Raw genomic sequence first — 80,796 nt, 5'->3', positions numbered from 1 at the left:
GCGGGGGCCCGGGGGGGGGGGGGGTGTGGGGGGGGGGGCCCCCGCCGCCGGGGGGGGGGGGGGCGGGGGCGCCCGGGGGGCGCGGGGGGGGGGCCCCCCCCCCCCCCCCCCCCGCAGCCGTCGCTGTCGGGGCGGCCCTCACGGCCGTCCCGGCCGGGCGGGGAGGTCCCCGTGCCTGCCACGTAACGGGGTGCGTCGCGCCGCGTAACACGTGCGACGCACGCTGAGTCGTATGCAGACCTCCGTGACGCCCACCCACTGCCCGTACTGCGCCCTGCAGTGCGGCATGAATCTGACGCCCGTGCCGGGCGAGGACGGCGGCAGCGCGGTCGAGGTGACGGAACGCGCCGACTTCCCGGTGAACCGGGGCGCCCTGTGCGGCAAGGGCCGCACCGCGCCCGCGCTGCTCTCCTCCCGGGTGCGGCTGACCTCCCCGCTGATCCGGTCGTCGGACGGCGTGCTGCGGCCGGCCGGCTGGGACGAGGCGCTCGACCGGATCGCCGAGGGGCTGTCCCGTACGCGTACGGAGCACGGCCCGGACGCGTGCGGGGTCTTCGGCGGGGGCGGGCTGACCAACGAGAAGGCGTACGCGCTCGGCAAGTTCGCCCGGGTCGTGCTGGGCACCTCGCAGATCGACTACAACGGACGCTTCTGCATGTCGTCCGCGGCGGCCGGCGGCATCAAGGCGTTCGGCCTGGACCGGGGGCTGCCCTTCCCGCTGGAGGACATCCCGCGGACGGGGTGCGTGATCCTCGTCGGCTCCAACCTCGCCGAGACCATGCCGCCGGCGCTCCGCTACCTCACGGAGTTGCGGGAGAACGGCGGCAAGCTGATCGTCGTCGACCCGCGTCGCACGCGCACTGCCGAGCAGGCCGACCTGCATCTGGCGCCCCGCCCGGGCACCGATCTCGCGCTGGCGCTCGGCCTGTTGCACCTGGTGGTGGCGGAGGGGCGTACGGACGAGGCGTACATCCAGGAGCGTACGAGCGGCTTCGGGGAGGCGCGGGCCGCGGCGATGGCCCACTGGCCGGAGTACGTGGAGCGGATCACGGGGGTGTCCGTTCCGCAGCTCCGGGAGACCGTGCGCATGTTCTGTGAGCCCGAGTCCGCGATGGTGCTCACCGCGCGCGGGCCCGAGCAGCACTCCAAGGGCACGGACACGGTCGGCGCGTGGATCAACCTGTGTCTGGCGACCGGGCGTCCGGGGCGGCCCTTCTCCGGGTACGGCTGCCTCACCGGGCAGGGCAACGGGCAGGGCGGGCGGGAGCACGGGCAGAAGGCCGACCAGTTGCCCGGCTACCGCAAGCTCGACGATCCGGCCGCCAGGCGGCACGTCGCCGAGGTGTGGGGTGTCGACCCCGACGCGCTGCCGGGGCCCGGGCGCAGCGCGTACGAGCTGCTCGACGCCATGGGTACGGACATCCGCGCGCTGCTGCTGATGGCCTCGAACCCGGTGGTGTCCGCGCCCCGGGCCGCGCACATCGAGGAACGGCTGCGTTCGCTCGACTTCCTGGCCGTCGCCGACGTGGTGCTGTCCGAGACCGCCGAGCTCGCCGATGTCGTGCTGCCCGTCACCCAGTGGGCCGAGGAGACGGGCACGACGACCAACCTGGAGGGCCGCGTCCTGCTGCGCCGACAGGCGATCACGCCTCCGGACGGCATCCGGAGCGACCTCCAAGTGATGCACGAGCTGGCCGACCGGCTGGGGGTGGAGAAGGGCTTCCCCACGGACCCGGAGGAGGTCTTCGAAGAGCTGCGCCGGGCCAGTGCGGGCGGGCCCGCCGACTACTCGGGCATCACGTACCGGCGCCTCGCGGAGGAGAACGGGGTGTTCTGGCCGTGTCCGGCGGAGGGTGCGGCGGCGGAGTCCGCCGGACCCGGGACCGGTCCCGGACCCGGGACCGGTCCCGGACCCGGACCCGGTCTCGGGGCCGGTCCGGGCGGGGTGCATCCCGGCACGCCGCGTCTGTTCCTGGAGCGGTTCGCCACCGCGGACGGCCGCGCCCGGTTCGTGGCCGTGAGCCATCGGCCGCTGGCGGAGGAGCCCGACGACGAGTACCCGGTGCTGCTGACCACGGGCCGGGTGGTGTCCCAGTACCAGTCGGGCGCCCAGACCCGTCGCGTCGACGAGCTGAACGCCGCCGCGCCCGGTCCCTTCGTGGAGCTGCATCCCCGGCTGGCCGAGCGGCTGGGGGCCGTGGAGGGGGAGCCTCTCGCGGTCGTGTCCCGGCGCGGGCGGGCGGTGGCACCGGCCCGGATCACCTCCGCGATCCGGCCCGACACGGTGTTCATGCCGTTCCACTGGCCGGGCGAGGGGCGTGCCAACACGCTGACGAATCCGGCTCTGGACCCGACGTCGCGTATGCCGGAGTTCAAGGCGTGCGCGGTGCGCTTGGAGCGGCCTTAGCCGACCGGGGGGTGGCCTTCGGCCCGGTGGGGTGGCCTTCGGCCCGGTGGGGTGGCCTTCGGCCCGGTGGGGGTGGTCTGAGGCCGGTGGGGCGCTGCGGGCCGGTGGGGGGCTGATCGCGCAGTTCCCCGCGCCCCTGACGGGGCGAAGGCTGAGCGCGCCGTTTTCCGCGCCCCTGACGGGGCCGTCTGGGGCTGGTGGGGTGGGTGGGTGGTTACGCTTCGGGTGGTCGGGGTCCGTCAGGGGCGCGGGGAACTGCGCGGGCGGCCACGACGCGGTCGCACCCGGCGTCCCGGCCCAGCCCTCCCCCACCCCCTGCCCCTCATCCCCACCCCACGGAGACCCATGGCGCCCGCGGCCAAGATGAATCCCGGCGAGTTCGACATCGACGCCGGGCTCGTGGAGCGGCTGGTCGGTGAGCAGTTCCCCGCGTGGGCCGGGCTGCCGGTGCAGCAGGTGGTGTCGGCCGGGACCGACAACGCCATGTACCGGCTCGGCGACGACCTGGTCGTACGCCTGCCGCGGCAGCCCGGCGGAGCGGGCCAGGTGGAGAAGGAGCAGCGCTGGCTCCCCCGGCTCGCCCCCCACCTCCCGCTGCCCGTCCCCGTACCGCTCGCCGAGGGCGCACCCGGACAGGGGTACCCGCTGCCGTGGGGCGTCTTCCGCTGGCTGGACGGCGAGAACATCTACGACGCACCGCTCACCGGGGAAGCCGAACTCGCCCGAGCGGCGGCCGAGTTGGGACGGTTCGTCGCGGCCCTGCGCGGGGTCGACGCCGCCGATGGTCCGCCGTCCTGGCGTGGCGGCCCCCTCACCGACGACCTCCCCGTCCGCGCCGCCATCCGCGACCTGGGCGCGGACGGCACGCTGGACGGGGACACCGCCACCGCCGCCTGGGAGGACGCCCTGCGGCTGCCCCGGTGGACCGGCGCCCCCGTCTGGCTGCACGGCGACCTGCTGCCCGGCAACCTGCTGGCCCGTGGGGGCCGGCTCAGCGCGGTCATCGACTTCGGCGGCCTCGGCACCGGCGACCCGGCGGCCGACGTGCTCGCCGCCTGGGCCGTGTTCACCTCCGAGACCCGCCCCCTGTTCCGCGAGGCGGCCGGCGTCGATGACGCGACCTGGGCCCGCGGCCGGGGCTGGGCCCTGTACTTCGGGCTGACGGCGGAGCACCACTACCGGGTCACCAACCCCGTGCTCGCCGCCGTGGCGCATCGGGCGGTGTCCGAGGCGCTCGCCGACGACGCATAGCCGGCACGGCTCCCCCTCGGCTTCCCCCCTCAGCGCCCGCTCAACTCCCGTACGGGCGCACCGCCTTGGCGTCGCGCAGCGCGAAGGCCCACCACGCCAGCTGGTCCAGCATCGCCTTCGCCGCCGCGTCCGGGCCCGACGGGTCCCGGTGCCGGCCGGCGTCGTCGAAGGACGCGCCGGCGTTGTGGAAGGACACGGTGTCGCGGACGGTGACGGCGTGCAGCTCGGCGAAGACCTGGCGGAGCTGTTCGACGGCGCGCAGGCCGCCCGAGACGCCGCCGTAGGAGACGAAGCCGACGGGCTTGGCGCGCCACTCCTCGTAGTGCCAGTCGATGAGGCCCTTGAGCGAGGCGGGGAACGAGTGGTTGTACTCGGGGGTCAGGACGACGAAGGCGTCCGCCCCGGCGAGCTTCGGCGTGACCTTCGCCAGTTCCGCGGTCACCTCCGGGGACGGGGAGTGGGACAGGGCCGTCGGCAGCGCGGCGTCGGCCGTGTCGACGACCTCGACGGTGAGGTCGTCGCGCTCACGGAACCGGCCGAGCAGCCAGTCGGCGACGACAGGACCGAAGCGGCCCTCCCGGTTGCTGCCGACGATGACGGCGACCTTGAGCGGGACAGGAACGTCAGTGGTGGGGTTCATGGCCGCGAGCCTCACATCTCAACTTAACTTGAGGTCAAGCCCCGGACCCGGTCACCCGTTCACACGTGCCGCCCGCTCTCTTCGGGTTCTTCTCGCCCGCACCTCGCCGTCACACCGCTGACCTGCTGGAACGTCTCCGGGTGGCGCGACGGGGACCTCCGTCCGACACCCGTTCACCGCACTTCTGACGTGACATCAGGAGGCGTACGCCCTCGACTGCCACTTACCTCGGGAGGGCAGGGCGTGACCACGTACGGAACCCTCGGAGGAGCAAGCACGATGCGCACAGCCCGTCTGCTGACCGGTACCGCTCTCGCCGTCGCCGCGGCGGGCCTCTGCGCGGCCCCCGCGTACGGGGCAGGCGCGGGGTCCATCGAGCTGTACCCGGCCACCGTCGCGCCCGGCGCCGAGGTCACGGTGAACACGGCGGCATGCGGGGCGAACGACGCGGTGTCGGGTGACGCCGGCGCCGTCGGCGCGGGCAGCTTCACCCTGGTCCCCAGCGCGCACGAGGGCGCCGCGGTCGGACTGTTCGAGGTGCCGCCGTCCGCGCAGCCGGGCACGTACGAGATCGTCGCGCGCTGTTCGAGCGGCCTGCGGATGACGGCCGACCTGGTCGTCACGCTCACCTCCACCCAGGAGAGCAGCCCGGGGCTCACCCCGCGGGGAAGCGTGAAGACGGGGGTCGGCGGCGCACTCGGCCCCGACCCCGTGCAGACCGCGGCGGGAGTGGCGGCCCTCGCCGTCGCCGCCGCGGGCGGTACCTGGCTCCTGCATCGCCGGGCGAGAGGCGACGGGATCTGACGGACACCCTCCGCTGTCCACCGGTACCGCCGTCCCCTCCCCCTCCCGGCCCGACGCCCCTCGCGGCCCGGAGGGGGACGCGGGACCCCCACAGCCGTACAGAACCGAGAGGCGGCTCACGTGCGCCCGTTCAGCAACATCTCCATAGCCGCGGCCACCCTCGTCGCCCTGCTCTGCGGCACCTGGCTGCTGCACCGGGGCGCGGAGACGCACACGCCGCCCCAGCCGTCGGCCGCGCAGGCCCGTGCGGGCGGGCACGTCGGCCGGCCGGCCGCCACCGCGCTGCCGCACTCGCCGCCGGACCGCGTCCGCATCCCCTCGATCCGGGTGGACGCCCCCCTCATGGGCCTCGGGCTCACCCCGCAGGGCAGCCTCGACGTGCCGCCCGCGGCCAGGAAGAACCTCGCCGGCTGGTACGAGGCCGGTACCGCGCCGGGCGAGACGGGCACCGCGATCGTCGCCGGCCATGTCGACAACGCCGAAGGACCCGCCGTCTTCTACCGCCTCGGCGCCCTGGAGAAGGGCAGCACGATCGAGGTCGGGCGCCGGGACGGCGGCGTCGCCCTCTTCTCCGTCGACGCGGTCGAGGTGTACGACGCCCGCGACTTCCCGGACGAGAAGGTGTACGGAGCGGCACGGCGTCCGGAGCTGCGCGTGATCACCTGCGGGGGCGGCTGGTCGGCGGTGACCGGCTACCAGGGCAACGTGGTCGTCTTCGCCCACCTCACCGGCAGCCGTCCGGCAGCGGGGGCCGCCTCCGGTCCCGCCCGCCGGTAGCGCTCAGCGCCAGAAGTCGTACGCGAGCTTCGCCACCAGCGCGAACACCACCGTCAGCAGCACGACCCGGACGAATCCGCTGCCCTTCTTGAGCGCGGTGTGCGCCCCGACCATGCCGCCGACGAGGTTGAACACGGCCATCAGCGCGGCCAGCTGCCAGAACACCGTGCCCTTCCAGGCGAACGTGGCGAGGGCGCCGGCGTTGGTGCAGCAGTTGACGATCTTCGCGGTGGCGGAGGCCGTCACCAGGTCGAGGTGGAGCAGCGCGGTCAGGGCCAGCACGAGGAACGTACCCGTGCCGGGGCCGATGAGCCCGTCGTAGAAGCCGATGCCCAGGCCGCCGAGCCCGATGGCCGCGAGGACGCGGCGCGGGGTGACGGGCTCGGTCGAGGGCGCCGTACCGAAGGCGGGCCGCAGGATCACGAAGGTGCCGACGCCCAGCAGGACGACCATGACGACCGGTTTGAGGATGTCGGTGCTCATGCCGGTGGCGACGAAGGCCCCGGCCGTGGAGCCGGCGAGCGCCGCGAGGCCGATCCGTACCGCCGTGCCGACGTCCACGGGTGCCTTGCGCGCATACGTCACCGCCGCGCCGGTCGTCCCGACGATCGCCACGGCCTTGTTGGTGCCGAGCGCGTACTGGGCGACCGAGCCGGAGTTCGGCAGCCCGAGCAGCAGCGCCGGGAGCAGGAGCAGTCCGCCGCCGCCCACGACCGCGTCGATCCAGCCGGCCGCGAGCGCGGCGAGGCACAGGACGACGATCATGGTCAGTGAGATGTCGGGCATGATCGCGACCCTATGGACGAGGTAGATGTGCCGTCCATGGATCCCGTGAAGCTTGAGGGACTTCTGAGCTTCCGGGGCCCGGCCGGGAGCCGGGACGGTCGCCCCGGGGGGTCAGCCCGTCGTCTCCAGGTAGCGCAGGACCGCGAGGACCCGCCGGTTCTGCGTGTCGGAGGGCGGCAGGCCGAGCTTGCCGAAGATGTTGGCGATGTGCTTCTCCACGGCCCGTTCCGAGACGGTGAAGGACGCGGCGATCGCGTGGTTGGTCCGCCCCTCGGCCATCAGCGCGAGCACGTCGCGCTCGCGGGGTGTGAGGGCGTCCAGGGCGGTGGCGCGGCGGCTCGCGCCGAAGAGCTGGGCGACGACCTCGGGGTCGAGCGCGGTCCCGCCGGCGGCGATCCGCTCCAGCGCGTCCACGAACTCGCCGATGTCGACGACCCGCTCCTTGAGGAGGTAGCCGACGCCGCCCGGGCTGGTGCCCAGGAGCTGGGCGGCGTACTTGGTCTCGACGTACTGGGAGAAGATCAGCACCCCTGTGCCGGGGTGGTCCGCGCGCAGCCGTACGGCCGCCCGGAGCCCTTCGTCCGTCTGCGTCGGAGGCAGCCGGATGTCGACGACGGCGGCGTCCGGGCGGTGCTCGGCCACGGCGGTCAGCAGCGCGTCGGCGTCCCCGACGGCCGCGGCGACCTCCACGCCCCGCAGTTGGAGGAGCTGCACCAGGCCGTCGCGCAGGAGGGCGGAGTCCTCGGCGATGACAACGCGCATGTGCCCCTCGTGGTGGTCGGTACGACGGTCCGGTACGGCGGTTCAATACTGCGGCTCAGTACTGCGGTACTGCGGTTCAGTACGGCAGTTCGACGGTGACCACCGTAGGCCCTCCCGGCGGGCTGTCGCAGGTGAGTGTGCCGTCGACGGCCCGTACCCGGGTGAGCAGGCCGGTGAGCCCCGAGCCCGCGCCGATCGCCGCGCCCCCGCGGCCGTCGTCGCGGACGCGGAGCCGGAGCAGTCCGTCGCGTGCCGTCACCCGCACCGTGGCACCCGGCGCACCGCTGTGTTTGGCCGCGTTGGCGAGGAGTTCGGCCGCGCAGAAGTAGGCGATGGACTCCACGGCGGGCGCCGGACGGGGAGACCCGACGTCCGCGAAGACCCCGACGGGCAGCGCCACGTCCGCCGCGAGGGTGGCGAGGGCCGTGTCCAGGCCCTGGTCCAGTACGGGCGGATGGATGCCCTTGACGAGGTGGCGCAGGTCGGCGATGGCCTGCTTGGCGTTGCCCCGGGCGGTGTCGACGACCGTGAGGAGCTGTGCGCGGTCCGCGTCCGCGCCGATCAGCTCCCGGATCATGGTCAGATGCATGGCGAGCCCGACGAGCCGGGCCTGGGTCCCGTCGTGCAGGTCGCGTTCGATCCGCCGGAGGGTGGCCGCCGCGTCGTCCACGGCCTGGGCGCGGGTCTCCTCCAGGGTGCGGATGCGGCGGTCCGCGCCGCTCGGGCCGAGCGTGGCGGCGAGCAGCAGGCGGTGCGGGGTGAGGGCGTGGCGGGTCAGCCAGGGCGCCGCCGACAGGAGCAGGAGTCCCGCAGCCACCGGGATCAGCCATCGTGGCCAGGAGTCGAGCTGGAAGCCGAAGACCTCAAGCGACACCTGCCGTACGGAGTCCCCGTCCCGCACGGTGTGGTGGTTCCACCGCTTGAGCAGCGGGTGCAGGGCCGCCTGGATCCCGTATCCGTACGCGCCGAGGGCCGTCGCGTACGCGAGCGCCGCCGTGACGGGCACGCCGAGCGCGCAGCCGACGGCCCGCCAGCTGGTCCGGCCGAGGAGCAGAGCCCGCCGCCGGCCGAGGACCCCCTGTGCCGTGGGGGTGGGCGGCTCCTCGATCGTCATGCGCAGCAGCCGGCGTGCCAGGAACCGTTGCAGCGCCCCGAGCGCGAGCGCGCCCCGCACGGTCAGGGCGAGGATCCACAGCCCCAGCGTGGTCACGGATAGGACCCCGCCGACGAGCAGCCCCGCGAGTGTCAGCAGGCACCCGGCGAGGGCGAGCGGGAACGCGATCACCGAGTAGAGCAGGGCGGCGAGGGCCCGCGGGCGGAAGGCGGCGAGCGGACGGCCCGCGGTGGTGGCCGCGGCGCGGGCCGCGAAGGAGCCGGCCGTCCGGCCCACGGCGCGGACCCGTCCGTCGAGAACGTGCCTGCCGACGACGTCCGGCCGGGGTTCCTGGCCCATGTCCGCTCCTCCGTCCGAGTCTTTCCGGCGTGATCCGGCGTGATCCGGTGCGACCAGCCTGCCGTGTCCCGGCCCGGCGATCGATGGTGCTCGCACGGAAGCCAGGGGTTCGGTTGACCGAACCCCTCACATCCGGACCCGGCTCCCGCTGAGGGCAGCGTTCCCCGCGGGAAACAGTCGTGATGCGGCCGGGTAACACCCGCACCGCACGCTGCCGTACATGACCTCGAATACGCGTGTGGTGGTGATCGGCGCCGGCCTCGCGGGCGTACGTCTCGCCCGCAGGCTCGGAGAGCTCGGCGTGTCCGCCGTACTCGTCGGCGAGGAGGAGCACACCCCGTACAACCGGGTCCTGCTCGCGGAGGTCCTGGCGGGGCGGTACGCCCCCGAGGTCATCTCCCTCCCGTCGCCCGAGCGGCTGATCCGTGGCCGGGTGGTGCGCGTCGACCGCACGGAGCGGCAGGTGCACCTCGCCGACGACACGGTGATCGCGTACGACACCCTGGTCCTCGCCACCGGCTCCAACCCCGTGCTCCCGCCCCTGCGCGGCCTGTTCGGGCCCGGCCGGCACGAGCTGCCTGCGGGCGTGCACGCGTTCCGGACGATGGACGACTGCCTGGGCCTCTCGCAGGCCGTGCGGCAGGACACCCGGGCCGTCGTCATCGGCGGCGGGCTGCTCGGCGTCTCGGCCGCCCGCGCGCTCGCCGAACGCGGCGCGCAGGTGGTGCTGGCCCAGCAGGGCGAGCGCCTGATGGAACGTCAGCTCGACCCGTCGGCCTCCCGGCTGGTGCTGCGGCATCTGGAGGACCTCGGCGTCGAGGTGCACACCGAGAGCCGGGTGCGCGGTGTGCGCTGCGTCGAGGGTGCGGTCCGCTCGGTCGAGATGGCCGACGGGTACGCCCTCGGCGCCGACCTGGTGGTGCTGGCCTGCGGGGTGCATCCGCGCGTGGGTCTCGCCCAGGACGCGGGTCTCGCCGTGCACAAGGGCGTCATCGTCGACGACGAGCTGCGCACCTCCGACCCGCACGTCCGGGCGATCGGGGACTGCGCGCAGCACGACGGCCAGGTCTACGGCCTGGCCGCCCCCGCGCTCGAACAGGCCGACGTCCTGGCGGGGTTGCTGGCGGGGACCGCGGCGGCGGGCGCCGCTGGTTACGGCGGCACCCGCGCCCTCACCCGGCTGACCCTCTCCCCGGGCAGTCCCCTCGGCTCCGGCGGCCCTCTCGGCTCCGGCGGCCCCCTCGACCTCGCCGCCTTCGGGGAGCAGACCCCGCTTCCCGGTGACGACGTCATCCAGCTCACCGACGCGACCCGCGGCACCTACCGCAAGGTCGTCGTCCGCGACGACCGCCTGGTGGGCGGGGTCCTCGTCGGCGAGCTCGGCACCGTCGGCGCCCTCGCCCGCGCCTGGGAGGGAGCGGAGCCGCTCCCCGCGGACGGCGCCCCGCTGCTCCACCTGCTCACCAACGATGGAGGCTCCTGATGTCCACGACCGCACCTGTGGGGACCGGCCCCCGCCCCACGATCGTGCTCGTCGGCCACGGCATGGTCGGCCAGCGCTTCCTCGAAGCGCTCGCCGAGCGCGGCCTGACCGCCACGCACCGCGTGGTCGTGCTGTGCGAGGAGCCGCGTCCCGCGTACGACCGCGTGCAGCTCACCTCGTACTTCTCGGGCCGCACTCCCGACGAACTGTCCGTGACGGACCCGGGGTTCATCGCGGACCACGGCATCGAGCTGCACGTCGGGGACCCGGCCGAGAGCGTCGACCGGGCCGCCCGGAAGGTCACCGCCCGCTCCGGTCTGGTCGTCGGCTACGACACGCTGGTCCTCGCCACCGGCTCGTTCCCGTTCGTGCCGCCCGTACCGGGCAAGGACGCCGAGGGCTGTTTCGTCTACCGCACGATCGAGGACCTGCTCGCCATCGAGGAGTACGCGACGGCGCGGGCGACGACCGGCGCCGTGGTCGGCGGCGGGCTGCTCGGACTGGAGGCGGCCGGCGCGCTGAAGGGGCTCGGACTCGCCACGCACGTCGTGGAGTTCGCACCGCGGCTGATGCCCGTCCAGGTCGACGAGGGCGGCGGCGCGGCGCTCCTGCGCACCATCGAGAACATGGGCCTGACCGTCCACACCGGCACGGGCACCCAGGAGGTCGTCACCGGCGAGGACGGCGCCGTGACCGGCATGAAGCTCTCCGACGGCTCCACGGTCGCCACCGATCTGGTGGTGTTCTCGGCCGGCGTACGCCCCCGTGACCAGCTCGCCCGCGACAGCGGGCTCACCGTGGGCGAGCGCGGCGGCATCAGCGTCGACGAGCAGTGCCGTACGGTCTCCGACCCGCACGTCTTCGCGATCGGCGAGTGCGCGCTCGCCGCGGACGGCCGGGTGTACGGACTGGTGGCCCCCGGCTACGAGATGGCCGAGACGGCCGCCGCCACGATCGCCGCCGACGGGGCCGCCCGCACCGACTCCGCCGAGGCGGCCTCCTTCACCGGCGCCGACCTGTCGACCAAGCTGAAGCTCCTCGGTGTCGACGTCGCCTCCTTCGGCGACGCGCACGGCACCGCCGGCGACTGCCTCGACGTCGTCTACGCGGACTCCCGCTCGGGCACGTACAAGAAGCTGGTCATCGGGCCCGGCGGGGAGCTGCTCGGCGGCATCCTGGTCGGCGACGCGGAGGCGTACGGCACCCTGCGGGCCTTCACCGGCTCGGTGCCCCCGATCGCCCCGGAGCAGCTCGTCCTCCCGGCGGGCGCGGGCGCGCCCGTCCAGCTCGGGCCGTCCGCCCTGCCGGACGAGGCGATCATCTGCTCCTGCCACAACGTCACCAAGGGCGCGATCCGCGGCGCGGTCACCAAGCACTCCTGCACGACGGTCCCCGAGGTCAAGAAGTGCACCAAGGCCGGTACGGGCTGCGGGAGTTGCGTCAAGGTGCTCGGCCAGCTCGTCACCTCCGAACTGGAGGCGGGCGGCGTCGAGGTCGACAAGGGCCTGTGCGGCTGCTTCTCCCAGACCCGCGAGGAGCTGTACGAGATCGTCCTCGCCCTGCGCGTCTCCTCGTACCAGCAGCTGCTCGACCGGTACGGGCGCGAGGGCGCGCGGGGCGGCGACGGCTGCGAGGTCTGCAAGCCCACGGTCGGCTCGATCATCGCCTCGCTCGCGCCCACGATCGGCGCCGAGAGCTACGTCCTGGCCGGTGAACAGGCCGCCCTCCAGGACACCAACGACCACTTCCTCGCGAACCTGCAGAAGAACGGCTCGTACTCGATCGTGCCGCGCATCCCCGGCGGCGAGATCACCCCCGAGAAGCTCATCGTGATCGGCGAGGTGGCCCGCGACTTCGGCCTCTACACGAAGATCACGGGTGGTCAGCGGATCGACATGTTCGGCGCCCGCGTCGAGCAGCTCCCGCTGATCTGGGCCAGGCTGGTGGACGCCGGCTTCGAGTCCGGGCACGCGTACGGGAAGTCGCTGCGGACGGTCAAGTCGTGCGTCGGGCAGACCTGGTGCCGCTACGGCGTCCAGGACTCCGTGCGCATGGCGATCGACCTGGAGCTGCGCTACCGGGGACTGCGCTCCCCGCACAAGCTCAAGTCGGCGGTGTCGGGGTGTGCCCGCGAGTGCGCGGAGGCCCAGTCGAAGGACTTCGGCATCATCGCCACGGCCAACGGCTGGAACCTGTACGTCGGCGGCAACGGCGGCGCGACCCCGCGCCACGCGGACCTGCTCGCCCAGGACCTGTCGGACGCCGAACTCATCCGGCTCGTCGACCGGTTCCTGATGTTCTACATCCGCACGGCCGACCGCCTGGAGCGCACCTCGACCTGGCTGGAGCGGATCCCCGGCGGCCTGGAGCACGTCCGTGACGTGGTCGTGGACGACTCGCTGGGCATCTGCGAGGAACTGGAGTCGCTGATGACGGCGCACGTGGCCGCCTACCGCGACGAGTGGGCCGAGACCATCAACGACCCCGAGAAGCTGTCCCGCTTCGTCTCCTTCGTCAACGCGCCGGACACCCCCGACCCGGTCGTCGGCTTCGTCCCCGAACGCGACCAGATCAAGCCCGACCTGCCGCTGCTGACCATCGGCACCCGCCCCCTGGAAGGAAGCGCCCAGCGATGACGCTCGCCCCCGAGACGACGACGCTCACGGTCCGGCTCCGGCCTGCCGGAGCGACCGGCACGACCGGCACCGGCGACGACTGGTTCGCCGTGTGCGACCTGTCCGTGCTGCTCCCCGGCCGGGGGGTGGCCGCGCTGCTGCCGGACGGGCGGCAGGTGGCGCTGTTCATGGACCGTTCGGGGCGGCTGTACGCCATCGACAACCGCGACCCGTTCTCCGGCGCGGCCGTCCTCTCCCGCGGTCTCACCGGCTCCCACCAGGGGCGGCCGTTCGTCGCCTCACCGCTGCTCAAGCAGCGGTTCGACCTGGCGTCGGGCCTCTGCCTGGACGACGAGTCGGTACGCCTGGCGACGTACGAGGTGCGGGTGGGGTAGGGCTCCGCCCGGGGCGTTGCCGGGTGCGGCCCGGATGTGGCTGGTCGCGCCGTTCCACGCGCCCCTACCGGGGCATCTAGGCTGGCAGCTCGCGCCCCGTCAGGGGCGCGGGGGACTGCGCGACCAGCCCCCACCGGGCGGCGCCGTGCGGGAGGGAGCCAGGTCATGACCGGCTGGAACGTGCGTGACGTTCCCGACCAGCGCGGACGTACCGCCGTCGTCACCGGGGCCAACAGCGGGATCGGGTACGTCACCGCCCGGGAGCTGGCGCGGCGGGGCGCGCGGGTCGTGCTCGCCTGCCGCAGCGACCGGCGGGGCGGGGCGGCCGTCGACCGGCTGTGCGGCGAGGTACCGGGCGCCGATGTGCGGTTCAGGCCGCTGGACCTGGCGGACCTGGGCTCCGTGCGGGAGTTCGCGGCGGCGTACCGGGGCGCGGACGACCGGCTCGACCTGCTGGTCGCCAACGCGGGCGTGATGGCGCTGCCGCAGGGCCGGACCGCGGACGGTTTCGAGACGCAGTTCGGGGTCAACCACCTCGGCCACTTCGCGCTCACCGGGCTGCTGATGCCGGCGCTGCTCGCCACGCCCGGCGCGCGGGTGGTGAGCGTGTCCAGCGCCCTGCACAGGCTGGCGAACATCGACATCGACGACCTGCACAGCGAGCGCCCGTACCGGCGCTGGATCGCGTACGGACGCTCGAAGACGGCCAACCTGCTGTTCGTGCACGAGCTGGCCCGCCGGCTGGCCGCCACCGGCTCCGACCTGGTGGCGGCGTCCGCGCACCCCGGTTACGCCGCGACCAACCTGATGACCGCGGGCCCGAAGATGGAGGGCCGCAGGGCCGCGGAGCTCTTCATGGACGCCGGCAGCCGCTTCTTCGCCCTGTCACCGGAGGCGGGCGCCCTGCCCACCCTGTACGCGGCGACGGCCCCCAGTGTCCGCCCGGACTCCTTCACCGGCCCGTCGGTCCTCGGCCGGCGCGGCTCACCCGCGAAGGCGTCGCGCGCCGGATGGACCCGGAACGACACGGCGGGGCGGCGGCTGTGGGAGGCGTCGGAGCGGCTGACGGGTGTCACGTACGACGCCCTGAAGGTCTGACGAGGGGTGACGTCCGTATGTCACCACGCGGCCACGGTACGTCCACCCCGCACTTCTAGGCTCCGGCGTTGCGCGACCCCGTCCCCGACCGGCGGACGGGGCAGCCTCGGTACCCCCTTGGAGCGACAGTGGAACGTCGTACTCTCCTGCGCGCGGCCGTACTCGGTGGTTCGTCGGCCGCCTTCGGCGGCACCCTGTGGCGCGGCGCCGCCCACGCCGCGCCCGCCCAGCCCGGCGCGGGCCCGTACGGGGCACTCGGCCCGGCGGACGCGAACGGCGTCCGGCTGCCGAGCGGCTTCACCAGCCGGGTGATCGCCAGATCGGGCCAGCAGGTCTCCGGCACCTCGTACACCTGGCACAGCGCCCCCGACGGCGGGGCCTGTTACGCGGACGGCACGGGCTGGATCTACGTGTCCAACTCGGAGATCAACCCGTCCGGCGGTGCGAGCGCGGTGAAGTTCTCGTCGGCCGGCGCGATCACGGGCGCGTACCGCATCCTGTCCGGCACCCGGCAGAACTGCGCGGGCGGCAGGACTCCGTGGAACACCTGGCTGTCCTGCGAGGAGGTGTCCCTGGGCTATGTGTACGAGACCGACCCGTGGGGTGTGAACGCGTCGGTGCGCCGGGACGCCATGGGCCGCTTCAAGCACGAGGCGGCCGCCGCCGACCCGGTGCGCAAGGTGGTGTACCTGACGGAGGACGAGACGAACGGCTGCCTCTACCGCTTCGTGCCGACGACCTGGGGCAGCCTGTCCGCGGGCACCCTCCAGGTCCTGGTCGCCGGGACCGCCACCTCGGGCTCCTTCAGCTGGGCGAACGTGCCCGACCCGGACGGCTCCCCCACCACGACCCGTACGCAGGTCTCCGGCTCGAAGAAGTTCAACGGCGGCGAGGGCTGCTACTACGCCGACGACACGGTCTGGTTCACCACCAAGGGTGACAACCGCGTCTGGCAGCTCAACCTCACGGACAACACCTACGAGCTGGCGTACGACGACTCGCTCGTGACCTCCGGCACGGCACCGCTGACCGGCGTCGACAACATCACGGGCACGTCCTCGGGCGACCTGTTCGTCGCCGAGGACGGCGGCAATATGGAAATCTGCGTCATCACGCCGAACGACGTGATCGCCCCGTTCCTGCGCATCGACGGGCAGTCCGGCTCGGAGATCACCGGCCCGGCCTTCTCCCCCGACGGCACCCGCCTCTACTTCTCCAGCCAGCGCGGCACCAGCGGCAGTTCGTCCGGCGGCATCACGTACGAGGTGAGGGGCCCGTTCCGCTCGTAGTCCTCCCGCCGGCTTTACAGATGACGGGCCCATGAGCGGAGAGCTACCGTCCGGTCACGTCACGTTCGCATCACGGGTCCGTCATTCCGCCGCAGCACCAACGGCCCCTCTCGTACTTTCGTCACCTCAAATCCGACTGATCGCCTCTCAGTGATCATGCATACGGATATCGGGACAAAAAATGAGGGGCTCCCCGTGAACCAGATCCGCAAGCCCGCCGCCGCGGTCCTCGCCGCGCTCGCGCTCGCCGTCCTGCCGGCCACCGCCGAGGCCCACGACGGCCTGCACCCGTTCCAGAACTGCACCGAGGCGTACGAGAACGGGTACGCGAACATCGCCAAGGGCGACGAGCACTACGGCGCGAACCTGGACCGCGACCAGGACGGCGTCGGCTGCGACAAGCCGCCGGCGGACTTCGTTCCCGTGGGCGACCAGGGCGGGGACGACTCCCCCGACACCGGCACGGACACGGGTACCGGCACCGGCACGGGTACCGGCAAGGAGACCACCGACCTGGCCGAGACCGGCGGCAGCGGCGCCACCCCGTACCTCGCCGCCGGCGGCGCGGCCGTCCTGCTGGCCGGGGGCGGCGTGCTGTTCACGGTCCGCAGGCGCCGCGACACCCGCTGACCCGCCTGACCCGCTGACCACCGGCGGACCCGGCACACGTCGGCGCACGGCGAAGGGGCGGCACCTCCGCACAGGTGCCGCCCCTTCTCCTCTTCGTGCACCGGGGCCGTGATCCGTCGGTGAGGGTGGGTGGGCGGATCACGGTCCCGGGTCCTGCGGACCGGGCTACCGGTGGTCGCTGCCCTGCGAGGACGAGGCCGCGCGGCCCGCCTCCAGCCGTGCGACGGGGATGCGGAACGGCGAGCAGGAGACGTAGTCGAGCCCCACCTCGTGGAAGAAGTGGACCGACTCCGGGTCGCCGCCGTGCTCGCCGCAGACGCCGAGCTTGAGGTCGGGCCGTGTCTCGCGGCCGGCCGTCACGGCGTCGCGTACGAGCTTGCCGACGCCGTCCCGGTCGATGGTCTCGAACGGGGAGACCCCGAAGATGCCCTTCTCCAGGTAGGCCGTGAAGAAGCTGGCCTCCACGTCGTCCCGGCTGAAGCCCCACACCGTCTGGGTCAGGTCGTTGGTGCCGAAGGAGAAGAACTCGGCCGCCTCCGCGATCTGACCCGCGGTCAGCGCGGCCCGCGGCAGCTCGATCATCGTGCCGAGCGCCAGTTTCAGGTCCACCCCGGACTGCTCGCGCACCTCGGCGATGACCTGCTCGGCCTCGTCCCGGACGATCTCCAGCTCCTGGACCGTGCCCACGAGCGGGATCATGATCTCGGCGCGCGGATCGCCCTTGGCGTTCTTGCGCTCGGCGGCGGCCTCGGCGATCGCCCGTACCTGCATGGTGAACAGGCCCGGGATGACCAGCCCGAGGCGTACGCCGCGCAGGCCGAGCATCGGGTTCTGCTCGTGCAGCCGGTGGACGGCCTGGAGCAGCCGCAGTTCGTTCTCGTGCGGGTCCTGGCGGGCCTCCGCGAGGGCCACCCGCACCGAGAGCTCGGTGATGTCGGGCAGGAACTCGTGCAGCGGCGGGTCCAGGAGGCGGACGGTGACCGGCAGGCCGTCCATCGCCTCGAAGAGCTGCACGAAGTCCTGCTTCTGGAGCGGCAGGAGCTGCTTCAGGGACTCCTCGCGCTCGGCGTCGGTGTCGGCGAGGATCAGCCGCTCGACCAGTTCGCGGCGGTCGCCGAGGAACATGTGCTCGGTACGGCACAGGCCGATGCCCTGGGCGCCGAAGCGGCGGGCGCGCAGCGCGTCCTCGGCGTTGTCCGCGTTGGCGCGCACCCGCAGGCGGCGCTTGCGGTCGGCGAAGGCCATGATCCGGTGGACCGCCTCGACCAGTTCGTCCGCGTCGTCGGCGCCCGCGTGCATACGGCCCTCGAAGTACTCCACGACGGGGGACGGGACGACCGGGACCTCGCCCAGGTACACCTTGCCGCTGGAGCCGTCGATGGAGATCACGTCGCCCTCCTCGACGACGTGGCCGCCGGGGACCGTCATCCGGCGCCGCTTGGTGTCGACCTCCAGCTCCTCGGCACCGCACACACAGGTCTTGCCCATGCCGCGCGCGACGACGGCCGCGTGGGAGGTCTTGCCGCCGCGCGAGGTGAGGATGCCCTCGGCCGCGATCATGCCGTCGAGGTCGTCGGGGTTCGTCTCGCGGCGGACCAGGATGACCTGCTCGCCGGACCGGGACCACTTGACGGCCGTGTACGAGTCAAAGACCGCCTTGCCGACCGCGGCGCCCGGTGAGGCGGCGATGCCCCGGCCGATCTGCGCGACCTTCGCCCCGTCGTCGAACCGCGGGAACATCAGCTGGGCGAGCTGGGCGCCGTTGACGCGCTGCAGCGCCTCGGCCTCGTCGATCACGCCCTGGTCGACGAGCTGGGTGGCGATACGGAAGGCGGCGCCGGCCGTCCGCTTGCCGACGCGGGTCTGGAGCATCCACAGCTGCCCGCGCTCGATGGTGAACTCGATGTCGCAGAGATCCTTGTAGTGGTTCTCCAGCGTCGCCATGATCTCCATGAGCTGGTCGTACGACTTCTTGTCGATCTGCTCCAGGTCGGCGAGGGCGACGGTGTTGCGGATGCCCGCGACGACGTCCTCGCCCTGCGCGTTCTGCAGGTAGTCGCCGTACACGCCCTGGTGTCCGGAGGCCGGGTCACGGGTGAAGGCGACGCCGGTGCCGGAGTCGGGGCCCAGGTTGCCGAAGACCATGGAGCAGACGTTGACGGCCGTGCCGAGGTCGTGCGGGATGCGCTCCTGGCGGCGGTAGAGCTTGGCGCGCTCGGTGTTCCAGGAGTCGAAGACCGCGTGGATGGCGAGGTCCATCTGCTCGCGCGGGTCCTGCGGGAAGTCCCGGCCCGCCTCGGCCTTGACGATCTTCTTGAACCTGGTGACGAGCTTCTTCAGGTCGGCCGCCTCCAGGTCGGTGTCGACCTCGACCTTCTTGGCGCGCTTGGCCGCCTCCAGCGCCTCCTCGAAGAGGTCGCCGTCGATGCCGAGGACCGTCTTGCCGAACATCTGGATGAGCCGGCGGTACGAGTCCCACGCGAAGCGGTCGTCCCCGGCCTGCTGGGCGAGGCCCTGCACGGACCGGTCGGAGAGGCCGATGTTCAGGACGGTGTCCATCATGCCGGGCATGGAGAACTTCGCGCCGGAGCGGACCGAGACGAGGAGGGGGTCGTCGGACTGGCCGAGCTTCTTGCCCATGGTGGCTTCGAGGGCGTCGAGGTGCGCACTCACCTCGTCACGCAGTGCCGCGGGCTCGTCGCCGCTGTCGAGGTAGGTCTTGCAGGCTTCGGTGGTGATGGTGAAGCCGGGAGGGACGGGGAGGCCCAGGTTGGTCATCTCGGCGAGGTTGGCACCCTTGCCGCCGAGGAGGTCCTTGAGGTCCTTGTTGCCCTCCGCGAAGTCATAGACGAACTTCACGGACTCGACGCCGCTGTCGCCGCTCTCGGCTACGTGGGGATCTTTGTTTTCCGACACGGGTCTCGACTCCTCGAGGACGCGGTGGCTGCCCTGACGACGGGGAACATACCCAGATCGAAGGCGCCTGGGTACGTCCACTTGTGCGTCATACGGCTGTAACCACTCGTCCGCCAGCAGATCGAAAGTCAAAGGAAGGTAAGCCGGTGGGGCCTACAGCGTTCACCTCTTGAACGGCACCCCGTACGCGATCACCGAAAGCCGCTCACCTGAGCGGCTGATGACACGTCTGAGTTCATCTCGTAAATGATCACCAGGATGGCACTGAGTGCCATCCTTTGAGAAGTGCAGCCGCCCATCTTCCGCTCATCTGAGCGAAACCCTGATCAGGCGTGGCGAGAATCACGCCGTCGGAGGCGCCGGGATTTCACCATGCGGACCCTCGTGCGCGATCCGTTCCCGGCGGGAAACACCGGCGTCACACCGCCTCAGACGCCCAGCGCGAGCAGCCGCTCCTCGACCCGCTCGGGCGCGTACAGGTGCTCCACCACCAGCGCACCGGCTCCCACCAGGCCCGCCCGGTCGCCGAGCCGCGAGGTGACCACGTCCAGGTGAGCGGTGGAGCGGGGCAGGGCCCGCTGGTACAGCAGTTCGCGCACGCCGGTGAGGAACGGTGTTCCGGCCAGATCCCCGGCGATCATCAGGACGCCGGGGTTGAGCAGGGTCACCACGGTCGCCAGGACGTCACCGACGTGCCGCCCCGCCTCCCGCGCGAACGCCGCCGCGCCCGGGTGCCCCGCGGCGAGCAGGTCCCGCACGTCCGAGCCCGACGCGGCCGGCACCCCCGCCTCCGCCAGCCGGCGCGCCACGGCTCCCCCGCTCGCGACGGCGGCGAGGCAGCCGTACGACCCGCACCGGCACAGCGCGTCGGCGCCCGCCGGGACCCGGATGTGCCCGAGGTCCCCGGCCCCGCCGTCGATGCCCCGGTAGAGCGAGCCGCCGACGACCACCCCCGCCCCGATACCGGTGGACACCTTCACCAGGACGAACGCCGAGCAGCCGGGGTGGGCGGTGCGCTGTTCCCCGTACGCCATGAGGTTGGCGTCGTTGTCGACGAGGACCGGGACGGCGCCGGCGCCCGTGTGCTCGGTGAAGGCGCGGGTGAGGCGGCCCCGTATGTCGTAGCCGTCCCAGCCGGGCATCATCGGCGGCTGGACGACCCGGCCGGTGTCGGTGTCGACGGGTCCCGGCACGGCCAGCCCGATGCCGCACACCTCGCGCGCCGGATGCCCGGCCTTCTCCAGCAGTTCGGCGAACCAGCGGCCCAGTTCACCGAGGACCGCGTCCGGCCCGTCATCGATGCGCAGCGGCCCGGCGTGCTCGGCCAGCGGCTCACCCGTCAGGGACAGCACCGCGGCGCGCGCGTGCCGGGTGTCGAGGTCGGCGGCGAGGACGACGGCGTGGGAGTCGTCGAACTCCAGGCGGACCGCAGGGCGTCCGCCGAGCGGCGAATCCACCGGCCCCGCGGCGCCCTCGCGCAGCCAGCCGGCCCGGAAGAGCCGGTCCAGGCGCTGTCCGACCGTGGCCCGGGACAACCCGGCGATCTGCTGCAACTCCCCGCGGGTGGTGGCGCGTCCGCTGCGCACCAGTTCCAGCAGGTCACCGGAGCTGGGCTGCCCCCCGGTTCTGGCCGTCATGCCGCTCCTCCCGCTGGTCCCGGTCATACACACCCCTTGCGTTCACCAACTCTGCATTACATATTGAGTTTTGCGTGTTAAATAGACGTAACTCTACGGTGGTCAATGCCGAACTGGTCGGCCGCATGTCTTCGGGGAGACCTGAGTGGACCGCACAACCCAGCTCACCGCACCACGCACCACGCACCACGATCGCGGGCGGCCCGGCGCGGCCGTATACGATCCGGTGCGCCGCGCGGGATCGCTGCACCTCAGGGCGGCGGAGGTGCTGAACGGCAACTGGACGGGCACGTCCACGGTGCCCTCGCGCAGCCTGTATCCCCACCAGTGGTCCTGGGACTCGGCGTTCATCGCGATCGGGCTGCGGCACCTGTCGCCGCTGCGGGGCCAGACGGAGCTGGAGACGCTGCTCGACGCGCAGTGGGGCGACGGCCGGATCCCGCACATCGTGTTCAGCCCCTCCGTCCCTCTCGACGCGTACTTCCCGAGCCCCGACTTCTGGCGCTCCTCGACCGCCGGGCGGGCGGCGGGCGCCCCGGGCACCGTACAGACCTCGGGCATCGTGCAGCCACCGGTGCACGCGCTGGCCGCGTGGCTGGTGCACACCGCGGACCCCGGTCTGTCCCGGTCGCGGTCCTTCCTGTCCCGTGTGTACCCGCGCCTCGCGGCCTGGCACCGCTATCTGCTGCACCGCCGTGACCTGGGCGGCGGCGGCCTCGCCTCGGTGGTCCACCCCTGGGAGCAGGGCATGGACAACGCCCCGAGCTGGGACGCGCCGCTCTCCCGGGTCACCCCCGCCCCGGCCCGCTCCTTCCGGCGCGCGGACCTGGACCACGGCGCCGCCGAGGACCGGCCGACGGACCTGGACTACGGCCGGTACGTACGGCTGGCGACGGACTACCGCGACGGCGGGTACGAGGACGGCGCCGCCGGCTTCGCGGTGGAGGACCCGGCGTTCAACGCGCTGCTGATCGCGTCCGAGCACGCACTGGCCCGTATCGCCCGGGAGTTGGGGGCCACCGGTACGGCCCGGCACGCGCGCGCGGAGCGGCTGACCGCCGCGCTGGTGGACCGGCTGTGGGACCCGGCCGAGGGCATGTTCTTCTGCCGGGACGTGCGCACGGACGAGCTGATCCCCGAGCGCGGCGTCTCCGGTCTCGTCCCGCTGATCCTGCCGGCGCTCCCCCGCTCGGCGGCCGGGGCCCTCGTACGGACGCTGCGGGGACCGCACTTCGGGCTCGGCGGCCCGGCCCGGCTCGTACCGAGTTACGACCTGACCGGACACGCCTTCGACCCGCACCGGTACTGGCGCGGGCCGGCCTGGTTCAACACCAACTGGCTGGTGGAGCGCGGACTCCGGCTGCACGGGGAGCACGCACCCGCGCGGAGACTGCGCGGCGCCCTGCTGGAGACGGCGGACGCGTCCGGGTTCGCCGAGTACGTGGACCCGTACACCGGTGAGCCATGCGGTGCGCTCGGCTTCAGCTGGACCGCGGCGCTGGCGCTGGACCTGCTGCACGGGGCGCCCGGCGTGGCGCACCGCACGACGGAGACGTTCGACGAGGGCGCCAAGGGAGGGGACCTGCGATGACGGACCGGCATCATCTGCTCGTACACGGCGGGACGTTCGCGGCCGTGGGCGACGGCGGGGACATCAGCGGGGTGCGCGGCGGCAGTTCGCACTCCGCTCCCGACGGGCTGTTCGTGCGCGACGCCCGGCATCTGAGCCGCTGGCAGCTGACCGTCGACGGGGCGGTGCCCGAGGCGCTGTCGCCGGTCACGGACGGCGACAGCGCCCGCTGCGTGCTCGTGCCGCGCGGCGGCCGGCAGGAACCCCCCGCCCACACGCTCTTCCGCGAACAGGCGGTCTCCGAGGGCTCGTTCGTCGAGTCGCTGCGGATCACCAGCAACCGACCGGTGCCGACGACGATACGGATCGCGGTCACCGCGGACGCCGACTTCACGGACCAGTTCGAACTGCGCTCCGACCACCGGACGTACGCGAAGACCGGCGCGGTCCGCTCGCGCGAGATCCGGGACGACGGGGTCGAGTTCGGCTACCGGCGCGGTGAGTGGCGGTCCTGGACGACCGTCACCTGCGAGCCCCCGCCCGACGGTGTCGAGGAGACCGGCACGGGCGCGCGGCGCCTCGTGTGGAGCTTCGACCTGGAAGCACACGGGTCGACCGAGCTGGTCCTGCGGGTGGCGGCGCGCCCGCACGGGGCCCCGCACCCTGAGGTGCCGCTCACCCCGGCCGCCGCGAACGACCGGCTCCTCGCGCTGGAGGGGGAGTTCGCGGAGGGCGTGCCCTTCCCGACTGGCTGGCCCGAGCTGGCGGCGGCGTGCGCGCGCGGGCTGTCCGACCTGGCGGCGCTGCAGGTACCGGCGAAGGGCCCCGACGGCGAGGACCTGCGCGTCCCCGCGGCGGGCGTCCCGTGGTTCCTCACGCTCCTGGGCCGCGACGCCCTCCTCACCTCCCTCTTCGCGCTCCCCTACCGGCCCCGGCTGGCCGCCGCCACGCTGCCCGCGCTCGCCGCGGCGCAGGCGACCGAGGTCGGCGCGGGCACGGTGGCCCAGCCGGGCAAGATCGTGCACGAGGTGCGGCACGGGGAGCTGGCCCACTTCGGGCAGGTGCCGTACGGGCGGTACTACGGCTCGGTCGACGCGACCCCGCTCTTCCTGGTCCTCCTCGGCGCGTACGTCGAGCAGACCGGGGACGCGGCGCTCGCCCGCCGGCTGGAGCGGCACGCCCGCGCGGCGATCGGCTGGATGCTGGACCACGGCGGGCTGACCTCGCGCGGCTACCTCGTCTACCGCGCGGACCAGGGCGGGCTCGCCAACCAGAACTGGAAGGACTCCCCCGGCGCCATCTGCTCCGGCGACGGCAGCCGGCCGACCGGTCCGGTGACGGCGGCGGGCGCGCAGGGATACGCGTACGACGCGTTACGCCGTACCGCGTACCTGGCCCGGACGGTGTGGGACGACGAGGTGTACGCGGCTCTGCTGGAGCAGGCCGCGGGGGATCTGCGGGACCGGTTCCAGCGGGACTTCTGGATGGCGGACCGCGCGTTTCCCGCGCTCGCCCTGGACGGCGACGGGAAGCACGTCGACGCGCTCGCGTCCGACGCCGGGCATCTGCTGTGGTCCGGGCTGCTGGACAAGGAGTACGGGGAGCTGGTGGGGCGGCGGCTGCTGGAACCGGACTTCTTCTCCGGGTGGGGCGTACGGACGCTCGCGGCGGGCCAGCCCGCCTACCATCCCCTCTCCTACCACCGGGGCTCGGTGTGGCCGCACGACAACGCGCTGATCGCGTTGGGGCTGGCGCGGTACGGGCTGCATGACGAGGCCCGTACGGTCGCCCACGCGCTGGTGGACGCGGCCACGGCTGCGGGCCACCGGCTTCCGGAGGTCCTCGCGGGCTACGCCCGCACGACCCACCCGGAGCCGGTCCCGTACCCCCACGCGTGCGTCCGCGAGTCCCGCTCGGCGGCGTCACCACTGGCACTCCTGACAGCAGTCGGCGGAGCGTAGCCCCTCCGGGGGTTCGCCGGGGGGCCGGGGGGAGGGGGTTCACGTATCACCCCGGGTGCGGCCCGCCTGTGGCTTGTCGCGCAGTTCCCCGCGCCCCTGAAAACGGGGGGTGGTCCGCGTATCTCCCCGAGTGCGGCCCGGCGTGGGCTGAGCGCGCCGTTCCCCGCGCCCCTAAAAACGGGCCCCGCCCCATCAGGGGCGCGGGGAACGGCGCGACCAGCCACAACCGGGCCGCACGCATCCGACGGCCTCAGGCCACCGGGGCCTTCAGGGGCGCGGGGAACTGCGCGATCGGCCACAGGCGGCCCGCACACGGTCGACGGTCTCAGCCCACTGGGCCTGCGGGCCGGCCGCGGTACGTGTTCAGCCGCCGGAGGTGTCCTGTTCCGCTTCCTCCCCGACCCCCGCACAGTCGTACGGATCCTTCAGCCACCCGTCCGGTAGGACAACCCTGTTGTTGCCGGACGTACGCCCCCGCGGCCCATCCGCCCCCACCGGCCACGCCTGCCCCAGATCCAACTCCGCCAGCCCCTCGGAGAGCTCGGCCAGCGACGAAGTGACCGCAAGTCGCTTCCGCATCTCCGACCCGACCGCGAACCCCTTCAGATACCACGCCACATGCTTGCGGAAGTCGATCACTCCGCGCGCCTCGTCCCCGATCCACTCCCCGAGCAGGGTCGCGTGCCGCACCATCACCTCCGCCACCTCACGAAGAGTCGGCCGCGCACGATCCCCCGCCCGCCCCTCGAACGCGGCCACCAGGTCACCGAACAGCCACGGCCGCCCGAGGCACCCCCGCCCGACCACGACCCCGTCGCACCCGGTCTCCCGTACCATCCGCAGCGCGTCGTCCGCCGACCAGATGTCACCGTTCCCCAGCACGGGAATCTCCGGCACGTGCTCCTTGAGCCGCGCGATGGCGTCCCAGTCCGCGGTCCCGCCATAGTGCTGCGCGGCAGTCCGCCCGTGCAGCGCGATCGCCGTCACACCCTCCTCGACCGCGATCCGCCCGGCGTCGAGGAACGTGATGTGGTCGTCGTCGATGCCCTTGCGCATCTTCATGGTGACCGGCAGGTCCCCCGCCCCGGCCACCGCCTCCCGCAGGATCGCCCGCAGCAACGGCCGCTTGTAGGGAAGCGCCGAGCCACCGCCCTTTCGGGTCACCTTCGGGACGGGGCAGCCGAAGTTCAGGTCGATGTGGTCGGCGAGACCCTCCTCCGCGATCATGCGGACGGCCTTGCCGACGGTCGCGGGGTCGACGCCGTACAGCTGGATCGAGCGCGGCGTCTCCGACGCGTCGAAGTGGATCAGCTGCATCGTCTTCTCGTTGCGCTCGACCAGCGCCCGCGTGGTGATCATCTCGCTGACGAACAGCCCTTTGCCCCCGCTGAACTCCCTGCACAGCGTGCGGAAGGGCGCGTTCGTGATCCCCGCCATGGGGGCGAGCACGACGGGCGGTCGGACGGTGTGCGGGCCGATCCGGAGGGCGGAGTTCACCGCGGGTGCGGGCGTGGACGTGAGCGTGGACATTCCCCCATTGTCACGTACGCGGACCCGTGGGCGATAGTCGTTAGTTAGGGACACTACCGACATGGGCGTACGCTGGTACGCATGCCTGAGCTCAGCCCCCGCCGGCGCATGCTGGTGCTCGCGATCTGCTGCATGAGTCTGCTGATCGTGAGCCTCGACAACACCGTCCTGAACGTCGCCCTGCCCGCCGTGCAGAAGGACCTGCACGCGAGCCTGGCGGGCATGCAGTGGACGATCGACGCGTACACGCTGGTGCTGGCCGCGCTGCTGATGCTCGCCGGCTCGACCGCCGACCGCATCGGCCGCCGGAAGGTCTTCATGGCGGGCCTGGTCGTCTTCACCGTCGGCTCGGTGCTCTGTTCGCTCGCGCCCGACCTCGAATCGCTCGTCGCCTTCCGCATGATCCAGGCGGTCGGCGGCTCGATGCTGAACCCGGTCGCCATGTCGATCATCACCAACACGTTCACGGACCCGCGCGAGCGCGCCCGCGCGATCGGTGTCTGGGGTGCCGTGGTCGGCATATCCATGGCCGCGGGCCCGCTGGTCGGCGGCCTGCTGGTGGACTCGGTCGGCTGGCGGTCGATCTTCTGGATCAACCTGCCGGTGGGCCTGGCCGCGCTGCTGCTCACGCTCCGGTACGTGCCCGAGTCCCGCGCCCCGAAGGCCCGCCGCGCCGACCCGGTCGGCCAGCTCCTGGTGATCGTGCTGCTCGCCTCCCTGACGTACGCGATCATCGAGGCGCCGCACTCCGGCGCCGGCCGGACCCTCGCCTTCGGCGGGATCGCGCTCGCCGCGCTGGTCGCCCTCCTCCGGTACGAGCCGCGCCGCGACGAACCTCTCATCGACCTGCGCTTCTTCCGGTCGGCGCCGTTCAGTGGGGCGACGGTGGTGGCGGTCAGCGCGTTCGCGGCGCTGGGCGGATTCCTCTTCCTCTCGACGCTGTACCTCCAGAACGTGCGGGGGCTGAGCGCGCTGCACGCCGGCCTGTGGATGCTGCCGATGGCGGCGATGACCTTCGTCTGCGCGCCGCTGTCGGGCCGCCTGGTCGGCAGCCGGGGTCCCCGTCTCTCCCTCCTGGTCGCCGGTACGGCGATGACGGTGAGCGGGGTGCTGTTCGCGGCGTTCGAGGCGGAGACGGCGAACGTGACGCTCGTCATCGGGTACGTGCTGTTCGGGCTGGGCTTCGGTTTCGTGAACGCGCCGATCACGAACACGGCGGTGTCCGGTATGCCGCGGGCGCAGGCCGGGGTGGCCGCCGCCGTCGCCTCGACCAGCCGTCAGATCGGCCAGACGCTGGGCGTCGCGGTGATCGGCGCGGTGCTCGCCTCCGGCGTGGGGTCCTCCTCCTACCGGGACACGTTCGTCTCGGCGGCGCGTCCCGCGTGGTGGATCGTCGCGGGGTGCGGGCTGGTGGTGCTGCTCGTGGGCGCCGCGACGAGCGGTCCCTGGGCGCGCCGCTCCGCGGCCCGCACGGCCGACCGCCTACGCTCCCCGTCCCCCCGAGAATCAGCCCCGGCCTGACCCACCTGCGGGTCCGCGGAGGCCGATCGCGCAGTTCCCCGCGCCCCTAGAAACGGGGCTGCGCCCCGATCCGCCCTTCAGGGGCGCGGGGAACTGCGCGCTCAGCCACAACCAGCCCGCACCACACCACCGCACCCCAGCTCCCCCAGGGGCGCCGGGAACGGCGCAATCTTTTAAGGGGCGCGGGGAACTGCGCGACCAGGCACGACCGGCCCGCACCACACCACCGCACTCGGCTAGCAGCCCCCACCAAGCAACCGCAGCCTTTCCAGCCGTTCGCGCGACTCCCCGTCCGTCGGCGCGTACGTGACGAGCCGTGCCCCCTCCACCGGCCCCAGCCACAGATCCGTGTGGACGAGCGTCAGCCGCCCCACGTACCGGTTGTCGAACAGCTTCGTCTTGCTCCGCGCCCCCACCACCTCATGCCGCTCCCACACCTCACGAAACTCCTCCGACTCCGCGCACAACCGCTTGAGCAGCATCTTCCACGCGGGATCGGCGAGATGCCCCGCCATCGCCGCCCGGAACTTCGCGGCCATCAACCGCACCGTCTCGTCGAGCAGCACGATCGACGACCGCCACTGCTCGTTCGTCGTGACGAGGAGCATGCAGTTGCGATCCTCCGCGGGCACCTCGTCGAGGTCGCACAGCAACCGCCCGTACGTGCGGTTGTACGCGAGGATGTCGTACCGGCTGTTCTGGATGCAGGCCGGCAGCGGCTCCAGCTGCTCCAGCGTCTGCAACAGCGCCGGCGTGATCGTCGTACACCGCGAGGCCGGCGTCGGATCGACCGCGCCGGCCAGCTGGAAGAGATGCGCCCGCTCGTTCGAGTCCAGCATCAGGCTGCGCGCGAGCGCGTCGAGGACCTGCACGGACACCTGGATGTCCCGGGCCTGTTCGAGCCATGTGTACCAGGTGACGCCGACCGCGGAGAGCTGCGCGACCTCCTCCCGCCGCAGACCGGGCGTGCGGCGCCGGCTGCCGCGGGGCAGACCCACCTGCTCGGGCGTGATGTGCTCCCGCCGGTGCCGCAGGAACGCGGCCAGCTCGTGCCGCCGGATCTCCGACTCCCCCGAGACCCGCTCGTCCGGCCCGCGCGGAGGAACACCGGCAGCCAGGGGCTCCCGCTCCCGTACCTTCTCGGCCATGGTCGTCATGCCTCCAGCCTGCCGCCCCACGGACCCTGTTGCCAGGTAGTCCTTCTACCAGGATAAGAAGACTCTGGTACCCGTCTGGGTGCGGGAGCACGATCGACCGGTGACCGAAATCCTGTCTCCCCGTACCGCGCGCTCCGTGACCGGTCCACCCGTGCTCGGCGCCCTCGGGCTGTTCACCGTGCTGCTCGGCGCGGCCCTGCCCCTCGTCGACTTCTTCATCGTGAACGTCGCCCTGCCCACGATCGGCCACGACCTGGCCGCGGGCGAGGCCGTACTGGAACTCGTCGTCGCCGGCTACGGAGTCGCGTACGCCGTGCTGCTCGTCCTCGGCGGCCGGCTCGGCGACATGTTCGGGCGGCGCCGGCTGTTCCTCGGCGGGATGGTGGCCTTCGGACTGACCTCGCTGGCCTGCGGCCTCGCACCGACGGCCTGGACGCTCGTCGCGGCGCGCGTCGCCCAGGGCGCGGCGTCCGCGGCGATGCTCCCGCAGGTCCTCGCCACCATCCAGTCGGCGACCCGGGGCCCGCGCCGCGCGAAGGCGATGGGCCTGTACGGGGCCACGGCCGGACTCTCCATGGTGGCCGGGCAGATACTCGGCGGCGTCCTCGTCGCGGCGGACATCGCGGGCACCGGCTGGCGCGCGGTCTTCCTGGTGAACGTGCCCGTCGTGCTGCTGGGCCTCTTCCTGGCCGCCAGGGCCGTCCCCGAGACCCGCTCGCAGCACCCGCAGCCGGTGGACGTCCCCGGCACGGTCCTGCTGGCCGTGGCCCTGGTGTCCCTGCTCGCCCCGCTCACCGAGGGCCGGGCGGCGGGCTGGCCCCTGTGGACCTGGCTGTCCCTCGCCCTGTTCCCCGTCGCCGCGACGGCCTTCTACCTGGTCGAACGCCGCGCGGAACGCCGGGGCCGCACCCCGCTGGTCCCGCCTGGTCTCTTCGCCGACGTGCCCCTGCGCCGCGGCCTGGTGATGATCGTCCCCTTCTCCGTCGGCTTCAGCGGCTTCATGTTCGTCATCGCGGTGGCGCTGCAGCAGGGCGCGGGCCTGAGCCCGGTCCGCGCGGGCCTCGCCCTCGTACCGATGGCGGTGGCCTTCTTCGTGGCGTCGCTCCTGGGCCCACGGCTGATCGCCCGCTGGGGAACGCGCGTGGTGACCGCGGGCGGGGTGCTCCAGGCGGTCGGCGTGGGCGTCCTCACCGTCACGGTGTGGAGTTCCTGGCCACACCTGGGAGGTCCCGGACTCTGGCCGGGTCTGATCGTCGCGGGCGCCGGGCAGGCGCTCCAGCTGCCGGTCCTCTTCCGCGTCATCCTCTCGCAGGTCCCCGCGGCCCGTGCCGGAGTGGGCAGCGGCGTCATGATCACCGTCCAGCAGTCCGCCCTGGCCCTGGGAGTGGCCACCCTCGGCACCCTGTTCCTCTCCCTGGTCCCGGGACGGGGCATGGGCCAGGCCCTGACGACGACCCTGCTCGTCCAGCTCGCCGGTGTCCTCCTGACGACCGCGCTGAGCCTGCGCCTGCCACGCGAGATCACCTGACCCGCCCGGACGCGCCACGCCCTCCCCCGGCTCCCCGGACCGATGCGCACAGAACTCACCCCGTCCCGCCCCCCGTTGATGTTGTTCTTGCTGCACACTCCTTAGCGCGCGCAAGCGGTGCGCGACCACCAGGAGGCGTCATGCTGCAGATCAACACCAGCAAGGTGAGCCGCTGGGACCAGCACGGCCGCGAGCACGTCGTACGGGTACAACGCTCGGGCGTGCAGCGGACGATCAGATGCGACACGTGCGGCTGGCGCAAGGCGGCCCAGTTCCTGCCCTGGCTCAAGGCCGAGGAGCACCTCGCGGAGGCACACCAGGCGACGGTGGACCCGACGGGAGCCTAGAAGGCGCGACGCAGCGCGGGCGTGCGGGCGGTCAGGCGCGCAGCCCACGCACCACCAGGTCCACGACCTCCGCGAACTCGCCCTCGATGCCCGGCTGTTCCCACTCGCGGGCGTGGCACGGGTCGTGGAAGCGGTCCGTGGCGTGGAAGACGGCGAGGGCGGTGGCGGCCGGGTCGGCGGTGGCGAAGGCACCGGAGTCGACGCCGGACCGGATGATCGTCGTCAGCTGCCCGGTCAGGCCGGCGATGTGCTCGCCCACCGCCTCGCCGCTCTCCCCGGTCAGCACCATGTACGTGGCGAACAGTTCCGGGTCGTCGCCCGCCTTGCGGCGCTTGGCCGTGAACAGCGCCGTGACCCAGTCGCGCAGCCGGGCCTCCGGGTCACGGTCCTGCGCGGCGATGCCTTCGAGGGTCTGCGACGTACGGTCCAGCCAGCGTTTGGTGACCGCCTCCCGCAGCGCGGCCTTCGTACGGAAGTGCCGGTAGACGCTGCCGTGGCTGACGCCGAGCGCCCGGGCCACGTCCACCACGGTCGCCTTCGCGGGGCCGTGGCGGCGCAGCACCTCCTCGGTCGCCTCAAGGATGCGCTCGGCGGTCAGGATCTCGGTGGTTGCCATGATGATGACCGTACCGGCGGTGTCGTCAGCGCTCGCTGTCGAGGTATGCCATCTGCGCGGACGGGTAGCGGTCGCCCGCCGCCGCCCCGGCCGGTACGGCGTCCTCGATCGCGGTGAGGTCGGCGGTTTCGAGGACGACGTCGAGCGCCCCGAGAGCCTCCGTCAGCCGCTCGCGGGTGCGGGCGCCGACCAGCGGCACGATGTCCTCGCCGCGCGACAGGGCCCAGGCGATGGCGATCTGTGCGACGGACACGCCCTTCTGCTGGGCGATCTTCCGCAGCGCCTCGACGAGGTTCAGGTTGTGCTGGAGGTTCTCGCCCTGGAAGCGGGGGCTGTGGGCCCGGAAGTCGTTGGCGGCGAGCTGCCGGTCCTGGGTGAAGTGCCCGGAGATCAGGCCGCGCGACAGCACGCCGTACGCGGTGATGCCGATGCCCAGTTCACGGGTGGCCGGCAGGATCTCGTCCTCGATGCCGCGCGAGATGAGGGAGTACTCGATCTGCAGGTCCGCGATCGGCGCGGTGGCCGCCGCCCGGCGCACGGTCCCCGCGCCGGCCTCGCTCAGCCCGATGTGCCGTACGTACCCCTTCTCGACGAGTTCGGCGATCGCGCCGACGGTCTCCTCGATGGGGACGTCCGGGTCGACGCGCGCGATGCGGTAGACGTCGATGTGGTCGACCCCGAGCCGCTGCAGCGAGTACGCGGCGAAGTTGTGCACCGCGGCGGGCCGCCCGTCGTACCCGGACCAGGCGCCCGCGGGATCACGCAGGGCGCCGAACTTCACGCTGACGAGCGCCTGTTCACGCCGGGCGGCCGGGGCGCTCCGCAGCGCCTCCCCGATCAGCATCTCGTTGTGCCCCATGCCGTAGAAGTCCCCGGTGTCGAGCAGGGTGACGCCCGCTTCGAGCGCGGCATGGATCGTGGCGACGGCCTCCTCCCGGTCGGCCTCCCCGTACAAGGCGGACATCCCCATGCACCCGAGCCCGAGAGCGGACACCCGGGGCCCGGTGGTACCGAGGGAACGAGTGAGCATCTGAAACTCCTGTACGTCCGTGCGGAAGTGGTCCCCCCACCCTGACATGACAGCTGACAGATTTCAATATCTGTCAGCTGTCATGTCGACGGCAACAGAAAAGCCTCGACCCCCTCACCTGCGTGAGGGGGCCAAGGCTTACCCACCAAGGGGCGCGGGGAACTGCGCGACCAGCCACGACGGCCCCGCAGTCGAACGACTACCGCACCGTTCGCGGAGCGACTACCGCACCGTTCGCGGAGCGACTAACAACCGACCAGCCGACTGGCGAGGTACCCCTCGATCTGGTCGAGAGACACCCGCTCCTGCTTCATGGAGTCCCGCTCCCGCACGGTCACCGCGTTGTCTTCAAGCGTGTCGAAGTCGACGGTCACACAGAACGGCGTACCGATCTCGTCCTGACGACGGTAGCGACGACCGATCGCACCGGCGTCGTCGAAGTCGATGTTCCAGTTCTGCCGCAGCGCCGTCGCGAGGCCCTTGGCCTTCGGCGACAGCTCCGGGTTGCGGGACAGCGGCAGCACGGCCACCTTCACCGGCGACAGCCGCGGGTCGAGCCGCAGCACCGTCCGCTTCTCCATCTTGCCCTTGGCGTTGGGCGCCTCGTCCTCGACGTACGCGTCCAGCAGGAACGCCAGCATCGCGCGGCCGACACCGGCCGCGGGCTCGATGACGTACGGCGTCCAGCGCTCGCCGGCCTCCTGGTCGAAGTAGGAGAGGTCCTGGCCGGACGCCTTGGAGTGCGCGGAGAGGTCGTAGTCCGTGCGGTTGGCGACGCCCTCCAGCTCACCCCACTCGTTACCGCCGAACTGGAAGCGGTACTCGATGTCGGCGGTGCGCTTGGAGTAGTGCGAGAGCTTCTCGGCCGGGTGGTCGTACCAGCGCATGTTCTCCTCGCGGAGACCGAGGCCGGTGTACCAGTTCCAGCGCTCCTGCATCCAGAACTCCTGCCACTTCTCGTCCTCACCCGGCTTGACGAAGAACTCCATCTCCATCTGCTCGAACTCGCGGGTGCGGAAGATGAAGTTGCCGGGCGTGATCTCGTTGCGGAAGGACTTGCCCATCTGCGCGATGCCGAACGGCGGCTTGCGGCGCGAGGTCTGCTGGACCTGGGCGAAGTTGGTGAAGATGCCCTGCGCGGTCTCGGGACGCAGGTAGGCGACGGAGCCGCTGTCCTGGGTCGGGCCGAGGTGCGTGGAGAGCAGGCCGGAGAACTGCTTGGGCTCCGTGAAGGTGCCCTTGTTGCCGCAGTTGGGGCAGTTGAGGTCGGCCAGGCCCTTCTCGGGCAGGCGGCCGTGCTTGGCCTCGTACGCCTCCTCCAGGTGGTCGGCGCGGTACCGCTTGTGGCAGGAGGTGCACTCGGTGAGCGGGTCGGAGAACGTGGCGACGTGACCGGAGGCCACCCAGACCTCGGTCGCCAGGATCACGGACGAGTCGATACCGACGACGTCCTCGCGCGACGTCACCATGTAGCGCCACCACTGACGCTTGATGTTCTCCTTGAGCTCGACACCCAGCGGCCCGTAGTCCCAGGCGGCCCGCTGGCCGCCGTAGATCTCACTGCACGGGTAGACGAAGCCACGGCGCTTGCTCAGGCTGACGATGGTGTCGATCTTGTCGGCGGCCACGGTGCTCTCTTCATTACGACGACGGGCGAACTTTGACGGAGCGCTTCAGAGCGAATGCCTCAGATTACCGGCGGCCCCGCCCCCCGGATCAAATCGGTTGGCGGTCCCGGCCAACCGCCACCGCCCCACCCGTCCCATACCGGGATGAAGCCCAGATCACAAGGCCAGTTATTGACAATCGTTTCCAGAATCATTGAAAATGACTGTCATGAACGTACGACGACGCCACATATCCGCCACCGTGATCGCGGCGGCCACCGCCCTCGGTCTCGGCACCCTCTCGGCCTGCTCGTCCGACTCGGACGCGGCGGGCGCCGGCAGCGGCGGGAAGCTCGACGTCGTGGCGTCGTTCTACCCGATGCAGTTCCTCGCCGAGCAGATAGGCGGGGACCACGTCGACGTGCGCACCCTGACCGAGCCCGGCCAGGAGCCGCACGACCTGGAGATCAGCGCCAAGCAGACCGCGCAGCTCCAGGAGTCGGACGTGGTCCTGTACCTGAAGAACCTCCAGCCCTCGGTCGACGAGGCGGTCGCCCAGTCCGGCATCAAGACCAAGGTCGACGCGGCCACCCTGACCGAGCTGGAGGACCACGGCGGCGCGGGCCACTCCCACGAGGGCGAGGAGGAGCACGCCGCCGAGGAGGAGCACGCCGGCGAGGAGGAGTCCGCCCTCGACCCGCACATCTGGCTCGACCCCGTGAAGTACGCCCAGGTCGCCGAGGGCGTCGGCAAGGCCCTGGAGAAGGCCGACCCGGACAACGCGGCGGACTACGCGAAGAACACCGAGGCGCTGACGAAGAAACTCGGCGACCTCGACACCGAGTTCAAGGACGGGCTGAAGAACACCGACTCCAAGGTCTTCTTCACCAACCACTCCGCCTTCGGCTACCTCGCCGAGCGCTACGGCCTGACCCAGGAGTCCATCTCCGGCCTGGACCCCGAGAGCGAGCCGAGCGCCGCCCGGGTCAAGGAGCTCCAGCAGGAGGCGAAGGCCGACGGCGTCACCACCGTCTTCTACGAGACACTGGTCTCGGACAAGACCGCGAAGACCCTGGCCGACGACGCGGGTCTGAAGACTGATGTACTCGACCCCCTTGAGGGCATCACCGACAAGTCCGAGGGCGACGACTACTTCGAGGTCATGCGGTCGAATCTGGCGGCGCTGGAGAAGGCCCTCGGCGCGAAGTGACGCGGACGCGGTACGCACTGACGGAAGGCATGAGCCATGACGGCTGACCAGCTTCGGGACCCTGTCATATCCCTGCGCTCAGTGACCGCCGAACTCGGCTCGCGCCCCGTCCTGCGCGGCATCGACCTCACGGTGCACCGCGGTGAGGTGGTCGCACTGCTCGGCGCCAACGGCTCCGGCAAGTCGACCGCCGTGCGCACCGTCATCGGCCAGGTGCCCGTCACCGGCGGCGAGATCGAGCTGTTCGGCACCCCGCGGCGCCGCTTCCGCGACTGGGCGCGCGTGGGGTACGTACCGCAGCGCACGACCGCCGCGGGCGGGGTGCCCGCCACGGTGACCGAGGTGGTGTCCTCCGGGCGGCTGTCCCGGGCCCGCTTCGGCGTGCTGCGCAAGGCCGACCGCGAGGCCGTCCGGCGGTCCCTGGAGCTGGTGGGCCTCGCCGACCGCGCCAAGGACTCCGTGAACGCCCTCTCCGGCGGCCAGCACCAGCGCGTCCTCATCGCCCGCGCCCTCGCCTCCCGGCCCGAACTGCTGATCATGGACGAGCCGATGGCGGGCGTGGACCTGGCCAGCCAGGAGGTGCTCGCGGCGACCTTGCGGGAGCAGGTCGCGGCGGGCACCTCCGTCCTCCTCGTCCTGCACGAACTGGGCCCGCTGGAGCCGCTGATCGACCGCGCGGTCGTGCTGCGCGACGGCTGCGTCCTGCACGACGGCCCGCCCCCGCGGGCGGTCGGCCAGCACGCACTGCCCGGCCACGACCACGTACACCCCCACGCGGCCCACGACGCCGAACCGATCCGGACGGGACTGCTGAGCTGACGCCATGAACCTCGAATTCCTCGACTACGCCTTCATGCAGCGGGCCCTGCTCGCCGCCGTCCTCGTCGGCATCACCGCCCCCGCCGTCGGCATCTACCTCGTGCAGCGCCGCCAGGCCCTGCTGGGCGACGGCATCGGCCACGTCGCGATGACCGGCGTCGGCCTCGGCTTCCTCCTCTCCTGGTCCCCCGTGTGGATGGCGACCGCCGTCTCCGTGCTCGGCGCGGTCCTCATGGAGCTGATCCGCTGGTACGGGAAGACGCGGGGCGACCTCGCGCTGGCGATGCTCTTCTACGGGGGCATGGCGGGCGGTGTGATGTTCATCAACCTCGCGCCGGGCGGCTCCAACGCCAACCTGACCTCGTACCTCTTCGGCTCGCTCTCGACGGTGTCGGAGTCGGACGTCACGGCGATCTGTCTCCTCGCGGCCTTCGTCGTCCTGGTGACGGTCGGGCTGCGGCGGCAGCTCTTCGCGGTCAGCCAGGACGAGGAGTTCGCCCGGGTGACGGGGCTGCCCGTACGCGCCCTGAACCTGCTCACGGCCGTCACCGCGGCGGTCACGGTCACGGTCGCCATGCGCGTGGTGGGGCTGCTGCTGGTCTCCGCGCTGATGGTGGTCCCGGTGGCCGCCGCCCAGCAGCTCAGCCGCAGTTTCGCGGCCACCTTCGCGATCTCGGTGGCCATCGGGGTCAGCGTGGCCATCGGCGGCACGGTCACGTCGTACTACCAGGACGTGCCGCCCGGCGCGACGATCGTGCTGCTGACCATCGGGGCGTTCGTGCTGCTCACGGTGGCGGCGACGCCGCTGGCCAGGCGGCGGGCGCGGGCTGCCGCGCGGGTCGCGGCACAGGAGGCCGGCGACCCGGCGGAATGTGTCATTCCGGCCGGCCGGAAGCCCACCGGGAAGGTCGGCGTCTGACCGCGCCCAGCTCGGGCTGGCACAATGGCCCGGCACAGCCGCAGACGTTTGGAGGCAACGGTGACGACTGCTGGACCGCCCGTTCGGGGCCGTTCCACCCGGCAGCGTGCCGCCGTGGCGGCGGCGCTCGACGAGGTCGACGAGTTCCGGAGCGCGCAGGACCTGCACGACATGCTCAAGCACAAGGGGGATTCCGTCGGGCTCACCACGGTGTACCGCACGCTGCAGTCCCTCGCGGACGCGGGTGAGGTCGACGTGCTGCGCACGTCCGACGGTGAGTCGGTGTACCGCCGCTGCGCGAGCGGGGACCACCACCATCATCTGGTGTGCCGGGTCTGTGGCAAGGCCGTGGAGGTCGAGGGGCCCGCGGTGGAGAAGTGGGCGGAGGCGATCGCCTCGGAACACGGGTATGTGAACGTGGCCCACACGGTGGAGATCTTCGGCACCTGCGCGGAGTGCGCTGCGCGCGGCCAGGGGGCAGTGACCTCGCCCTGACCCCGGGTGCGCCCCGCTGGGACCCGAGCCAAAAGATTGCGCAGTTCCCCTCCCCGCGCCCCCAAGAAAGCAGGGGGCGCGGGGAGTTTTTTAGGGGCGCGGGGAACTGCGCGATCAGCCACGACGCACCCGCACCCGGCACTTCTCAGGGGCGCGGGGAACTGCGCAATCTTTCAGCTGCGGGCCGGAGGGGGCTCAGGCTTCTTCCGGGCGGCCCCTCATGTCCGCCTCCATGGCGAGCAGGTCCTCGTTGGGCACGGCCCCACCGAAGCGCCGGTCCCGCGACGCGTACTCCACGCACGCCCGCCACAGATCCCGCCGGTCGAAGTCCGGCCACAGCACGTCCTGGAACACCATCTCCGCATAACTCGACTGCCAGATCAGGTAGTTGGACGTCCGCTGCTCACCACTCGGCCGCAGGAACAGATCGACGTCCGGCATGTCCGGGTAGTACAGGTACTTCTGGATGGTCTTCTCGTTGACCTTGTCGGGATCCAGCTTCCCGGCGGCAACGTCCACGGCCAGCGCCCGCGCCGCGTCGGCCAGCTCCGCCCGCCCCCCGTAGTTCACGCAGAAGTACAGGGTCATCAGGTCGTTCTTCTGCGTCTGCTCCTGCGCGACCTGCAGCTCCTGCACGACGGACTTCCACAGCTTCGGCATCCGCCCGACCCACCGGATCCGGATCCCGAGCTCGTCCATCTCGTCCCGCCGGCGCCGGATGACGTCCTTGTTGAAGTTCATCAGGAAGCGGACCTCCTCGGGCGACCGCTTCCAGTTCTCCGTCGAGAAGGCGTACAGGGAGAGGTTCTTCACGCCCAGTTCGAGGCAGCCCTTGAGGACGTCCATCACGACGCCCTCCCCGACCCGGTGGCCCTCGGTACGCGGCAGCCCCCGCTCCTTGGCCCAGCGCCCGTTCCCGTCCATCACGCACGCCACGTGGTTCGGGATCAGCTCACCGGGGAGCTTGGGCGCGCGGGCACCGGACGGGTGCGGCTCCGGCGTCTTGTACTCGCGGCGCTGGCGCCCCAGGATCCCGCGTACCACCATCTGCTTCTCGTCTCCCTCAAAGTCAGGTACCGCTGTTGCTCAGGTGCTTTTCTCGACGTACCGCAGGGAGCGCAGTCCACGCTCCAGGTGCCAGTGCAGGTAGGCCGACACCAGGCCGCTGCCCTCCCTGACGAACCGCGGCTCGCAGGCGTCCGCGACCGCCCAGTCCCCTGTCAGCAGCGCGCCGAGCAGTTCGAGGGCCCCCGCCGAGGGTACGACGCTGCCGGGCACCCGGCAGTCGACGCAGACGGAACCTCCCGCGGCGACCGAGAAGAACCGGTTCGGCCCGGGCATCCCGCAGCGCGCGCAGTCGTTGAAGCTCGGCGCGTAGCCGTTCACGGCGAGCGAGCGCAGCAGGAACGCGTCGAGGATGAGGTGCGGCTCGTGCTCGCCCTGGGCGAGGGTGCGCAGCCCGCCCACCAGCAGCAGGTACTGCTGGACGGCCGGCTCGCCCTCGTGGTCGGTGAACCGCTCGGCCGTCTCCAGCATGGCCGTCCCGGCGGTGTAGCGGGCGTAGTCCGTGACGATCCCGCCGCCGTACGGAGAGATCGTCTCGCTCTGTGTGCACAGGGGCAGCCCGCGGCCGATCAGCTCGCTCCCGCGGGCGAAGAACTGCACGTCGACGTGGGAGAACGGTTCGAGGCGGGCGCCGAACTTCGACTTGGTCCGGCGCACGCCCCGCGCCACGGCCCGTACGCGCCCGTGACCGCGGGTGAGCAACGTGATGATCCGGTCCGCCTCACCCAGTTTCTGGGTGCGCAGCACGATGCCGTCGTCGCGGAACAGACTCATGGGCCCATTCTCGCGTACGGAGTCCGTGGACGTGGCCGGGGTGCCCGATCACCTGCCGGAGGCCGGGTTCCGAGGGAAGGGACGGTTCTGGGGCGCGCGGTCAAGGGACCTCGCCCCGACTGCGTGCGTTGGCGTATGCCGTCGCCGCGCTGAGCCGCTCCGCCACGGTGGCTCCCCGGACGGCGTCCGGTGCGCAGTCCCATTCCCTGCCGCCGCCGTACGGCCTCAGTTGTACGTACGGTCCCTCGTGCCCCATCACCCTGCCCACCCGCCCGGTTCGCGTGTCGACGACGTACGTCCCGATCGTCGGCTTCATCCGAGCACCGCCGCGAGCCGGGCCGCCGTCTCGACGGAACACCGGCCCAGTTCCACGAGGGGGCACGGTGCCTCCCGCGCCAAGGTTGCCGGGTCGATCCGGAGTGTCGGCAACTTAATTCCTGCGGCCGCTAGTGCTTCGCGCAATTCTTTCACCGTTTCCTCCGCTTGTTCGACACAGGCCGTCGAGTGCCGTGCGTCGCGTCCCTGGTGGGCAGCCTTCACGGTGTTTCCCTTCCCTTTGGGTTTCACGCTTTTCCTCTACACCGTGACACCTCCCGCTTAGACTTCGGAAGACCTCTACGCTCAGCAACGCCGGTGCAGTACAGGTGGACTACCAGGGGGTTTTCCATGGCCAACGGTTCACGGCAGGCGGCTTGGGAGTTCTTCGGAACCGAGCTGAAGAGACACCGGGAGGAGGCGGGACTGACCCAGGCGGAGTTGGGTTATCGCGTTTTCGTGTCGGGCGGCTACATCGGGCAATTCGAACAGGCAATTCGCAAACCACAGTTGGATGTGGCGGACCGGATTGACGACGCCCTACAAACCGACGGCTTTTTCGAGCGCACATGGCGGAAGCTGATTGACGACCGGCGGTACGCGGACTATTTCGCGGAGGTCGTCGAACTGGAGCGGACGGCGACGAAGATCTGCGAGTTCGCACCGACGCTCGTACCGGGGTTGCTGCAGAGCGCCACGTACACGCGTGTGGTGACGCTGGCCGGCAACCCCTTCGCCACTGACGCTCACATCGAGGAGAAGGTCGCTGCCCGCATCGAGCGGGCACAAATTCTGGCCGCCGCTGCACGGCCCGTGTACTGGGTGATCCTGCACGAGCAGGTGTTGCGCATCCCGGTCGGCGACGGAGGCGACATGGCGGAGCAGTTGGAACACATCACAGGGCTCGCGCGTCAGCGAAAGGTGCTGGTGCAGGTGCTGCCCACCGCAGTCGGCGCATACCCGTTGATGGGCCGGATGGTCAGGCTCTTCGAGTTCGCGGACGCGCCGCCGGCCGTCTATACAGAAGCCGTGTATTCGGGGAATCTGCTGGACGATCCGGCCCTGGTGAAGCGCGTACAGGGGACATACGATCTGCTCAGGGCCGCCGCGCTGCCGCCGGAGGCGTCCCTGGCCCTGATCACATCGGCGGCTGAGGACTACAGACGATGCGCGAGTTCGACCTGACCAAAGCCCGCTGGCGCAAGAGCACCTACAGCGACGACAACGGCGGCGACTGCGTCGAGGTCGCCGACGGAGTCCCCGGTCTCGTGCCGGTGCGGGACAGCAAGGTCGTCGCGGGACCCGTCCTGCTCATCGGGTCCCGCGCCTGGACGGAGTTCGTCGGCACCCTGGCGGCGCCGCACCGCTGAGGTCACTTCGGTGCGGCCGGGCCGTCCGCGCCCGCCGTGTCGCCCGTGACGGGCAGCACGGGCCGCGGGGCCGTGCTGGTCAGCAGCCGGTGCCGCGGCAGACTCTGGCGCGGCGGCCGGGTCATCGTGATCTGGCGGACGAGTTGCTGGAAGCAGGACAGCGCCGCGAGCGCCGGCAGGACGGCCGCGGCGATGCCGGTGAAACTCCGGTCGGCCTGGGCCGCGCAGAGCGCCATCGCGACCGAGGAGAACACCAGGACCACGAACCAGGAGTGCGCGGCCCGGCGCTGGTGCAGCGCGGCCCTCAGGATGGAGAGCGAGGCCATCATCCAGGGCCCGTAGACCAGCAGGGGCCACCAGACGGCCGTGCCGCTCTGCGTGTGGGACGCGACATGGCGCAGGGGGACGTAGGACACGATCCCGCCGAAGACGCTCACCATCGACACGATGACGGCGGCGAGCGCGGCGATCAGGAAGCTGACGGTCTGCAGCCAGGTGAAGCGGACCTTGCGGACGCGCACTTTCCGGTGCCCGGAAGGGTGGGACCGGATGGGCGGCAGCTCGGCGGTGATGGTGGCGAGGTTGTCCATCGGGTCGCCGGTGAGGCCGACGCCGGGCGACCCGCCACTGCGCGGCCGGGGCACGGCGGGGGCCTGCTCCGCCGACACGGCGTCCTGCAAGAGGTAGGTCATCTCCTCGACGGGATCCCAGCCCGAGTCGAGGGGATCCGCGGGGGGAGCCTCGTACCGCATGTCGACGGGGCCGCGGTGGCGCCCGCCGCCCACCCCCGGGCGATACGCACCGGGCTGGTCCGTCGGAACGAAGAGGTGGGCGTAGTCGTCGTTCATCGAGAACCTTCCCCCCTCAGACACAGGCCACGTTGCCACCGGGTCGCCCCTGGGCGCTCCACCGCTGGTCCAGGTCGGACTGCGCCCTGTTCAGAAACGCCAGGAATTCACCCAGCAGCGGCTCCGTAACCTGCAGTTCCACCGGCTTTCCGTCTCCGTGCAAGGTGCCACGGGCGCCCGGCGCCGAATAGGCCGAGGCCGGTGTGTAGATGTACCGGCCCATCACCACCGCGGGGGAGGCGGCCAGGTTCTTGTGCACCACGCGGGCGTGAGCCGGAGCGCCGAGAGGCTGTGCTTTCGTCATATGTCGCTAACGCGCCCATCCTTACTCGGGTGCGCGGCAAATGAGTGAGCGTAACGCCGCCGAAAGTATTGACGACGGCGTTTGTAGGTCAAGACCCGACATTGCCCGAAGAGAAGTTTTTGCTACTGGGGATTCTTATACGCGGCGTCCGGGCGGTGTCGTCCGTACTGCCGGGCGAGCGCGTGGAAAGCCTGTTTGGGTTCCCAGTGCCAGTCGGAGCCGGGGTCGTCGGGCCGGTCCTTGAGGGGCTTGACGACGGCGTAGGACGCCATGTCGAGGTCGTACCGCGGGTCGTCGGGGCGGTGCGGGGAGTCGGGGGTGACGAACTCGAACGCCATTGCCGCGTACAGGTTCATCGATTCGAAGACGTCGAGGACATCAGTGAGATAAGCGGCCTGTACGCGTTCGCTGCGCACCACTCCGCCTTTGATCTCCGGTGGTGTCTTGCCGTAGTCGACCACGTCCCAGCCCATCCCGCCCTGTTCGGGGGCGCCGGCGAACGTGCAGGTGCCGAACTCGGTGATCGCGAGCGGCTTGCCCCAGCGCAGGAACGTACGCAATTCGTTCACGTACTGCGCCCGCCGGGGAAAATACGAGTAATAGTCGATTCCCACGATGTCGAAGAGGTTCCAGTCGACGTTCTCGAACGCCGGATCCTGTGCGGCGGCGTAACTGAGACTGCCGCGGAAGACCGACCGGCCGACCCCCGCCGCCTTCGTGGTGAACGCGGCGAGCCGCCGCTGCATCCGCACGAGGTCGAAGGTGCCCTTCCGCAGGTTCTCGATCCGCTCCAGGACATCGGCTCCCGGCACGATGTCCGGCACGAACAGCCAGAACTCGCACCCCACGGCGAGGGTGACCCGCGCGCCCTGACGCCGCAGCCGCTCCCCGTGGCGCCCCGTCTCCGCCAGGTGTTCGAGGATGTCCTTCTCCGGTACGTCGCCCAGTGTCGGCTGGAGCCACACGTGCAGTCCGCGCTCCGCGACCTCGTCCGCCGTGGCGGTCAGGCGCTCGACGCCGTCGCCGGTGACCTCGACGGTGTCGGCGTGCAGGTCGTGCGCGATCACCCGGATGTCGCCGCGCATCCGCCGCTCGCTCCACGCCGTGCCCGGGGTCTCCCCGGCCCCGACGGTGTAGACCATCCCGCGGTGCGTCAGCCCGCGGCGCTCGGGACCGCGGCGCCGCGGTCCGCCGGGCGCCTGCTCGCGGCGGCTGCCGGCCGCGGCGGGCGCCGCCGGCAGGACCGCCGCCACGCCGGCCCCGACGGCCGCCGCGCCGGCCATGAACCGCGCGCGGCTGATCCCCGCGACGTCCGCGGTGCGCTGTCCCGTGTCCTCGGTCTTCCCCGTGTTCTGCGTCATGCCGCAAGTCTGGTGAGGGGCGCCCGGCCCGGCTGTCGGCCGATGGTCTACGGCACCCCGACCAAGGGATGAGCGTGGGTACGGAGGAGGGACTTCCGGTCACCCTCCGAACCTGCGTACGTACGTGCGCTGCCACGGCGTCTCGACGGCGTGGCGGTCGTAGTCACGTCGTACGAACCGCACGGCCTCCTCGGGCGGCACGCCGTCCAGGACGGCCAGACAGGCCAGGGCCGTGCCCGTCCTCCCCCGGCCGCCCCCGCAGGCGATCTCCACGCGTTCGGCGGGGTCCGCGGCCCGCTCCCAGGTCTGCGTCAGGACCTTCCGCGCCTCCGCCCGGTCCCGGGGCAGCCGGAAGTCGGGCCACCGCAACCACCGGCTCTCCCAGGGCACTTCGGGCGGCTCCTTGCCCAGCAGGTAGACCCCGTACGTCGGGGGCAGCGACCGCGGGTCGAGTTCCCGCCGCAGTCCCCGGCCCCTCACCAGCCGCCCGGACGGCAGCCGGAGCACGCCGGCCGCCCGCTCGTCCCATCCCGCGCTCATCCGACCCCCCGTGACTCCTGGGCGGCCCTCGCCTCGATCCCCCGGAAATGGTCCGCCATGGCCTTCTGCGCCCCTTCGACGTCGTGCGCCCGCAGCGCGACGACTATGTCACGGTGGCGGCGGACCGTGACCTCGGGCGCCGGATCGTCCGTCCAGCCCCGGACACCGGAGACCCGCCGGAACACGGTCCAGAAGGCGCCCAGCAACTGCGGCACCAGGGCGTTCCCGAGCGGCGCGTACAGCAATTCGTGGAACTCCCGGTCGAGTTCGGGGAACGGGCGGCCGGCCAGCCCCGCCTCCTCCATCCGGTCCACGACACCCTCCAGGCGGTCCAGCTCCCCGTCCGACAGAGCCCCCGCGACCCGGCGCATGAGCCCCTCCTCCAGCACCTCCCTGACCTGGAGCACCTCGGCCAGCGCGCCCGTGTCGTCGCCCTGGCGGGCCAGCGTGCGGAAGGTCAGACCGTCGGCGAACGGCGTCAGCGACGCCTGGCCGACATAGGTGCCGTACCCATGCCTGACCTCCACGATGTCGAGGGCCTGGAGCGCCTTGAGCGCCTCGCGCACGGAGTTGCGGCTGACACCGAGGGACTCCATCAGCTCGGACTCGGTGGGCAGGGGCGCGCCGGCCCGGAGTCCGCGGTCGAGGATCAGCTGCATGACCTCGCGCTGGATCCGGCTGCTCACCCGTCGCTCGCGGACGGAGCGCGCCGGGAAGGGTGAGCACCTGGGATCGCCCCTGGAGCCGTCGGATGCGCGCCGCTCAGACATGCGCCGCATCGTACGCGGCAGGGACATCCCACGTCCCACCTCCCGACAGGATTCGCGTCAATCGACGGTTGACCGTCCGTCAACTTCGTGATCGGCGGGCCGACATTGGTCGCACCTCTGGAAGAAGCGGCATTCGTGCGCGTTCCCTTGACCGCCCTCCCGGCCCCTCCTATCGTCACGCTGCACCTATGACGTAGGACGTCGTATCTCCCACTCCTTGCTGGAGGAACCGTGCGCGACGCGACCCCCGCACCGGCGCTGCACCGCCGGTCGTTCCTGAAGTACTCCGGCGCGCTCGGCGCGGCCGCCACCATCGCCTCGACGCTCTCCGCCTGCTCGTCGGGACCGGAGTCCACGAACGAGACGGGTGACGGGGGCGAGGGCGCCGACCGCACACTCACCGCGGTGATCGGCTACGGCAACGACCAGAGCTGGGACCCGCTGATGACGGCCTCGGCGTTCTCCATGGCCGCCAACCACCACATCTACGAGGGGCTCCTAGACACCGACCCGATCAGCCGCGAGCCGTACGCGGCCCTGGCCACCGAGGTCCCGGCGGATCTGCAGGCGACCACCTGGAGGTTCACGCTGCGCGGGGGCGCGAAGTGGCACGACGGGCAGCCCGTCACCGCCGACGACGTGATCTTCACCTACGGGCGCGTACTGGACCCGAAGACGACGACCCTCGCCAAGAACTTCTTCGCGTCCTGGCTCAAGGAGGTGCGGAAGGTGGACGAGAAATCGGTGGAGCTCGTCCTCAAGTTCCCCTTCCCGGACGGGGCGCAGCGGCTGACACTCGCGAAGATCATGCCGAAGCACGTGTTCGGGAAACCGGGGGCGCTGGACGAGGCGACGACGGGAAAGGCGGTGGGCTCGGGACCGTACCGGCAGAGCGCCCACCACCCGAAGTCCAACACCACTTTCGAGGCGTTCGCCGACTACAACGGGCCGAGAAAGGCCGCGTTCAAGAAGATGAACTGGCTGACGATAGTGGATGCCGCACCCCGGGTCGCGAAGATCTCCGGTTCCAGTGCCGGTGCGCAGATCTCCGACAACATCCCCTACGCCAATATCTCCCAGCTGGAGAAGGGCGGGATGAAGGTCGAGGGCGGGGCGGGGATGAACCACCTCTTCCTCCTCTTCAACACCGCCCACAAACCGTTCGACGACGTGCGGGTACGGCAGGCACTGCACTACGCGATCGACACGGAGAAAATGATCCGGGCCGCGCTGCGCGGGCACGGGAAACCGGCGTCGTCGTATCTCAACGAGGCGAATCCGACGTACCGGAAGGCGAAGACCGTCTACGGATACGACCCGGACAAGGCCAAGGCGCTCCTGCGGGAGGCCGGGGTCAGCGGGCTGAAGGTCAGCCTCATGGCGGTCAACGTGAGCTGGATCGTCGACTGCCTGCCGACGATCAAGGCGTCCTGGGACGCGATCGGCGTCAGGACGACCCTGGAGCCGCAGGAGACCGCCGCGCTCTTCACGAAACTCGACCAGAAGAAGGACTTCCAGGTCGTCGCCGCCGCGTCCAATCCCAATCAGTTCGGCCTGGACGCCGATCTGATCATGCATTACAACTACGGGCCTGGAAACACCTGGATGCGGTATGCCCGCTGGGAGGGGAGTTCCGTGGCGAAGGATCTCTTCAAACGGATGGACCAGGCCACCCGTGAACCGGACACCGAAAAGAAGAAGACGATGACTCAGGACTACATCGATGTCGTCGCCGAGAATGCGGTGATCTATCCGGTGGTGCACAACGAGCTCATCACCGCCTGGGACGCAAAGGATCTGACGGGGGTTCGGGCCCAGCCCTATCCGGGGATAAACGTGCTGCAGGCGAAGTGGGTCTGAGGGTTGTGTGACGGGTCGCCGGCAGCAGTGAGGAGAGACATAAACCGTGGTTGCGGTTGTGCGGATGATGATTCGGCGGATCGTTCTCCTTGTTCCGTTGATGCTCGGGATCATTCTGTTCGTCTTCGTCGTGATGCGGTTCTCGGACAGTGATCCGGCGTCCGCCTACTTCCAGGGCGCGAACCCCACCGAGCAGCAACTGCACGATTTCCGGGAGCGCAACGGACTGCTCGACCCGTTCCCGGTGCGGTACTTCGACTTCGTCGGGGACCTGGTCCGGGGCGACATGGGGGTCAGCGCGCTGACCAGGGCGCCGGTGGTCGACCAGGTCACCACCGCGTTGCCGCTCACCATGCAGCTGACCTTCCTGGGCCTCGGCATCGCGGTGGTGCTGTCGCTGCTCGGCGGGATCACCGCCGCGATCTACCGGGACCGCTTCCCCGACCAGCTGATCCGCGTCGTCTCGCTGACCGGCGTCGCGGCCCCCGGCTTCTGGCTGGCGCTGCTGATGATCCAGTACCTCGCCGTGGACGCGGGCTGGTTCCCGACCAGCGGATACGTCAACCCGGCCGACTCGTTCACCGGCTGGCTGAAGACCATGACCCTGCCCGCGCTGGCCCTGTCGCTGCCGGTCGCCGCCCAGCTCACCCGGATCGTCCGTACGGCGGTGGTCGAGGAACTGGACAAGGACTACGTGCGGACCGCCATCGGCAGCGGGCTGCCCCCGGTGGTCGTGGTCGGGCGGAACGTCCTGCGCAACGCCCTGATGAACCCGCTGACCGTGCTCGGACTGCGCGTCGGCTACCTGCTCGGCGGTGCGGTCGTCATCGAGACGATCTTCAACCTGCCGGGGATGGGGAAACTCATGATCGACGCCGTGAAGAACGGTGATCCGGCCGTCGTCCAGGGCGGCGTCCTCACCATCGCCTTCGGGTTCGTCGTCGTGAACCTGGTCATCGACATCCTCTACCTGCTGGTCAACCCGCGTCTGAGGAGTGCCGAGGCATGATGCTGATGTACCGGAAGCGGCTCACCGACGCCCTTTCCCTGCCCGGTGTCCGCCTCAGGGGATTCACCCGGCTGCCCCTGATCTCGCGGATCGCCGTCGTCGTCCTCGGGATCGTCGTCCTCACGGCCCTGCTGGCCCCCCTCGTCGCCCCGCACGACCCGCTCGAACAGTCGCCGCTGGTCGACGACGGCAACGGCGAGGGCGCCCCGTCGGGCGCCCACTGGATGGGGCAGGACAGCCTGGGCCGGGACATCCTCAGCCGGCTGATGTACGGGGCCCGCTGGTCCCTGGCGATCGGCCTCGGCGCGACCGCCCTCGCGCTGGTCGTGGGCGCCGTCATCGGCGCGATCGCGGCGACCTCGCGCAAGTCGGTCGACGAGACGCTGATGCGCGGCCTCGACATCGTCATGGCCTTTCCCGGCATCGCGCTCGCGGCCGTCTTCGTCGCCGTGTTCGGCGGCGGCATCCCGATCCTCATCGGCGCGATCGCGTTCCTCTACATGCCGCCGATGGCGCGGGTCGTACGGGCCAACGTGATGGACCAGTACGGCGAGGACTACGTGACCGCCGAGCGGGTCATCGGTGCCCGTACCCCGCACATCGTGTGGCGGCACGTGGCCATCAACTGCGCCGCTCCCGTCCTCGTCTTCTGCACCGTGCAGGTCGCCGAGGCGATCGTCTTCGAGGCGTCACTGTCCTTCATCGGCGCGGGGGTGCGGCCACCGGACCCGTCCTGGGGCAGTGTCATCGCGGACGGCAAGAACATGGTGCTGACCGGCGGCTGGTGGGCGACCGTGTTCCCCGGCCTGCTGATGCTGGTCACCGTGCTCTCCCTGAACATCCTCTCCGAGGGCGTCTCGGACGCGTGGGCGGCGCCCGCGGCCCGCGAGGTGGCGGCGCGCGAGGAGGAGGACCGCCTGGAGGCGCCCGAGCCCGGCAGCGGGAAGGTCCTGGAGCTGCCCGGTCTCACGGAGGCGGCCCAGCGGCTCCGCAGCCGGGCCCGCCCCCTGCCCCAGGGACGGCAGCCGGTGCTGAGCGTCGAGAACCTGGCCATCGGCTTCGACGCCCGCCACGGGGGTGTGGACATCGTCGACGGCATCAGTTTCGACGTCCAGCCCGGCGAGGTCCTGGGCCTGGTGGGCGAGTCCGGCTGCGGCAAGTCGCTCACCGCCCTCGCCGTGATGGGCCTGGAACCGAAGGGCGCCCGGGTCCGCGGCCATGTGCGGTTCGACCAGCGGCAGTTGGTCGGCGAGCCGATGCGTGTCCGGCGCAGGCTCCTCGGCCACGAGATGGCGATGGTCTACCAGGACGCCCTGTCGTCGCTGAACCCGGCGATGACGATCCGCGCGCAGCTCAAGCAGGTGGTCAGGCGGGGCGGCACCCGCACGGGCACCGAACTCCTCGAACTGGTCGGCCTCGACCCGGAACGCACCCTGCGCAGCTACCCGCACGAACTGTCCGGCGGCCAGCGCCAGCGCGTGCTGATCGCGATGGCGCTCTCCCGCGAACCCAGGCTGATCGTCGCCGACGAGCCCACGACCGCCCTCGACGTCACCGTGCAGGCGCAGATCATAGAGCTGCTGCTGAGGCTGCGTACCGAGCTGGACTTCGCGCTCGTCCTCGTCTCCCACGACCTGGCGCTCGTCGCGGACGTCACCGACCGGGTGGTCGTGATGTACGGCGGCCAGATCGTCGAGTCGGGCGTGACGGCGGACCTGGTGGAGTCGCCGTCCCACCACTACACGCGCGGTCTCCTCGGCAGCGTCCTGTCGCTGGAGTCGGCGGCGGAGCGGATGACCCAGATCAAGGGCGTGGTGCCCTCCCCCGCCGACTTCCCCGCGGGCTGCCGTTTCGCCGACCGGTGCCCGATGGCGACGGAGGTGTGCCGGGCGAACGCGCCCCGGCTGGCGGGCGCGTCCCACCACCAGGTCGCCTGCCACCACCCGGCGATCCCGCTGACCACCGGCACGACCACGACCCCGGCCGGGCCGGCCGGACCGACGGAAGCGAGGCCGTGACATGAGCGGACCGGCAAGCTCTCTCACGGGCCGTCCCCCGACCCCTCCCGCGGCCCCCCTCGTGGAACTGTCCGACGTGCACGTCGTCCACAAGGCGCGCAGCGGCGGCCTGTTCGCCCGGGACCGCGTGTACGCCCTCACCGGCGCCGGTCTGACCATCGCGCCCGGTGAGACGGTCGGCGTCGTCGGGGAGTCCGGCTGCGGCAAGTCGACCCTCGCCAAGGTCCTGGTGGGAGTGCAGAGACCGACGTCCGGGACGGTGTCCCTGCGGGGCGGCGACCTGTGGACGATGGCACCGGACGAGCGGCGGACCACGGTGGGCGCCGGCTGCGGCATGATCTTCCAGGACCCGTCGACGGCCCTGAACCGCCGGCTGACGGTACGCCAGATCCTGCGCGACCCCCTGGACGTGCACAAGCGCGGCACCCCCCGCGAGCGGGACGACCGGGTCCGCGAGCTGATGTCCCTCGTCGGGCTGCCCAGGGCGCTGGCCGACGGCCTCCCCGGGCAGCTGTCCGGCGGACAGCGGCAGCGGGTCGCCATCGCCCGGGCGCTGGCCCTCGACCCGGACCTGGTCGTCGCCGACGAACCGACGAGCGCGCTCGACGTCTCGGTCCGCGCCCAGATCCTCAACCTCCTCCTCGACCTCAAGGAACGCCTGGGCCTGGCCCTCGTCTTCGTCTCGCACGACATCCAGACCGTACGGAGGATGAGCGACCGCATCATCACGATGTACCTGGGCCGGATCGTCGAGGAGTCCCCGACCGACGAGGTGACGGACCGGTCCCGGCACCCGTACACCCGCGCCCTCTTCTCGGCGACGCCCGGCCTGCTGGACCCCATCGACCCGATCCCCCTGGTGGGCCCCGTGCCCTCGGCCACCCGTCCGCCGAGCGGCTGCCCCTTCCGCACCCGCTGCTGGCGGGCGGACGCGGTGTGCGCGGAAGCCATGCCGGACTTCGCGGCCGCGTCGACACTCGGGCACCGCTACCGCTGCCACCATCCTGTGCAGGACGGTCTCTCGACCCGTGACCTGGTCGCCCAGGCCGTCACCGCCGTACCGGAGGCCACCGCCATGGCCGACATCCCGAGGGAGCCTTGATGACCCTTCCCGCCCCGCTGACCGGTGTCGTACCGCCCGTCTGCACGCCCCTGACACCGGACCGCGAGGTGGACGTCCCCTCCCTGACCGGACTGGTCGACCATCTGCTGGAGGGCGGGGTGCACGGCCTGTTCGTCCTCGGTACCTCCTCCGAGGCGGCCCACCTGCCGGACCGTGACCGCCGCCTCGTCGTCGAGACGGTGGTCCGCCACGTGGCGGGCGCGGTCCCGGTCCTGGCCGGAGCCATCGACATGACGACCCCGCGCGTCCTCGACCACGTCCGGTACGTCACCGACGCGGGCGCCGACGCCGTGGTCGTGACGGCCCCCTTCTACACGCGCACGCACCCCGCCGAGATCGCCCGCCACTTCCGCCTCGTCGCGGCCGGCTCCCCGGTGCCGGTCTTCGCCTACGACCTCCCGGTCGGCGTCCACTCCAAGCTGGGCGCCGACTTGGTGCTGGAGCTGGCGGCGGAGGGGGTGCTGGCCGGGCTGAAGGACTCCAGCGGCGACGAGGGCAACTTCCGGGCCGTCGTCACCGGGGCGCGGGCGCACCCCGCCCTCTCCGGTTTCAGCGTGCTGACCGGGTCCGAGCTCGTCGTCGACTCCGCGCTGGCGATGGGGGCGGACGGGGCCGTCCCGGGGCTCGCGAACGTCGACCCTGCCGGGTACGTACGCCTGTACCGGCTGTGCCGCGCGGGCGAGTGGGAGCCGGCCCGGGCCGAGCAGGAGCGGTTGTGCGCGTTGTTCGGGATGGTGCGGGTGGGGGCTGCGACGTTCCGGATGGGGGGCGGTTCGTCGGCGCTCGGCGCCTTCAAGGCCGCGCTGCATCTGCGGGGGATCATCGCGTGCCCGGCCACGGCGGAGCCGCAGGTGCCGCTGTCGACGGAGGAGGTCGCGGTGGTGGGGAAGTTCTTGGCGGGGGCCGGTCTGTTGTAGGGCTTTCTCCGCCCCCGCCGCCCCTTCCCGTCCCAACCCTGGGGGCTGCGCCCCCTGACCCCGGGTGTCGGGCTGCCCGCTCGTCCTCAACCGCCGGAGGGGCTGTAAAATCCAGCCCGTCCGGCTTTTGAGGACCGGGGGTTCGGGGGCTGGCCCCCGAGCAGTGACGGGAATGGGTAGGGGCGGCGGGGGCGAAAAAGGCGTTACCCCCGCAGCTCACCCAGCCCCAGCCGGCGGAACTCGATCCTCTCGTACGGGCCCGCCACCCCCGTCTCGTAGAGGAGCCCGACCCTGTCGGAGCTCAGCTGGACGAGGTCGGAGTACGCGGCCCGCAACGAGGACAGCGTCCGAGCCCTGGTGAAACTCACCCCGCGATCCCCACTGCGCCACACAGCCATGGACTGCCGAACCGTCGGCACGGACGGCCCGGAGAACAGCAGCGGCGCACCGGCCCGCCCCCGAACCTGCAGCACACTCCCCTGCACGACAGGCACCGCGTCGAGTGTCGGCTGCACCCGGTACGGCCGGTCGAGCGTGACACCCCCGTCACTGGAGTAGCTGTCGAGCCGGTTCCCCGCACTGCTCCCGTTCTGGTCGCGCGAGCTGAAGTACAGCCGCCCGTCGGGCAGTTGCGCCACCGCACTCTCGTTCGCGTTGTCGACCCCGTCGTACGAGTCGTCCACGAACCCGATCCGCCACGTCACGCCCCCGTCGTCGCTGTAGAGGGCATGCGCCCCGTAGTACCTGGCCTCCTGCCCGGTGTCGGCGGAGCCGTCCGGCGGCGCGGCCGAGTGGTTGGCCGGGACGACCAGGCGCCCGGCGTACGGCCCCCGGGTCAGCGCCACCGCGTGTCCGGGCCCGGTGGCGTACCACCGCCACCCGGGCCGTTTCACGGCGGTGGTGATCTCCCGGGGCGCGTCGAAGCGGCGCCCGTCGTCCCTGCTCGTCTGCACGAAGACCCGCCGGCTCTGCTCGGCCGTGACCTCGCCCCGCATTATCTGCGCCTCCGTCACAGCACCGCTGTTGTAGGACGTGAGGAGGACGACCTTGCCGGTACGGGGATCGACCACGGGCGCGGGATTGCCGCGGGTGTCGCCCCCGCCGGCCGCGACGACGGACTGCCGCCCCCACGTGCAGCCGCCGTCACCGGACCGTCTGAGGACGACGTCGATGTTGCCGGTGTCCCCGGCGCCGTTGTGTCTGCCCTCGGCGAAGGCGAGCAGCGCACCGGTCCTGGTCAGGACGGTGGCGGGGATGCGGTACGTGTCGTAGCCGTTCTGCCCCGCCACGAAGGGGACGGAGGAGACACACCCCCGCGACGGCCGGTCCGCGGCGGGCGCGGCGACGGCGGTCCCCGTGGAGACGAGTGCGGCGGTGAGCCCCGCGACGGCGGCGAGGGCGCCCAGGACGGTCGGACGAGGGCGGCTCATGAGGACCACGGTTCATCCTTACAGGAGAAGTGGACATGGGACGTGGGATGTCCCAGGTGAAACCAGTGCGCACCATGGGACAGGGCAATGCCCCTGCGGAGGGACAACGCCCGCGGGACAGGGAGGTGGCGGATCCGGAACGTACGCCGTCCCGGCGGTACGAGGACGCCGGGAGCGGAGAGGACGGCGGGAGCGGTCAGGACAAGGACGGATGGAGAGGTCAGGACACGGACGGCGGGAGCCGGTCAGGACGGCGTTCGGGCGGCCGTCAGGAGGCGCGTGACATCGTCGGCGCAGATCGTGAGCGCCGCACCGACCGTCGTGAGCGCCTCCCGTTCGGCGGGCGTGTACGGCCCGTCCGCGAGGGCGATCCGCGCCCCCTGGAGGAGGATCGCCTCACGGCCGGCGGGGGCGAGATGCGGGGCCAGCGGGTCCAGCGCCTCGTGCAGCTCTATGGACAGTCCCGGCCCGCACGGTTCGCCGAAGATCCGTCCGGTGTCGGCGGCGAGTGCCTCCACGAGCGCGGCCAGCTGCTCCTCCGTGCAGTCGTCGAAGCCCGCCGAGCGCACGGCGCCCGCGGCCGTCTCCAGCGACGTACGGGCGCACGTACCCCCCGCGGCCAGCACTGCGAGGGCGACGGTGTGGACGGCGTCCCGGAGCATCGCCGAGAAGCGGGTGGTGGTCGGGTGGTCGAGAACGTCCGCGCTGTAGTGGTGCGCGCAGGCCGCGCACTCCACGACGGGACCCGTCTCGCCGCGCGGCAGGACCGGGACACCGAGGCAGGTGAAGCGGCGGCGGCCGGTGAGGCGCTGGTAGTTGCGGTCGCCTCCGCAGCCCGGGCAGAAGAACTCGCCGTCACCGACGGTGGTCCACGCCGTCCTGGTTCCGAGGATGCGAGAGACGCCCACACTGCCGACACGGACAAACCGGCCGTTTCTACCCCATCCTGGCAGCACGTTCGCACCTCCGTAACCCCACGGCAACATCGCCGCGTTGGCGTGATGTTAGCCACATTGTCGATGCGGAGTCAGTACCCCGTGCGGGGCCAGTCGTCGACATGGCTGGATAAACGCAGCGGTCCCGCCCGCCTGTGAGGCGGACGGGACCGGAGAAACCCAGGTGAACGGCCCTATCGTGTGGCGCGGTTGACGGCGGAGACGACGGCCTTCAGCGACGCGCGTGTCGTATTCGCGTCGATGCCGATCCCCCACAGCACCTTGTCGCCGATCGCGACCTCGATGTACGAGGCGGCCACCGCGGAGGCGCCCTCGCTCATCGTGTGCTCCTGGTAGTCCAGCAGCCGGGCGTCCACCCCGATGCCCTGCAGTGCGTGGAAGAACGCGGAGATCGGGCCGTTGCCGGTGCCGACCAGGGTGGTCTCGGCGCCGTCCACCTCGGCCTCGACCGTGAGCGTGTCCACGCCGTCCTTGTCCGTCGTGGACTGGCCGTTGCGGACCTGGACGCGGCCCCACGGGTTGGCCGGGTTGGGCAGGTACTCGTCCTGGAAGGCCGCCCAGATGTCCTTGCCCGTGACCTCGCCGCCCTCGGCGTCGGTCTTCGCCTGGATGATCTTCGAGAACTCGATCTGCATCCGGCGCGGCAGGTCCAGCTTGTGGTCGTTCTTCAGGACGTACGCGATACCGCCCTTGCCGGACTGGGAGTTGACCCGGATGACGGCCTCGTACGAGCGGCCGACGTCCTTGGGATCGATCGGCAGGTACGGGACGGCCCACTCGATGTCGTCGACCGTGACGCCCTTGGCGGCCGCGTCGGCCTCCATCGCGTCGAAGCCCTTCTTGATGGCGTCCTGGTGGGAGCCCGAGAAGGAGGTGTAGACGAGGTCGCCGACGTACGGGTGGCGGGCGTGGACCTCCATCTGATTGCAGTACTCGGCGGTGCGGCGGACCTCGTCGATGTTCGAGAAGTCGATCTGCGGGTCGACGCCCTGCGAGAAGAGGTTCATACCCAGGGTGACCAGGTCGACGTTGCCGGTGCGCTCGCCCTGGCCGAACAGGCAGCCCTCGATGCGGTCGGCGCCGGCCATCAGCGCCAGCTCGGCGGCCGCGACCGCCGTACCGCGGTCGTTGTGGGGGTGCACGGACAGGCAGACGTACTGGCGACGGGACAGGTTGCGCGACATCCACTCGAAGCGGTCCGCGTGCGTGGAGGGGGTCGAGCGCTCCACGGTGGCCGGCAGGTTCAGGATGATCTCGCGGTTCGGTCCCGGCTGCCAGACGTCCATGACGGCCTCGCAGACCTCCAGGGCGAAGTCCAGCTCGGTGTCCGTGAAGATCTCGGGGCTGTACTGGTAGCCGAAGGCCGTCTCGGGGCCCAGCAGCTTCTCGGCGTACTCCATCACCAGACGCGTGCCGTCGACGGCGATCTGCTTGATGTCGTCCTTGGACCCGCGGAAGACGACGCGGCGGAAGACGGGCGCGGTGGCGTTGTAGAGGTGGACGTTGGCGCGCTTCGCGCCCTTCAGCGACTCGACGGTCCGCTCGATCAGGTCCTCACGGGCCTGCGTCAGTACGGAGATCGTGACGTCGTCCGGGATCGCGCCCGGTTCCTCGATGATCGAGCGCACGAAGTCGAAGTCGGTCTGGCCGGAGGCCGGGAAGCCGACCTCGATCTCCTTGTAGCCCATCTTGACCAGCAGGTCGAACATCTCGCGCTTGCGCGCGGGCGACATGGGGTCGATCAGTGCCTGGTTGCCGTCACGCAGGTCGGTGGAGAGCCAGCGGGGGGCGACGGTGATCCGGTTGTCCGGCCACGTACGGTCGGGGATGTCCACCTGGTCGTACGGGTGGTAGCGGTGGATCGGCATGGAGGTGGGCTGCTGGCGGTTGGCCATGATGCGAGGGCTCCTCTGGGTCCGTTCGATCCTCGGGACGGTGGGAGGTCCGAGGGACGGCCGACGGCGCAACGCCGAACTCCGCGGGGAGGGGGTCGGCCTCGACTACAGGCCCTCGCCGCGGCAGCTAAGGAGAAGCAGCCCGAAACGCATGATGCTCCGCATGGTATCGGAGTGACGACACGGGCGGCCCCCCGTATCACTATGCGGGACGAGGCATCACCCTCCAAAAGATTGCGCAGTTCCCCGGGCCCCTGGAACGAACACCGCACCCGCCGTCGCACGCGCACCTCAAGGATCGCGCAGTTCCTCGCGCCCCTGAAGGGGCCGCCCCGCCTCCACGCCGCACTTCGGGCGCGGGCCGACGCCGCCCAGGGGCGCGGGGAACTGCGCGATCAGCCACCGGGCGCGGTCGCCGTACACGAAACCGGATGCGCTCATCCCCCTTATCGACCTATTTCACCAATCATGGTTGCCCCTGGTGACAGGCAGGTAACGCAGTGCAATCGTGCCGGGCATGACGACAAACGGGGGCTTCGAGCCCGTCTTCTGCACCATCGTCCCGCCGCACGTCCTCGACACCCTGGCCCAGGCCGAGGACCCCACGCTCGCCGCCAAGGCACGCCGCACCCTGGAGCACGACGCCTTCGAGCGCACCCACCGCCGGCTGACCACCGTGCTGGGCGCCCCCGCCCTCGCCCCGCCGAGCGGCGCCGCCGAGGACAAGCCCAGCCGCACGATCCACGACGCTAAGCACCGGCAGGACCTCCCCGGCAAGAAGGTCCGCGGCGAGGGCGACAAGCCCGGCAAGGACGCCACCGTCAACCGCGCCTACGCCGGCCTCGGTGCGACCTTCGACCTGTTCTCGAAGACGTACCACCGCAACTCCATCAACGCCGAGGGCCTCCCGCTGTCCGCGACCGTGCACTTCGGCGAGGAGTACAACAACGCGTTCTGGAACGGCGAGCAGATGGTGTTCGGCGACGGTGACGGCGAGATCTTCCTCGACTTCACCATCCCGGTCGACGTCATCGGCCACGAACTCGCGCACGGCGTCACCCAGTACACGGCGAACCTCACGTACTTCGGCCAGCCGGGCGCGCTCAACGAGCACTTCTCGGACGTCTTCGGCTCGCTCATCAAGCAGTACACACTCGGCCAGACCGCCACCGAGGCCGACTGGCTGATCGGCGCGGGCCTGCTCGCCCCACGCGTCACGGGCACGGCCCTGCGGTCGATGAAGGCCCCGGGCACGGCGTACGACGACGACGTGCTCGGCAAGGACCCGCAGCCCGCCACCATGGACGACTACGTCCGCACCGGCCGCGACAACGGCGGCGTGCACATCAACTCCGGCATCCCCAACCACGCCTTCTACCTGGCCGCGAACGCGCTCGGCGGACACGCCTGGGAGCGTGCCGGACAGATCTGGTACGACGTGCTGACCGGCGGCGAGCTGGACTCGGAGGCTGACTTCACGGACTTCGCGACCCTCACCCTGGCGAAGGCCCGCACCTCGTACGGCGAGGGGGAGGAACTTCAGGCCGTCACGAAGGCGTGGGAACAGGTGGGGGTACCGACCAGGTGATTCCCGTACTAGACAGGGACCCATGCGTATTCGAGTGAGACGCACGGGCGGATTCGCGGGCATCGAGCGGCACGCCGAGGTGGACACCTCGGGGCGCCCCGACGCCCGGGAGTGGCACGCCCTGGCCGAGCAGGTGATCGCCACCGGCCGGGGCACGCCCCCCATGGGCGTCCCGGACGGCTTCGCCTACGAGATCACGGTCGACGACAGAACAATCCACTGCGCAGACCCCCACCTGACACCCCCCCAACAATCCCTCATAACAAAAACCCTAAAAGAGGGCACCCCCCACGTCTAAGGGGCGCGGGGGACGCAGCCCTTTAGGGGCGCGGGGAACTGCGCAGTCCTTTAGGGGCGCGGGGAACGGCGCAATCTTTTAGGGGCGCGGGGAACGGCGCGACCAGCCACAACGAACCCGCACCCGCCCCCGAACCCGTTGACTCCCCTGACCCGCATACGGATCATCGCGCGCATGGCGAACACGGCACCCCCGGCGACCACAACGAAACCCACACCCCCGACCCCACCCTCCCTCCCCCCGTTCCCACAAAACTTCCTCTGGGGAGTCAGCACCTCGGCCCACCAGATCGAGGGCGCCACCCACCACCGCACCCCCTCCGTCTGGGACACGTTCACCGCCCAACCGGGCAGGGTGAAGGACGGCTCGACGGCCGAGGTGGCCTGCGACCACTACCACCGCTACCCCGAGGACATAGCCCTCCTGCACGCCCTCGGCGTGAACGCGTACCGCTTCTCCGTCTCCTGGCCACGGGTGAACGCCCCCGGCGGCCTGGACTTCTACGACCGCCTGACGGACGGGCTGTGCGCCGCCGGCATCCGCCCGGTCCCGACCCTCTTCCACTGGGACCTGCCGCTGTCGGCCCAGGAGGCGGGCGGCTGGCTGCGGCGGGACACCGCCGAACGCTTCGCCGAGTACACCGCCAGGGTCGCCGCCCGGCTCGGTGACCGGATCACCAAGTGGATCACCCTCAACGAGCCCGCCGAACACACCCTGCTGGGCCACGCCCTGGGCGCACACGCTCCCGGCGAGCGGCTGCTCTTCGACGCCCTGCCCGTGGCCCACCACCAGCTGCTGGCCCACGGCCTCGCCGTCCAGGCCCTGCGCGCCGCCGGCGTCTCGGACATCGGCATCGCCAACTCGCACGGCCCGACCTGGCCCGCCTCCCGGGAGCCCGCGGACCTGGAGGCGGCCGGCTTCTACGATCTGCTGCTCAACCGCCTGTTCGCGGACCCGGTGCTGCTGGGGCGGTACCCGGAGGGCATCGGCGAGCTGATGCCCGGCGGCCCGGAGGACGTCGCGGCCGACCTGGAGATCATCGCAGAGCCGGTCGACTGGTACGGGATCAACTACTACGCCCCGACGAGGGTGGGCGCGCCCCAGGGCTCGGAGATCGAGTTCGGCGGACTGACCATGCCCGCCGAACTCCCCTTCTCCGTAAGGGAGATCGACGGTTATCCGGTCACGGACTTCGGCTGGCCGGTGGTACCGGAGGCCCTCACGGAACTGCTGGTGGACTTCCGCGAACGGTACGGCGACCGGCTCCCGCCCGTCGTCATCACGGAGAACGGATGCTCGTACGAAGGGCTCGACGACCAGGAGCGGATCGCCTACCTGGACGGACACCTGCGGGCACTGCACCGGGCGTCGTCGGAGCAGGGCGTCGACGTCCGCGGATACTTCGTGTGGTCGCTCCTCGACAACTTCGAGTGGGCCGAGGGGTACGCGCGCCGCTTCGGCCTGGTGCACGTCGACTTCGAGACGCTGGAGCGGACCCCGAAGGCGTCGTACCACTGGCTGCGGGAGGCACTGCGCACGCAACGCCGACAGGGGTCTTCCAGCCCGTCCGGCGGCTGAGAACGAGCGCGAAGCACGGCACGAAGCCCGGCACGGGACCCGGCAGGGGACGAGGAAAAAGCCTCAGAACCCCAGCTTGCGCAGCTGGCGAGGGTCCCGCTGCCAGTCCTTCGCCACCTTCACATGCAGGTCGAGGAAGACCGGCGTCCCCAACAGTGCCTCGATCTGCTTGCGCGACTTGATCCCGACTTCCTTCAGCCGCTTCCCCTTGGGCCCGATGATGATGCCCTTCTGGCTGGGCCGCTCGATGTAGACGAACGCGTGGATGTCGAGCAGCGGCTTGTCCGCGGGCCGGTCCTCGCGCGGAAGCATCTCCTCGACGACGACGGCGATGGAGTGCGGCAACTCGTCCCGCACCCCCTCCAGCGCGGCCTCCCGGATGAGCTCCGCCACCATGACCTGCTCGGGCTCGTCCGTGAGATCACCCTCGGGGTAGAGGGCGGGCCCCTCCGGCAGCAGCGGCACGAGCAGGTCGGCCAGGAGGTCGACCTGCTTGTCGGCGACAGCGGAGACGGGCACGATCTCGGCCCACTCGAAGCCGAGCTCCTTGCCGAGCTGGTCGATGGCGATGAGCTGCTCGGCGAGGGTCTTGCTGTCCACGAGGTCGGTCTTCGTGACGATCGCGATCTTCGGCGTCTTCTTGATGGACGCCAGTTCCTTCGCGATGAAGCGGTCACCGGGACCGAGCTTCTCGTTCGCGGGGAGGCAGAAACCGATCACGTCGACCTCGGCCCACGTCGTGCGGACGACGTCGTTGAGCCGCTCGCCGAGGAGCGTGCGCGGTTTGTGCAGCCCCGGGGTGTCCACCAGGATCAGCTGGGCGTCGGTCCGGTGGACGATGCCGCGCACCGTGTGCCGCGTGGTCTGCGGCTGGTTGGCGGTGATCGCCACCTTCTGGCCGACCAGAGCATTCGTGAGGGTGGACTTGCCCGCGTTGGGGCGGCCCACGAAGCAGGCGAAGCCCGCGCGGTGGGATGCCCCCGAGGATTCCGGGGACTCCGAGGATTCCGGCGGCTCGGGTGACTGGGTACGAACGCTCATGGCGCCCATTGTCCCTGATCGTCGGACACGCGCCGTACCAGGATCCGGACCCGGCCCCCGGCGCCCTTCGGAGCCGGCCCTTACGGCGCACGCGACGACGGCCTACGATCACGTCCGTCACCCCCTCCCCACCCCCCTCCCGCCCCGCAGAAGGCCAGGCCCCGGTATGAAGCTCATCACCGCGATCGTCAAGCCGCACCGCCTCGACGAGGTCAAGAACGCCCTCCAGGAGATCGGCGTGCACGGGCTGACCGTCACGGAGGCCAGCGGCTACGGGCGCCAGCGCGGCCACACGGAGGTGTACCGCGGTGCCGAGTACCGCGTCGACCTCGTGCCGAAGGTCCGTATCGAGGTGGTCGTGGACGACGCGGACGCCGAGCCCGTCATCGAGGCGGTCGTGCGGGCCGCACGGACGGGAAAGATCGGCGACGGCAAGGTGTGGGCGGTACCGGTGGAGACGGTGGTCCGGGTACGGACCGATGAGCGCGGCCCCGACGCCCTCTGACCCCGCGGGGCTCATTCGAAGACGAACGGGCCCGGCGCCTGGGGCCCCTGCGCCGTACACGTGACGGTGATGCCGAAGATCACCATCTCCAGGGACCCGCCGAAGGCTTCCAGGCTGTCGCCCGCCGCGACGGTGCCGGCCAGCGGGCCGACCGTGACACTGTCGCCCGCGGCCATCGCGGGGTTCTCGGTGCCCGTGAAGGCGGTCGTGCCGCCGCCGGCCTTCACCAGGGTGAGGGTGGAGGCGATCGAGTCCTCGGCGAGGGCGAGCGGGGCGGTGATCGAGGAGGTGACGGTGAGGGTGGCGGCGGTGCCGTCCTGGGTGGCCGTGAGGGTGGCCGTCCCGGCACCGTAGACGCCGCAGTCGGCGACGATCGTGGCCGTCTGGGGGACGACGGCGGCGGCGCCGGGGGCGAGGGCGAGGGCCGAGGCAAGGGTGCCGGCGGCCAGGGCCGCGCCGATTCCGAGTCGCTTGGCTGTCATGGGATTCCCTTCCCTTGTACGGGAATTGCCGGGTGGGGCCGGCCGGCGGGCCTCGCTGACGACACAGATCTGACGGCCCGTCGGAAGGGCTGGCGTCCATTGATGCGCGGGCGACTGGGGATTGCAAGAGAAACGGGGGTGATTCTTCCGCCGGACGCCGTCAGCCCGCGGTCACCGTGGAACGCACCGCCCCGTCCACCCCCGCGAGCAGCACCGGCGTGGCCGCCCCGCCGAGATCCCGTACCGCCGCGAGGTCCTCGTCCGGCAGGGACTCCCCCTCGGTCACCACGGCCGCCGCCTCCAGCGACGTCGCCCCGGAGGCCACGGCCATGGCCACCGCGGTCCGCAGCGCGCTGAGCCCGAGCGAGGGGAGGGCAACGGTGCCCGCCACATACGTACGCCCGTTGCCGTCCCGCACGGCGGCCCCCTCGGGCACCCCGTTGCGGGCCCGGGCGGCACGCGCCAGGGTGACGATCTTCCGGTCCTCGGGGTCGAGCGCGGCGCTGCCGATGCCGCTGACGCCGCCGGTGCTGTCGGTGCTGTCGGTCATGTCCAGAGCATACGAAGGCCCGCCGGCCCCTCGCGCGGCAGCCGTCCGAAGACGCCCGCGAAAGGCGCGTGTGCCCCCACGGCATCTGGTTACACGGCATGCGCTCCGTACTGCACAGCGCGTCAGCGTGCGATGCCAGGGTGTTTACGGAACCTTGATACCTGGATGCGGCATTTCGATGGATTAGGGGACCCGATGACTGCTGAGACGGAACCGGTCACGCTGGTGCCGGTCGAAGGGCGGCGCAGTAGAGGCCGCATGATCATCTCCTGGCTGACCACGACCGATCACAAGAAGATCGGCCATCTCTACCTGATCACGTCCTTCGGGTTCTTCCTGATCGGCGGGGTGCTGGCGATGGCGGTACGGGCCGAACTGGCCCGGCCCGGGCTGCAGTTCCTCTCCAGTGAGCAGTACAACCAGGCGTTCACCATGCACGGCACGATCATGCTGCTGCTGTTCGCCACCCCCACCTTCGCCGGGTTCGCCAACGCGATCATGCCCCTGCAGATCGGCTCCCCCGACGTCGCCTTCCCCCGCCTGAACATGTTCTCCTACTGGCTGTTCCTCTTCGGCGGGCTGATCGTCCTCTCCAGCTTCCTCACCCCCCAGGGCGCCGCCGACTTCGGCTGGACCGCCTACACCCCCCTCAGCGGCGGCGAACGCACCGCCTACGTCGGCGGTGACCTGTGGATCATGGGCCTGACCCTCGCCGGCTTCGGCACCATCCTGGGCGCGGTCAACTTCATCACCACGATCATCTGCATGCGCGCCCCCGGCATGACGATGTTCCGCATGCCGATCTTCGTGTGGAACGTGCTGCTCACCTCGGTCCTGGTCCTGCTGGCCTTCCCCGTGCTGGCCGCGGCCCTGCTGGCCCTGGAGGCGGACCGGAAGTTCGGCGCGCACATCTTCGACCCGGCGAACGGCGGACCGATCCTCTGGCAGCACCTCTTCTGGTTCTTCGGCCATCCCGAGGTCTACATCCTCGCGCTGCCCTTCTTCGGCGTCATCACCGAGATCATCCCGGTGTTCGCCCGCAAACCGATCTTCGGCTACATGGGACTGATCGGCGCCACCATCTCGATCACCGGCCTGTCCGTGACCGTATGGGCGCACCACATGTTCCCCACCGGGGCCGTCCTGCTGCCCTTCTTCTCCTTCATGAGCTACCTCATCGCCGTCCCCACCGGCGTCAAGTTCTTCAACTGGATCGGCACCATGTGGAAAGGGTCGATCTCCTTCGAACCTCCCATGCTGTGGGCGGCCGGTTTCCTCGTGACCTTCCTCTTCGGCGGCCTCACCGGCGTCCTGCTCGCCTCACCGCCGCTGGACTTCCACGTCCACGACAGCTACTTCGTCGTCGCCCACTTCCACTACGTCCTCTTCGGCACCATCGTCTTCGCCATGTTCGGCGGATTCAGTTTCTGGTGGCCGAAGATGACCGGCACCATGCTCGACACCCGCCTGGAGAAGATCCATTTCTGGACCCTCTTCGTCGGCTTCCACACCACCTTCCTCATCCAGCACTGGCTCGGCGCCGAAGGCATGCCCCGCCGTTACGCCGACTACCTGGCCGCCGACGGCTTCACCGCCCTCAACACCGTCTCCTCCATCGGCGCCTTCCTCCTGGGCCTGTCCACCCTCCCCTTCCTCTACAACGTGTGGAAGACCGCCAAGTACGGCAAGAAGATCGAGGTCGACGACCCCTGGGGCTACGGCCGCTCCCTCGAATGGGCCACCTCCTGCCCGCCGCCGCGCCACAACTTCACCACCCTGCCGAGGATCCGCTCCGAATCCCCCGCCTTCGACCTCCACCATCCGCGGCTGGCCCACCACGAGCACCACGAGAACCTCGGCAAGCGCGACGCGGTGGACGCCGAGAGCCACAAGGGCGAACCGCGGTGATCCCCGGCCGCTCGTCCGGCCGGCCGGACCGGCCGGGCGCCGCGCTGGCCAACGAGGTGGAGGGCTATCTCCTGCTGCGGGCCGAACGGGACCAGGCACGACTGGAGGCCACGGCCCTGTGCGCCCGGCTGCCCTGGCTCACCACGGCGCAGGCCGAAGACCTGTCGCGCCACTACGTCGAGCAGCGCCTCGGGCTGACCAGGCAGGCGCTGCAGGTCACCGCCGACCGGGCGCACCGGCTGCGGGCGGAGTACGAGGCGCGCCACGCCGTGCTGCGGCGGACCCTGCTGAAGTGGCACGCGGCCTGCGCCTCGCTCGTCCTCACCGCCGCCGGCACGGCGGGCACCGGCCTGTACGTCCTCGCCCGGTGACACCGGCCCCGCCACCGGTCGCGCACCCGGTCGGGGCCGGCGAAAGCCCTCGGCCGCCGGCGCCGGGCTCAGGGCCGGTCGAGCCGGAGCCGCTCGGCCCTCGGCAGGCCGGCCACCACCAGGTCGTACGAGTCCTCGACGAGCTCCCGGACCAGCCGGTCCGGGAGGGCGGCGCCGGTCCCCTCCGCGGCACCGACCGTCACCGTGTTCCAGTGGCGCTTGTTCATGTGCCAGCCGGGGACGATCAGGCCCTCGTGCTCGCCGCGCAGCCGCACCGCGTCCTCGGGGTCGCACTTCAGGTTGACCGTGAGGGGGGTGGCCTCCAGGGAGCTGAGCGCGAACATCTTCCCCAGCACCTTGAAGACCGAGGTCTCGGGGTTGAAGGGAAACTCCTCCACGGCGGCGTTGAAGGACAGGCAGAGCGCGCGCAGCTCCCGCGGGGTCACTCCGGCTTCTCCTCCTCGGCATCGGCCGGTGCGACGGCCTCGACGGGCTCGACCAGGACAGTGACGATCTTGTTGCGCCGGCCGGCCGACGCCTCGGCCGTCAGCCGCAGTTCACGGCCGTCGGGCAGTTCGACCACCGACGAGGCGCCGGCGATGGGCACGCGGCCCAGCGCCTTGGCGAGCAGTCCGCCGACCGTCTCCACGTCCTCGTCGTCGTACGCCTCGAAGCCGTACAGCTCGCCGAGGTCGCCGATGTCGAGCCGCGCGGTCACCCGGTAGCGGTCGTCGCCGAGCTCCTCCACGGGCGGCAGCTCACGGTCGTACTCGTCGGTGATCTCGCCGACGATCTCCTCCAGGATGTCCTCGATGGTGACGATGCCGGCCGTGCCGCCGTACTCGTCGATGACGACGGCGACGTGGTTGCGGTCCTGCTGCATCTCGCGCAGCAGGTCACCGGCGTTCTTCGTGTCCGGGACGAAGGCGGCGGGCCGCATCGCCGTGGACACCAGCTCGCTCTCCGCGTCCCGGCTGATGTGGGTCTTGCGGGCCAGGTCCTTCAGGTACACGATCCCGACGACGTCGTCCTCGCTCTCCCCGGTGACGGGGACGCGCGAGAAACCGGACCGCAGGGCCAGGGTGAGCGCCTGCCGGATGGTCTTGTACCGCTCGATGACCACCAGGTCCGTCCGCGGGACCATCACCTCGCGGACCAGCGTGTCGCCCAGCTCGAAGACGGAGTGCACCATCCGGCGCTCCTCGTCCTCGATGAGCGACTCCTTCTCGGCGAGGTCGACCATCGCCCGCAGCTCCGCCTCGGAGGCGAACGGACCGCGCCGGAAGCCCTTGCCGGGGGTGAGCGCGTTGCCGATGAGGATGAGCAGGGGCGGGATCGGCCCCATGATCCGGGCGAGCGGCAGCAGCACGTACGCCGCCGCCGTGGCCGTGTTCAGGGGGTGCTGGCGGCCGATGGTGCGCGGTGAGACACCGACCGCGACGTACGAGACGAGGACCATCACCCCGATGGCGACGGCCAGCGCCTCCCAGGTCTCCGGGAACTCCTTCAGGCACGCGTACGTGACGAGGGCCGCGGCGGCCATCTCACAGGCGACGCGCACCAGCAGCGCCACGTTCAGATAGCGCGTCGGGTCGGCGGCCACCTGGGCGAGCTTGCCGCTGCCGCGGCGCCCGGAGCGGACCGCCTCCTCGGCGCGGAAGCTGGAGACGCGCGCGAGACCGGCCTCCGCGCAGGCGGCGAGCCAGGCGACCACGACGAGCGCGACGGCGCCCAGGACGAGTTGCGGGCTCATGAGACGGTCGGAGCCGGTGAGGGGCCGGTCAGGCCCTTCTCCGCACGCCAGCCGTCCACGATGGCCGCCTGCAGACCGAACATCTCGGCCTTCTCGTCGGCCTCCTCGTGGTCGTAGCCGAGCAGGTGCAGCACCCCGTGGACGGTGAGGAGCTGGAGCTCCTCGTCCATGGAGTGCTGCGTCTCGGCGTCCTTGCCCTGCTGCTCGGCGACCTCCGGACACAGCACGATGTCACCGAGCAGCCCTTGCGGCGGCTCGTCGTCGTCCTTGGTGGGCGGCCGCAGCTCGTCCATCGGGAACGACATGACATCGGTGGGGCCCGGCAGGTCCATCCACTGGATGTGCAGCTGCTCCATGGCGTCGGTGTCCACGACGATCACCGAGAGCTCGGAGAGCGGGTGGATGCGCATCCTCGCGAGGGCGTAGCGGGCGATGTCGAGGATCGCCTGCTCGTCGACCTCGGTTCCGGACTCGTTGTTGACGTCGATCGACATGGTCGCGCTGGTCTACTTCCGTTTGGTACGGGCGCCCTTGTGGGTGCCGTTCTCCGTGCCGTTCTCACTGTCGTACTTCTCGTACGCGTCGACGATACGGCCGACCAGCTTGTGCCGTACGACGTCCTGGGACGTGAGCCGGGAGAAGTGGACGTCGTCGAGGCCCTCCAGGATGTCCTGGACCTGACGCAGACCGGACTTCGTCCCGCTGGGCAGGTCGACCTGTGTCACGTCACCAGTGATCACGATTTTCGACTCGAAACCAAGCCGGGTGAGGAACATCTTCATCTGCTCGGCACTGGTGTTCTGCGCCTCGTCCAGGATGATGAAGGCGTCGTTGAGCGTCCGGCCGCGCATGTAGGCCAGTGGCGCGACCTCGATCGTGCCCGCCGCCATCAGCCGCGGGATCGAGTCCGGGTCGAGCATGTCGTGCAGCGCGTCGTACAGCGGGCGCAGGTACGGGTCGATCTTCTCGTAGAGCGTGCCGGGCAGGAAGCCGAGCCGCTCTCCGGCCTCCACCGCGGGGCGGGTCAGGATGATGCGGTTGACCTGCTTGGACTGCAGGGCCTGCACGGCCTTGGCCATGGCGAGGTAGGTCTTGCCCGTACCGGCGGGACCGATGCCGAAGACGATGGTGTGCTTGTCGATGGCGTCGACGTACCGCTTCTGGTTGAGCGTCTTGGGGCGGATGGTGCGGCCTCGCGAGGACAGGATGTTCTGGGTGAGGACCTCGGCCGGTGTCTCCGGGCCGTCACCCTCCCCGTTCTCAGTCGCCCGCAGCATGGCGATCGAGCGTTCCACCGCGTCCTCCGTCATCGGCTGTCCGGTGCGGAGCACCAGCATCATCTCGTCGAACAGGCGCTGGACGAGTGCCACTTCACGGGCGTCGCCGACGGCGCTGATCTCATTGCCCCGGACATGGATGTCGGCCGCCGGGAAAGCCTTCTCGATCACGCGCAGGAGGGCGTCCCCGGATCCCAGCACGGTCACCATGGGGTGCTTGGCGGGGACGGTGAACTGCGCTCGTGACTGCCCCTGCGCGGGGGTGTGAGCTGTGGGTGTCTGCGTCATGGGCCGGCTCTGAAGGCCGCTCATCCTCCTCGGTGAGGCACGCTTGCCGGTACGGCAGCCTTGTGCTCCCAAGAGTACGTCGGGCCACCGACAACGCCGTAGGACTTTTCCGTGGCACCTGTGGCACCTGTGGCCCCAGAGGTCACCGGGTGTGCCTCTTGTGCCCTCATGCGGGGCTGCGGAACCCGATCGTCGGTACGGCCCGTCTCAGGGGCCACGTCCGGGTGGTCCGCGGCAGCAGCGCCTCCAGGAAGGAGTAGCGGCCGAGCGCGGCGGGATCCTGGTCGTCGTAGGACTGCACCTTGCGCCACCACGCGGCGATCTCCGACCAGCCGGGGGCGGACAGCGAGCCCCCGAACTCCTGGACCGACAGGGCGGCGGTGAGGCCCGCGAAGGCGAGCCGGTCGGCGAGCGGCCAGCCGGCCAGCGTGCCAGTCACGAACCCGGCGACGAAGACGTCCCCGGCGCCGGTCGGGTCCATCGCCTCGACCTCGATGGCCGGGACCTCGGCGGTCTCGCCGGTCCGGCGGTCCACGGCGTACGCGCCCTCGGCGCCGAGCGTGACGACGGCGAGGGGTACGTGTTCGGTGAGCGCGTGCGCGGCCGCACGCGGGCACGAGGCGCCCGTGTACCGCATGGCCTCCTCGGCGTTCGGCAGGAACGCCTCGCAGTGCCGCAGGTCGGGGAGTCCGGCGAGGTCCCAGCGTCCCGTGTCGTCCCAGCCGACGTCGGCGAAGACGCGGGTGCCCTTGCTCGCCGCGGTGGCGACCCAGTGCGCGCTCGTGCCGGGCGTCAGCGAGGCGACGGCCGCCCGCGCGCGGGGCGGACAGTCGGGGGCGGGCTCCTCAGGGGGCGGCTCGTGGCCGTGGCTCACCATGGTGCGCTCGCCCTCGTACGCCATCGAGACGGTCACCGGGGAGTGCCAGCCGGGTGCGGTACGGGACGCGGAGAGGTCGATGTGCTCGCCCTGCTCCAGGGCGTCCCAGCAGTACTCCCCGTAGTGGTCGTCCCCGAAGGCCGCCGCGAGGGACGTCTTCAGGCCGAGCCTGGCCAGCGCGGTCGCCATGTTGGCGACACCGCCGGGGCTCGACCCCATGCCGCGGGCCCAGGACTCGGTGCCCCGGACCGGGGCGGAGTCGAGGCCGGTGAAGATGATGTCGAGGAAGACGGTGCCGGTGAGGTAGACGTCCCAGGGCGGGTCGTCGGGGCGGCGCAGTTCGGCGAGAGGGTCGAACGGGGCCTGTCGGTACGGTCCCTTCCCGTTGGACGCGGTCACGGTGCGCTCCCCTGAGTGGTGCGTTTTCAGGCCAGTGTGCACCAGACGCTCCGCTGTGGCCTTGACGGTGACACGCCGGCGGGCTCTGCGGGTTCGCCGTGACCGCAAAAGATTGCGCAGTTCCCCGCGCCCCCGAAAGGGGCGCGGGGAACTGCGCAATCTTTTGCGGTGCGTCCGGTTACGGGAACTCGTATGTCTCGACCTCGGTGAGGTAGCGGTTCCGGCGCTCCTCGTCGTGTTCGAGGAACGCCGCGACGAACGAGTTGCGGGCCAGCTCGCGCAGCCGCTCGGGCGACAGCCCCAGCGCCGCGCGCACCGCGTCGAAGTTGTCCCCGGCGTACCCGCCGAAGTAGGCGGGGTCGTCGGAGTTGACCGTGCACAGCAGCCCCGCGTCGAGCATCGCGGGCAGCGGATGCTCCGCCAGCACGTCGACGGCCCGCAGCCGTACGTTGGACAGCGGGCACACCGTCAGCGGCACCCGCTCCCGCACCAGCCGCGCCACCAGCTCCGGGTCCTCCACGCAGCGCAGCCCGTGGTCGATCCGCTCGGCCCCGAGCACGTCGAGCGCCTCGGTGATGTACGCGGGCGGCCCCTCCTCACCGGCGTGCGCGACCCGGCGCAGACCGAGCGCGGCCGCGGCCTCGTACACCGCGCGGAACTTCGCCGGCGGGTGCCCGACCTCGGCGGAGTCGAGCCCCACGCCGACGATCGGCCCGTGCGGCGCCAGGTACGGCTTCGCCGCCTCCAGGGTCTCCATCGCGGACTGCGCGGACTCGTCCCGCAGGAAGCACATGATCAGCTGGGTGGAGACGCCGTGCACGGCCTCGCCGCGGTCCAGCGCCCTCCCCAGCCCCTCCACCACGGTCCCCATCCCCACGCCCCGCGCGAGGTGCGCCTGCGGGTCGAAGAAGATCTCCGCGTGCCGTACGCCCTGCGCGGCGGCGCGCGCGAGGTACGCGTCGGCGAGGTCCGCGAAGTCGTCCTCGGTCCTCAGCACGGCCATCAGCCCGTAGTACAGGTCCAGGAACGACTGCAGGTCGGAGAACTCGTACTCCTTGCGCAGCGTCTCCGTGTCGGCGTAGGGCAGCGCGACCCCGTTGCGGGCGGCCAGAGCGAAAGCGAGCTCGGGCTCCAGTGTGCCTTCGATGTGCAGGTGCAGTTCAGCTTTGGGGATGGGCATCGAAGAATGGTACGGGTGTTTCACCGACGCTTCGGAACCGGCACCCTCAGCAGATCGTGCGCCACCGTCAGCTCCCCCTTGAACCCGGCGGCCCGCGCCTGCCGTTCGAACTCCTCGGGGTCGGAGTACCGCTGACTGAAGTGCGTCAGCACCAGGTGCCGTACCCCCGCGTCCCGCGCCACGGTCGCCGCCTGCCCGGCGGTGAGGTGCCCGTGGTCGACGGCGAGCCGCACGTCCTCGTCCAGGAACGTCGACTCGATGACGAGCAGGTCGCAGCCCTCCGCCAGCGCGTACACCCCGTCGCACAGCCGGGTGTCCATGACGAACGCGAACCGCTGCCCGCGCCGCACCTCGCTGACGTCGTCCAGCGTGACGTCCCCGAGCGTCCCCTCCCGCTGGATGCGCCCCACGTCCGGTCCCCCGACCCCGTGCGCGGCGAGCCGCTCGGGCAGCATGCGCCGCCCGTCGGGTTCGACCAGCCGGTACCCGTACGACTCGACGGGGTGCGAGAGCCTGCGGGCCTGGAGGGTGTACGACTTCGTGGCCGCGAGCACCCCGTCGGCGTCCACCGGGGCCTCGGTCAGCGCGACCGTCTCGCGGTAGGCGGTCGCGTACCGCAGCCGGTCGAAGAACCTCTGTCCGGAGCGCGGGTAGTGCGCGCTGATCTCGTGCGGCACCCGGTCGAGGTTGATCCGCTGGATCACCCCGGCGAGGCCCAGCGAGTGGTCGCCGTGGAAGTGCGTGACGCAGATCCGGTGCAGGTCGTGCGAGGCGACCCCGGCCCGCAGCATCTGCCGCTGCGTGCCCTCGCCGGGGTCGAAGAGGATGCCCTCGCCGTCCCAGCGCAGCAGGTAGCCGTTGTGGTTGCGGTGCCGGGTGGGAACCTGGCTGGCGGTCCCGAGGACCACCAGTTCACGTACGGACACGCGCGTCTATCCCGGAGGCCACTGCAGTCCGCGGCCGCCCAGCACGTGGGCGTGCACGTGGAAGACCGTCTGTCCTGCCCCGCTGCCGGTGTTGAAGACGAGGCGGTAGCTGTCGAGCTTCTCCTGTGCCGCGACCTCACCGGCCTCGCGCACGACGTCCGCGAGGATCGCGGGTTCCGCGGCGGCGAGGGAGGCCGCGTCCGGGTGGTGGACCCTGGGGATCACCAGGACGTGGGTGGGCGCCTGCGGGTTGATGTCCCGGAAGGCGAGAGTGGTCTCGGTCTCGTGGACGACGGTCGCGGGAATCTTCCCCCCGACGATCTTGCAGAACAAGCAGTCGTCCTGCGGTTCCCCTGCCATTGTCCGGCCTCCTCGCTGGATGATCGTTGCCCCGGCATGGTACCGACCGCCCCGTCGCCATACGGGGGGTGCGGGCAGCGCCCGCTTTTCAGGGGCGCGGGGAACTGCGCGACCAGCGCCCACGCACCCGCACCCGAAGAACCGCCCGTCACAACCCCGGCAGAAGCGGCGCAGCCCTCGCCGGGCTCTCCTCGAGCGCCTCCAGCGCGATACGGATCGCGGCGTCGAGCTGGACGTCTCGCCCGGCGGCATGGTCCTGGGGCGCCTGGACGACCTCGACGTCCGGATCGACCCCGTGGTTCTCCACCCCCCACTCGTACCCCTCCAGCCAGAACGCGTACTTGGGCTGGGTGACCAGCGTCCCGTCGACCAGCCGGTACCGGCTGTCGATCCCGATGACTCCGCCCCAGGTGCGCGTACCGACGACGGGCCCGATGCCCAGCGCCTTGATCGCCGCGTTGACGATGTCCCCGTCCGAGCCCGAGAACTCGTTGGCGACCGCGACGACGGCCCCGCGCGGCGCGTCCTCCGGATAGCTCGTCGGCCGCATCCCCCGCGCGAGGTCCCAGCCGACGATCCGCCGGGCGAGCTTCTCGACGACGAGCTGCGAGGTGTGCCCGCCGCGGTTCTCGCGGACGTCCACGACCAGCCCCTCCCGGGCCACCTCGATCCGCAGGTCGCGGTGGATCTGCGCCCAGCCGGGCGCCTGCATGTCGGGCACGTGCAGATACCCGAGCCGTCCGCCGGACTTCTCGTGCACGTAGGCCCGCCGGTCGGCGACCCACGCGTGGTAGCGCAACGGCTCCTCGTCGGACACCGGGACGACCACCGCGTGCCGCGGATCTCCGCCGCCCGCCGGGGAGACGGTCAGCTCGACGGGCTTGCCCGCGGTGCCGACGAGGAGCGGTCCCGGTCCCGCGACCGGGTCGACGGGCTGCCCGGAGACGGCCACGATCGCGTCCCCGGCGCGCACCGCGACACCGGGCGCGGCGAGGGGTGACTGCGCGTCGGGGTCGGAGGTCTCCGACGGCAGGATGCGGTCGATGCGCCACTGCGCCGTCCCCCGGGGGCCGTCCTCGTGGCGGGAGATGTCGGCGCCGAGCAGCCCCTGCCGGTCCCCGTGGCCGGACCCGCCGCGCGGCATGACGTACGCGTGCGAGGTGCCGAGTTCGCCCTGCACCTCCCAGAGGAGGTCGACGAGGTCGTCGTGGGTGGCGACCCGTTCGAGGACGGGCCGGTAGCGGTCCAGTACACCGTCCCAGTCGGTGCCGCCGAGGTCGGGGCGCCAGAAGTTGTCGCGCATGAGACGGCCGGTCTCGTCGTACATCTGCCGCCACTCGGCGGCCGGGTCGACGATCTGGCGGATGCGCGACAGGTCGACGGTGATGTTGGTGTCGCTGCCGTCGTCGTTCGAGGCGCGCCGGTCGCTCGGTACGACCTTCAGCTTGCCGTCGGTCCACAGCAGGATGCGTTTGCCGTCGCCGGTGACCAGGAAGCCGTCGGCGTCCGAGGCGAGGTGCTCGATGCGCTGCTGGACGAGGTCGTAGCGCTCCAGGTCGGTCTTCGGGTCCGGGTCGTCGGGGGTGGCGCGGGACGCCCCGAGGACGCCCCGGACCGGGTGCCGCAGCCACAGCAGTCCGTCCTTGGCGGCCCGCAGCCCCGTGTAGCGGGCGGCCTCGACGGGGAACGGCACGATGCGGTCACCGAGCCCGTCGAGGTCGATGCGGGTGGCGGGTGAGCCCTCGCTGTCGGGCGTCTCGTCCTTGTCGGGTGCCTCGAAGGGCCGGCCGTGCCGCTGCGGTCCGAAGGGCGAAGGCGTGGTCGCGGCGAGGGTGATGAGGTGCGGCCGCGAGCCGCCGACGAACGCCAGGTCGAAGACGTGCTCGTCGTAGACGGGGTCGAAGGACCGCGCGGACAGGAACGCGAGGTGCTTGCCGTCGAGGGTGAACGCGGGCGCGTAGTCGCGGAACCGCAGCGGTGTCGCCTCGGTCACCGACAGGTCCGCGGTGTTGGCGAGCTTGAGCTGGCGCAGCGGGCGCGGGCCGGGGTGCGACCAGGCCAGCCAGGCCGAGTCGGGTGAGAAGACGAGCCCGGTGACCTCGCCGTCCTCGCTGCGGTCGACCTCCCGGACCTCGCCGGTCTCCCGCTCGACGAGCAGCACGCGGCCGTCGTGCGAGGCGACCGCGGCACGGCTGCCGTCGGGGGCCATCGCGAGTCCGAGGACGCGCCCCAGTTGTCCGGCGGCGAGCCGGCGCGGGGTCGCTCCCGGTGCCATGCCGGTCGCCGGGGCGAACTCCAGCGCGTCGTCGCCCTCCGCGTCCGTCGCCCACACCACGTGCTCCTCGCCGTCGGCGCGGAAGGTGCGGGGCAGCCTGGCCCGTACGCCCTGTTCGGCGGCGAGCGCGCGGGTGGGGCCCGAGCGGTGGGTGACCCAGTGGACGGCTCCGCGCACGGAGACCGCGCTGCCGCGTCCGGTGTGGTCGGGGGCGGCGGCCCCGAACCAGCGCGCCGCGTTCACCGGATGGGGCTGCAGGTCGACGCGCTGTCCGCCGAGCCGGACGTCGAGCCGCCGCGGCTCGGCCCCGTCGAGGTCGTCGAGGATCCACAGCTGCCCGGCGGACGCGTACACGACGCGGGTGCCGTCGGTGGAGGCGTGCCGGGCGTAGAAGCCGTCGATGCCCGTGTGCCGCCGCAGGTCCGACCCGTCGGCGAGGGAGGAGTACACGGCCCCCACGCCCTCGTGGTCGGAGAGGAAGACGACTCGGTCGCCGACCCACGACGGATACTCCAGGTTCCCGTCGAGGTCGGCGTGCAGCCGTACGAACTCCCCGGCCTCCCCGTCGCCCTCGCGGTCGATCCACAGTTTGCCCGCGGTGCCGCCGCGGTAGCGCTTCCACCAGGCGGCCTCGCGCCCCATGGGAGCGGAGAGCAGTACGGTGCCCGGGCCGTACGCCACGTCGCCGACGGGCCCGTACGGCAGGGTGGTCGCGGGTCCGCCGTCGAGCGGGACGGCCCGGGCCCAGCTGCGGCGCAGGCTCGCCTGGCCCTGCGTGCTGAGCGCGAGGACCTCGCCCTGCGGGGTCCAGCCACGCACCTGGGTCCGCCAACTGCCCCAGTACGTCAGGCGCTTGGCGGCACCGCCGTCGACGGACGCGACATGGACCTCGGGAGCGCCGTCACGGGTCGACGTCCAGGCGACGGCCGTCCCGTCCGGGGAGATGCGCGGGTGGTTCACCGCGACGTTGTCGGCGCTGACCCGCCAGGCGCGGCCGCCGTCGAGCGGCGCGACCCAGACGTCGTCCTCGGCGGTGAAGGCGAGCAACTCGCCGTGCAGGTGCGGATACCGGAGATACGCAGACGACTCGGACGCTCCGGAAAAGGCGGCGGACGCGGCGGTTGCTGCGGATGCGGGCTGTGTCACCCGATCACCCTATGCAGTCGCCCCGTCCGCGACCAGAGCTTTCGATCACTTCGCCCGGTCGGCCGCCGCGCCGCCCGGGTCACTTCCCCTCGTAGCAGGAGCACCCGGGATGCGGGTACCGGGTCACGGTCTCGGTGACGGTGACGGTCGCTCCCGGATCGGCGGGCGGCGGGGTCGTCCTGTTGCCGACCGGTGGCGTGCCGGCCCGGCAGTTGCCCAGGACGTTCACGCGGAACCGCTCCTTGCCGCCCACCCTGGCGGTGAGGTCTCCGCGTACGCAGGTGCCGTTGACCTCCTGCGTGACCTTGCCCTTGATGCTGATCTCCTGCTCGTCGCCGGTCTCCCCCATGCAGTCGACGTCCGCCACGCCGCGCACGCTGGGCGAGGCTCCCGCGCTCTGCCCGTTGTTGCCGTACGAGGCGGTGCAGGTGAGCCACTGCACGTCGACGCCCCGTCTCTCCAGCTCGCGGGTACCTGTCTGGTCGGTGGTGATCGCCACGGCCGCGGTGCTGATGCCGTCGCCCGGCTCACACGCGACCAGCGCGAACGCGGCCGCGACGGCCGTGACCGCCATGACCGGCCCGCGGTGCCGTATACGCCTCAGTGCCCCCATGCACGGCAGCGTGCCACTCCCCACCGCCCCACGGAAGACCGCATGCAGCCACGCTTCACACACGGGAGAGCCCCGCCAGGGGCGCGAGGAACCGCGCACCCAACCCCCACCGAACCCGCAGCCGAACTCCCAAGCCAGTCCGGCGTCTGAGGACGAGGACGAGGACGCGCAACCGCGGGGGCCCGGGGGCGCAGCCCCCGGACAGGGGTCGGGACCTAAGCCCAACGACCCGTACGACCAAGCAGCAGCGCCCCCGCCGCCGTCCCCGCAGTAGACGTACGCAGCACACTCCGCCCCAGCCGGCACACCTTCGCCCCGGCCCCCGTGAACATCTCCAGCTCCGCGGGCGACACCCCGCCCTCGGGCCCGACGACGAGCACGATCTCCCCCGCCGCGGGAAGCGCGACCGTCGCGAGCGGCAGGGCCGGGTACTCCCGGTCCTCGTGCAGCACCGCGGCGAACTCCGCGTTGGCGAGAAACGCAGCAACCTGCTTCGTCGTCATCGCGTCCGCGACCCGCGCGAACCGCACCCGCCGCGACTGCTTGCCCGCCTCACGCGCGGTGGCCCGCCACTTCCCGAGCGCTTTCAGCCCGCGCTCGCCCTTCCACTGCGTGACACAACGGGCCGCCGCCCAGGGGACGATGACGTCGACGCCGGTCTCCGACATGGTCTCGACGGCGAGTTCACCGCGGTCGCCCTTGGGCAGGGCCTGCACGACGGTGATCCGGGGCGCGGGCACGGGCTCCTCGTGCACCTCGTGGAGGTCCGTCACGACGAGCCGGTCCTTGCCCTCGGCCGCCTTGACGACACCGTCGGCCCAGCGGCCGAGCCCGTCGGTGAGGACCACGGCCTCGCCGGCCCGCAGCCGCTTCACGGACACGGCGTGCCGTCCCTCGGGCCCGCCGAGCACGAACTCACCGGCGCCCGGCACCTCGTCCACCACGAACACCGGCGCGGTCACCGCCCGACGCCCCCGCCCGGCCCGTCCGACAACGCTGTCCTGGCGACGGCGAGTTCGGCCGCCAGCACCTCGACCAGCTGGCCCGCCGGCAGCTCGCGGGCGAGCCGGTGGCCCTGCCCCGCCCACAGGGCCATCCCCTGCGCGTCCCCGGCCTTGGCGGCCGCCTTGCGCAGTGCGGAGGTGAGGTGGTGGACCTCGGGGTAGGCGGCGGGCGCGTACGGCCCGTGCTCGCGCATGAAGCGGTTCATCAGCCCCCGCGCGGGCCGGCCGGAGAACGCCCGCGTCAACTGCGTACGGACGAAGAGGGGGTTGGTCAGCGCCTGCTTGTGCACGGCGCTGGCGCCGGACTCCGGGGTGGCGAGGAAGGCCGTGCCCAGCTGGGCGGCGCTCGCGCCGGCGGCCAGGGCGGCGGCGATCTGGCTGCCGCGCATGATGCCGCCGGCCGCGACGATCGGGATCTGCACGGTCTCGCGGACCTGTGCGACGAGCGACAGCAGCCCTATGCCGGAGCCGTCGGTCTCGGGGTTGTCGCGGTGGGTGCCCTGGTGGCCGCCGGCCTCGACGCCCTGCACGATGACCGCGTCGGCGCCCGCCCACTGCACGGCCTGCGCCTCCTCGGCGGTGGTGGCCGTGACCAGGGTCAGGGTGCCGGCCCGGCTGAGAGATTCCAGGACGTCACGGCTGGGGCAGCCGAAGTGGAAGGAGACGACCGGCACCGGGTTGTCGAGGAGGACGGCGAGCTTGGTCTCGTAACCGTCGTCGCGTCCGCTGTCGGGATCGCCCAGCTCCGTCTCGTACCAGGACGCCTCACCGGCGAGCTGGTGGGCGTACACCTCGACGGCGGCCCGGTCGGCGTACTCCGGCTGCGGCATGAACAGGTTCACGCCGAACGGCCGGTTCGTGGCGGCGCGCAGCTGCTTGATGTCCTCGTACATGCCGTCGGCCGTCTTGTACCCGGCGGCGAGGAAGCCGAGCCCTCCGGCGTCGGACACGGCCGCGGCGAGCTGCGGCACGGAGACGCCGCCCGCCATCGGGGCCTGCACGATCGGAAGGGGGAAAAGATCGGTCAGCGCGGAGGACATGACGGCATGTTGTCACGTCCTCCGTACAAGTCCGAATCCGGCCTTCCGCCGGGCACGCGCCACCGGGACATGCCGCGGCGGGCCCGGCGGACACCGCTCAGGTACGGCCGTTGAACGCGTCCTTCAACCGGGAGAACAATCCCTGCTGGCCGGGCTGGAACTGCCCGGTGGGCCGCTCCTCGCCGCGCAGCTGGGCCAGCTCCCGCAGCACCCGCTCCTGCTCGGGGTCGAGCTTCGTCGGCGTCATGACCTCGACGTGGACGATGAGGTCGCCGCGCCCGCCGCCGCGCAGATGCGTGACTCCGCGCCCGTGCAGCGGGATCGACTGCCCGGACTGCGTGCCGGGACGGATGTCGACCTCTTCGAGCCCGTCGAGCGTCTCCAGCGGGACCTTGGTGCCGAGCGCCGCCGCGGTCATCGGGATGGTGACCGTGCAGTGCAGGTCGTCGCCGCGCCGCTGGAACATGTTGTGCGGCAGCTCGTGGATCTCGACGTACAGGTCACCGGCGGGGCCGCCGCCGGGGCCGACCTCGCCCTCGCCCGCGAGCTGGATCCGCGTGCCGTTGTCGACACCCGCGGGGATCTTCACGGTCAGGGTCCGGCGCGAGCGCACCCGTCCGTCGCCCGCGCACTCGGGGCACGGCGTCGGGACGACCGTTCCGAAGCCCTGGCACTGCGGGCACGGCCGGGACGTCATGACCTGGCCCAGGAAGGACCGCGTGACCTGCGACACCTCGCCGCGGCCGCGGCACATGTCACAGGTCTGCGCGGAGGTGCCCGGCGCCGCGCCCTCGCCGCTGCAGGTGGTGCAGACGACGGCCGTGTCGACCTGTATGTCCTTCGTGGTGCCGAAGGCCGCCTCGTCGAGCTCGATCTCCAGGCGGATCATCGCGTCCTGGCCGCGCCGCGTGCGGGACCGCGGGCCCCGCTGCGACGCCGTACCGAAGAACGCGTCCATGATGTCCGAGAAGTTCCCGAACCCGCCCGCGCCGAAGCCGCCCGCGCCACCGCCGCCCGCCTGGGACAGCGGGTCGCCGCCGAGGTCGTAGACCTGCTTCTTCTGCGGGTCCGACAACACCTCGTACGCGGCGTTGATCTCCTTGAAGCGCTCCTGCGTCTTCGGATCGGGATTGACGTCCGGGTGCAGCTCGCGGGCGAGCCGCCGGAATGCCTTCTTGATCTCGTCCTGGGACGCGTCGCGGCGCACGCCGAGTACGGCGTAGTAGTCCGTGGCCACTTACGACTCCGCCAGGATCTGTCCTACGTACCGTGCCACCGCTCGTACCGCTCCCATCGTTCCGGGGTAATCCATGCGCGTCGGTCCGACGACGCCGAGTTTGGCGACTGCTTCGCCGCCCGAACCGTAGCCGACCGAGACGACGGACGTGGAGTTGAGTCCTTCATGGGCGTTCTCGTGACCGATCCGTACGGCCATGCCCGAATCGTTTACCTCACCCAGCAGTTTGAGGAGCACGACCTGCTCCTCCAACGCCTCAAGGACCGGACGGATGGTGAGGGGAAAGTCATGTCCGAAGCGCGTCAGATTGGCGGTGCCACCGATCATCAGCCGCTCCTCGGTCTCCTCGACGAGGGTCTCCAGCAGGGTGGAGAGCACCGTCGCGACCGTCCCCCGGTCCTCCGCCTCGAAGGCGTCGGGGAGATCCTGCACCAGTTGCGGGACGTCCGCGAAACGGCGCCCCGTGATCCGGCTGTTGAGCCGCGCGCGCAGATCCGCGAGGGACGCCTCCCCGAAGGGGGCCGGGCAGTCCACCATGCGCTGCTCGACCCGGCCGGTGTCCGTGATCAGGACGAGCATGACGCGGGCCGGGGCCAGCGACAGCAGCTCCACATGACGCACGGTCGAGCGGGTGAGCGAGGGGTACTGGACGACCGCCACCTGCCGGGTGAGCTGGGCGAGGAGCCGCACGGTCCGCCCGACGACGTCGTCGAGGTCGACGGCACCGTCCAGGAAGTGGTGGATCGCCCGCTTCTCCGGCGCGGTCATCGGCTTGACGCCCGCGAGCTTGTCGACGAAGAGGCGGTAGCCCTTGTCCGTGGGAATCCGCCCGGCACTGGTGTGCGGCTGGGCGATGTACCCCTCGTCCTCCAGGACCGCCATGTCGTTGCGGACGGTCGCCGGGGACACACCCAGCCGGTGGCGCTCGGTCAGCGCCTTCGAGCCGACCGGCTCCTCCGTGCCCACGTAGTCCTGGACGATGGCGCGCAGCACTTCGAGCCTGCGTTCACTGAGCATCGCGCACACCTCCGTCTGTGGTCCTCGCCGCGGTCATCGGTCGTCTTCGGTGCCTGTCGTCTGGCACTCAGCGCGCGCGAGTGCCAGCATCCCCGGCCAAGTGTACGGCCGGTTGGTACGGGCCGGGCAAGGGCGGGCCTGCGATGTCACGACGACGGGCACACCGGGTGCGGCGACGTGTACAAGGCTGTCCCGCTCTGTCGGGAACATGCAGGCGTCTCTGCCGCTAGCGTCGGCGCATGAAGGTGACTTGGGAAGGGGCCGAGCGCGGCGAGTCCGGCTGGGAGGAGCTGTCGCCGTTCGTCGGGCGGTGCCGGCTTCCGGTCTGGGACTGCACCGCCGGGCTGGTGGTCGGCGAGGACGCGGCGCTCATGGTCGACGCGGGATCGAGCCTGCGGGAGGGCGCGTGGCTGCGCGCGCGGGCGCGGCGGCTGCTCGGGGGCGGGCGGGTCACGCACCTCGCGCTGACGCATCCGCACTTCGACCACGTCTTCGGGGCGGCGGCCTTCGCCGGGGTCGAGGTGTTCGCGGCGGTGGGCGCCGAGCGGGTTCTCGGCCACGAGCGGGAGGAACTGCGCGCCGACGCCGTACGCAACGGCGCCGACCCCGACGAGGCGGCCGAGGCGGCGGATCTCCTGGTCCGGCCGCGCCACCTCGTCTCCGGCGAGTGGACGCTCGACCTGGGCGGGGGCCGGCAGGTCCTGCTGGCGAACGTCGGTCCCGGACACACCCGCCACGACCTGGCGGTCCTGGTGGCCGGAACCGGTACCCCGGAGATCGTCTTCTGCGGGGACCTGGTCGAGGAGTCCGGCGAGCCCCAGGCGGGTCCCGACGCCGTGCCCTCCCACTGGCCGGCCGCCCTGGACCGGCTGCTGGCTCTCGGGGGCGAGGACGCGGTGTACGTGCCCGGTCACGGTGCGGTGGTGGACGCGGCGTTCGTACGGGCCCAACGGGACGCGCTGGCGCGGCGTTTCGACGTGCCGTGAGCGCTGTTCCGGCGTGTCGCGGGGGGTGTCGGCGCGCCCGGCCGCGCCCTTCTCCTATCGTCATCCGAATGCGCCAGTACTCAGCGGATCTGACCCCTCCGTGGAAGAAGCCCAAGCCCGTGCCCGAGGTCGCGGCGGAGCCGGGGCTCGTCGTCGAGGAGCCCGGGACCGGGTTCTGCGGTGCCGTGCTCCGCTGCGAGGCGGGGACGGTGACGCTGGAGGACCGCTTCGGCAAGCACCGGGTGTTCCCGCTGGAGCCGCGCGGGTTCCTGCTGGAGGGGCGCGTGGT

At 71.5% G+C, this 80,796-nt stretch carries 74 protein-coding genes (1 of these 74 cut by a window edge); 34 read left to right on the top strand and 40 right to left on the bottom strand.

Going from position 1 to position 80,796, the window contains the following annotated elements:
- Positions 1–232 precede the first annotated feature (232 nt).
- Together ACFYXC_RS02510 and ACFYXC_RS02505 are read left to right on the top strand one after the other, a co-directional pair.
- Positions 233–2,407, top strand: coding sequence for a molybdopterin oxidoreductase family protein (locus ACFYXC_RS02510; protein WP_389545963.1), 2,175 nt, complete (start codon positions 233–235; stop codon positions 2,405–2,407).
- Positions 2,408–2,752: 345 nt separating this feature from the next.
- Positions 2,753–3,658 (top strand): aminoglycoside phosphotransferase family protein, encoded by a 906-nt coding sequence (locus ACFYXC_RS02505; RefSeq protein ID WP_389545960.1) that lies wholly within the window; start codon positions 2,753–2,755, stop codon positions 3,656–3,658.
- Between the two features lie 40 nt (positions 3,659–3,698).
- Here ACFYXC_RS02505 and ACFYXC_RS02500 read toward each other — a convergent pair whose 3' ends face one another.
- A complete protein-coding gene (locus ACFYXC_RS02500; RefSeq protein WP_389545957.1) occupies positions 3,699–4,298 on the bottom strand; it encodes an NADPH-dependent FMN reductase in 600 nt (199 codons plus the stop codon).
- A gap of 279 nt (positions 4,299–4,577) precedes the next feature.
- Here ACFYXC_RS02500 and ACFYXC_RS02495 point away from each other — a divergent pair, with 279 nt between their 5' ends.
- Complete coding sequence (locus ACFYXC_RS02495; RefSeq protein WP_388908691.1) at positions 4,578–5,102, top strand: hypothetical protein; 525 nt, start codon at positions 4,578–4,580, stop codon at positions 5,100–5,102.
- Positions 5,103–5,222: 120 nt separating this feature from the next.
- Positions 5,223–5,879 (top strand): class F sortase, encoded by a 657-nt coding sequence (locus tag ACFYXC_RS02490; RefSeq protein ID WP_389545954.1) that lies wholly within the window; start codon positions 5,223–5,225, stop codon positions 5,877–5,879.
- Positions 5,880–5,882: 3 nt separating this feature from the next.
- Here ACFYXC_RS02490 and ACFYXC_RS02485 read toward each other — a convergent pair whose 3' ends face one another.
- The 3 genes from ACFYXC_RS02485 to ACFYXC_RS02475 form a co-directional block, all read right to left on the bottom strand.
- Positions 5,883–6,665 (bottom strand): sulfite exporter TauE/SafE family protein, encoded by a 783-nt coding sequence (locus ACFYXC_RS02485; RefSeq protein WP_388908695.1) that lies wholly within the window; start codon positions 6,663–6,665, stop codon positions 5,883–5,885.
- 111 nt (positions 6,666–6,776) lie between these two features.
- Positions 6,777–7,427 (bottom strand): response regulator, encoded by a 651-nt coding sequence (locus ACFYXC_RS02480; protein ID WP_389545950.1) that lies wholly within the window; start codon positions 7,425–7,427, stop codon positions 6,777–6,779.
- Positions 7,428–7,503: 76 nt separating this feature from the next.
- On the bottom strand, positions 7,504–8,880 hold the full coding sequence (locus ACFYXC_RS02475) for a sensor histidine kinase (protein ID WP_389545947.1): 1,377 nt from the start codon (positions 8,878–8,880) through the stop codon (positions 7,504–7,506).
- A gap of 220 nt (positions 8,881–9,100) precedes the next feature.
- Here ACFYXC_RS02475 and ACFYXC_RS02470 point away from each other — a divergent pair, with 220 nt between their 5' ends.
- The 6 genes from ACFYXC_RS02470 (at position 9,101) to ACFYXC_RS02445 (ending at position 16,390) form a co-directional block, all read left to right on the top strand.
- On the top strand, positions 9,101–10,363 hold the full coding sequence (locus ACFYXC_RS02470) for an NAD(P)/FAD-dependent oxidoreductase (protein WP_389545944.1): 1,263 nt from the start codon (positions 9,101–9,103) through the stop codon (positions 10,361–10,363).
- Entirely contained in the window at positions 10,363–12,999 is a 2,637-nt protein-coding gene (nirB, locus tag ACFYXC_RS02465; protein ID WP_389545941.1) for a nitrite reductase large subunit NirB, read from the top strand. Before ACFYXC_RS02470 ends, nirB begins: the two co-directional genes overlap by 1 nt.
- Positions 12,996–13,373, top strand: a complete 378-nt coding sequence (gene nirD, locus ACFYXC_RS02460) for a nitrite reductase small subunit NirD (RefSeq protein ID WP_388908705.1) — start codon at positions 12,996–12,998, stop codon at positions 13,371–13,373. Before nirB ends, nirD begins: the two co-directional genes overlap by 4 nt.
- A gap of 165 nt (positions 13,374–13,538) precedes the next feature.
- Complete coding sequence (locus ACFYXC_RS02455) at positions 13,539–14,471, top strand: oxidoreductase (RefSeq protein WP_389545938.1); 933 nt, start codon at positions 13,539–13,541, stop codon at positions 14,469–14,471.
- A gap of 128 nt (positions 14,472–14,599) precedes the next feature.
- Positions 14,600–15,760 carry an alkaline phosphatase PhoX gene (locus ACFYXC_RS02450; RefSeq protein WP_388908709.1) on the top strand — a complete coding sequence of 387 codons (1,161 nt, stop codon included), beginning with the start codon at positions 14,600–14,602 and terminating at the stop codon, positions 15,758–15,760.
- 156 nt (positions 15,761–15,916) lie between these two features.
- Positions 15,917–16,390 carry an excalibur calcium-binding domain-containing protein gene (locus ACFYXC_RS02445; RefSeq protein WP_388908711.1) on the top strand — a complete coding sequence of 158 codons (474 nt, stop codon included), beginning with the start codon at positions 15,917–15,919 and terminating at the stop codon, positions 16,388–16,390.
- Positions 16,391–16,555: 165 nt separating this feature from the next.
- Here ACFYXC_RS02445 and ppdK read toward each other — a convergent pair whose 3' ends face one another.
- Positions 16,556–19,306, bottom strand: a complete 2,751-nt coding sequence (gene ppdK, locus ACFYXC_RS02440; RefSeq protein WP_389545935.1) for a pyruvate, phosphate dikinase — start codon at positions 19,304–19,306, stop codon at positions 16,556–16,558.
- A gap of 428 nt (positions 19,307–19,734) precedes the next feature.
- Positions 19,735–20,943: an ROK family protein gene (locus tag ACFYXC_RS02435; RefSeq protein ID WP_389545932.1), complete on the bottom strand. Its 1,209-nt coding sequence runs from the start codon at positions 20,941–20,943 to the stop codon at positions 19,735–19,737.
- 145 nt (positions 20,944–21,088) lie between these two features.
- On the opposite strand from ACFYXC_RS02435, the gene ACFYXC_RS02430 reads away from it, so the two are divergent.
- Positions 21,089–22,534: an amylo-alpha-1,6-glucosidase gene (locus ACFYXC_RS02430; RefSeq protein ID WP_389545930.1), complete on the top strand. Its 1,446-nt coding sequence runs from the start codon at positions 21,089–21,091 to the stop codon at positions 22,532–22,534.
- On the top strand, positions 22,531–24,474 hold the full coding sequence (locus ACFYXC_RS02425; protein WP_389545927.1) for a glycogen debranching N-terminal domain-containing protein: 1,944 nt from the start codon (positions 22,531–22,533) through the stop codon (positions 24,472–24,474). Before ACFYXC_RS02430 ends, ACFYXC_RS02425 begins: the two co-directional genes overlap by 4 nt.
- Before the next feature lie 363 nt (positions 24,475–24,837).
- Here the strand turns inward: ACFYXC_RS02425 and dusB are convergent, their stop codons facing one another.
- Positions 24,838–26,004, bottom strand: a complete 1,167-nt coding sequence (gene dusB, locus ACFYXC_RS02420) for a tRNA dihydrouridine synthase DusB (protein ID WP_388908721.1) — start codon at positions 26,002–26,004, stop codon at positions 24,838–24,840.
- 81 nt (positions 26,005–26,085) lie between these two features.
- Here dusB and ACFYXC_RS02415 point away from each other — a divergent pair, with 81 nt between their 5' ends.
- Complete coding sequence (locus ACFYXC_RS02415; protein ID WP_388908723.1) at positions 26,086–27,525, top strand: MFS transporter; 1,440 nt, start codon at positions 26,086–26,088, stop codon at positions 27,523–27,525.
- A 236-nt stretch (positions 27,526–27,761) separates the two neighbouring features.
- Here ACFYXC_RS02415 and ACFYXC_RS02410 read toward each other — a convergent pair whose 3' ends face one another.
- On the bottom strand, positions 27,762–28,682 hold the full coding sequence (locus ACFYXC_RS02410; RefSeq protein WP_389545923.1) for a helix-turn-helix transcriptional regulator: 921 nt from the start codon (positions 28,680–28,682) through the stop codon (positions 27,762–27,764).
- A gap of 100 nt (positions 28,683–28,782) precedes the next feature.
- On the opposite strand from ACFYXC_RS02410, the gene ACFYXC_RS02405 reads away from it, so the two are divergent.
- Both ACFYXC_RS02405 and ACFYXC_RS02400 read left to right on the top strand, forming a co-directional pair.
- Entirely contained in the window at positions 28,783–30,210 is a 1,428-nt protein-coding gene (locus ACFYXC_RS02405) for an MFS transporter (RefSeq protein ID WP_389545920.1), read from the top strand.
- A 140-nt stretch (positions 30,211–30,350) separates the two neighbouring features.
- The gene (locus ACFYXC_RS02400) at positions 30,351–30,557 is read left to right on the top strand and encodes a hypothetical protein (protein ID WP_388908730.1); all 207 of its coding nucleotides are present in this window, start codon (positions 30,351–30,353) and stop codon (positions 30,555–30,557) included.
- Positions 30,558–30,588: 31 nt separating this feature from the next.
- Here ACFYXC_RS02400 and ACFYXC_RS02395 read toward each other — a convergent pair whose 3' ends face one another.
- From ACFYXC_RS02395 to ACFYXC_RS02385, 3 genes are all read right to left on the bottom strand, one after another.
- A complete protein-coding gene (locus ACFYXC_RS02395) occupies positions 30,589–31,173 on the bottom strand; it encodes a TetR family transcriptional regulator (protein WP_389545917.1) in 585 nt (194 codons plus the stop codon).
- A gap of 25 nt (positions 31,174–31,198) precedes the next feature.
- Positions 31,199–32,203, bottom strand: coding sequence for an aldo/keto reductase (locus ACFYXC_RS02390; protein WP_389545914.1), 1,005 nt, complete (start codon positions 32,201–32,203; stop codon positions 31,199–31,201).
- A gap of 245 nt (positions 32,204–32,448) precedes the next feature.
- Positions 32,449–33,831 (bottom strand): glycine--tRNA ligase, encoded by a 1,383-nt coding sequence (locus ACFYXC_RS02385; protein WP_388908736.1) that lies wholly within the window; start codon positions 33,829–33,831, stop codon positions 32,449–32,451.
- A gap of 208 nt (positions 33,832–34,039) precedes the next feature.
- Here ACFYXC_RS02385 and ACFYXC_RS02380 point away from each other — a divergent pair, with 208 nt between their 5' ends.
- The 4 genes from ACFYXC_RS02380 to ACFYXC_RS02365 are packed head-to-tail and all read left to right on the top strand — an operon-like array spanning position 34,040 to position 37,253.
- Positions 34,040–35,020: a metal ABC transporter substrate-binding protein gene (locus ACFYXC_RS02380; RefSeq protein WP_389545911.1), complete on the top strand. Its 981-nt coding sequence runs from the start codon at positions 34,040–34,042 to the stop codon at positions 35,018–35,020.
- 36 nt (positions 35,021–35,056) lie between these two features.
- A complete protein-coding gene (locus tag ACFYXC_RS02375; protein ID WP_388908740.1) occupies positions 35,057–35,839 on the top strand; it encodes a metal ABC transporter ATP-binding protein in 783 nt (260 codons plus the stop codon).
- A 4-nt stretch (positions 35,840–35,843) separates the two neighbouring features.
- Entirely contained in the window at positions 35,844–36,758 is a 915-nt protein-coding gene (locus tag ACFYXC_RS02370; protein ID WP_389545908.1) for a metal ABC transporter permease, read from the top strand.
- 60 nt (positions 36,759–36,818) lie between these two features.
- A complete protein-coding gene (locus ACFYXC_RS02365; RefSeq protein ID WP_388908744.1) occupies positions 36,819–37,253 on the top strand; it encodes a Fur family transcriptional regulator in 435 nt (144 codons plus the stop codon).
- Positions 37,254–37,448: 195 nt separating this feature from the next.
- Here the strand turns inward: ACFYXC_RS02365 and ACFYXC_RS02360 are convergent, their stop codons facing one another.
- The 3 genes from ACFYXC_RS02360 to ACFYXC_RS02350 all read right to left on the bottom strand — a co-directional run bounded on the left by ACFYXC_RS02360 (position 37,449) and on the right by ACFYXC_RS02350 (position 39,408).
- Positions 37,449–38,300: an isoprenyl transferase gene (locus ACFYXC_RS02360; RefSeq protein WP_388908746.1), complete on the bottom strand. Its 852-nt coding sequence runs from the start codon at positions 38,298–38,300 to the stop codon at positions 37,449–37,451.
- A 39-nt stretch (positions 38,301–38,339) separates the two neighbouring features.
- Positions 38,340–39,092, bottom strand: a complete 753-nt coding sequence (recO, locus tag ACFYXC_RS02355; RefSeq protein ID WP_388908748.1) for a DNA repair protein RecO — start codon at positions 39,090–39,092, stop codon at positions 38,340–38,342.
- 100 nt (positions 39,093–39,192) lie between these two features.
- The gene (locus ACFYXC_RS02350) at positions 39,193–39,408 is read right to left on the bottom strand and encodes a hypothetical protein (RefSeq protein WP_388908750.1); all 216 of its coding nucleotides are present in this window, start codon (positions 39,406–39,408) and stop codon (positions 39,193–39,195) included.
- 350 nt (positions 39,409–39,758) lie between these two features.
- On the opposite strand from ACFYXC_RS02350, the gene ACFYXC_RS02345 reads away from it, so the two are divergent.
- Positions 39,759–40,592 (top strand): Scr1 family TA system antitoxin-like transcriptional regulator, encoded by an 834-nt coding sequence (locus tag ACFYXC_RS02345; protein ID WP_389545903.1) that lies wholly within the window; start codon positions 39,759–39,761, stop codon positions 40,590–40,592.
- Complete coding sequence (locus ACFYXC_RS02340) at positions 40,574–40,777, top strand: DUF397 domain-containing protein (protein WP_389545900.1); 204 nt, start codon at positions 40,574–40,576, stop codon at positions 40,775–40,777. The genes ACFYXC_RS02345 and ACFYXC_RS02340 overlap by 19 nt, the downstream gene beginning before the upstream one ends.
- 2 nt (positions 40,778–40,779) lie before the next feature.
- Here the strand turns inward: ACFYXC_RS02340 and ACFYXC_RS02335 are convergent, their stop codons facing one another.
- The 5 genes from ACFYXC_RS02335 to ACFYXC_RS02315 all read right to left on the bottom strand — a co-directional run bounded on the left by ACFYXC_RS02335 (position 40,780) and on the right by ACFYXC_RS02315 (position 44,600).
- On the bottom strand, positions 40,780–41,625 hold the full coding sequence (locus tag ACFYXC_RS02335) for a DUF2637 domain-containing protein (protein WP_389545898.1): 846 nt from the start codon (positions 41,623–41,625) through the stop codon (positions 40,780–40,782).
- 16 nt (positions 41,626–41,641) lie between these two features.
- Positions 41,642–41,887 (bottom strand): hypothetical protein, encoded by a 246-nt coding sequence (locus ACFYXC_RS02330; protein ID WP_389545895.1) that lies wholly within the window; start codon positions 41,885–41,887, stop codon positions 41,642–41,644.
- Between the two features lie 164 nt (positions 41,888–42,051).
- On the bottom strand, positions 42,052–43,290 hold the full coding sequence (locus tag ACFYXC_RS02325; protein ID WP_389545893.1) for an abortive phage infection protein: 1,239 nt from the start codon (positions 43,288–43,290) through the stop codon (positions 42,052–42,054).
- Positions 43,291–43,389: 99 nt separating this feature from the next.
- Positions 43,390–43,830: a protein-tyrosine phosphatase family protein gene (locus ACFYXC_RS02320; protein WP_389545890.1), complete on the bottom strand. Its 441-nt coding sequence runs from the start codon at positions 43,828–43,830 to the stop codon at positions 43,390–43,392.
- Positions 43,827–44,600 carry a FadR/GntR family transcriptional regulator gene (locus ACFYXC_RS02315; protein WP_389545887.1) on the bottom strand — a complete coding sequence of 258 codons (774 nt, stop codon included), beginning with the start codon at positions 44,598–44,600 and terminating at the stop codon, positions 43,827–43,829. The genes ACFYXC_RS02320 and ACFYXC_RS02315 overlap by 4 nt, the downstream gene beginning before the upstream one ends.
- A 231-nt stretch (positions 44,601–44,831) precedes the next feature.
- Here ACFYXC_RS02315 and ACFYXC_RS02310 point away from each other — a divergent pair, with 231 nt between their 5' ends.
- From ACFYXC_RS02310 to ACFYXC_RS02290, 5 genes are read left to right on the top strand one after another with little or no spacing between them, the layout of a single operon-like run.
- A complete protein-coding gene (locus tag ACFYXC_RS02310; protein ID WP_389545884.1) occupies positions 44,832–46,460 on the top strand; it encodes an ABC transporter substrate-binding protein in 1,629 nt (542 codons plus the stop codon).
- A 46-nt stretch (positions 46,461–46,506) separates the two neighbouring features.
- Positions 46,507–47,469: an ABC transporter permease gene (locus tag ACFYXC_RS02305; RefSeq protein ID WP_388908766.1), complete on the top strand. Its 963-nt coding sequence runs from the start codon at positions 46,507–46,509 to the stop codon at positions 47,467–47,469.
- The gene (locus tag ACFYXC_RS02300; protein WP_389546748.1) at positions 47,469–49,487 is read left to right on the top strand and encodes a dipeptide/oligopeptide/nickel ABC transporter permease/ATP-binding protein; all 2,019 of its coding nucleotides are present in this window, start codon (positions 47,469–47,471) and stop codon (positions 49,485–49,487) included. The genes ACFYXC_RS02305 and ACFYXC_RS02300 overlap by 1 nt, the downstream gene beginning before the upstream one ends.
- Position 49,488: 1 nt before the next feature.
- Positions 49,489–50,589 (top strand): oligopeptide/dipeptide ABC transporter ATP-binding protein, encoded by a 1,101-nt coding sequence (locus tag ACFYXC_RS02295; RefSeq protein WP_389545880.1) that lies wholly within the window; start codon positions 49,489–49,491, stop codon positions 50,587–50,589.
- Positions 50,589–51,527, top strand: coding sequence for a dihydrodipicolinate synthase family protein (locus tag ACFYXC_RS02290; RefSeq protein WP_388908770.1), 939 nt, complete (start codon positions 50,589–50,591; stop codon positions 51,525–51,527). The genes ACFYXC_RS02295 and ACFYXC_RS02290 overlap by 1 nt, the downstream gene beginning before the upstream one ends.
- Positions 51,528–51,730: 203 nt before the next feature.
- Here ACFYXC_RS02290 and ACFYXC_RS02285 read toward each other — a convergent pair whose 3' ends face one another.
- The 4 genes from ACFYXC_RS02285 to ACFYXC_RS02270 all read right to left on the bottom strand — a co-directional run bounded on the left by ACFYXC_RS02285 (position 51,731) and on the right by ACFYXC_RS02270 (position 56,249).
- The gene (locus ACFYXC_RS02285; protein ID WP_388908772.1) at positions 51,731–52,957 is read right to left on the bottom strand and encodes an exo-alpha-sialidase; all 1,227 of its coding nucleotides are present in this window, start codon (positions 52,955–52,957) and stop codon (positions 51,731–51,733) included.
- Positions 52,958–53,202: 245 nt separating this feature from the next.
- A complete protein-coding gene (locus ACFYXC_RS02280) occupies positions 53,203–53,913 on the bottom strand; it encodes a TerB family tellurite resistance protein (protein ID WP_388908774.1) in 711 nt (236 codons plus the stop codon).
- 173 nt (positions 53,914–54,086) lie between these two features.
- Complete coding sequence (gene leuA, locus ACFYXC_RS02275) at positions 54,087–55,808, bottom strand: 2-isopropylmalate synthase (RefSeq protein WP_389545875.1); 1,722 nt, start codon at positions 55,806–55,808, stop codon at positions 54,087–54,089.
- 291 nt (positions 55,809–56,099) lie between these two features.
- Positions 56,100–56,249, bottom strand: a complete 150-nt coding sequence (locus tag ACFYXC_RS02270) for a hypothetical protein (RefSeq protein WP_389545872.1) — start codon at positions 56,247–56,249, stop codon at positions 56,100–56,102.
- A gap of 76 nt (positions 56,250–56,325) precedes the next feature.
- Here ACFYXC_RS02270 and ACFYXC_RS02265 point away from each other — a divergent pair, with 76 nt between their 5' ends.
- From ACFYXC_RS02265 to ACFYXC_RS02255, 3 genes are all read left to right on the top strand, one after another.
- On the top strand, positions 56,326–57,396 hold the full coding sequence (locus ACFYXC_RS02265; protein WP_389545869.1) for a M4 family metallopeptidase: 1,071 nt from the start codon (positions 56,326–56,328) through the stop codon (positions 57,394–57,396).
- A gap of 22 nt (positions 57,397–57,418) precedes the next feature.
- Entirely contained in the window at positions 57,419–57,694 is a 276-nt protein-coding gene (locus tag ACFYXC_RS02260) for a protealysin inhibitor emfourin (protein WP_389545866.1), read from the top strand.
- 174 nt (positions 57,695–57,868) lie between these two features.
- Positions 57,869–59,272, top strand: coding sequence for a GH1 family beta-glucosidase (locus tag ACFYXC_RS02255; protein WP_389545863.1), 1,404 nt, complete (start codon positions 57,869–57,871; stop codon positions 59,270–59,272).
- 63 nt (positions 59,273–59,335) lie between these two features.
- On the opposite strand, the gene era is transcribed toward ACFYXC_RS02255, so the two are convergent.
- A complete protein-coding gene (gene era, locus ACFYXC_RS02250; RefSeq protein ID WP_388908784.1) occupies positions 59,336–60,322 on the bottom strand; it encodes a GTPase Era in 987 nt (328 codons plus the stop codon).
- Positions 60,323–60,479: 157 nt separating this feature from the next.
- On the opposite strand from era, the gene ACFYXC_RS02245 reads away from it, so the two are divergent.
- Positions 60,480–60,818, top strand: a complete 339-nt coding sequence (locus ACFYXC_RS02245) for a P-II family nitrogen regulator (RefSeq protein ID WP_389545860.1) — start codon at positions 60,480–60,482, stop codon at positions 60,816–60,818.
- A gap of 11 nt (positions 60,819–60,829) precedes the next feature.
- Here ACFYXC_RS02245 and ACFYXC_RS02240 read toward each other — a convergent pair whose 3' ends face one another.
- Together ACFYXC_RS02240 and ACFYXC_RS02235 are read right to left on the bottom strand one after the other, a co-directional pair.
- Positions 60,830–61,300, bottom strand: coding sequence for a hypothetical protein (locus tag ACFYXC_RS02240; RefSeq protein ID WP_389545857.1), 471 nt, complete (start codon positions 61,298–61,300; stop codon positions 60,830–60,832).
- A 160-nt stretch (positions 61,301–61,460) separates the two neighbouring features.
- Complete coding sequence (locus ACFYXC_RS02235) at positions 61,461–61,850, bottom strand: cytidine deaminase (protein ID WP_389545854.1); 390 nt, start codon at positions 61,848–61,850, stop codon at positions 61,461–61,463.
- 258 nt (positions 61,851–62,108) lie between these two features.
- On the opposite strand from ACFYXC_RS02235, the gene ctaD reads away from it, so the two are divergent.
- Positions 62,109–63,758: a cytochrome c oxidase subunit I gene (gene ctaD, locus ACFYXC_RS02230; RefSeq protein WP_388909133.1), complete on the top strand. Its 1,650-nt coding sequence runs from the start codon at positions 62,109–62,111 to the stop codon at positions 63,756–63,758.
- Positions 63,755–64,129 (top strand): hypothetical protein, encoded by a 375-nt coding sequence (locus tag ACFYXC_RS02225; protein ID WP_389545851.1) that lies wholly within the window; start codon positions 63,755–63,757, stop codon positions 64,127–64,129. Before ctaD ends, ACFYXC_RS02225 begins: the two co-directional genes overlap by 4 nt.
- Before the next feature lie 68 nt (positions 64,130–64,197).
- Here the strand turns inward: ACFYXC_RS02225 and ACFYXC_RS02220 are convergent, their stop codons facing one another.
- The 14 genes from ACFYXC_RS02220 to hrcA form a co-directional block, all read right to left on the bottom strand.
- Positions 64,198–64,575: an MmcQ/YjbR family DNA-binding protein gene (locus ACFYXC_RS02220; protein ID WP_388908794.1), complete on the bottom strand. Its 378-nt coding sequence runs from the start codon at positions 64,573–64,575 to the stop codon at positions 64,198–64,200.
- The gene (locus tag ACFYXC_RS02215; RefSeq protein ID WP_388908796.1) at positions 64,572–65,882 is read right to left on the bottom strand and encodes a hemolysin family protein; all 1,311 of its coding nucleotides are present in this window, start codon (positions 65,880–65,882) and stop codon (positions 64,572–64,574) included. The genes ACFYXC_RS02220 and ACFYXC_RS02215 overlap by 4 nt, the downstream gene beginning before the upstream one ends.
- Positions 65,879–66,376, bottom strand: coding sequence for an rRNA maturation RNase YbeY (gene ybeY, locus ACFYXC_RS02210; protein WP_221352600.1), 498 nt, complete (start codon positions 66,374–66,376; stop codon positions 65,879–65,881). Before ybeY ends, ACFYXC_RS02215 begins: the two co-directional genes overlap by 4 nt.
- Positions 66,377–66,388: 12 nt before the next feature.
- Entirely contained in the window at positions 66,389–67,447 is a 1,059-nt protein-coding gene (locus ACFYXC_RS02205; protein ID WP_388908800.1) for a PhoH family protein, read from the bottom strand.
- 166 nt (positions 67,448–67,613) lie between these two features.
- A complete protein-coding gene (locus ACFYXC_RS02200) occupies positions 67,614–68,723 on the bottom strand; it encodes a carbohydrate kinase family protein (protein WP_389545845.1) in 1,110 nt (369 codons plus the stop codon).
- A 178-nt stretch (positions 68,724–68,901) separates the two neighbouring features.
- Positions 68,902–69,903: an adenosine deaminase gene (locus ACFYXC_RS02195; protein WP_388908804.1), complete on the bottom strand. Its 1,002-nt coding sequence runs from the start codon at positions 69,901–69,903 to the stop codon at positions 68,902–68,904.
- 20 nt (positions 69,904–69,923) lie between these two features.
- Positions 69,924–70,829, bottom strand: a complete 906-nt coding sequence (locus ACFYXC_RS02190) for a ribonuclease Z (protein ID WP_389545843.1) — start codon at positions 70,827–70,829, stop codon at positions 69,924–69,926.
- A 6-nt stretch (positions 70,830–70,835) separates the two neighbouring features.
- Positions 70,836–71,189, bottom strand: a complete 354-nt coding sequence (locus ACFYXC_RS02185; protein ID WP_389545840.1) for a histidine triad nucleotide-binding protein — start codon at positions 71,187–71,189, stop codon at positions 70,836–70,838.
- A 148-nt stretch (positions 71,190–71,337) separates the two neighbouring features.
- Positions 71,338–74,610 carry a S41 family peptidase gene (locus ACFYXC_RS02180; RefSeq protein ID WP_389545837.1) on the bottom strand — a complete coding sequence of 1,091 codons (3,273 nt, stop codon included), beginning with the start codon at positions 74,608–74,610 and terminating at the stop codon, positions 71,338–71,340.
- Between the two features lie 79 nt (positions 74,611–74,689).
- Complete coding sequence (locus tag ACFYXC_RS02175) at positions 74,690–75,223, bottom strand: hypothetical protein (protein ID WP_389545834.1); 534 nt, start codon at positions 75,221–75,223, stop codon at positions 74,690–74,692.
- A gap of 215 nt (positions 75,224–75,438) precedes the next feature.
- Entirely contained in the window at positions 75,439–76,185 is a 747-nt protein-coding gene (locus ACFYXC_RS02170) for a 16S rRNA (uracil(1498)-N(3))-methyltransferase (protein WP_389545831.1), read from the bottom strand.
- On the bottom strand, positions 76,182–77,267 hold the full coding sequence (locus ACFYXC_RS02165; RefSeq protein WP_389545828.1) for a nitronate monooxygenase: 1,086 nt from the start codon (positions 77,265–77,267) through the stop codon (positions 76,182–76,184). Before ACFYXC_RS02165 ends, ACFYXC_RS02170 begins: the two co-directional genes overlap by 4 nt.
- 97 nt (positions 77,268–77,364) lie before the next feature.
- On the bottom strand, positions 77,365–78,504 hold the full coding sequence (gene dnaJ, locus ACFYXC_RS02160; RefSeq protein WP_389545825.1) for a molecular chaperone DnaJ: 1,140 nt from the start codon (positions 78,502–78,504) through the stop codon (positions 77,365–77,367).
- Positions 78,505–79,521, bottom strand: a complete 1,017-nt coding sequence (gene hrcA / locus ACFYXC_RS02155; RefSeq protein WP_388908820.1) for a heat-inducible transcriptional repressor HrcA — start codon at positions 79,519–79,521, stop codon at positions 78,505–78,507.
- 239 nt (positions 79,522–79,760) lie between these two features.
- Between hrcA and ACFYXC_RS02150 the strand changes: the two genes are divergently transcribed.
- Together ACFYXC_RS02150 and ACFYXC_RS02145 are read left to right on the top strand one after the other, a co-directional pair.
- Positions 79,761–80,507, top strand: coding sequence for an MBL fold metallo-hydrolase (locus ACFYXC_RS02150; RefSeq protein ID WP_389545821.1), 747 nt, complete (start codon positions 79,761–79,763; stop codon positions 80,505–80,507).
- A 68-nt stretch (positions 80,508–80,575) separates the two neighbouring features.
- Positions 80,576–80,796 carry the 5' end (the start) of a DUF3097 domain-containing protein gene (locus ACFYXC_RS02145; protein ID WP_389545818.1) on the top strand. It continues 583 nt past the right edge of the window, so 221 of the gene's 804 nt are visible here — the first part of the coding sequence; the start codon lies at positions 80,576–80,578; its stop codon lies beyond the right edge, outside the window.

This window comes from Streptomyces sp. NPDC002701 (genome assembly GCF_042889045.1).
Taxonomy (GTDB): Bacteria; Actinomycetota; Actinomycetes; order Streptomycetales; family Streptomycetaceae; genus Streptomyces.
Note: the sequence above shows the minus strand (reverse complement) of the source record. Positions and strands in the feature narration are given on the sequence as shown.

Bases quoted from the DNA above. Each gene is read 5' to 3' on its own strand.
- ACFYXC_RS02510 (WP_389545963.1), top strand. From the start codon at position 233: ATGCAGACCTCCGTGACGCCCACCCACTGCCCGTACTGCGCCCTGCAG.
- ACFYXC_RS02505 (WP_389545960.1), top strand. From the start codon at position 2,753: ATGGCGCCCGCGGCCAAGATGAATCCCGGCGAGTTCGACATCGACGCC.
- ACFYXC_RS02500 (WP_389545957.1), bottom strand. From the start codon at position 4,298: ATGAACCCCACCACTGACGTTCCTGTCCCGCTCAAGGTCGCCGTCATC.
- ACFYXC_RS02495 (WP_388908691.1), top strand. From the start codon at position 4,578: ATGCGCACAGCCCGTCTGCTGACCGGTACCGCTCTCGCCGTCGCCGCG.
- ACFYXC_RS02485 (WP_388908695.1), bottom strand. From the start codon at position 6,665: ATGCCCGACATCTCACTGACCATGATCGTCGTCCTGTGCCTCGCCGCG.
- ACFYXC_RS02480 (WP_389545950.1), bottom strand. From the start codon at position 7,427: ATGCGCGTTGTCATCGCCGAGGACTCCGCCCTCCTGCGCGACGGCCTG.
- ACFYXC_RS02475 (WP_389545947.1), bottom strand. From the start codon at position 8,880: ATGGGCCAGGAACCCCGGCCGGACGTCGTCGGCAGGCACGTTCTCGAC.
- ACFYXC_RS02470 (WP_389545944.1), top strand. From the start codon at position 9,101: ATGACCTCGAATACGCGTGTGGTGGTGATCGGCGCCGGCCTCGCGGGC.
- nirB (WP_389545941.1), top strand. From the start codon at position 10,363: ATGTCCACGACCGCACCTGTGGGGACCGGCCCCCGCCCCACGATCGTG.
- nirD (WP_388908705.1), top strand. From the start codon at position 12,996: ATGACGCTCGCCCCCGAGACGACGACGCTCACGGTCCGGCTCCGGCCT.
- ACFYXC_RS02455 (WP_389545938.1), top strand. From the start codon at position 13,539: ATGACCGGCTGGAACGTGCGTGACGTTCCCGACCAGCGCGGACGTACC.
- ACFYXC_RS02445 (WP_388908711.1), top strand. From the start codon at position 15,917: ATGCATACGGATATCGGGACAAAAAATGAGGGGCTCCCCGTGAACCAG.
- ACFYXC_RS02435 (WP_389545932.1), bottom strand. From the start codon at position 20,943: ATGACGGCCAGAACCGGGGGGCAGCCCAGCTCCGGTGACCTGCTGGAA.
- ACFYXC_RS02425 (WP_389545927.1), top strand. From the start codon at position 22,531: ATGACGGACCGGCATCATCTGCTCGTACACGGCGGGACGTTCGCGGCC.
- dusB (WP_388908721.1), bottom strand. From the start codon at position 26,004: ATGTCCACGCTCACGTCCACGCCCGCACCCGCGGTGAACTCCGCCCTC.
- ACFYXC_RS02415 (WP_388908723.1), top strand. From the start codon at position 26,086: ATGCCTGAGCTCAGCCCCCGCCGGCGCATGCTGGTGCTCGCGATCTGC.
- ACFYXC_RS02410 (WP_389545923.1), bottom strand. From the start codon at position 28,682: ATGACGACCATGGCCGAGAAGGTACGGGAGCGGGAGCCCCTGGCTGCC.
- ACFYXC_RS02400 (WP_388908730.1), top strand. From the start codon at position 30,351: ATGCTGCAGATCAACACCAGCAAGGTGAGCCGCTGGGACCAGCACGGC.
- ACFYXC_RS02395 (WP_389545917.1), bottom strand. From the start codon at position 31,173: ATGGCAACCACCGAGATCCTGACCGCCGAGCGCATCCTTGAGGCGACC.
- ACFYXC_RS02390 (WP_389545914.1), bottom strand. From the start codon at position 32,203: ATGCTCACTCGTTCCCTCGGTACCACCGGGCCCCGGGTGTCCGCTCTC.
- ACFYXC_RS02380 (WP_389545911.1), top strand. From the start codon at position 34,040: ATGAACGTACGACGACGCCACATATCCGCCACCGTGATCGCGGCGGCC.
- ACFYXC_RS02375 (WP_388908740.1), top strand. From the start codon at position 35,057: ATGACGGCTGACCAGCTTCGGGACCCTGTCATATCCCTGCGCTCAGTG.
- ACFYXC_RS02370 (WP_389545908.1), top strand. From the start codon at position 35,844: ATGAACCTCGAATTCCTCGACTACGCCTTCATGCAGCGGGCCCTGCTC.
- ACFYXC_RS02360 (WP_388908746.1), bottom strand. From the start codon at position 38,300: ATGGTGGTACGCGGGATCCTGGGGCGCCAGCGCCGCGAGTACAAGACG.
- recO (WP_388908748.1), bottom strand. From the start codon at position 39,092: ATGAGTCTGTTCCGCGACGACGGCATCGTGCTGCGCACCCAGAAACTG.
- ACFYXC_RS02350 (WP_388908750.1), bottom strand. From the start codon at position 39,408: ATGAAGCCGACGATCGGGACGTACGTCGTCGACACGCGAACCGGGCGG.
- ACFYXC_RS02345 (WP_389545903.1), top strand. From the start codon at position 39,759: ATGGCCAACGGTTCACGGCAGGCGGCTTGGGAGTTCTTCGGAACCGAG.
- ACFYXC_RS02340 (WP_389545900.1), top strand. From the start codon at position 40,574: ATGCGCGAGTTCGACCTGACCAAAGCCCGCTGGCGCAAGAGCACCTAC.
- ACFYXC_RS02335 (WP_389545898.1), bottom strand. From the start codon at position 41,625: ATGAACGACGACTACGCCCACCTCTTCGTTCCGACGGACCAGCCCGGT.
- ACFYXC_RS02325 (WP_389545893.1), bottom strand. From the start codon at position 43,290: ATGACGCAGAACACGGGGAAGACCGAGGACACGGGACAGCGCACCGCG.
- ACFYXC_RS02320 (WP_389545890.1), bottom strand. From the start codon at position 43,830: ATGAGCGCGGGATGGGACGAGCGGGCGGCCGGCGTGCTCCGGCTGCCG.
- ACFYXC_RS02315 (WP_389545887.1), bottom strand. From the start codon at position 44,600: ATGTCTGAGCGGCGCGCATCCGACGGCTCCAGGGGCGATCCCAGGTGC.
- ACFYXC_RS02300 (WP_389546748.1), top strand. From the start codon at position 47,469: ATGCTGATGTACCGGAAGCGGCTCACCGACGCCCTTTCCCTGCCCGGT.
- ACFYXC_RS02295 (WP_389545880.1), top strand. From the start codon at position 49,489: ATGAGCGGACCGGCAAGCTCTCTCACGGGCCGTCCCCCGACCCCTCCC.
- ACFYXC_RS02290 (WP_388908770.1), top strand. From the start codon at position 50,589: ATGACCCTTCCCGCCCCGCTGACCGGTGTCGTACCGCCCGTCTGCACG.
- ACFYXC_RS02285 (WP_388908772.1), bottom strand. From the start codon at position 52,957: ATGAGCCGCCCTCGTCCGACCGTCCTGGGCGCCCTCGCCGCCGTCGCG.
- leuA (WP_389545875.1), bottom strand. From the start codon at position 55,808: ATGGCCAACCGCCAGCAGCCCACCTCCATGCCGATCCACCGCTACCAC.
- ACFYXC_RS02270 (WP_389545872.1), bottom strand. From the start codon at position 56,249: ATGAGCGCATCCGGTTTCGTGTACGGCGACCGCGCCCGGTGGCTGATC.
- ACFYXC_RS02265 (WP_389545869.1), top strand. From the start codon at position 56,326: ATGACGACAAACGGGGGCTTCGAGCCCGTCTTCTGCACCATCGTCCCG.
- ACFYXC_RS02260 (WP_389545866.1), top strand. From the start codon at position 57,419: ATGCGTATTCGAGTGAGACGCACGGGCGGATTCGCGGGCATCGAGCGG.
- ACFYXC_RS02255 (WP_389545863.1), top strand. From the start codon at position 57,869: ATGGCGAACACGGCACCCCCGGCGACCACAACGAAACCCACACCCCCG.
- era (WP_388908784.1), bottom strand. From the start codon at position 60,322: ATGGGCGCCATGAGCGTTCGTACCCAGTCACCCGAGCCGCCGGAATCC.
- ACFYXC_RS02245 (WP_389545860.1), top strand. From the start codon at position 60,480: ATGAAGCTCATCACCGCGATCGTCAAGCCGCACCGCCTCGACGAGGTC.
- ACFYXC_RS02240 (WP_389545857.1), bottom strand. From the start codon at position 61,300: ATGACAGCCAAGCGACTCGGAATCGGCGCGGCCCTGGCCGCCGGCACC.
- ACFYXC_RS02235 (WP_389545854.1), bottom strand. From the start codon at position 61,850: ATGACCGACAGCACCGACAGCACCGGCGGCGTCAGCGGCATCGGCAGC.
- ctaD (WP_388909133.1), top strand. From the start codon at position 62,109: ATGATCATCTCCTGGCTGACCACGACCGATCACAAGAAGATCGGCCAT.
- ACFYXC_RS02215 (WP_388908796.1), bottom strand. From the start codon at position 65,882: ATGAGCCCGCAACTCGTCCTGGGCGCCGTCGCGCTCGTCGTGGTCGCC.
- ybeY (WP_221352600.1), bottom strand. From the start codon at position 66,376: ATGTCGATCGACGTCAACAACGAGTCCGGAACCGAGGTCGACGAGCAG.
- ACFYXC_RS02205 (WP_388908800.1), bottom strand. From the start codon at position 67,447: ATGACGCAGACACCCACAGCTCACACCCCCGCGCAGGGGCAGTCACGA.
- ACFYXC_RS02195 (WP_388908804.1), bottom strand. From the start codon at position 69,903: ATGCCCATCCCCAAAGCTGAACTGCACCTGCACATCGAAGGCACACTG.
- ACFYXC_RS02185 (WP_389545840.1), bottom strand. From the start codon at position 71,189: ATGGCAGGGGAACCGCAGGACGACTGCTTGTTCTGCAAGATCGTCGGG.
- ACFYXC_RS02175 (WP_389545834.1), bottom strand. From the start codon at position 75,223: ATGGGGGCACTGAGGCGTATACGGCACCGCGGGCCGGTCATGGCGGTC.
- ACFYXC_RS02165 (WP_389545828.1), bottom strand. From the start codon at position 77,267: ATGTCCTCCGCGCTGACCGATCTTTTCCCCCTTCCGATCGTGCAGGCC.
- hrcA (WP_388908820.1), bottom strand. From the start codon at position 79,521: ATGCTCAGTGAACGCAGGCTCGAAGTGCTGCGCGCCATCGTCCAGGAC.
- ACFYXC_RS02150 (WP_389545821.1), top strand. From the start codon at position 79,761: ATGAAGGTGACTTGGGAAGGGGCCGAGCGCGGCGAGTCCGGCTGGGAG.